Genomic DNA, 111,375 nt, shown 5'->3' on the forward strand with positions numbered 1-111,375 from the left:
GCCAAGAACGCCGACACCATCTTCAATTCGCCGCGCGGCGTCACGCTCGGCAACAAGGATGGCGACGTCACTTTCGTCGAGTTCTTCGATTACAATTGCGGCTACTGCAAGCGCGCGATGGCCGACATGCTCGATCTGATGAAGTCGGATCCGAAGCTGAAGGTCGTGCTGAAGGAATTCCCGGTGCTGAGCCAAGGCTCGGTCGAGGCCGCGCAGGTCGCGGTTGCCGTGCGCATGCAGGACCCGACCGGCAAGAAATATCTCGAGTTTCACCAGAAGCTGCTGGGCGGCCGCGGTGCCGCCGACAAGGCCCGCGCGCTTGCGGTGGCCAAGGATGTCGGCCTCGACATGGCCAAGCTCGAGAAGGATATGACGAGCCCTGAGGTCAAGGCGACCATCGAGGAGAACTTCCGCCTCGCCGAAGCCATGGGCATGAACGGCACGCCGAGCTATGTGATCGGCAAGCAGGTCGTGGTCGGCGCGGTCGGTCTCGACAATCTCAAGGAGAAGATCGGCGTCGCACGCTGCGGCAAGGCGACCTGCTGACCATCGATATCCAGCAAATCCCGTCGACTGCGAATCCGGCTGCGAGGCAGCCGGATTTTCTTTTGGCGGAAGCGCGAAGTTTCTCACGGCGACCGTGAGGCTCGATTGGGACTGTGGCTGAAGCGTTTAGCGCGTTCATTGCGCATTCACGAAACCAACCACGCGGAACCTCGGACAGCTAGGAACATCGCACATGCTCTCTCGTTGATGGCGCGGGCGATGCTCAAAACGAGGAGGACTGTGATGACTAACCGCTTTCTGATTTCGGTCGCTGCGGCGGCTCTGATCGCTGGCACGGGTTTCGCGAATGCCCAGGGGGCAGGCGGCGCAGGCAAGGAAACGCCTGGAGCCGGCGGCGGCGCGACCATGCAGCACAACGCGCCGTCCGGTGGCGCGTCATCCGGAACGATGCAGCATGACCAGGGCGGCATGAAGGGTTCCGAGCACTCTACGACCGGTCAATCTCCGAGCGCTCAATCCCCGAGCACAAAGGGTGCGGAGTCCGAGAAGGGCGGCGCTGCCAACAAGGGCGCACAGGAGAACATGCAGAAGAAGGGCATGAACTCGGAGAACGAGACGACGAAGGGCTCCAAAGGCATGAGGTCTGAGGAGCGCGACAAGAGCGGCAATATGAACGCCCAAAGCCGCGAGGGTCGCGAGCGCAACAATGCCGCCGAGACACGTGAGAAGGGCGGCGCCACGACGAACCAGAATGCGCAGACCCGGAATCCGTCCGACACCAACCGTGCCCAGACAAACGAGAGCCGCTCGCAAACAACCGGTAACGCGGCGACCTCGGCGACTGCGGCTCCTCCGGCGGAGAAGCGCACCGAGATTTCGACCGCGATCAAGTCGGAGCACGTGAGCGAGGTCACCAACGTGAACTTCAACGTGGCAGTCGGCACCCGCGTCCCGGCCAGCGTTCACTTCTATCCGGTGCCGGAGCGGGTCGTGTCGATCTATCCGCAATGGCGCGGCTATGAGTTCATCCTGGTGCATGGACGCTACGTGATCGTGCAACCGCAGACCCACGAGATCGTCTACATCATCGAGGGCTAACCCAGCCTCGGCGCGGGGGTGCCGCGACGGACCCTCGCCGACGTTCGACCCCGCCCTGAAGGGCGGGGTCTTGCTGTTGGATGCTCTGGAACGGGACAGTGGATCGTGGGGGCGAACTCCCGCCGCGGGCACGTCCCATGCGAATTGGTTAACCAGCGTTTTCCGAAGGTTATGGCTATCCTCTGATAGCCAGGACGAAGCTGTTGAAGACCTTTGAATTCCACCTAAAGGCTTCCCCTGCGGCCGGTTGTTACCTATAACCCGGCCCACTCCACCCTTCGCCGGAACCTTGGAATGGCTGCTGCCGGAACGATCTATGTGCTGAACGGCCCGAACCTCAACCTGCTGGGGACGCGCGAGCCCGAGACCTATGGGCATGCCACGCTCGCCGATGTCGAAAAGCTGTGCGCGGACACCGCCCGACAGTTCGGACTTGCCGCCGATTGCCGACAGTCCAATCGCGAGGGCGAGCTGATCGACTTCATCCACGAGGCCCACGCCAAGAAGGCGGTCGGGCTCATCATCAATGCCGGCGGTTATTCCCATACCTCCATCGCGCTGCATGACGCGCTGATTGCGGTGAAAATCCCGGCCGTCGAGGTGCATGTGAGCAACATCCACGCCCGCGAGAGCTTCCGGCATCATTCGTTCACTGCTAAAGCGGCGTTCGCGTCGCTTTGCGGCTTTGGCATCGACGGCTACCGGCTCGCGATCCTCGGGCTCGCCGCGAAGATCGGCGCCAAGGCAAAGACCTAATCGTCACTCCTGACGTCCCCCGTCACCAGACAGAGATTCCGGATCAAGATCATGGCGCGCCAGCCAGACGACAAACCAGCGGCAAAATCCAAGAACGACGACAGCGCCCTCATTCGCGAGCTTGCACATCTGCTCGCCGAGACCAACCTGACCGAAATCGAGATCGAGCGCGCCGGTCTGCGCGTCCGCGTCGCACGCAATGTCAGCATCGCCGCTTCCGTGCCGAGCATCCCGGTTCAGTCGGCGGTGGCAGCTCCGGTCGCGGCCGCGATTCCGGTCGCGGCGGCGCCGGCCGCGGATCTCGCAAAGCACCCCGGTGTCGTCCCCTCGCCGATGGTCGGCACCGCCTATTGGGCGCCGGAGCCCGGCGCCAAGCCGTTCGTTGAAGTCGGCACGAAAGTGACCGCCGGACAGACGCTTCTGATCATCGAGGCGATGAAGACGATGAACCAGATTCCGTCGCCGCGCGCCGGCACCGTGACGCAGATCCTCGTCGAGGACGGCCAGCCCGTCGAATTCGGCGAGCCGCTCGTGATCATTGAGTAGCAATTCGTCAACGTCAGGCGCTGCGATGTTCGACAAGATCCTCATAGCCAATCGCGGCGAGATTGCGCTCCGCGTGCTGCGCGCCTGCAAGGAGCTCGGCATCTCCACCGTCGCCGTGCATTCCACCGCCGACGCCGACGCCATGCATGTGCGGCTCGCCGACGAGAGCGTCTGCATCGGCCCGCCGCCGTCAAAGGATTCCTACCTCAACGTGCCCGCGCTGCTCGCGGCCTGCGAGATCACCGGGGCAGACGCCGTGCATCCGGGCTACGGCTTCCTGTCCGAGAACGCACGCTTCGCCGAGATCCTCGCCGATCATAACCTGCACTTCATCGGCCCCAAGGCCGAGCACATCCGCCTGATGGGCGACAAGATCGAGGCCAAGAAGACCGCCAAGCGGCTCGGGATTCCCGTCGTCCCCGGTTCGGACGGCGCGGTGACGTCGGACGACGACGCGATGGCGATTGCCAAGTCGATCGGTTTCCCGGTGCTGGTGAAGGCAGCCGCCGGCGGCGGCGGCCGCGGCATGAAGGTCGCTCACACCGAGGCCGACCTCGCGCTCGCGCTGTCGACCGCGGCCAACGAGGCCAAGTCGGCGTTCGGCGACGCCTCGGTCTATCTGGAAAAATACCTGCAGAAGCCGCGCCACATCGAAATCCAGATCCTCGGCGACGGCCGCGGCGGCGCCATCCATCTCGGCGAGCGCGACTGCTCGCTGCAGCGCCGTCACCAGAAGGTCTGGGAGGAAGGCCCCTCGCCGGTGCTCGCGGCCGCAGCGCGCGCCAAGATCGGCGAGACCTGCGCCAAGGCGATGCGGGACATGAAGTATCTCGGCGTCGGCACCATCGAATTCCTCTACGAGGACGGCGAGTTCTATTTCATCGAGATGAACACGCGCATTCAGGTCGAGCATCCCGTCACCGAAAGCATCACCGATATCGATCTGGTGCTGGAGCAGATCCGGATTGCCGCTGGCGGCGACCTCCCGGCGAAGCAGGATGACATCGCGATCATCGGTCACGCCATCGAGTGCCGCATCAATGCGGAGAACCCGCAGACCTTCCGGCCGTCGCCCGGACGGATTACGCAATTCCATCCGCCGGGCGGCCTTGGCGTACGCATCGATTCCGCCGTCTATCAAGGCTACATGATCCCGCCTTATTACGATTCGCTGGTCGGCAAGCTGATCGTGCACGGCAAGACCCGGGGCGAATGCCTGATGCGGCTGCGCCGGGCCTTGGACGAGATGGTGGTCGACGGGATCGAGACGACGCTGCCGTTGTTCCGAGCCCTGGTCCGCGAGCCTGACATCATCGAGGGCGATTACCACATCCACTGGCTGGAGCAGTATCTTGCGGGTCAACCCGCCGACCCGCCGAAATAATCCGGCGATCCCGTGGAACCCGAAGCCCTGCTCAAGCGTATCGTTGAGTTAGTGGCTTCGTACGGGGACCTATTGAACTCCGCTGGTTTGACGAGACTGTCGTGACCCCGCTGATTTCACGACAGCGCAGTGCCCTGCAAATCCTGCTGCTGTCGGCGGGATTTTTGGTGCTGGTCGCGGTCAGCGTGGCCTCGGTGCTTCTCGTCAACAAAGCGCGCAAGGACAACGCCTGGGTCGTTCATACCGTCGAGGTCGAGAGCCAGATCGCCAACCTGCTGGTTGAAATCCGCCGCGCCGAGAGCGCCACCAGAGCGTATTTGCTGACAACGGCGCCGCAGCATCTGGCGGAATACCAGTCTGCCGCGACCGGCATCCCGCCTGCGCTCGACCATCTCGCGAAGATCAGCGTCGACAATCCGACGCAGGTCGCCAACAGCGAAAAACTCAAGGTCGCGATCGACCGGCGCCTGTCCGAGCTGGCCCGCGACATCGATCGCGCCCAGCATAACGACGTTGCCGACAGTATCGCCGATCTGCGCAGTACCGCCTCAACGGACGCGGTGGCAGCGATCGCCCGGATCGGCAGTGACATGCGCACCGAGGAAAACCGGCTGCTCGCGATGCGCACGGCGACGGCGGACCAGACCCAGGTGCTGGCGTCGTCGGTCACCATCGCCGGCTCCTGCATGGTGCTGGCGCTCGCCGCCTTCTCGATCGTGCTGCTGCGGCTATCCTCGCGGGCCCGCGATGACGCTGAAGCCAAGCTGCGCGACATGAACGTCACGCTCGAGGCGATCGTCGACGAACGCACCACCGACCTGCGCGAGGCCAACGAGGAGATTCAGCGCTTCGCCTATATTGTCAGTCACGATCTGCGGTCGCCGCTGGTCAACATCATGGGCTTCACCAGCGAGTTGGAAGAGCTCCGCGGCGACATTTTCCGGCGCATCGCGACGCTCAATCGCTCCGCATCGCTTGCCCCAGGGGTACCGGATAACGTGACCGACACCGCCGAGCCCGAGCTGCAAGGCTCCGACAAGCAGTTGTCCGACGATTTCAGCGAGTCCCTCAGCTTCATCAAATCCTCGATCGCCAAGATGGACCGGCTCATCACCGCGATTCTCAATCTCACCCGTGAAGGCCGCCGCGAATTCAAGCCGGAGCCGATCGACGTCCGCGCACTGATCGAGGGCATCGTCAAGACCGTTGCGCATCAGGCCGCCGAGAGCAACGCCACGATCGAGATCGGTTCGCTGCCTGATGTCGTCAGCGACCGCCTGGCGATGGAGCAGATCTTCTCCAACCTGATCGACAACGCGCTGAAATACCTCAAGGATGGCGTCCCCGGCGAGATCGCGATCGAGGGCCGCACCAAGCTCGGCTTTGCGATCTTCGAGATCACGGATAATGGCCGTGGCATCGCCCCCAAGGACCACCAGCGCATCTTCGAGCTGTTCCGTCGCGCCGGAACCCAGGACAAGCCCGGCCAAGGCATCGGTCTCGCCCATGTCCGCGCACTTGTGCGCCGACTCGGAGGCACCATGTCGATAGCATCGGAGCTTCACAACGGCAGCACCTTCACGATCACACTGCCTGTTAACTGGACAGGCAAGAACCGGGATAAAGCTTCATGAGCAATCCAGTCACCATCATCATGATCGAGGACGATGAGGGCCATGCTCGCCTGATCGAGCGCAATATCCGGCGATCGGGAGTCAACAACGCGATCATTCCGTTCACGAACGGCACGGCGGCCGTCGACTATCTCTTCGGCAAGGACGGCACCGCGGCTGAACGCAAGGGCCAGGCGCTGCTGATCCTGCTCGACCTCAATCTGCCCGACATGACCGGCATCGATATCCTGAAGCGCGTCAAGGAGAACAAGTTTCTCAAGTCGACGCCAGTGGTGGTGCTGACCACCACTGACGACTCCCAGGAGATCAAGCGCTGCTACGAGCTTGGCTGCAACGTTTACATCACCAAGCCGGTGAATTACGAAAGCTTCGCCAACGCCATTCGTCAGCTCGGGCTGTTCTTCTCCGTCATTCAGGTTCCGCCCACTTCCACATGACCAGCGCGACGCCGACACTGCTTTATATCGATGACGACGCAACGCTGGCGCGGTTGGTCGAGCGCGGGCTGACGCGTGCGGGCTTCAAGGTCGTGCACGCTGCCAGCGGCCAGGAAGGCCTCGATCGCCTTGCTCGGGGCGGCATCGACGTCATCGCGCTCGACCAGTACATGCCCGGCCTCGATGGACTGGAGACGCTGGAGCAGATCCTGAAAATTCCGGATGCGCCGCCGGTGGTGTTCGTCACCGCCGCGCAGGACTCCGCGATCGCCGTCACCGCGCTGAAAGCGGGCGCCGCCGACTATCTGGTCAAGGACGTCAGAGGCGAATTCATTCCCTTGCTCCAGGTCGCGGTGAATGGTGCGATCCGGCGAGCTGCGATCCAGAAGGCGCGCGACGAGGCTGAGGCCGAGGTGCATGCCTCCCGGGATCGCTACGCCGCGCTCGCCGCCGAACGCGAGGTGTTGCTGCGCGAGGTCAACCACCGCGTCGGCAATTCGCTCCAGATCATCGCCTCGCTGCTGCATTTGCAGGCCAACTCCGCGACCCAGGACGACGTGAAGGCCGCCCTGACCAACGCGATGGGCCGCGTCGCCGCGGTCGCGCAGGTGCATCGCCGCCTCTACACCTCGCACGACTTCAAGACGGTGATGCTGAACCAGTATCTCGAAGCGCTGCTCGAGGATCTCAGGCGATCGGCCGAAGGCAACAAGATGTCACGGCTGACGCTGAGCGCTGATCCGATCGAGATCGACCCGGATCGCGCGGTCGCGATCGGCGTCATCGTCAACGAGCTGGTGATGAACGCGGTGAAATACGCCTATCCCAACGGCGCAGGCCCGATCGATGTCGAGCTCAGGCCGGAGGGCGATGATCTCCTGCTGTCGATCAGTGACGAGGGCGTTGGCTTCAACGACAAGGTCGATCCGCGCGGCACCGGCATGGGCCAGCGCATCGTCACCGCGATGGCCGCCAAGCTCGACGCCAGCGTGGAGCGCGATCCGGATCACAAGGGCACGAGGGTCCTGGTCCGCTTCGGCCGCACTGCTGCGACGCCGCAGACCGCGGCGGCAAAATAGCCCACCCCTCACGTTCATCGAGACCGGTGCCGCCGCTTCCTGTGCGGAACGCAATCCGGGCACGGCGCGGCGAAGACGACTTGCGACGGATACGGCAGTGCCGAGCGCCACGGTGTCGCTCCGAACAGGCCCGCCGCGCCGAAGCCGGCGCTGAAGGGATCGGCGGCAAAATTGCCCGGGAAATAGCCATTGGTGCGGAAGTCGCGATCATCGTCCCTGCCGTCGAAGGACCAGCCGCTGGTGTAGCCGAAGCGCAGCGGGCGCTGCTGCGCGGATGCCGTGCCACTCGTGCATAGCGCGACGACGGCACAGACAATGAGCCCCTTTGTTACGGTGACGGCTGCGTTCCTCATGGCCGGATCGTCCCCCAGTCGCCCTTCCAGGCAATCAGATGCCCTCTGCCGAACTGCAGATAGAGTCCGTCGCTGCGGTTCGACAATAGACTTCCCCTGACATTGGGCAGCGCGACGAAGAGTTCATTGCCGGGGCGTCCGCGGACGTAGTTTAACGGCACCCCGAGCGCCCTGCTCGCCTGGTCGATCGTCATGCCGAACGAGAGCGGGACGCCGTTGGGCACCAGTTGCGCGCGAGACGCGCCCGACGGAATGCCCAAGGCGATGACAAACCCGACAACCACCCGTCCAATCAACCGTTGCATGGCCATCCTCATTGCAGCGCCGCCAGCGTGCCGGTCGGCGTCCAGCCGCCGCCAAGCGCCTGGAACAGGCTGCTGGCCGCCAGCAGCTTGTTGAGCCTGACCGTGACCAGATTGTTCTCAGCGGTGAACAGCGTCTGCTGTGCCTGCAGCACGGTGATGAGGTTGATGGTGCCGCCGCGCAACTGCGTCTCGGCGACCTCGAACGCCTTGCGTGAACTGGCCACCACGTCGGACTGCAGGCGCTCCTGCAGCGTGAACTTCTGCAGCGCGATCAGCGCCTTCTCGACATCGGCGAAAGCCGACAGCACGGCCTTGCGATAGGCCTGCAAGTTCTGCAACTGCTGACCCTTGGCGAGCTTGAGCTGGCTCTCCAGCAGGAAGCCGTCGAACAGCGGCTGGGTCAGGCTGGCGGCGAGCGTGTAATACCACGCGCCCGGAGCGAACAACGAGGCGAGCGCCGCGCTCTGGAAGCCGGTGGTGCCGGTGAGCTGGATCTGCGGGAAGAAAGCTGCCCGCGCGGCTTCGACGCTGAAATTGGAGGCAGCGAGTTGCGCCTCGGCCTGGCGGATATCGGGCCGCTGATACAGCAATTCCGACGGCAGCCCCGGCGTGACGCGCGGGACCGAAATCTGCGTGGTGCTGCCGCCGCGCACGGTGAAATTGGCCGGCGCCCGCGCCACCAGCAGGGCCAGCGCGGCGGTGTTCTGCCCGACCGTCACCTCGAGCGGCGGGATCGCCGCGCGTTGGGTCGCAACCAGCGCTTCCTGCTGCGACACGTCAAGTTGCGAGGCGGTACCGCCGGCAAATTGCTGCTTGATCAGACCAAGGATGCGCTCGGCCGCGGCTAGGTTGCGGCGCGTCACCTTGATCTGGTCCTGCGCCGCAAGGAGCTGGAAATAGGTGTTGGCGACGGTCGCCATCGTGGTCAGCGCCACCACCTCACGATTGTAGCGGGCAACCGTGGCGCTCTCCTCCGACGATGCCAGCGTCGCGCGGTTCTTGCCCCAGAAATCGACGATATAGCTCGCACTCAGCCCGAGATTGAATGACGAGAACGTCCCGCTGACGCCGGTCGATGAATTCGATCCCCTCGCCAACCGCTCACGCTCGGCGGTGAACGAGCCCGAGACTGACGGCAGCAGCGCAGCCCCGGAGACGCCGACTTGCGCGTCAGCTTGCACGATTTGCGCGATCGCGGCCGCGATATCGAGATTGTACTCTTGCGCCGATTCCATCAGCCCGGTGAGTTCGGCGGAGCGAAAACCGCGCCACCAGGCGAGCGCCGGAACGGCGGTATCGGCGTTGCCCTTGGCGGCGGACTTATAGCTTGCCGGCACTTCGAGATTGAGCTCGGGGCGTTCCGAGCCCGGAATGCAGCCCGATAGCCCGAGACCGACGCCGACCAGCATCACCAGCGCGGGCCGATTGCGGGGACGGAACGTCCGCACGCGCGGAAAACGGGCAGATTTCCGCGCCGTCCGAAAGTTTCGCAACGCTGTGGCTATCGGCATTTACTCGCCCGCTTGGAGAGACCCAGGAAACCGTGTTGCAGTGCCGCCGCGCCGCACGCGCTGGGCCCACAGGCGGAACCGGTCGAGGTAGAGATAGATGACCGGCGTCGTATAGAGCGTCAGAACCTGGCTCAGGATCAGGCCGCCGACGATGGCGATGCCGAGCGGCTGACGCAGCTCGCCCCCTTCGCCCACCCCTATCGCCAGCGGGGTTGCGCCCAGCAGCGCCGCCATCGTCGTCATCATGATCGGACGGAAGCGCAGCAGGCAGGCCTCGCGAATGGCCTCGAGCGGCTCCAGCCCGCGCTTGCGCTCCGCCTCCAGAGCAAAATCGATCATCATGATGGCGTTCTTCTTCACAATGCCGATCAGCAGGATGACGCCGATCAGCGCCATGATACTGAACTCGGTCTTGAATGCCATCAGCGCCAGCAAGGCGCCCACACCTGCGGAGGGCAGTGTGGATAGAATCGTCAGCGGATGGACGTAGCTCTCATAAAGCACGCCCAACACGATGTAGATGGTCACCAGCGCCGCCAGGATCAGAAACGGCTGATTGCTGAGGGAATCCTGGAATGCCTTCGCGGTGCCCTGGAACGTGCCGCGGATCGTGGCCGGGACGCCGATCCGGTTCATGGTGGCCTCGATGCTGGCGACTGCGGTGCTCAGCGAGACATTCGGCGGCAGGTTGAACGAGATGGTGTTGGCGACCAGCAGACCCTGATGATTGACCGCCAGCGGGGTCGCGCCCTCCTTGAAGCTGGCGACCGCCGAAAGCGGGATCATTGTCTCGCTGCTGGTGCTGACCGCCGATCCGGTCGAGGCCACGCCCTTCCCCGTCGCACCGATCGAGTTGGTGGCCTGATTGCGCGCGGCCTGGGCGTTGGCCGCACTCGCCGCGCTCGAATTTCCGGGCGCCACCACCGTGCCGGCCACGGCGTTGGTCGACTGCGAGCCGCCGACCGACGCGCCCGACTTGCTGATATAGACGTCCTTGAGCGTCTCCGGGTTCTGCCAATAGCGCGGCGCCACCTCCATGATGACGTGATACTGATTGCGCGCGACATAGATCGTCGAGACCTGCCGCTGGCCGAATGCGTCATAGAGGGTGTTGTCGACCTGGCTCACGGTGATGCCGAGCCGGGCCGCCGCGTCGCGGTCGATCACGAGGTTGGATTCCAGGCCCTTGTTCTGCTGGTCACTGTTGACGTCGGCCAGGTTCGGATCATGTTGCAGGGCGGCCGCGATCTTCGGCGTCCATTCATTGAGCTCCTCCAGCGTCGACCCTTGCAGCGTGTACTGGTACTGCGCGTTCGACGCCCTGCCGCCGACGCGAATATCCTGCACCGCCTGCAGGAACAGGCTGGCGCCGGGAACGACGGTCATCTCCCGCCGCAGCCGCCTGATCACGCCGTCGGCGCTGATCTTGCGCTGATCGAGCGGCTTCAGCGAGACGAACACGAAGCCGGAATTGGTCTGGCCCCCGCCCGTGAAGCCGACCGCCGTCTCCACGGCCGGGTCGCTCTTGATGATGTTGACGAACTGCGCGAGCTTCTGCTGCATCAACTGGAACGACACGCTCTGGTCGGCCTGGATCGAACCGACCAGCCGTCCCGTATCCTGCTGCGGGAAGAAGCCCTTCGGGATCACACCGTAGAGATAGAAATTCAGGCCGAACACGGCGGCCAGGATCAGCATCACCGACAGCGGGTGCTGCAACGCGGCGGTAAGCGTCCTGCGGTAGAAATTCAGCATCGCTTCGAAAATGCGTTCGCTCGCCCAATAGAGCCGCCCGTGGCTCCGGCCGCGCTCGGGCTTCAGCAGGATCGCGCACATCATCGGCGTGGTCGCGAGCGAAATCGCGAGCGAGATCAGGATCGAGATCGAGATCGTCATCGCGAATTCGCGGAACAGCCGGCCGACGATGCCCGCCATCAGCAGGATCGGGATGAACACCGCGATCAGCGAGATGCTCATCGACAGAACGGTGAACCCGACCTCATTGGCTCCCTTGAGCGCCGCCTTAAGCGGGCTCATCCCCTCCTCGATGTAGCGGGTGACGTTCTCCAGTACGACGATGGCGTCGTCGACGACAAAGCCGGTCGCAACCGTCAACGCCATCAGGGACAGGTTATCCAGACTGTAGCCGATCAGATACATCGCCCCGAAGGTCGCGACCAGCGACACCGAGACCGCGACCACCGGGATCAAGGTGGCTCGCGCATTGCGCAAGAACGCGAACACCACGATGATGACCAGCAGCACGGCAAGGATCAGGGTTCGCTCCACGTCGTGCAGCGATGTACGTATGGTGGTCGAACGGTCGACCGCGAGACCAATGTCGATCGCCGGTGACACCGATGCCTTGAGCTGCGGCATCAACGCCTTCACCAGGTCGACAGTGCTGATGATATTCGCGTTCGGCTGCCGGTAGAGGATGATCAGCACCGCCGGCTTGCCGTTGGCAAGGCCCGAGTTGCGCAGATTCTCGACGCCGTCGACCACCTCGCCGACGTCGGAGAGATGAACGGCCGCCCCGTTACGGTAGGCCACAATCAGCGACTTATAGTCCTCGGCCTTATTGGCCTGGTCATTGGCGTAGATCTGGTAGCGCCGGTCGCCGACGTCGATCCCGCCCTTCGGACTGTGCGCATTGGCATTCGACAGCGCGGCGCGAACGTCCTCCAGACCGATGCCGTATTTGTACAGCGCTTGCGGAATGAGCTCGGCTCGGACAGCCGGCAGCGAGCTGCCGCCGACCACCACCTCGCCGATCCCCTCGACCTGCGACAGCTTTTGCGCCAGCACGGTGGACGCCGCGTCGTAGAGATCGCCGCGCGTCAGCGTATCCGACGTCAGGGTCAGGATCAGGATCGGCGCGTCGGCCGGATTGACCTTACGATAGGTCGGATTGGAGCGCAGGCTGGTCGGCAGGTCGGCGCGTGCCGCGTTGATCGCGGCCTGCACGTCGCGCGCCGCGCCGTTGATGTCGCGGTTGAGGCCGAACTGCAGCGTGATGCGGGTGGCGCCGACGGAGCTTGACGACGTCATCTCGGTGACGTCTGCGATCTGGCCGAGATGCCGCTCCAGCGGGCTCGCCACCGTCGTCGCGACATCCTGCGGGCTGGCTCCGGGCAGCGTCGCCCGCACTGAAATGGTCGGGAAATCCACCTGCGGCAGCGGCGACACCGGCAGCTTGAAGAACGCCACCACCCCGGCCGCCGCAAGCCCGAAGGTCAGCAGCGTGGTCGCCACCGGCCGCCGGATGAAGGGTGTTGACGGATCCATGGCTCAACGCGACCCGGTTGCCTCGCCGACCTCCCCGGATCGCCCGGCGAACCGAACCGCGAGACGATCGAACCAGAGATAAATGACCGGCGTCGTGAACAGGGTGAGCAACTGGCTCACCAACAGGCCGCCGACGATCGAGATGCCGAGCGGATGGCGCAGCTCGGAGCCCGCGCCGGTGCCGATCATCAGCGGCAGCGCGCCGAGCACCGCGGCCATCGTCGTCATGATGATCGGCCGGAAGCGCAACAAGCACGCCTGGTAGATCGCCTCACGCGGCGGCTTGCCCTCGTTGCGCTCGGCATCCAGCGCGAAGTCGATCATCATGATCGCGTTCTTCTTCACGATGCCGATCAGGAGGATGATGCCGATGATCGCGACGATGGTGAGGTCCTGCTTCGCCATCATCAGCGCAAGCAGCGCGCCGATACCGGCCGAGGGTAGCGTCGACAGGATCGTGAGCGGATGGATGAAGCTCTCATAGAGCACGCCCAGCACGATGTAGACCGTGATGATCGCCGCAAGAATCAGGAAGAGCTGGTTGGACAGCGACGACTGGAACGCCAGCGCCGCGCCCTGAAAGCTCGTGATGACGCCGAGCGGCTGGCCGATGTCGATCTGCGCCTGCTTGATCGCCGTCACCGCCTCGCCCAGCGAGGCGCCCGGCGCCAGGTTGAATGAGACCGTCGCCGACGGGAACTGGCCAAGATGCGAGACCTGCAGCGGCGCGGTCTGCTCGCGCATCTTCGCCATCACCGACAACGGCACCGGCGTCGACCCCACCGACGACGGCAGGTAGATCGACGACAGCGATTGCAGCGAGTTCTGCAAGGACGGATCGGCCTCCAGGATCACCCGGTACTGGTTCGAGTTGGTGAAGACGGTGGAGACGATGCGCTGGCCGTAGGAATCGTACAGCGCATTGTCGATCGTCGCCGGCGTGATCCCGAACCGGGCCGCCTGGTCGCGGTCGATCTCGACGAACACCGAAAGGCCCTGCGCCGAGATATCGCTGGTAACGTCACTGAGCTCCGGCAACTCGCGCAGCTTCTCGACCAGCTTCGGCGTCCATTCGGCGAGCTCGGCCGGATCGGCGTCCTGCAGAATGAACTGGTATTGCGTCCGGCTCACCGTGCCTTCGATGGTGAGGTCCTGGACCGGCTGCATATAAAGCGAGATTCCGGTCAGCGACGCGGTGCTCGCCTTGATGCGGTTCATCACCGTCGCGATGTCTGACTTGCGCTGCTCATGCGGCTTCAGGTTGATCAGGATGCGGCCGCTGTTGAGCGTGGTGTTGGTGCCGTCGACGCCGATGAAGGACGACAGGCTGTCCACCTCCGGGTCCTTCAGGATCGCGCTGGCGAGCCGCTGCTGGCGCTGGGCCATCGCCCCGTAGGAGACCGATTGCGGCGCCTCCGAGATCGCCTGGATCACGCCGGTGTCCTGCAGCGGGAAGAAGCCCTTGGGGATGATGAGATAGAGCCACGCGGTCAGGCCGAAGGTTGCGAGCGCGATCAACAACACCAGGGTCTGGCGATCGAGCACCCAGTTGAGCATCCGGCCATAGATCGCGATGACGAAGTCGAATCCCTCCCGGCTGAACCGCTGGAAGGCGTTCTCACGCGCCGCGTCGTCCGCCTTCAACAGCTTGGCGCAGGCCATCGGCACCAGCGTCAGCGACACCACCGCGGAGATCAGGATCGTCACCGACAGCGTGATGGCGAATTCGCGGAACAGACGGCCGACCACGTCGCCCATGAACAACAGCGGGATCAGCACCGCGATCAGCGACACCGTCAGCGAGATGATGGTGAAGCCGATCTGCTCGGAGCCGCGCAACGCCGCCTCCAGCGGCGATTGACCCTCCTCGATATAGCGCGAGATGTTCTCGATCACGACGATGGCGTCGTCGACCACGAAGCCGGTCGCGATCGTGAGCGCCATCAGCGACAAGTTGTTCAGGCTGAAGCCGAACAGGTACATCGCCCCCAGCGTCCCGACCAGCGACAGCGGCACCGACAGGCTCGGAATCAGCGTCGCGCGCGTCGAACGCAGGAACACGAAGATCACGAGTACGACCAGGATCACCGCGAGCGACAATTCATATTCGACGTCGCGGACCGAAGCGCGGATCGTCACGGTGCGGTCGGTCAGGATGTTGAGATCGATCGCGGCCGGCAGCGTCGCCTGCAGTTGCGGCAGCAGCGCCTTGATGCCTTGCACAACCGAGATGACATTGGCGCCGGGCTGGCGCTGGATGTTGAGGATGATCGCCGGCGTCTCGTTCATCCAGGCGCCGAGCTTGTCGTTCTGCGCCCCCTCGACGACATTGCCGACGTCGCTGAGCCGGACCGGCGAGCCGTTCTTGTAGGCAACGATCAGCGACCTGTAGTCGGTCGCATTGCGGATCTGGTCGTTGGCGTTGATGGTATGGGCGCGCATCGCGCCGTCGAAATTGCCCTTCGGCGTGTTGACATTGGCATTGCCGAGCGTGGTGCGGAGATCGTCGATATTGAGGCCATAGGCCGCAAGCTTGCGGATGTCGGCCTGGATGCGCACCGCGGGCCGCTGGCCGCCGCTGATGCTGACGAGACCGACGCCGGCAAGCTGCGAAATCTTCTGCGCCAGCCGCGTGTCGACGAAATCCTCGACCTGGGTGAGCGGCATGGTCTTCGAGGTCAAGCCGAGCGTCAGGATCGGGGCGTCGGCCGGGTTGACCTTGGCATAGATCGGCGGCGCCGGCAGGTCGGACGGCAGGAGATTGCCGGCGGCGTTGATCGCGGCCTGCACCTCCTGCTCGGCCACATCGAGCGAGATCGAGAGGCCGAATTGCAGGGTGATGACGGAAGCGCCCGCCGAGCTGACCGAGCTCATCTGGTTCAGATTCGGCATCTGGCCGAATTGCACTTCGAGCGGCGCCGTCACCGACGAGGTCATCACGTCGGGGCTGGCGCCGGGATAAAAGGTCTGCACCTGGATGGTCGGGTAGTCGACCTCAGGCAGCGCCGCGACGGGAAGGAATCTGAACGCCAGCATGCCCGACAGCATGATGGCGATCATCAGCAGGGTCGTCGCCACCGGCCGCAGGATGAATGGCCGTGACGGGTTCATTGCTTGTGTCCGTCCTCGGAACGCTCCCGCTTGCCACCGCCGGCCTTGTCAGGATCAGCCCCCTTTGCGTCCCCCTTGGTATTTCTTTTGGCATTGCCGTTGGCCGCCGCGGCAGGATTGGCAGCGTCGGCCGGCGAGCGAACGATCACCTTGGCGCCCTCGCGCAGCTTGTCGGCGCCGTCGATCACGACGCGATCGCCGGGCGAAAGCCCCGACAGCACCTCGACGCGGTCGCCCTCAGTGACGCCGAGCTTCACGGGCTTGACGGAAACGGTGCTGTCGGCATTCACCAGGTAGACGAAGGTGCCGGGAACGCCGCGCTGGACGCCGGCCGTCGACATCGTGGTGACATCCTTGTGCGTGTCGAGCAGCAGACGGACGTTGACGAACTGGTTCGGATACAGCGTGCGCTTGTCGTTCTCGAACTTGGCGCGCAGCTTGATGGTGCCCGTGGTCGGATCGATCTGGCTGTCGAAGGTCTGCAGCGTCCCTTCGGCGAGCTTGTTGGCGCCGCTGCGATCGTAGGCCGCGGTCGGCAGCACCGCGCCCTCGCGCAGCCGCTTCGCGACCGCCTGCAGATTGTCCTCCGGCAAGGTGAACAACACGCTGATCGGCTCGAGCTGCGTGATCACGACGATGCCGCTGGTGTCTCCCGGCGTCACGTAATTGCCGAGATCGACCTGGCGCAGACCGACGCGCCCGTTGATCGGCGAGACGATGCGGCAGTACGCCAAATTGACCTCGGCCGATCTCACCGAAGCGCGGTCAGCTTCCACAGTGCCCTGATATTGCGCGACCAGCGCGATCTGGGTGTCGAGCTGCTGGTGCGGCACCGCATTCTGCGCGGCGAGACCCTGGTAGCGGGTCAGGTCGACCTGGGCGCCCTTCAGTTGCGCTTCGTCGCGCGCGAGCTGACCTTTGGCCTGTGCCAGCGTTGCCTCATAGGGACGAGAATCGATCTCGGCGATCAGATCGCCCCTCTTGACCTCATCGCCCTCCTTGAAATCGACCTTCATCAGGTAACCGCTGATCTGGCTCCTGATCGTCACCGTGGCGAGCGACGACACGGTCCCGAGCGCGTTGAGGCTGACGCCGATGTCGCCCTTGGCGACGGTCTCGGGCACGATCGACATCGGCACGCTGTTGCGTCCGCCGGCCGCCTGCTGCGGTGCGCTTTGATGCCGCGTCCACCAGACGATGCCGCCGAGCAGCAGCAACACGATAAGCGTCGTCAGCACGGTCCGGCCACGCGACTTCCGCCCGGTCTGTTTGGACGCGTCACCTGACGGAATGAGGGTCGGATCTTTGATCTGCTGGTCCATGAGCTGCCCACGACGAAACACGAACGAGCTCGCGCGATTCTCTGCGTCCCCTGAACCCGCGCGCGCCACACTCGAGGAAGCATTTTGAACGCTTCCGGAACACAAAGCGCGTTAACAATCGGAAAGGATGGTGTCTACTCCACCGCCAGTCGATCTCGCCCTTCACGCCGGGCTGTCTTGCAGTTTATCCGATGCTCCGCAAGCGGGGCAATACGATCAGCAATAATCCGACAAACTAGGCCACATCAAAGGCGACGAACGCGCGGACGTGTTCAAACGTGATCGCGCTCAGGCGGCCAATTTGCGAGACCTCAAAGCCAGACAGACGCACGCGCGCATGACCGTTCATGGTGCGACGGTGCACACGAGCTCAATGACAGTTTCGTGTGATCCACCTCGCCTGGATTGAATGTCGGAGATGCAATCGCCATGTCGCATGGCGCTACCTGCCGATTTGGTCGCGATCAGGTGTCTCGCACCGCTGCGCCCGCGACCTGGCCTCAAGGAACCGGCAACGGGTCAGGACAGTACAAACATCGACGGCCCCATCGCGTCGCCGCCCGGTGTTTGCTATCCTGCGTACATGACGTCGCGCGACTCCGCCTCCTCCGAAATCACGCCCGAAGTGCTGCTGCGCGCCTATGCTTGCGGCATCTTTCCGATGGCGGAGAGCGCGGATGACCCGACCCTGTTCTGGGTCGAGCCCGAACTGCGCGGCGTGATTCCGCTCGATGGTTTCCGCGTCGCCTCGCGGCTGGCGCGCACCGTGCGCTCGGACGCGTTCGCCGTCACGGTCGACACCGCGTTCAAGGCCGTGATCGCGGGCTGCGCGGCGCCGCACCCTGGCCGCGACGACACCTGGATCAACAAGCGCATCCGCGATCTCTATGTCGGGCTCAACGCGCTCGGCCATTGCCACAGCGTCGAGGTGTGGCAGGACGACAATCTGGTCGGCGGGCTCTATGGCGTGAGCCTCGGCCGCGCCTTCTTCGGGGAAAGCATGTTCCATACCGCGCGCGACGCCTCGAAGGTCGCGCTGGTGCATCTGGTGGCGCGCCTGATCGCCGGCGGCTTCGAACTGCTCGACACGCAATACGTGACCGAGCACCTGAAGACGTTCGGCGCGATCGAAATTCCACGCCGCCGCTATCGCGCGCTGCTCGACAAGGCGGTCACGGGGGCGCCGGCGGATTTTTGCAAGCTCGACGTCACCAAGCCGGTCAAGGGCGCGGACGCGCTCGCCATCATCGCCGAACGCAATTGAAATGGTCCGGATCCGCCCCGCGAGATCCGGACGCCAAGATCGCAACCAAAGCATGATGGCATTAGGTTGATCTGAAGCCGCGCCGGAGGTCACCTCTCCCTTGGGAGAGGTCGATTTGCGCAGCAAATCGGGTGAGGGGTTACGGTCTATCGAGAGCGCAAGGCCCCCTCACCCGGATTGCTTCGGACGATGCTCCGCATCGCCGAGCGCAATCCGACCTCTCCCCGGCGGGGAGAGGTAGACCGAAGCCGCCGCGAGGCGATTCGACCCAAACTCATCCTGGTCTAATTCCCGAACAGGCCGCCGAACAAGCCGCCCGGGCGCTGCTGTTGCTGCGGCGGAGGTGGCGGCGGTGGTTGCGGCTGCTGCTGATATTGTGGCGGCGGTGGCGCGGGGCGCGGCGCCGCCTGCTTCGCCTGCCGCTTCTGGGCGGGTGGCGGCGGTGGCGGCGTCGGCTGCTTCGGTGGATCGGGCGCGGCCGTCACGATGGTCTGGTCCGGCCCTTTGCAGTCAGTCAGCCAGATGTCGTAGATCGGATGCTCGACGCCGTGCAGGCCAGGGCTCGCGGCGAACATCCAGCCCGAGAAGATCCGCTTCACCTCGCCCTGCAGCGTGATCTCGTCGACCTCGACGAAGGCGTCGGTGTTGGCGGCCTCGGTCGACGGCCGCGTGTAGCAGGCATCGGTCTTCACACGCAGCGCGCCGAACTGCACGGTCTCGCCGATATCCTCGTCGAAATTGATGATGCGTCCGGTGATCTTGTCGAGACCGGAGAAGCTCGCCTTCTTGTTGGTGATCTTGGTCGATGGCGGCTCCTGCACGACCTCGTCGCCGGGCTGCAGCGCCCCCGGCGCGCCCTTGGCGGCCGGGCGCTGGCCCGGAGGGGCGTTGGCGACGCTGGGCGCGCCGGGCTGCGGCGGCTGCACGGCAACGCCGGGCTGAGCGTTCGGCGGCGCGACCGCGACACCGGGCGGAGGCGCCAGAGGCTGCGACTGCACGCTCCCGGGCGGCGGCACGGCCTGTCCCGGCGGCAGCGGCCGATTCGGCGTCGGCAGCACCCGGCCGCGGGGCAATTCCGGCACTTCCTCGTCGTCATCGCCGGGCGGCATCTGGCCGCGCGGAATCGCGCCGGGCGGCCGCGGCGGCGGATCGGAGAAAATCGTTCCGATCTGCGCGCGGGCGGGCGGCGCAAGCGACACGGTTGAGGCGGCGATCAAGGCCGCAAAGCCAATCAGGGCAATGGTTCGAGACATCTCGCGCGGCTTAAAGAGGCGAATCGGGCTCGCGACAGTTTACCTTTGATATCGGCCGCTCGCAGGCCAACCGGTTAACACGCCGAATACGGCGGGGAAAGGGCGGTTTGCCGCCCTTCCCGGCCTCTGGTCAGCCTCCGGAACACGTGGAATAGTCCGTGTCCCAAACCCGCGCAGCCCCAAGCGCGACAACGAGGAATCCGGCACTGAACCGGACCAGCCAGAGGAAACCAACATGGCCGATCGCATCAGGCTCGATGGCCGGGTCGCCGTCGTCACCGGCGCTGCCGGCGTCATCGGAACCGCCACGCTGCATCTGCTCGCCGACCGCGGTGCGCGGATTGTCGCAGTCGACCGCAAGGAGGACGACCTGAAGGCGGTCATCAAGGACCTGCCGGCCCGGGCCGAGGCGCTCGCGGTGGCCGCCGATGTCACGCAGGAAGACGAGGTGAAGGACTATGTCCGCGCCGCCGTCGATCGGTTCGGCACCATCGACGTCTTCTACAACAACGCCGGCATCGAAGGCGACATCAAGCCGATCTCCGAATACTCGCTGGAGAGCTTTCGCCGGGTGCTCGACGTCAATGTCGTCGGCGTCTTCCTTGGCATGAAATACGTGCTGCCCGTGATGCTGAAGCAGAACAAGGGCAGCATCATCAACACCGCCTCGATCGCAGGCCTGATGGGCTCCCCGATGATCGCGGTCTACAGCGCGAGCAAGCACGCGGTGATCGGGCTCACCAAGAGCGCGGCCTGGGAGTGCACCGGCACGGGCGTGCGCGTCAATTGCGTCTGCCCCGGTTTGATCGACAGCCGCATGTTGAGCACGATCCTGCAGGGCCGCAGCGGCGGCAACGCGCCACCGCCCCCGGAGAAGATCGTCGACCGCATCCCGGCGCGCCGGCTCGGCCTGGCCAGCGAGGTCGCCTCGATCGTCGCCTTCCTCGCCTCCGACGAAGCAAGCTACGTGTCGGGCTCCGCCTACACCGTCGACGGCGGCCGCACCGCCGCCTGATGCGACATCTTCAAAGATCATTGGAAGGTTGTCTTTAATGCCCATCGTTCTCGATCCCGATGCCGCTGCCGTCTACAAGGCGTTTCAGGACGCCGGCCGTCCCGCCTACGAGACGCTCACGGCGGCGGAAGCGCGCGACTACTATCGAGCCGCCCGCGTCGTCAGCAATCCCGAGCCGCCCGCGCTCGAATCGAGCAAGCCGCTCGCGATCCCGGCGCCGCACGGCACGATCGCGGCGCGCATCTACACGCCGAAGACGCTGCGCAAGGCGGCGGGTCTTGCGCCATGCCTGGTGTTCTTCCATGGCGGCGGTTGGGTGATCGGCGACCTCGATACCCACGAAGTGGTCTGCCAGAAGCTCGCGCACGAGGGCGAGCTGATCGTGATCTCGATCGACTATCGTCTGGCGCCCGAGCACAGATTCCCCACCGCGGTCGATGACACCGTCACCGCGACCAAATGGATCGCCGCCAATGCAAGGGATTTCGGCATCGACGCTTCGCGCCTCGTCGTCGGCGGCGACAGCGCCGGAGGCAACCTTGCGGCTGTGGTCGCGCTCACCGCACGCGAGGCCGGACCGAAGCTTGCCGGCCAGTTGCTGGTCTATCCCGCGACCGATTTCTCGCGACAGCATGCCTCGCACCGCGAGCCCGAAACCAGCGTATTGCTGACGCATTCGGTGATCGGCTGGTTCGCCAACCATTATCTGGGCGGTGCCGACAGCAGCGACTGGCGGGCCTCACCCGCGCGAGCCAAAAGCTTTGCCGGCCTGCCGCCGGCCTATGTGCTGACCGCAGGCGCCGATCCGCTACGCGACGAGGGCGACGAATATGCGAAATTGCTGAAGGACGCCGGCGTGCCCGTGACCTACCGGCATTTCCCGGGCCAGTTCCACGGCTTCTTCACCATGGGCAAGCTGCTCAATCAGGCGAATATCGCAGTCACCGAAATCAGCGCCTGGCTCAAGAGCCTGAACTGACAACGCGCCCGACGAAGCGGCCGGAGGTCTGCCCCCGGTCGCGGGGCTCACTGGCGCGTCCATATATCCACCATGGCGACGATGCTGCGCCTTGAACTCGCGGACGCCGCGCGATAGTCGCGGCAGACTGCGTCACTCGTCCGACAGCCCAGCCCCGAGATCGTCGTGCTCTCCGCTATTTCCGTCTACGGCATTCCGCTCGATTTCATCCTGTTCGGACTGACGCTGCTCGGCGTCGCCCTATTCCACCACCACACGCTTGCTGCCGCGCTGACCGGACTTGCGGCTATCGTCGCCTACAAATTGCTGTTCGCCGGCTTCGCGATATTCGGCCCGGGCATCCCTGGCCTTGTGCACCACCTGCAGCACGAGTGGGTCACGCTCACCAATCTGTTCCTGCTGCTGATGGGATTTGCGCTGCTGTCGCGGCATTTCGAGGAGAGCCTCATTCCCGATGAGATGCCGGCGCTGCTGCCCCACGACTGGAAGGGCGGCGTCGCCCTGCTCGCGTTGATCTTCGTGCTGTCGGCGTTCCTGGACAATATCGCTGCGGCGTTGATCGGCGGCACCGTCGCGCGCCACGTCTTCCGCGGCCGGGTTCACATCGGCTACCTCGCCGCCATCGTTGCGGCCGCCAATGCCGGCGGCGCGGGCAGCGTCGTCGGCGACACCACGACGACCATGATGTGGATCGCCGGCGTCAGCCCGCTGGCTGTGCTGAATGCTTACGTCGCGGCCATCGTCGCCATGCTCATCGTCGCGGTGCCCGTCTCTCTGCAACAGCAGCGCCATTCGCCGATCCTCAAGCGCCCGCCATCCGGCTTGCGGATCGATTGGACGCGCGTTGCCATCGTCGCGGTCATCCTGCTCGCCGCAATGACCGCCAACGTGGCGGCGAACGTCAGGTTTCCAGCCCTGCTCGACGCGTTCCCGGTGCTCGGCATGACCGTCTGGCTCGCCATCCTGGTCACGTCACGGCTGCGGCGGCCCGACTGGTCGGTCGTGCCCGAGACCTTCAAGGGCACGATGTTTCTGCTGGCGCTGGTCACGGCGGCTTCGATGATGCCCGTGGAAAAGCTGCCCGCCGCGGCGTGGCAGACCGCGCTCGGGCTCGGCTTCGTCTCGGCGATGTTCGACAACATTCCGCTGACCGCGCTGGCACTCAAGCAGGGTGGCTACGATTGGGGCTTCCTCGCCTACGCCGTCGGGTTTGGCGGATCGATGATCTGGTTCGGCTCGTCCGCCGGCGTCGCGCTGTCCAACATGTATCCGGAGGCCAAGTCGGTGACGAGGTGGATCACCCACGGCTGGCCGGTGATCGCGGGTTATGTCGTCGGCTTCGTCGTGATGCTCGCCCTCCTCGGCTGGCATCCCGACACCTCGCACTGACGCTGGCGAGCTGCGACAATCGCTGTCGGCGCGACCCAGCGCAGGTGCGTCGCACAGGTTGGAGGCCAGCGGTTCACCTCTCAACCCGCTGTGCCATATACGAATCTGCTGAAGCTGTATTGCAGCGCACAATCGCCTTACTTCAAAGTTGTTGAAAAGCGAGACAAATCCATTGACTTTGCTAAACTCCGTTTTGCCGTAACAACTTATGGAGCTTTCGCATGAATGTTAATGCAGAAGTCCTCACCCGCGCGCCGTTGGAGTTGGAACAGTTGGATGGCGAAATCAGCGCGGTGATCCCTCATCGACCACGCAGCAACATTCGACCCCTCTCACCGATGCCGGACTATGTCGAGCACCGCAACGGCGTCAACGAGGTTGGCAAGCTTTCGGCCGAGGCCGTTGTGCGTGAATACGAAGCGGCCGTGAAAGAGATCGAGGCTCTTGGAACAGAACTGCAATTGGCCGCCAGGAAGTGCGAGACGATGGTGGCCGGCGTCCATGACATGATCGCGGAGATCAAGGAGTTCGCTGCAGGTTATCGCGATCAGGGCAAGCGGTTCTTCCTGCAGATCGAAGCCGTCTCGTTGATGACCTCGGAGGTCAGGGATACCTGCGAGGTGCTTAAGAAAAAGATCGCCGCCGACACATTGACTCAGTGATATTTCGACCGCCGTCGTGTGAACAGCACGATCCTGCTTTCCGTGACGGTGGGAGTTGATCTTATTTGGTGAATGGTTGCGCCGCTCCGGCGCGGCAGAACCGTTAGTTCTATTCAATACCAAGCCGTTCAAACACCTTGCCCCGCTTCGGCGGGGCTTTTTATGCCCTCAGCAAGTCATTGCTGCGCGCCAGCCCTCGCAGCCGCTTCCGGACTCTACCCCGCTCTCGCCGCGCGGCGCAGCGATTGCGGCGGCTGGCCGAACGCGCGGATGAAGGCGCGGCGCATCCGCTCCGGATCGCGGAAGCCGGTGATCTCGGCAACGCGCTCGATGGCCTCGCCCGACGACTGCACGCGTTGCCGTGCCACCTCGATCCGCAGCCGCTCCACCGCCTTCGACGGCGTGGTGCCGGTCTCCGCGATGAAGGCGCGAGTGAAGTGCCGTGAGCTCATGCCGGCTTTCTCCGCGAGATCCTCGACCGTCAGCGGCGCGTCGAGATTCTCGCGCGCCCAAGCGAGCAGCGGCCCAAAACGGCCGTTCGGCGCCTTCAATTCCAGCAGCGAGGAAAATTGCGACTGTCCGCCGCTGCGCCGATGATACAGCACGAGTTGGCGTGCCGTGTTCTGGGCGACCTCGTCGCCATAGTCTTCGGTGATCATCGCCAGCGCGAGGTCTATGCCGGCGGTGATGCCGGCCGAGCTCCAGATATTGCCGTCGCGGACGAAGATCTGGTCGGGCTCGAGCTTGATCTTGGGATAGGTCTTCACGAAATGCGGCGTGCGTTGCCAATGCGTGGTGGCGCGCCGGCCATCGAGCAGGCCCGCCTCGGCAAGCACATAGGCGCCCGAGCAGACGCTGGCGACGCGGATGCCGCGGCTCGCCATGCGCCGCACGAAGGCCAGCGTGGTCGGACAGGTTGCCGGCGTACGCACGCCGTTGCCGCCCGCGATGATCAGCGTCGTGATCGCGCCGGACGGCTTCAGGCCACGTGCAAGCATCTCGACACCGGATGAGCTGCGCACCGGTCCGGCCTTCGCCGCAAGCGTCCTGATCTGCGGCGCGCTGCTGGCGAAGCGCGCAGCGATCTCGAATGCCGCGATCGGGCCCGCCGCATCGAGCAATTGGAAGTCGGGAAAGATCAGGATGCCGATCATCACCAAATCCTCGCGAATGGACGAAACGTCCTAAAATGAGGGAAATACGCCATTCCAGACAGGATGGCATCATGGCATTGTGGCGCGGTCAAGCTCGATTTGGAGACTTTCGATGTCAGCGCCCTTGCAGATTGGACTGCTCGTGTTCCCGAAGGTGACCCAGCTCGACCTCACCGGTCCGCTGCAGGTGTTCTCCTCGGTGCCCGGCGTCAAAGTGCATCTGATCTGGAAACGCATCGAACCCGTCCCGACCGATTCGGTCATGGTGCTGACGCCGACCACGACCTTTGCCGATTGCCCGCAGCTCGACGTGATCTGCGTGCCCGGCGGCATGGGTACCGATGACATGGTCGGCGACGAGGAGATGCTCGCCTTCCTGCGCAAGCAGGCCGGCGGCGCGAAATACGTCACCTCGGTCTGCACGGGTTCGCTGGTGCTCGGCGCGGCCGGGCTGCTCAGGGGCTATCGTGCCACCACGCATTGGAGCGCGATCGATTTCCTGTCCGGCTTCGGCGCGATCCCGACCAAGACCCGCGTCTGCGTCGACCGCAATCGCTTCACCGGCGGCGGCGTCACCGCCGGCATCGATTTTGCGCTGACGCTGGTGTCCGAACTCGTCGACCGCAAGACCGCGGAAGCAATCCAGCTTCGCCTCGAATACAACCCCGCGCCGCCGTTCAACGCCGGCTCGCCGGATACTGCGCCCGCCGAGGTGCTCGCCTTCATGAAAGAGCGAATTGCTCCGTCGCAAGCGCGCCGCAGCGAGTTGATGGGCCGCGCCGCCGCGCAGCTTGCGCAAGCATGATCGGAAAGTCCGAGCGACGCGCCCGAAGCTCAACGACGCCGGCGCCGAGGACGCTGCGCCTACATCTTCTCCTTGATGCCGGACTTCAATAGCAGCCAATTGGCGGGATAGGACGCAGCGAATCCGAAGACCATAGCGATCTGCATCATGAACCAGAACTCGAAGCTGTTGACCTTGAGATCGATGCCGAGCAGGCGACGGAACAGATAGAAACTGGCGAACGCCATGAAACCATACATGCCGACCTGCCATGCCGCGATCGAGATGGTGTCGGCCTTGATGGCCGCCCAGAGGCCCTTGCCGAGCGAAAGACCTCGCATCGGCGCAATCGTGAAGTACTGAAACAGAATCCCAAAGCCGTAGGCCAACAGGAAATCGAACACCCAGACCGCGAACATCTTCTCGCCGAAGAGACTGTGCCAGCCGAATGCGACTGCCACCGCCGGCACGGCAAAAGCCAACCATTCGGCGACGAGGTCGCCGAGCACGCAGCCGCTCCCACAATGCAGAGTGCCGTTGGCGACCATCATCGGGAATGGTGTCTTCCGGTTGGACGGAGCCTGATTGCGCTGCCGGGCTCGCCGAGCCAGCTCATGGGTCGCGAGCCGGCCGTAGGCGAAATATTGCCACGCGATCCATACCGTCCCGAACAGCGCCGTGACCGGCCACACGACATCCATGATCCACATATGCTGCGGATGACGCGCCACATCGATCGCGATGATGATGGCGCAAACGACGCCGAGCGCGAGCATGCCGATCGATAGGACGTGAAGCCAGAGAGGAGCCAGCGGGTTCACCAACGCAATGCGGGAATGTGAAGGTGTCACGCGAACGGTTGATCGTGTCCGCAGTTCCTATCGAGCCGGCTTCAATCGCTCGAACCGGCCCACACGCTCAACGTACGGTCAATGACGGCGCCAGCGTGACCGGGATCGCGGCAACAGAAGCGACAGAAAAAGGCCGCTTGGTTTCCCAAGCGGCCCTTCCTGTCTCACGGTGGCCTCACATTAGCGGGCGATTTCAGGACGTCTGCACCGGGGGCCTATCTCCCGGCCGCATCCTACTCGGAGGCCGCTGCTTCATCGGGACAGTCGCGATCTGGAGCCCGATCCGACGCGATGGTTTCCCATCTCCGTAAGATGACCCTATTGAGCCGCGATCCCCGGCTTGACGCAAGCGCAGAAGCGCGCATCCGCCGGCCTGTCCCCGCTGTTACCATTGTCCACAGGCATGCATGCGCCGCACGCGAGACGTTCTCGCGCATGCGCCCGACACGGCGGTGCCGGATGATCAGCTTCCGGGGGTCCAGGCCTGATAGTCGCCGGTCGCCTTGGGGCGACGGCCGCTCGCCATGGTCGAGCCGGACGGGCGGTAGGCCTGCGGTGTGCCCGTCATGTTCGGCACATGCGGCTTCTCCCACTCCCGCGCCGCATAGTTCTGCTCGGTCGGGGGGACGTCGACGGTGTGGTGTAGCCAGCCGTGCCAGCCCGCCGGGATGCGGGACGCCTCGGCATAGCCGTTGTAGACCACCCAGCGACGTTCGAAGTGCAACGTCGGGTCGATCTTGCCGCCTTTGGTGCGATAGTAGCGGTTGCCCTGCTCGTCCTGACCAACCAGCTCGCCAAAGCGCGCGGTCCACAATTGCGTGCCAAAGGTCTGGCCGTTCCACCAGGTGAAGAATTTCAGCAGGAATTGTTTCATGCGTGATCGGTCGTCAGTTCGAGGCAGTCGGGCTCTGATGCCACCTGAATGCCCAAATGTCCAGCGGTCGGCCGCAGCGCACCCGCAGCCGCGGTCAGGGTCGGGATACCGTCCTTGGCGGCCAAATGACGCGGCAGGCAGCGCCCGCATTCAGGCGGCATACATGTGCTGCCTGACAAGCAAAGGTGACGCACTGTCAATGTGCGGTGCGGGAACCGTCAAGCCAGGAAGAGGTTGGACATTGTCCCGTTTTGAGGAGTTCAAAATGATCAATCTGAAGGTTCTGAGCGCCGCTGCGGCGCTGACGCTCGCGCTGCCCTTGGTCGTGCCGACGGCAACGTCGGCGCAAGGGCTGGTGCGGAACGACCGTGGTGGCGGCGGACAGGTCGGTGTCGGCGGCGGCGGCGCGCGTATCGGCGCTGGTGGCGGCGGTGGCCCGGCCATGGGCCAGCGCCTTGCGGGCGGGGGCGTAGGCCCGCGCGTTGACGGCGGCGGAGCAGGCGTCGGACCGGGTCCGCGGGTTGGCGGCGGCGGCTGGAGCGGTGGCCGCGGCTGGAGCGGTGGCGGAGGTTGGAACCGCGGCTGGCATCACTACCACGGCGGCGGCTTCTGGCCTGGAGCGGTTGCCGGTGCGGTGGTCGGCGGCGCGATCGCTTCCAACGCTTATTACGGCCCGGGCTACTACTACGGCCCCGGCTATTATGACGACGGTTACGGCTATTACGACGACAGCGCCCCGGTCGCGGTGGCACCGGGTGGCGACGATGCCAGCTACTGCGCGCAGCGTTACAAGTCCTACGATCCTGCGTCGGGCACTTATCTCGGCTATGACGGCCGGCGGCACCCCTGCCCTTAAGCCTGATATCGCGTCTCAATCGTCAAAAGGCGGCCTTGGGGCCGCCTTTTTCATGCGCGCAAACCGAACCGCAGTTCGCAACCGCCGCAGAACCAGCGCTCGCGACCGAGTTCCACGCGCACTCGGCGCAGTTGCAAAGCGCAGCGACGATTTCTGAAGCCGGGCGACGAAGTTCGGTGCATGCTGCGAGCTGCAGTCATGAGTTTGTAATCGGCCGGAAGACAAATGCGGGTGATGTGAAGCGACCGATTTGAAATCTGCTTGTCAGGCAACAGCATATGCACTTTATGATACAGACTATCTGTCTCCGTTCCGCCTTAATCCGCAAACGGGCCCAGCGAGTCGCCGGCACGCGAGAGCCCATCAGAGAGGATAGCTAGTGCCGCGCGTTCTCGTGGTCGATGACGACCCGATGGTGTGCGTTGCCATCGAGGTCTGTCTGCAACGCCAGGGCTTCGAGGTCACCGTCGCCGATGGCGGTGAGGCCGGCATGCGCGCGCTGGAAAATGCAATCTTCGACGTGATGCTCGTCGACGTCTTCATGCCGCATATGCGCGGCTTCGAGGCGATCCGCATCTTCCACGAGCGCGCCCCCGAGATCCCCGTGATCGCGATGTCCGGCTATGCGTTCGCGAATGCCGATCGCGCACCGGATTTCCTGCGGATGACGATCGAGCTCGGTGCGTCCGCCTGCTTGCGCAAGCCTTTCACGCCGCAGGCGCTGATCGTCGCCGTCAACGAGTGCCTTGCCAAGTTCTCCCCCTCCGCGCGTCTTTCAAATTAGTCCTCTGTACCGAAGGTCGATGGCTTCCCAGCGTCTCATACTCGGCAGCGGCCTTGCGATCCTCCTCGTGATCAGCGCGGCGTCGATCGGGCTGGACGTCAAGTCGCATGACGAGGTCGAATCGGTCGAGCGCACCCTCGGTATCCTCAAGCAGATCTCCGATACCCGCCCGTTGCTGCGCGGCGCCGAGAGCGCGGCGCGCGGCTACGCGCTGACAGGCGATCAGTCGTTCGCCGACGAATACCGCCAGTCCAGCGCAGCCCTCACCTCCGCCTTCGACAACCTGATCGCGGCGGTGAAGGGCGATCCGGGCGAAACTGAGCTGCTGGCGGACGCGAAGGTGCAGGTTGACCGCGGCATCGCGCTTGGCGCCGAGCTGATGCGCTTGCGCAATGCGGGCGACACCGCTGGCGTCGCGGCGCTGACCTCCGACGGCGAGAGCCGCGTCGAGATGGACAAGATCGGCGCTGCGCTCGAGCGGATCGTCACCGAGGAGCGTCGGCTGCTCACGGCTCGCAGCGCGCAGTCGAAGGCCAATGGACGCGTGCTGCTGGCAATCGATCTCGCCGGCATCGCACTGATCCTGCTCCTTGCCACCGCGCTGACGCTGATGACGCGACGATCCCGCCGGCAACTGCAGGACTCCCTGAGTGCGACGCAAGCCACCAACCTTTCGCTGGAGGCCAAGGTGGCCGAACGCACCAAGGATCTCGGCGCCGCCCTCGAGGAGGTCCGCCGCTCCACCGCGGTGATGGAGACCACCTTCCGCAGCATGGCGGAGGCAGTGCTGGTGATCGACACCACCGGCGCCGTGCTGCTCTCCAACCCGGCCGCCGAGAAGATGCTGCGCTACAAGCCGGGCAAGACGGTCCAGCTCCTGCGGGCGCAGAGCACGGTGTTCGAGGCCGACGGCGTCACGCCGATGAAAGCCGAGGACATGCCGTCGAGCCGGGCGTTACGTGGCGAGGAGTTCGACGGCCTCGAATTCATCGCGCGTCCGCTGCGCGGCAACGGCCAGGTCCATCTGGTGGTCTCCGGCCACCCGCTGCGCGATGCCGCCGGCCAGATCACCGGCGCGGCGCTGGTCTATCACGACATCACCACCTCGCGCGAAACCGAGCACAAGCTGCAGCAATCGCAGAAGCTCGACGCCATCGGCAAGCTGACCGGCGGCGTCGCGCACGACTTCAACAACATGCTGACGATCATCACCGGCACCACCGAGACGCTGGTCGAGAGCCTGCGCAGCCAGCCTCAGCTCGCGCGGACCGCCGAGCTGATCGACCGCGCCGCCGAGCGCTGCCGCGAATTGATCCAGCATCTGCTCGCCTTCGCCCGCCGCCAGCCGCTGGAGCCGCGCACCGTCGACGTCAACGCCACCGTGGTCGACATCGCCAAGCTGCTGCGGCCCACCCTCGGCGAGCAGATCGAGATCGACCAGGTGCTCGCGCCCGACGTCGCCAGCGTCCACATCGATCCGTCGCAGCTCTCGAACTCGCTGCTCAACATGGCGATCAACGCCCGCGACGCGATGCCCAATGGCGGCAAGCTGCTGTTCGAGACCAGCAACATCGTGCTCGACGATGCTTACGCTGCCGCCAATCCGGACATCGCGCCCGGCCGCTATGTCTTGCTTGCGGTCAGCGACACCGGCACCGGCATGTCGCAGGCGGTGCAGGACAAGGTGTTCGAGCCGTTCTTCACCACCAAGGAGGTCGGCAAGGGGTCTGGCCTCGGCATGAGCATGGTCTACGGCTTCGTCAAGCAATCCGGCGGCCACATCAAGATCTACAGCGAGCAAGGCCACGGCACCACGATCAAGCTCTATCTGCCGCCGGCGCGCGGCCAGGTCGAGGTCGAAGCCCCTGCCCCGACGACACCCGCGCGCGGCAGCGAGACCATCCTCGTCGTGGAGGACGATGCGCTGGTGCGCAACTACGTCTGCGCGCAGCTCGCAAGCCTCGGCTACAAGACCATCGCCGTCGCAGACGGCCGCGCCGCGCTCGCGCTGGTCGACAAGGGCGAGACATTCGATCTGCTGTTCACCGACGTCATCATGCCCGGCGGCCTGAATGGCCGGCAGCTCGCCGACGAGGTCGCCAAACGCCGGCCCGGCATCAAGGTGCTCTACACCTCCGGCTATACCGAGAACGCGATCGTGCATCACGGCCGCCTCGACGAGGGCGTGCTGCTGCTGGCAAAACCCTATCGCAAGGCGCAGCTCGCCAGCATGCTGCAACAGGCGCTCGGCGAGTGAGGCGGGCACCTCCTGCTTACCTCTCCCCGCTTGCGGGGAGAGGTCGGATCGCACTTGCGATCCGGGTGAGGGGGTACAGCTCCAACAATTTGCGCAACTCGCCGAGAGAGCCCCTCACCCCTACCCTCTCCCCGTAAGCACGGGGAGAGGGAGAAGCGCTACCGCGTCGCCAGCACGACGCCGACCAGCGTGAACAGCAGCGCGGCGATCTGGGCCGGCCCAAGCGGCTCGTGCAGCGCGATCGCTGAGGCCACCACGCCGATCACGGGCACCGCCATGGTGCCGATCGCGGCCACCGAGGCCGGCAGGCGCGCCAGCGCGGCAAACCACGAGACATAGGCAATGCAGAACTGGATCACGGTCGAATAGACCAGGAGCCACCAGCCGACCGTCGTCAGTCGCTCGAGATGCGTGGTCTCGATCAACAGGCCGACGATCGTGATCGGCAGGCAGCCGAGACCAATCTGCCAGGCCGCCGCCGGGATCGGCGGCATCAGGATCGGATATTTCTTCGCCAGCACAGTGCCGAGCGCAAAGCCGATGGCGCCGCCGAGCGCCATGATAATGCCGGGCAGTTGCTCCTTGCTGGTGCTGAGGCCGTTGCCGCCCATGATCGCGGCCAGCCCGGCAAACGCCATCGCGAGCGCAATGGTACGCAGGAGCGTCGGCCGCTCGCCGAGCACGGGCCAGGCGAGCAGCGAGGCCCAAACCGGCATCGTGTAGGCGATCAGCGCGGTCTCGCTCGCCGGCAGCCACAGCAGCGCCAGCCCCATCAGCACCATCCAGCCGGTGACGTTGAGCACGGCATACAGCATGAGCCGCGGCCACAGCCGCGCCTCGACGGCCAGCGACTGTCCGCGGATCAGCGCCAGCACCGCCAGCAGCGCGGCGCCGATCACCCCGGTCGAGCCGCGCAGCGTCAGCGGCGGCAGCTCGCCGAGCAGGAATTTGGTCACGGGCCAATTGAAGCCCCAGCCCACCGAGGTGACGGCGAGGAACATCAGGCCGGCGGGCGCAAGGCGCGTCCGTGCGGAAGGTTTCGAATCTGTCATGAGACCCGGCAGGGATGTGAATCAGCGCCACCTTGCCCGCGATTTTGTCGCCCGACCATCACGCCCCTGACATGCCTGATCCGTAGTTTGCCCGTAGGCTTACGTGAGTCCCCAAAATTCAATCCGGAGCCGCGAATAAATAGTTCCCCTGTGAACAGCGGGGCGAAGCTCCGATCCACAGCCGGACGAGAATTTTTTGGCTTGGGAATCCTTCAGGACTCACCGATAGTTGGCGCGATCACAGGCGCGGCACCGACCCCTGTTATCCCAACCTTTCCACCATATTTAGTGTTTGATTCAGAAACTCGTACTAGTCCTTGACGGGCGAGACAGAGTTGGCCTAGCTTTCAACCTGTTCGGCGCGAGTGTGTTTGGGTCCCCGCCGGTCGCTCCCACAAGGGTTCCAAAATGACCACTCCGCCAGGCCTTCAGGGCCGCGGGTGAAGGGCTTGTCTGCCCTGAATTTTGGGCCAGGTCCGGAGCGCCAAACGGGCCAAAACGGCTCGGCAATAAGAGGCCGGAACCGGCCCGCAAGAAGCGTACGCGTGACGTGTCGCGTGGAAAGCGTTGGGGCGTTGAATGCATGTCCGGAAGGCCCCGATTGGGGACCCGCCCGGACCATGCCACCGCGGGGCCGGGTAACCGGCTGCCTTGCGGATGAGAGAACAGGCCGGGTCCACCGGCTGAACTGCGAATGGCGGGAGGCGTGCGTGCGTGTCCCGAAATTCGCTCAAGGATAAACATACCGGCAATCTGCGAGAAACGCGGGACCGGCAGACGAAGAGACGGGGCTCGACCAATGCGAATCGATCGGCGCAACACCACCAGCGGACAAACACCCTATGCCGGGATCAATTTCAGGCTGACCACATCGGAGATCCGCAATCCCGACGGCTCGGTCGTGTTCCGGGCCGAGAACGTCGAAGTGCCGGAGTTCTGGTCGCAGGTCGCCTCCGACGTGCTGGCGCAGAAGTATTTCCGTAAAGCGGGCGTCGCCGCGCGGCTGAAGAAGGTCGAGGAAGAGACCGTGCCGTCCTGGCTGTGGCGCTCGGTACCCGACACCGAGGCGCTTAGCCTCCTCCCTGAGAAGGAGCGCTATGTCGGGGAGACCTCCGCCAAGCAGGTGTTCGACCGCCTCGCCGGCTGCTGGACCTATTGGGGCTGGAAGGGCGGCTACTTCTCCTCGGAGGAAGATGCCCTCGCCTTCTTCGACGAGCTGCGCTTCCAGCTCGCCAAGCAGATGGTCGCGCCGAACTCGCCGCAATGGTTCAACACCGGCCTGCACTGGGCCTACGGCATCGATGGCCCCGGCCAGGGCCACTACTACGTGGATTGGAAGACCGGCAAACTCACAAAATCGAAGTCGGCCTACGAGCATCCGCAGCCGCACGCCTGCTTCATCCAGGGCATCGAGGACGACCTCGTCAACGAGGGCGGCATCATGGACCTCTGGGTGCGTGAGGCGCGCCTGTTCAAATACGGCTCCGGCACCGGCTCCAACTTCTCGCGCCTGCGCGGCGAAGGCGAGCGCCTGTCCGGCGGCGGCCGCTCGTCCGGCCTGATGAGCTTCCTCAAGATCGGCGACCGCGCCGCCGGCGCAATCAAGTCCGGCGGCACCACCCGGCGCGCCGCCAAGATGGTGGTGGTCGACGTCGATCACCCCGACATCGAGACCTATATCGACTGGAAGGTGAAGGAGGAGCAGAAGGTCGCCGCCCTCGTCACCGGCTCCAAGATCAACCAGAAGCACCTCAAGGCGGTGCTGAAGGCCTGCGTGAACTGCGAAGGCTCGGGCGACGACTGCTTCGATCCGGAGAAGAACCCGGCGCTCCGCCGCGAGATCAAGCTCGCCCGCCGCAACCTGGTGCCCGACAACTACATCAAGCGGGTGATCCAGTTCGCCAAGCAGGGCTACAAGGAGATCCAGTTCGACACCTACGACACCGACTGGGATTCGGAGGCCTATCTCACCGTCTCCGGCCAGAACTCCAACAACTCGGTGTCGCTGAAGGACGACTTCCTGCGCGCGGTCGAGACCGACGGCGAGTGGAATCTGATCGGCCGCACCACCAAGAAGGTGACGAAGACGCTGAAGGCGCGCGATCTCTGGGATAAGATCGGCTACGCCGCCTGGGCCAGCGCCGATCCCGGCCTGCACTTCAACACCACCATGAACGACTGGCACACCTGCAAGGCGTCCGGCGACATCCGCGCCTCCAATCCGTGCTCGGAATACATGTTCCTGGACGACACGGCGTGCAACCTCGCCTCCGCCAACCTGCTGACGTTCTACAACACCACCACCAAGCGCTTCGACGTCGAGTCCTACGAGCACCTCTGCCGGCTCTGGACCATCGTGCTGGAAATCTCCGTCATGATGGCCCAGTTCCCGTCGAAGGCGATTGCGGAGCTCTCTTACGAATTTCGCACCCTCGGCCTCGGCTTCGCCAATATCGGCGGCCTCTTGATGACCATGGGCCTGCCCTATGACTCGAAGGAAGGCCGCTCGCTGTGCGGCGCGCTGACCGCTGTGATGACCGGCATCGCCTACAAGACCTCGGCCGAGATGGCGGCCGAGCTCGGCACCTTCCCCGGCTACAAGAAGAACGCTCAGCACATGCTGCGCGTGATCCGCAACCACCGCCGCGCCGCCCACGGCAACGCCTCCGGTTACGAGGCGCTCTCGGTCAACCCGGTGCCGCTCGATCACGCCTCCTGCCCGCAAGGCGACATCGTCATCCATGCGATGCACGCCTGGGACGACGCGCTCGCGCTCGGCGAACAGCATGGCTATCGCAATGCCCAGACCACGGTGGTGGCGCCGACCGGCACCATCGGCCTGGTGATGGATTGCGACACCACCGGCATCGAGCCCGACTTCGCGCTGGTGAAGTTCAAGAAGCTCGCCGGCGGCGGCTACTTCAAGATCATCAACCAGGCGGTGCCATCAGCGCTGCGCGCGCTCGGCTATCGCGAGAGCGAGATCGCGGAGATCGAGGCCTACGCCGTCGGCCACGGCTCGCTGTCCAACGCGCCCGGAATCAATGCCTCGACGCTGAAGGCAAAAGGCTTCACCGACGAAGCGATCGCCAAGGTCGAGAAGGCGCTGCCGACCGCGTTCGACATCAAGTTCGCCTTCAACAAGTGGACCTTCGGCGAGGACTTCATCCGCGACCAGCTCGGCATCGGCGCGGAAGCGATCGCGGCCCCCGGCTTCGACCTGCTCTCGGCGGTCGGCTTCACCCGGCGCGAGATCGACGCCGCCAACGTGCACATCTGCGGCGCGATGACTGTGGAAGGCGCTCCGCACCTGAAGGCGGAGCACTACCCGGTATTCGACTGCGCCAACCCCTGCGGCAAGATCGGCAAGCGCTACCTCTCGGTCGAGAGCCACATCCGCATGATGGCGGCGTCGCAACCGTTCATCTCGGGCGCGATCTCGAAGACCATCAACATGCCGAACGACGCCACGGTGGAGGACTGCAAGTCCGCCTACCTGCTCTCCTGGAAGCTCGCGCTGAAGGCCAACGCGCTCTACCGCGACGGCTCCAAGCTGTCGCAGCCGCTCAACTCGCAGCTCATCGCCGATGATGACGACGAGGACGATGCGGTGGAGGCGCTCTACGAGAAGCCGATGGCGGCGCGCGCCGCCCAGGTCTCGGAGAAGATCGTCGAGAAGCTGGTCGAGCGCATCGTGGTGATGCGCGAGCGCGAGAAGATGCCCGATCGACGCAAGGGCTACACCCAGAAGGCCGTGGTCGGCGGTCACAAGGTGTACCTGCGCACCGGTGAATATGACGATGGCCGGCTTGGCGAGATCTTCATCGACATGCACAAGGAAGGCGCGGCGCTGCGGTCCTTCATCAACAACTTCGCGATCGCGGTCTCGCTCGGCCTGCAATACGGCGTGCCGCTGGAGGAATATGTCGACGCCTTCACCTTCACCCGCTTCGAGCCGGCGGGCCCGGTGCAGGGCAATGACAGCATCAAGTACGCGACCTCGATCCTCGACTATGTCTTCCGCGAGCTCGCGGTGAGCTACATGGGCCGCTTCGACCTCGCCCATGTCGATCCGAACGAGAGTGGCTTCGACGCGCTCGGCAAGGGCGTCGAGGAAGGCAAGGAGCCGGATGAGGCCCCCGCCCAACAAGCCACCAAGTATCTGTCGCGCGGCCTCACCCGCTCGCGCACCGACAACCTCGTGATCATGCGCGGCGGCTCGACCGCGGTGAGCCAGAACGCCGACAATGCCCCCGCCGGCAACCGCGTCACCGCGCTGTCCCCGCGCGGGGCCTCGGACACCGTCGAAGGCGCGGTCGCCCTGAAGCAGGAAGTAAGCCACGACCTCTCGCCGACCGAAAAGCTCGAGGCCCTGAACTGGAGCAAGCCGGGCTCAGCCGCCGCCGTCACCCCCACCAAGGCCGAGCGCCGTGCCGAAGCGAAGGCAAAAGGCTACGAAGGCGAGATGTGCTCGGAGTGCGGCAACTTCACGCTGGTGCGGAATGGGACGTGTATGAAGTGTGATACGTGCGGCAGCACGACGGGGTGCAGTTAGTAGTTCGGAGTTGTTGTTGTTGCGCCTTCGCCGGCAAAACTTCCCGAGTGATCGGCCCCGAAAGAGAGTCCGGAGCTGTGCCCATCGAAGACCGAAAACAGGTTTTCCGGCGGTCGGACGCGACCGCCGGAAAATGGCGGAAGGAACGAAACGAGAATTGAGGCCAGGGTTGTAGAGGACCGTCGATATGAACTATTCCGATCGCTACCTGCGCCAGATCGCCAGCTACTCCATCATCGACGTGATGCTGGCGGACGTGGCAATCCGGATCCAACTCAGCCCGACCGATTACCAGCTCGCCGTCGACCACTACCGCGCCATCAATGACTGGCTGGAGCGCGACGGCAGTCCTCTCAACGGATGCTTGCGCGACTTCTATCCGCAGGGCGGCTTCGCGATCGGCGCGACCGTGGCGCGTCACTCGAGCGACGACGAGTTCGACATTGACGTTATTGCAGACATCACCTATCGCCTCGACGTCGATCCCGAGCACGCGCTGGCGACCCTGCACGACGCCATCCGCGGCGAGCGCGGCTCGCGCTACTACGCCAAGACCGACCGGAAGTCCCGCTGCAGCACCGTCAACTACGACGGCATGCACCTCGACGTGACGCCCACCGTCCGCATCGGCGGCACCGTTGAGAAGACCGGTCTGATTTTCCACTCGAAGCCGGAGGAGCCGTGGGCGAAGAAATCCCTATTCGCCAACCCACACGGCTTCGCGCAATGGTTCATCGCGCAGACCCCGCCCGACCAGGACTTCGGCGCCTTCTTCGAGCGTCGGTCGCTCGACTACGACCGCGAGCGCGCGATTCTAACGAAGCGTGCCGATGCCGCTCCCGTCCCCGAGCAGTGCCCGGCCTACCAGAAATCGCGGGCGGTCATCGCGTTGCAGTTGATCAAGCGCTGGCGCAACTTGGCCTACTATAGACGACACGCGACCCGGCGCTTGCCGCCGTCGGTGCTGCTGGCCTTCTACGTAGCCACTCACGCCAACCAGACCAAATCGCTGGCGGAGGAACTGAGCTTCCAGGTGGAGACCATGCTGGCGATCGTCGGCGAGGCTCACGACCGCGGCCAGAAGGTCTCCGCCCACAATCCGATGTGCCAGGAAGACGTGCTGACGGATCGCTGGCCCGAAGACCTGAGCGACCAGGCCGTCTTCATCCGCGAGCTCACCGACTTCGCCGTGAAACTTCGACGCCTGAGGAGCGAGATCGCCCTGCCGGAGATGCAGCAGGTACTCGAGGACTTGTTCGGTGAGAAGCCGGCCCGGTCGGCGGTGAAGGCTCATGTCCAGCGTGTCGGCAAAGACGTGACCTCGGTCGGCAGCCGCTTCATGCCCGGCAAGGCCGCCATCCCCGCGGCGGTGGCGGGCAGCGCTCCGACGCCGAGTACCGCGCGGTCGGCGCCGTCGCACCGCTTCTTCGGCGATCATCCCGATGACCTACCTAAGCGTAGATGAGCAAGACGCCGCGATCCGGCGCCTCTTTCCGGATTTCCGGCTGACCGCTGCGGCCGATTGGATTGGCGTATGGGAGGGCCCGGTCCGGCCGGCGTCGAAGACCTACACCATCCGGATCGTGTACTTCCGCCGCAGATTCTTCGACGGCTGGTACCTCTCCAACCATTACGTCACCGTACATGTCGTCAACCCACTGATTGGAGAGTTGATGCTGGACGGCGACGACCTCCCGCACATCTATTGGAACGACCGCGCCCCTCTTTGGCCAGCGCTCTGCCTTTGGGATCCGGACGAGATGTACTGGGACCCAGAGATGACGATCGCGACGACGATCATCCCTTGGACGTCGGAATGGCTGCTCTTCTTCGAATACTGGCAGATCTCCGGTGAATTTCTCGGACCTGGCCGTCACCCGCGCAGGAGGCGCAAGACATGCCCGAACCCGCTGGAGACTTCAGACCCGGAGACTCGCGCTCGAATGGCGCGATTCCGCAACGACGAATTCCACAGAATTGGCCGAAGGACCGGCGTTTTCGGATCTTATCTATCGATGGGGGCGGCATTAAGGGATTGTTCCCGGCAACTGTTCTCGCCGAACTCGAACGGCGCTATCTCGGGGGCACCTCGATCGTCAGCTATTTCGACTTGGTCGCTGGCACCTCAACCGGAGGGATCATCGCACTCGGTCTTGGCGCCGGTTTGAGAGCATCAGAACTCGCAGATATCTACACTTGCCGCGGCCTTGATGTGTTCCCGCAATCAACATCGTCGACGATCGGCCGGATGCGCCGCTTGTGGCGGACAGGGCGCAATATCTTGCTCTACAACTACGAACGCTCCGCCTTGGAGAGCCTTCTTCTGGATGCGCTCGGTGCCAAGCTGCTTGGCGATTCTGTTGTTCGCCTGTGTGTCCCAGCGTTCGAAGGGAAACACAGCGAAGTCTTCGTTTACAAGACACCTCATCACGTCGATTATAAGTTCGATCACCTTGAGCCGATGGTGAAAGTTGCTCTAGCGACCTCCGCCGCTCCAACCTATTTTCGCCCCTTGGAACACGAAGGTTACAACTTGGTCGATGGTGGCGTCTGGGCCAACAATCCTGTGATGCTTGCTATTGTCGAAGCCTTGACGTGTTTTGATATCGATCGAGATCAAATCGATGTAATAAGCCTTGGTTGCGGCGATGCCCCTTATATCGTCTCAGGCAGCAAGATAAGCGCGGGCGGCAAGATAGCTTGGTTCGACATAATCTACGCAGCCATGCGACTACAATCACTCGCAGCGACAAACCAAGCACGGCTCTTACTTGGTCCGCCCGCCGTTCGACGCCTAGATCCCCCGATCAACTCAACGCCAATACCTCTCGACGATTTTCGTCGATCGCTCGACGAACTCGTACCAGCAGCGCACACGATGGTTGACCGGTACGGCGATCAACTTGCGAGCAGTTTCCTTACCTCGCCGGCGGCGAGGTACAGACCTGTCTCTTTCTCGTCCACGGCAAATTAATCCGCAGCAAACGTAGCCCGAATGAGCGAAGCGATATCCGGGACCAGCACGCAGGTGGAAAGATAAATCCCGCATATCGCTTCGCTCATGCGGGCTACTTGCTGGCGTACACCAAGCCCGCGGTCATCATACTTAATCGCAACGTAGACTTCTCGGGCATTCTTAAGGCAGTGGAGGATGCGATTAGTAAGCACCCCAACCTCAAACGGGGGCCTCAGAAGGAAAGCGAGACACGGTACCGCTGCGTTTTTGCAAACCCGACCGATGCCAGCCGAGAAGTTACTGCCACAGTGATGGCATTCAACGCGCCGAAATCCTGGTGGAGCATGCATAGGGCGGACTAGCCGAAGCGTAATCCGCTATTCTCAACCCGGTCAGCGGCCTAGCTTTGCTTTCGCCGACGAGCCGGTTTGGAGTTCAGACGCCAATCATTTCAGAGTTCAGGACGTAGCCGCATGCCTCTTCCTAGCCAAGACCAGACGTTTGGATTCGCAAACTGCCATGAGCTGCTTCAGAAACTCGACCGAGAAATAGATCGGTATCGGAACGTCGCGGGCCGCGATGAGCCTGAACCCGAGGCTCTGTTAGAGCTGGTCGATCAGCTAAAGGACAGCGCTTTCAATGCATCGATAACTGCTTGGCACCTCTCAGATTGGGTGTTCAGCGACATGACACTTGAACAGCGCAACAAGCTCGGCATCACAAAACTTAGGGACCTTCAGAACCGCGCAAGAAAGGCCTGCAACGCTCTCCATCTCTGTCGCCAAGCTGCAACCGCCTCAAAGCATTGGGCGGTAAGCAACAATCCTGATCCCACGGTGCGAGTGACGGTAGCATGTGAGCTCGAAACCGGCTGGTTGGCCTACTTCGAACATGCCGGTAAAAAGATCAGGGCCGAGCAAGTCTTTGCCGAAGCGCTCTCGTTCTGGACCGGATTCATTTATGAGCACGGGATCGCAAAAGAAGTGTAGCAAGCGTAGCCCGGATGAGCGAAGCGATATCCGGGAGCAGCACGCACGTCGAAAGATCAATCCCGCATATCGCTTCGCTCATGCGGGCTGCTTGCTATTGACTCCGCTCGTTGATGATTGGTGTCGTCGTCCGTTGAACACGCTCATACCGGCTGATTTGATCTTGCGAGATTTTCTTCATGGCCAGCAACTCATCCAACGTCTTGGCCTTGAGCTGAGCGAAGATGGCCGGCTGTGGCACCTCCTCGCCCGTCGGCGATGGACGCGAGCGAAGCGCAATCATCCGGTCAATGCGCTGCAACATCAAACGATGGCGTTCCAAGACCTTGCTCGCGAACTCGACGTAGTGCAGCAATCGATCGGTCGACAAAGCGCGAGCGCTCTCCTCGTTTCCTTCAATTAAGTGCTGTAGGTTCTCGTCGACGATATCGGTGCACAGGTCGATACATTCGTCGCAAATGAAGACGGCAGGACCCGCCACCAATTTGCTCACGTCGTGTTGATTCTTGCCGCAGAATGAGCAGTAGAGCAGACCACTTTGGGCGGCCAGCTTCGGCGCGCTGGCGGCGTCGATCTTGGCAGACAGGATATTCCAGGTCTCGCAGCCGAACGCCTTCGCGATCAGCTCCAGAGATTCGCTGTGCGTGGTTTGTATCGCCTTGGCATTCAAGGCATTGCGCAGCGACCGCGCCATAGCCTTCGCATCGCGAAAATCGCGCATGGGTGCACCCCTATCGGCGAACGGAGGAGATCGGTGCTTGCCTTGCCGACCCGCTCGCCAATAGCGAGGGTGTGGCCGATTTTGATACGTTCACTATCCACAATGGGCGCAAGCAGCGGGTGTATCGACCCAACACCATAATTGGGCTCGGCCGACCTGTTGTCAATACCGACAGGCACGCCACTCCCGCTCGCCACCTGCACTGTCGATCCACACACCGGGCGTGGTGCGCCGAAGACGTAATCCGCCGTTTCGCTAGCAGCGATTGCGGCGGGTTACGCTAACCCGCCGCACTCGCGGCCCGCTGATGGAAGCGCACTCTGGGTCCGCAGACCTCACGCTGCTTTCGCGGTCTTGTCTTCGGCCGGCGCCGTCTCCATCGCGCGCATGTAGAGATCGAGCAAGGTCTCGCGCTCGTCGCGCTCGTCCTGGTCCTGCTTGCGCAGCTTGATGATCTCCTTGAGGATCTTCACGTCGAAACCTTCGCCCTTCGCCTCCGAGAAGACTTCCTTCTTCTGCTCGCTCAGTTCCTGCATCTCTGCGTCAAGGTTCTCGATCCGCTCGACGAAGGAACGAATTTTTCCGCCGGGAATGGTGATGTCGGACATGGTGCCTCTTTGCTTGATGAGGCCGCGAAAATGAGAGCAAAGAGATGACCAATGTCTTAAGCGTGACGGCCGCAGCCACGGCGAAATTTGCGAACAGGACATCTTCTTGGCGCGCGTTCGGCGAATAGCTTCGCGCAATGACGCGAGAGTGAGCACCTGGCACACGATGGCCATCGCGCGGCGGCGGGCGTCTGCACTATTTCGGAATAATAGAAACATATCATCGATTTGCCCGACGCGTCAAGTCCCATTCCGAGCCCCCGCGGCAAGCTGCTACTTTGCATGGGGTTGTTTTCGATATTTTGGGACGGGTAGCTTTGCTTCGTCGCTTCAGCGCCAAAATAGTCGTGAGCTCCTCGCAATGACAACGAAGAGAGCACCTGACGCATACCTCGGTCGCATCAGGTGGATTGACCGGCATGGGTACAGTATCCATATGGGACGGACGAACCGGCCGAACCTGCCGCTTCGGATCAGCCTGGACACGGCCGGCGATCGCAGGCCTCGTCCTTCATAGCCTTCCCTCCCGGAGCTCCCGTGGCCGCACTCTCCATCCTCGATCTCGTCCGCGTCAGCCAGGAGACCGATGCGCGCGGTGCGCTCTACAATGCGCGCGATGTTGCGGTTCATGCCGAAGCCCTGGGCTATCGCCGCATCTGGGTGGCGGAGCATCACAACATGGCGGGCATCGCGAGCGCGGCGACGTCGGTGGTGATCGGTCATATCGCGGCGGGAACGACAACCATCCGCGTCGGCGCCGGCGGCATCATGCTGCCGAACCACGCGCCTTACGTGATTGCCGAGCAGTTCGGCACGCTGGCGCGGCTGTTTCCGGGCCGCATCGATCTTGGCCTTGGCCGCGCGCCGGGAACGGATCAGCTCACGCTGCGCGCCCTGCGCCGCACGCCCGAGGCGGCTGAGAATTTTCCGCAGGATGTGCTCGAGGTGCAGGCCTTCCTGGCGGAAGCCGGTCCCAACCAGCGCATCCAGGCGGTGCCGGCCGCGGGCACCAACGTGCCGCTGTGGATTCTCGGGAGCAGCAATTTCGGCGCGATGCTCGCCGCCGAGCTCGGGCTGCCCTACGCCTTCGCTTCGCATTTCGCGCCGGAGATGCTGCTCCCGGCGCTTCAGATCTACCGCAGCAGGTTCAAACCATCCGAGCAGCTCGACCGCCCCTACACCATGGTCGGCGTCAACATCATCGCCGCCGACACCGACGCCGAGGCGCGCCGGCTGGCAACGACCCAGCAGATGTCGTTCACCAACATCTTCCGCGGCGCGCGCGGCCTCAGCCAGCCGCCGATCGACGATATCGAGACCTACTGGTCGCCCGCGGAAAAAGTCCAGGCGATGCGGATGCTCGAACGCTCGATCGTCGGCTCGCCCGACACGGTTCGCGCCGGCATCGATGCGCTGGTCGCGGAGACTGCCGCCGACGAGCTGATGATCGTGTCCGACGTCTACGATCACGCCAAGCGGCTGCGATCCTTCGAGCTGATCGCCAAAGCCGGCGGGATCGCTGGCTAGCGCTTTCGCAGCTACGCTTTATCGAAAATCTCGTGCGCCGAAACCAGGATCACGTCGCCATCGAGGATCGGCTTCGCAACCTCGAAGAAGCGCGCCACGGCTTGCGAATTGTTGTGCCGGTCCATGGCCGCCTGATCCAGGTATCGCTCATAGGTCGCGAACACGCAGGGATCGGTGCCATCCTGCGACACGTAGTAGCCGACGGTGGACGGCTCATTGGCCCGCACATGATCGGCGACATCAAGCAACGCCTGCCGCATGGTGGCTTCGTGCCCTCGCTTGGCCCTGATGATCGCTGATATCGTCAACATGCTGCTGCTCCGGTTCGTGGGCGACGCCTGGCTTCCAAGACAATCCAGGGCAATTGCATATGAGATTCGAGTTGCAGCGGCATCGGCAGTCGGCTCCCTCTCCCGCTTGCGGGGGAGGGCTGGGGTGGGGGGTCTCTCCTTGAGTCATCTCGTGGAAAGAGCCCCCACCCGCCGCGCGCTGCGCGCGCGTCGGCCTCCCCCGCAAGCGGGAGAGGCGAAGGAACGCACCGCCGTCCGATCTGATTTGAATTCCCCATTCGTTCACACCCCGCTCAGCGCTTGCGCGATATCGGCCACCAGGTCCGACGGATGCTCGATCCCGATCGACAGGCGGATCGTGGAATCAAGCACGCCGATCTTCTTCCTGATATCGGCGGGCACGCCGGAATGCGTCATCGTGGCCGGCAGGCTCGCGAGCGACTCGGTGCCGCCCAGGCTCACCGCGAGCTTGAAGATTTGCAGTGAGTTGAGGAATTTCTCCGCGGCGGCCTGGCCGCCGGCGATATCGAAGGAGAACGTCGAGCCGGCACCGGAGCATTGGCTGGCGAACACGTGGCCCGCAGGCGATGCCGCGTCGTGGTGGCCGAGATAATGCACCTTCGCCACCTTCGGATGATCGCGCAGATAGTCGGCCACGACCGCCGCGTTGCGGTCGGCCTTCTCCATCCGCAGACCGAGCGTTTCAAGCGAACGGCTGATCATCCAGCAGGTGTGCGGATCGAGCTGCGTGCCGATCGCGCCGCGCAGCGCCTTGATGTCCTTCATGAGCTTCTTCGAGCCGAGCGCCGCGCCCGCGATCAAGTCGGAATGGCCGCCGACATATTTCGTCAGCGAGTACAGCGACAGATCGGCGCCGTGCTCGATCGGCCGCTGGAACACCGGCCCGAGCAGCGTGTTGTCGCAGGCGATCACCGGCGTATGGCCCTGCGTCTTGCCGATCATGTCGGCGATGCGCTTGGTAAGCGCGATATCGACCAGCCCGTTGGTCGGATTGGCCGGCGTCTCGATGAAGATCATCGACACCCTGCCCTTGCGCATCGCCTCCTCCGCCGCCGCGCGCATGGTTGCCTCGTCGATGCCGTCGGCAAAGCCCACGGCTTGAATCGAGAGCCCGGCGAGCGTCTTCGCAAACAGCGTCTCGGTGCCGCCATAGAGCGGCTGCGAATGCAGGATCACGTCGCCGGGCCGCGCGAAGGCGAGCACGGTGGTGGAGATCGCCGACATGCCCGACGAGAACAGCGCGCAGCTCTCGGTGCGCTCATAGATCGCGAGCCGGTCCTCGACGATCTCGCTGTTCGGATGATTGAAGCGCGAATAGACCAGCCCCGCTCCCATCCCTTCCGGCGGCTCGCGGCGCCCTGCGACAAAGTCGAAGAAGTCCTTGCCGTCCTCGGCGGTTCTGAACACGAAGGTCGAGGTCAGGAACACCGGCGGCTTGACCGCGCCTTCCGACAGTTGCGGATCGTAGCCGTAATTCAGCATCTGGGTTTCCGGATGCAGCACGTGATTGCCGATATGGGTCTTCGACGGAAACGGTTTCACCACGGCCTGTCTCCTTGTCCTTGAGGGAACGTCGAGCTGGCGACGACTCCAAGACTCTGCCCAAGCATACTCCAGCTTGTGCCTCTTCGGGCCAAGCCGGACAGTGCAGTCGATCAACACCGGGTGCTTTCAGTGCATGGTCGTGGCGTCTGCGTTCCTGTACTCAGGGATGGCGGCGAGCGGCATCAGCGCGGGCGCTTCGGCAGTTTCGGCAGCTTGGCGAGGTTGAACAGCGACAGAGGGCCCGGTCGGGACGGGTGCGGTGATCACGGCGGTCCCATGATGCGGTACGCCAGCCCCAATGCCTACTCTATCTCAGCCTGGCGCGCCTGATTCCAAGTTTGGCTCCGCCCTTGCCCCATAGGCGAAATCCGCCTTCGAACGCATTGGCATTGGCGCCGAACCGCACCTTTCGCGGCAGGTTGTCGAGCTTGTCGGCATTGCCGCCGCCGAGCACGACGTAATCAGGCTGGAGCGCCGCAAACAGTCGCTCCAGCACGTCGTCGACCGCCTTGCGCCATTTCTTCTTGCCGCGTCGTTTCAGGCCCGCGGCGCCGACATAGTCCTCGAACGTCTTGCCCTTGCGATACGGCATATGACCGATCTCCATCGGCTCCGGAATGCCGTCGACGATCATCGCGGAGCCGAGGCCGGTGCCCAGGCCGAGGAACAGCATGCGGCCGCCGCGGTAGCTGCCGATCGCCTGCATCAGCGCATCGTTGACGACCTTGGTCGGGCGGCCGAACGCCTTCCGGAAGTTGAAGCCGGCCCATCCGCGGCCGAGATTGTGCGGCTCCGCCAGCGGCCGGTTGTGGACCACAGGCCCGGGATATCCGATCGCGACGACGTCGTAGGACCAGTCCTTGGTCAGCGCCTTGACCTGGCGCACCATCGCCTTGGCTGACAGATCGGGACCCGACACGAACTCGCGCTTGACGCGCTCCTTGTCGGTCATGACCTTGACATGCGATCCGCCGACGTCGATCGCCAGCACCGTCGGCCGCGATCTCCGCCTTGCGCTCCGCTTTGCGGTTGCCTTCGCCATGAATGAATGAACGCCGCGTGGGGGAGCGCGTTGGATGCGCTCCCCCACCACGGCAAACAAAGCGCCGATCTTCGATCAAGTCCGGATCAAGTCATTCGGCGCTGTGAAGGTGCCGATGCCGATTACCAGCCGCGGTCCACGTTGCGGATCTCGCCGGTCCGCGAATCGACGTCGACCTTCATCCAGCGGCCGAGACGGTCGCGGCCTTCGATCTCCCATTCGTCGCCGAGGAACTCGGTATCTGACACTGTTGTAATGCCGACACCGGTCGCGACGTCGAGCGCAGCCTCCATCGACATCTGGTCACCGGAATCAAACGCCATCGCAGGCGTCGCTGCGCCAAGCGCCAGAGCTGCGACAATGGGAAGGATGAATTTTCGCATGGCTCCTCTCTCCTCTCGAACGTTGCGCTGCATAAAACGAGTGGCAATGCGATCAGTTCCGATTGTGGAGATCACGAAACCGCTGCACACCTTCGTGTTCCGACGTCTTGACTGCAGTTCCTCAATACGATCAACGCCGGCATTTTGTTCCCGATCCGACTCCATTTTGTTCACAAAGAACGAATCGGAATCGGCAGAATCGACACGAGGCAATTCCTAACAACAGGTTCTCAATACGCGATGCAGATGCACGCGACAGATCGCAGCTTGTTCGCGATCCGACTCCACTTTGTTCGCAAAGAACGAATCGGAATCGTGCAAATCGGCGCGGAGCAATTGCTAACAACAGGTTGCTTCGGTCTCCACGAGGTGCAGACGCGAATGCTGTTTGCCGATCTATTTGCAACGCGCGGCGGATGAGGCGTCACTCACCTGTCGGCTCCATCACCTCGTCATAGCGAAGCTGCGGCCGCAGCGCCCGCATCTTGCCGGCGAGCCTGCGGCTGCCGCTCTCGTCGGCGCGCGCGAGCTGGTTGGCGACGGCGACGTGGTCTTCATCGCTCTTGTGCTGATTGAGCTTCGACTGCCCCTCGATCTCGTCGACGACGAGATCGATCACCCTGATCGCCGCAAGCATCGTCTCGCGCTTGTTCGGCTCCATCTGTGCGAGGTCCCAGGGCTGCTTCGGCAGCCGTGCCTCGGCGACCGCGAGCAGCGCGTCGCCGTGGCCGCGGTTCTCGCTTGCTCTGCGCAGATGCGCGACGCCAGACAGATGCACCGCTTCATAGAGCCAGGTCGAGACATTGTCGCGCGAGGCGTACCAGTCGTTCGAGACGTAAGCATCGTCGCCGGCGACGATCAGGAGAAAACGCCGCCTGCCGTCGGCGAGCTCGACCAGCGGGTTCTTCGCCGTGAGATGGATCTGCACGATCGCGCGGCCGTCGCGCTGCGCGATCACGAAGGGCACATGCGAGCCGCGCGGCCCGCGCTCGTCGGCGGCAACGATGACGCCGAAGCCGCGTTCGGCCGCGAATCTGAGCGCACGCTGCTCCTCGATGCGGAATTGGGGACGCAGGATATGCATGAGGTGAACTCGAGGCTGGCGGATGGTCGGTGTCCGCAAGGCTAGTCTATTCTGACCGAAGGGTCACGGTTCGCGCTCACCTCAGGGCCGATGATCCGCGCCATGCGCAAGTCAAAATACAAAGCCGGAGTGTTCTTCGGTCTCACCCGTGGTCCTAGCTCCGCTTTTTTGTTACGCCGGCCTCACGGGTGCGAAACCTGCCGCGAGAATGCGGACTCGCATCCCCAGATATCACGGGTTACGCTGTCGCCATGCCAAGCACAGGAACGCCAGCATGAACGGCAACCGCTATTACGGCGTTCGCGTCGAGGGCGCCAAATACGGCGTGGGATTCGGCTCGGCGCTGGCGATCGCGATCTCCTACACCAACAACCACTCGATCCTGTGGGCGATCATCCACGGTATCCTGGGCTGGCTCTACGTGATCTATGTGGCCCTGTTCAAGTGAACCGACCTGAACGACAAAAAGCCCGCGACGAGGTCGCAGGCTTCTTGCAAGCTGGGGTGAGACGCGCATCCGCGGCCCCGGGGGCTGTGAAGGCGCGGCTGGCGCGGCGCGCGACGCTCAAGCCGCGATTGCGGTGCCGCTCAGCGGACCGTGCGACCGATGGTTTCGCTCGTGCCCGCCGCGGCCCTGATGTGCTGTCGCGGCGTCAGGACGCTGCGCTGATGCGGCGTGAGCGAATTGGCCACGGTCGGCTGTTGCTCGACATCCGCGGCGCCCAACACCTGGAGCTGGACGGCCGAGATCGGCAGGCCTGCCTTTTCATAGGTCGGCAGTTCCGCCGCGGTGGCGGCGGTGGCGGCCGTCATTGCGATCATGGCGGCCAGTGCAGTGGACAGAGACAGTTTCTTGTTTTTCATGGCAATTCTCCTGGTGGGATCGAAATACGGAGCTAGTCAACTTTTGCTGCATCGCAATCGCATGATTCTGCATCGCACAATGACGTGATAACCGCATGACCGTGATCTCCATCCAGTCGCAGGTCGCGTGGGGCCATGTCGGCACCAGCGCCGCCGCGTTCCCGATCCAGCTCCACGGCATCGACGTGATCGCAGTGCCGACCACGCTGCTCAGCAACCGGCCGGGCTATCCGACCATCCGTGGCCGGGTACTCGACGTGCAACTGGTCGCCGATCTCCTGCGCGGGATCGAGGAGCGCGGCGCCATCGACGGCGCGCAGATGATCTTGTCCGGCTATCTCGGGTCATCCGACATCGGCCAGGAGGTCGCCGACTTCGTCGCGCGCGCCAAGGCAAAGAACCCTGCGCTGCGCTATTGCTGCGATCCCGTGCTCGGCGATCGCGATCGCGGCATGTTCGTGCGCACCGACATTCCGCCGCTGGTGCGCGACGAGCTCTGTCCGCTGGCCGACATCATCACCCCCAACCATTTCGAGTTCGAGTTTCTATGCGGCGCGAAGGCCGGCACCATCGACGACGCGGTCGCGCAGGCCCGCAATCTCATCGCCCGGGGCCCTTCGACCATCGTCATCACCAGCGCAGAGCTGGCCGACACGCCCGCGGGCGAGATCGAGATGCTGGCGATCGAGCGTAGCGACGCCTGGCGGGTGCGCACGCCGCGCCTGCCGATCAGCCCGTCCGGCACCGGCGATCTGTTCGCCGCGCTGCTCGCATCGGCGCGCGTGCGCGGGCTGGCGACGCCTGATGCGCTCAGTCACGCCGCATCCGCGATCTACGGCGTGCTGGAGCGTACGGCGCTCCGGAGGACCGAGGAAATGCGCATCGTCGAAAGCGCCGAGCTGATACGTCACCCGCCGCGCCGCTTCGCGGCAGTTGCGATCGCTGCACATCCGCATCCGGGACGCGCCTCATGACCGACATCACAACCTTGCTCACCTACATGGCCGTCGTGCTCGGCCTTTTCCTTATTCCCGGCCCAGCCGTGCTGCTCGTACTGGCCCGCTCGGTCAGCGGCGGCCCGCGCGTCGGCGTCGCCACGGGGCTTGGCATCGCGCTCGGCGATCTCGTCCATACCGCGATGGCGACGTTTGGCCTGTCCGCCGTGCTGATGACGTCGGCGCTTGCGTTCTCGGTCGTGAAATATGCCGGCGTGATCTACCTGATCGTGCTCGGCATCAGCGCCCTGTTCGAGAGAAACGACGAGCTGCACCTGCCGCGCGCGCAGCCGGTCGATGGGCACCGTGCGTTCCGGCAGGCGATCGGGGCGGAGATGCTCAATCCAAAGACCGCGCTGTTCTTCCTCGCCTTCCTGCCGCAGTTCGTCCATCCCGAGCACGGCTCCGCCGTCGCGCAGTTCGCGGTGCTCGGCCTGGTGTTCGTCGCAATGAGCGCGGTCTACACCTCGCTGCTCGCGCTCGCCGCCGGCCAGATCAGTCCGTGGATCAGGCGGCATCGCAGCATCGGGCGCTGGCAGGGCCGCGTGGTCGGCACCATCTACATCGCGCTCGGCGTCCGCCTCGCCTTTCAGGAACGATGATGTCCGCGCTCAAGCCACCAGCCAGTTACGACGATTTCGCCCGTCTCGATATCCGGATCGGCAAGGTCGTCGAGGTGCAGCCGTTTCCGCGGGCGCGCAATCCGTCCTACAAGGTCGGCGTCGATGTCGGCGCCGACCGGATCATGTGGTCGAGCGCGCAGATCACCAATTACGAGCCCGCGGCACTGGTCGGCTCGCTGGTGGTCTGCGTCTGCAATTTCGCTCCGAAGAACATCGCAGGCTTCACCTCGGAGCTGCTGATCCTCGGCGCCAAGGACGCTGCGGGCCAGGTGATCGTGCTCGGCCCGCGCAGCGAGGTCGCGATCGGCGAGCCGATCTTCTGAGATCACGCGATGATCACGGCCGCTTGATTCAAATCGTTCATATTCCCCGTAGTTCTCCGATGGGGGATCGCCCGGATTCTCCGTGAGCCCGCGCCCTGCTATCTCAGCGTGTGAGAACGCGGCCACGGGAATCAGAACATGTCAGCCGTCTTTTTCCACTGCTCCGACGACCAATACGTGCTGCTCGACCGCAACGGCGCCACGATGGACCTTGCGGAGGCGCGCGAGCATGCGGAGCGCATCGTGCGCAGCTACGTCATGACGCCAAGTGCGGAAGATTGGCGCAACTGGGTCCTGCACGTCACGGACGATCTCGGCGATCAACTGTTCGAGCTGCCGTTTACGGCCGTGCTCGGCGAAGTGCACTGAGGGAGAACGGCGATGCCGCTGCGCCTCTGTCTCGCCGTCCTCGTGACCCGTTGCCAGGAGCTGATCGGCAGCGTCTGCCATCCCTATCGCCCCGAACTGCACTATATGCGCGGGCCCGGCCCGAAATGGCGCGCCCGGCATCACGCTGCGGCGCGCGATTAGTCATGCATCTTCTGCACGAGAAAAGGCCGACGGGCGTTACGCCGCCGGCCTTCTCCTGCAGTTGCCGGCTCCCGGAGTCCGGTTCCACTGCGATTCCACCTAGGCCGAGCCTGCGCCTACTCATTTAATCAAATCTTAACGACCGCGCGGTGAGCTGGATCACACTGCATCTTAGGGAACCACTCGACTCAGTGTTACCCTGTGATGCATACCGAACGAGGAACTTCGGCATGCCGTACTACACATTCGATCTTGTGGTAGGAGAAGAGTTCCGCAATCAGGGAACCATCATCCTCGAAGACTTGGGCGTCGCCTCTGATCGCGCCGATCAGCTCGCGAGCGAACTGGCCCAGGTCAAGCCAGAATTGAAGGCGCGCGGCTGCGCCGTCCGCGTGACCGATGTCGACCACCGCGAGCTCTATCGCACGCCGCTCGACCCCGTGCCGCGGTGGCGCCGGGCGAGCTAGCGTTCCCGGCTCCAGGTCTGTCGGATGGATGAGCGTCGCAAGCCGCCGTTGTCTGCGGGGGCTCTCGGGGCTCCAGCATGAATGATCCAGCGGGTGCGTCCGCTGGACCATATGATTGGTAACCGTTCCGGCTGGCTGTCAGCTTTGATGCGGTCCGCGCATCATCTTGATCGCGTCCTCAACATTGCGCCATTCGCGGGCCTCTTCCATCTCGCCCTTGCTCTCACACGCCACGGCGTTCTGCGCGGCCTCGGCGATCGCCTGCAAACCGTGCTTCTGGAGCATTTGGCGCGCGATGGTGTGGATTTGCGTCTGGGCTATCATAACGCTCTCCTCGATTGTCCTTTGCCGGAAGGTGGATTTGCATCAGAACCGCCCAACGCGACGTCTGGTTCCAAAGGACCAGGCCGAGCGCGCTGCAACCATCCAGTTCCCAGACACTGGTTCGGCGGGTTACAGAACTGTCTTCACGAACTACGGTAGCCATGGCGCAGAACATCTATGATGATCCCGGCTTCTTCGCCGGCTACAGCCAGTTGCCGCGACAGGTGCGCGGGCTTGTCGGCGCGCCGGAATGGCCAGCTATCCGTGCCATGCTACCGGATGTCGCGAACAAGCGCGCTGTCGATCTCGGTTGCGGCTTCGGCTGGGCGGCGCGCTGGATGCGTGAGCAAGGCGCATCTGCGGTGCTCGGCCTCGACCTCTCGCGGAACATGATCACGCGCGCGAGAAGCATGACCGACGAGCCGGGAATCTCATACGAGATCGCCGACCTCGAGACACTCGAGCTGCCGCAGGCGTCCTTCGATCTCGCCTACAGCGCCCTCGCCTTCCACTACGTCGAGGATTTCGGTCGGCTGGCGCGCATGCTGCATCGCGCGCTGACCCCGAGCGGCCTTCTGGTCTTTACCATCGAGCATCCCATCTACATGGCGGCCGCCCATCCGCACTGGTTGCAGGACGACGACGGCCGCAAGACTTGGCCGGTCAACCGCTACTTCATTGAAGGCGAACGCCGCACCGACTGGTACGTCAAGGGTGTGCTGAAATATCATCGCACCATCGGCACGACGCTCACCGCGCTGATCGGCGCCGGCTTCGCGCTGCGCCACGTCGAGGAGTTCTGCCCGACGCCGGAGCAGATCGCGGCTATGCCTGAACTTGCTGAGGAGCTGGAACGCCCGATGATGTTGCTGGTCTCGGCGCAGCGCTAGAACACTGATCGACCGTCACGACGAAGCCGGCGCCGCCTCACGCGGCCAGCAGCTTGTCGAACTCGTCCGGCGCGTAGGATTTTCCGTCGTTGTCGGTGATCACGACCCGCCATCCCTCGCTTGCCCAGATCCGGGCCTTGGCGACGATCAGCCAGGTGCTTTCCCGTTCAACTCTCACCGTCTCGTTGTCGCGTTCTGCGACCATCTTGTAGGCCAATGCTGAACCCTCTCCTGACGCGCGCCGATGTCGGCCTCCAGTTGGCAGCGCCTTTGGGCCGCAATTCGCCGGGAGCGTGACAATTTGGTGAAGGCCGCGCGCAGCACGGATCGAGGTCGCACCGTGGGATCGCAGTTCCTTCCGATCAACGTCATCCAGAGCGCGCCGAGCGCTGCGATAGCCGGATCGGCGGGACGTGATGCGCCCAAAAGAAGAGTGGCTAAATCTCTCTGAGCGCGTGCTCAGGCCAACGTTTCCCGTCCGCACATGGAAGAGTTCACTCCACCACGTCAAGCCTGACGTTCGCCACGCCTTTGCCAACCATGCCGAGCGATTGCGCGGCCGAATAGGACACGTCGACGATGCGACCGGGCACATAGGGTCCGCGATCATTGACGCGCACGGTCACCGAGCGGCCGGTCTTCACGTCGGTCACGCGCAGCTTGGTGCCGAACGGCAATGTCGGATGCGCAGCGGTCAATTCAGTGCCGTCGAACTTCTCTCCGCTCGCAGTCGGCTGCGCCTCGCTGTAGAAGCTCGCGAGACCTCGCGATGCAGCCTTGGTATCGCCAGCCTTGCTGCGCGATGCATAGCGCGCGTGCGTGCGCGTGACCGCAACGCGCGTGCGCGCCGGAGACGCTGCGCTCCGCGTCGGCTCGGTCCGGCTCGCGAGCGCCTGCGATCGTTCGCTGACGACGGCCGTTTGTGCGCAGGCCGCGAGCGACGCAGCGCCGATCACGGCAGCGAGCAGACGGAGCGCTTTTCGCGCATGAGCAGATGAAACCGAGAGTGCGGCGCTGGATGCGCCGCGGTTGACGTCGACGTTCGAAATAACAGCCCCGTCGCGTGACATGTTGTATCCCCAACTCGCGCCCCCAGCCCAAGCCGAAAATCCAACATCGGCCTATCACCCGAATCCAATCGGGGCGGAACGGAGGCGAACGTGGCGGGACGAGGCTTGCGCGGAGCGATTTCCGCGTGAGTGTGTTGATCTGGCCACAACCAGTGCTGGTTATTGTCGTCGACATCTCCTGAGACGGTGAGCCGGACCGCGTGCAGCCTCGCGACGTGACCGATGCCGCATCTCGACATCGTTCGCCTCGAAACGCCGGCATCAGCAACGCCGCCGCCTCAATTGGGGCGCCCCAAACTCCCCAACCTCTCCACTCTCTTGCCTTGGTTTGGTCAAACCGGACTGGAGTGGTGCGGAGGGCCAAGGGTCGATACAGGACATAAATTCGCCGGCCGCCCATTTGCGGTTTGACCTTGGACTGACAACGGGGACCGCCAAATGCAATTGACACATTCGAAGGACACGGATCCGCACGACATTTTCGCGATCGAACCTGACTTCACGCCGCGCTCGGCCCCGGCAGGCGCGGGATCGCCAGGGTTTCGCGAGCCGCACTTCGGTCCGAGCCCCTCAGCGCCTCCGTCAGTATCGCCAGTCACTGCGCCGCCTATGACCGGGGTGCCGCCGGTCGCGCCCACGGCGCCGCCGATGTATCACGCCGCCGGGACGTATCACGCCGCGGGAACCGGCGACATCAGGCTCAACCACGCGCCGTACGATCACGTGCCGCCGACCAGCAACAAGTGGGCGATCCGCATTTTCTGGTTCCTGTTCGCGATCGCCAGTGCGGCGGGCGCCGCGGCTTGGCAACACTACGGCGATCGCGCCAAGCAGATGGTGGCGGAGTGGGCTCCGCAGGTCGAGATGCTGACGTCGCTGCTTCCGGGCAAGACGGCACCTGCTGCCGACCAGGCGAGCGCGCCAGCCGCTCAGACTGCGGCTGCCGATCAGCAGGCTGCTCAAGCAGCGCCGGCGGCCTCACAACAGCAAACAGCCGCCCCGCAGCAACAAGCAGCCGCTCCGCAGCAGGACGTTGCAACCGCGGCTTCTGCGCCTTCTCCAGCACCGGACGCCGCAGCGCCGGCGGCCGCCCCCACCGCATCGACAGCGCCAGCCGCAGTCGCGGCTGCGCCGGATCAAACGCAGTTGCTGCAGTCGATGGCACACGATCTCTCGTCAATGGGGCAGCAGATCGAGCAGCTCAAGGCCAGCATTGACCAGCTCAAGGCGAGCCAGGATCAATTGTCTCAGCGCCTGGCGGCGCGGACGACCGAGACCAGGGCGGTCGAGGCGCGGCCCGCGCCGCGCCCGCGCGCCGCGACACAGCCGCACACGGCCGTCGCCCCGCCGCCGGTTCGCCGGCCGGCACAGGCGTACGTTCCGCCGCCGCCACCTGCGCCGTTGCCGCCGCCCACTGCACCGTCGTCGCAGACCATGGCGCCGCGCCCCTTGCAGTCGGCGCAGCAGCCCGCTGTCGTCGACGCAGACGACGGTGGTCCGGTGGTTCGGCCACCGATGCCGGTACGTTGAGGTTGACCCGAGTGCGGACAAGCGTCCGCAAAAACGTATGGCGGACGACGTAGCCGTCGCCCGCCATCTTTCCGCAAACGGGGCCTAGCCCGCCTGCTCCGCCCGTGGACTGCGAATTAGGCGCTCTGCCCAGGCGGCAGCACGACCACCGTCGCGCCCGGCTTGACCCGCTGGTAGAGATCGATCACGTCCGCGTTGGTCATGCGAATGCAACCGGACGAAATCGCCTGCCCGATATATTCGGGCTGATTGGTGCCGTGGATGCGATAGAGCGTGTCCTTGTTGTCCTGGTAGAGATAGATGCCGCGTGCGCCGAGCGGATTGGCCGGTCCGCCGGGGACGCGCGCCGGGTACGGCCCGAGCCGCGCCTGGATCTCCTTGGTCGGAACCCAGTCCGGCCATTCCGCCATACGGCCGACGGTGGCGACCCCGGAGAAGGCCATCGCCTCCTCGCCGACGGCGACTCCGTAGCGGATCGCCTTGCCTCCCGGCAGCACGTAATAGAGGTAGCGCGCGTCGGTATCGACCAGGATCGTGCCCGGTTGCTCGCGGCGCGTGTACTGGACGATGTGGCGCTGGAACTGCTCGGGGATACTGGCCCGCGCATAAGGCGGGTGCGCCAGCAATTGCCTGTCACGCGGCGTCATCGCGGCATCGGATACGGGCGCGAGCGTCGCTTGCATGCAACCGCCGAGCGCGAGCGATCCTCCCAGCACCACAACAAGCCCCAACTTCGACACGATCATTCTCCCCTGCGACAACTTGTGCCACCTGTGGCCGAAATCGTGCTCAAATCGTGGCAAGCCTGCCCGGAACACATCCGTTTGATCTGTTCTTTCCGCGAGTGTGTCCTGGCGGTTGCAGTGAGTTCCCGCGGACGCTAGCCTTGCGAAAAATCGGGAGGATTTGATGCGATATGCACTGATGTTCGCAGGCTTGATCATGGCTGCAACGCCGGCTCACGCCGCCGACCCGCACGAGGCCTATGTGACGATGGTGCTGCAAGCCTTTGCCGCAAAGGTCGAATGCCCCGGCACCGATCTCGTCTATCAGGACCTCGTGCAGAAAGCGCAGGAGCTGCATCTGCCTGACGGCACCACCGAGCAGGTGCGCAAGGCGATCGCCTATATGCACACCGGCGGCAAGATGGGCGAGAAGCAATCCGACACGTTGATGCGAGAGGTCGCGATCGCAACGCAAACCACCGATCTCGACCAACGCCGCCTCGGCATGACGACCTGGTGTCACGACCAGAAGTCACGGCTGGCGGGCTACATCAGGACCAAGGAGTAGCTGCTGAACCTCACTCCAGCTCGGGCGGCGCAAACCAGTTGGTGAGCGACAAGCCGCCGTCGACCACGATCGACGCGCCGGTGACGTAGCCGGACAGCCTGTTCGACAACACCGCAAGCGCCATTGGCGCGAGATCCTCCGCAGCGCCAAGCCGCCCAAGCGGGATATGTCGCGCAAGCGCAGGATCCGCGACGAAGCCGCCGGCCGCGATCGCACCGGGCACCAGCGCGTTGACTCGGATGCCATAGCGGCCCCAGCTCTTGGCAAGCTCCTTCACCAGCATGGCCATGCCGGCCTTCGCCGTCGAGTAGTGCGGCAGATTGCGCGGCGTGGCGGCATGCAGCGAGGTAAGCAGCAGGAACGAGCCGGGTGTCTTCGCTGCGATGAGCCTGCGCGCCAGCTCGCGTGACAGGTGAAAGCCGGCATCGAGATTGACCGCGTGCATCTGCCGCCAGGTCTCCTCGTCAACCATCATCGCGTGGTCGGCCTCGCGCCGCGGCGGCGAAGCGCTGTGCACGAAGTGCGTCACCTGGCCGACCGTCACTTGCGCGTGGGCCAGCAGCGCGTCGCACGCTTCACGATGAGCGAGATCGCCGACCCAGGGTATCGCGAGCTCGGGACGGGGCGAATGCTTGATCGCGGCGGCGACCCGGTCCTCGTGCAGATCGGCAAAGACGGTGCGCACGCCCTCACCGACCAGCGCCTGCGCGATGGCGCGGCCGATGCCGTTGCCCGCGCCGGCCACCAGTGCCACCTCGCGTGCCGGGTCAAACGGTGAACTGAAGAGGCTCATGATCTCCGACCTCCGAAAGTCGCGGGCGCGTTGCCGTCAATATGGCGGCGCCTTGCGCGCCCGCTGTGCCTTGGCTGCTTCCATCCACCAGGCGAGATCATCGGCAAAGCGGGGGAAGGCATGCTCCAGCGCCTTGCCGCCGTCACCGATCGGCTTGCCTTCGGCCGACAAGGACTGGCCGATCGGACCGGCCGCGATCGTGCTCGACACCACCACCATGCCCATCTCCGAGAGCGTGCCGTGCCACGCCGTCGCAGCGCGCGCGCCGGCGAAACGCCCGGCCGAATAGCTCGCGATCGCGGCCGGGCGCCAGAACCATTCTTCCAGGAAATGATCGGTGAGATTCTTCAGCCCGGGCTGAACGCCCCAATTGTACTCGCCGGTGACGAACAGGAAGCCGTCGGCTGCACGGATCTTGCCGGCGAGCGTCTCAAGTGCGGCCGGCGCCTGTCCCTTGGGATATTCCTTGTACATCCGATCCAGCATCGGCAGGCCGATCGCCTTGGCATCGATCAGTTCGACATCGTCGCCGCGCGCGCGAAAGCCGTCGACGACGAAGTGGGCCAACCGAATGCCCATGCGGTCGGAGCGATAGGAGCCGTAGAGAACGAGAATGCGATGGGACATGACCGGCCGATCCTATCATCCTGCAGCGAACCCGTCCTGCGCCACCACGGACAAGCCGTTAACCGCCACTGAGGCCCGTTTTCCCGCTGTTAATCAATCCCCGACCGGCTACCCGGCGCGGGCCCAAAATTGCCAGATTCGTTTTTGGATATGCATGTGCTTCGAGAAGGAGAACCCCGACATGCGGATCGCAAGGCTGGTTGTCGCCGCGTCGCTCGCAGCCGTCGCTGCAATTGGCGCGCCCGTGCTGGCGAAGAGTTCCGACCGGCAGAAAGCCGACGAAAAAACTGCCACATCCGTGGGCTGCCAAGCCTACCAGCAGGCCGCTGACGGTACTTGGACGCAGCTTCCCTGTGGCGAGGCCGGATCGAGCGGCGCGACGCAGCATCGTAGCGCGACCAAGGGCGCGGACGAGGACGAGCACTGACCTCAAGGCCGCGCAAGCCGACGAGCCCGCGGCCTGATCGGATTCGACTTTCGGCCTAGCCCTGACATGGCTGAGATGCGGCGCCGCGCCGGATCGTCAACCCAAGCTTAATGTGCGCCCGGTACGGTTGAGGCTCTCACCTCACTCTCGTCCAGAAGGGCGCACAGCACATGAAAATCGGTACTCTCCTGACGACCGCGATCGTCTCCCTTTCCGCGGTCGGTGGCGGCCTTGCGGCTTATGTCGCCGTGACGAAGTACCAGACGATGGACAAGGTTTCGATCGCACAGAGCCGGCTCGAAATCGTCCGCGCCGTCGGCGACATTCCGCGCTACATGAACCCGGAGCGCGGCTATTCCACGAACCTGCTGTTCAGCACCGGCGCGATTGACCAGACCCAACTCGCCGGCCTCGACAAGCTGCGTCATCTGACCGACGGCGCGCTTGCCAAGGTCAATCAGGTGCGCGCCGCCCTGCCCGGCTCACTCGACGACGGCGAGACGGTTGCGAGCGCGATCGATGCGCTGAAGGCGAAGTTTGCCGCGCTCCGCGACTCGATCCAGACCGCGATCGCGGGGCCCGTCGACGCCCGCCGTGCCGCCGCCACCAAGATCGTCGCCGACAACTCCGTGTTCAACGCCGGCGTGACCACGCTGCTCGACGAGCAGGTGCGCCGGCTCGCCGGCCTCGACGGCAACGCCTTTCGCCAGGCCAATTACGCCAACGTCGCCTGGACCCTGCGCGATATCGGCGGTCTCGATGCCAGCCTGCACAAGGCGCTGGTCGGCGCTCGCCGCCCCGCTACCGAGCCCGAGAAGATGGAGCTGTTCCGCAGCAGCGGCAGGACCCAGCAGATCCTCACGACGCTGCAGGAGCTGCGCAACAATCCCGCCACGCCCGCAAACGTCATGACCGCGCTCGGCAAGATGCAGGCCGACTATGTCGAGCGCTTCGGCAAGGCGCTGAAGCTCGCCAAGGAGGGTGCGCTGTCCGGCAAATATGAGCAGGATGTCGATAGCTACTACGCGGAGTCGCAGGTCGGCCTTGCCTCCATCGTCGGCGTCCGCGACGCCTTCTATGACAACGCCGAACAAGGCCTTGCCGCCGCGTATTCGTCGGCGCGCTTCAGCTTCGTGGTGGCGCTGATCGGATTGATCGCGGTCGCCGCGATGAGCGCCGGCCTCATCGTCGTGGTCCGCCGCCGGATCCTCACCCCGATCGCCGCCCTCACCGGCCGCATGTCGAGCCTTGCCGCGGGCGACGTCGCCGCGGAGATTCCGGGCGCGGCCCGCAACGACGAGATCGGCGCGATGGCCGCTGCGGTGCAGGTGTTCAAGGACAACAAGATCGAGGCCGACCGCCTCGCCGCCGAAAAGGAAGCCGAGAACGACATCAAGATGCGCCGTGCGCGCGTGCTCGACGATCTCACCCGTGGGTTCGAAATCAAGGTCACGGAACTGGTCGGCGGACTGTCCTCGGCCTCCGGCGTCATGGAGGATACCGCGCGCTCGATGTCCTCGACCGCGACGACGACCAACCGCCAGGCTGCCGTGGTCGCCGCCGCATCGGAGCAGACCTCGACAAACGTGCAGACGGTGGCGAGCGCGACCGAGGAACTGACCTCCTCGATCTCGGAGATCGCACGCCAGGTCGCGACCTCGACCGAGATCGCAGCGCGCGCGGTCGATCATGCCCGCCGTACCGGCGACACCGCCCGCTCGCTCGCCGAAGGCGCGCAGAAGATCGGCGACGTCGTGACGCTGATCCAGAGCATCGCCGCACAGACCAACCTGCTGGCGCTCAACGCGACCATCGAGGCAGCGCGCGCCGGCGAAGCCGGCCGCGGCTTCGCCGTCGTCGCCTCGGAGGTGAAATCGCTGGCCGGTCAGACCGCCAAGGCAACCACCGAGATCTCCGAACAGATCACTGCGATCCAAACCGCGAGCGACGAGACAGTCACCGCGATCAGGAACGTCGTCGACGTCATCACCGAGATCGACCAGATCGGCACCGCCATTGCCGCGGCGATCGAGGAGCAGGGCTCGGCGACCCAGGAGATCGCGCGCAGCGTCCAGGAGGCCGCGCGCGGCACTCAGGAGGTCAACTCCAACATCTCCGGCGTCCAACGCGCTGCCGACGACACCGGTGCCGCGGCCACGCAGGTGCTTGGCGCGGCCGAGCAGCTTTCGACGCAGTCGAAGGATCTGGCCGGCCAGGTCAATCGCTTCCTGTCCGACGTGCGCGCCGCGTAATCAGCGGCACGCCGCGATGAAGGATCATCGAGGCTCTCTCCACGTCATTGCTCCTCGCAATGACCGGTTCGAGAGCGTGGGTGCCCTCTAACCGCCGCGCAGCCCGAGCACGCGGCGGGCGATCGCCTGGCGATGGACTTCGCTCGGACCCTCGTACATGCGCATCAGGCGGGCCTTCTGCCAGAGCGCATTGAGCGGCAGCTCCAGCGTCATGCCGAGCGCGCCGAGCGTCTGCATGGCGTGGTCGCACGCCTCATAGGCCATTTCGGTCGCGAACACCTTGATCATCGACGCTTCGTGCCGGATGTCCTCGCCGCGATCCGTTTTGTCGGCGGCGTCACGCACCATCAGCCGGCAGGCATGCATGCGGGTTGAGATGTCGGCGATCCACCACTGGATCGCCTGGCGCTCGGCGAGCTTGACGCCGAACGTCTCGCGCTGCTTGGCGTGCTCGCACAGCATGTCGAGCGCGCGCCTGGTGATGCCGATGCAGGTCGATCCCATCTCGAGCCGCCGCGTGCGCAGGCGTAGCTGCATCGGTGCGTAGCCCTTGCCGACCTCGCCGAGCACCGAGTCCTTCGGGATGCGGCAGTTGTCGAACACGATCTCGTAGGTCGAGCCGCCGCCGAGCATCGGGATCTCGCGCTCGATGATGAAGCCCGGCGTCCCCTTCTCGACGATGAACGAGGTGATGCCGCCCTGCCGCTGATCGCTGCCGACGCGCGCCATCACGATGATGAAGTCGGCGATACGCGCGTTGCTGATCCAGATCTTGCGGCCGTTGATCACCCACTCGTCGCCCTCGAGCACCGCGCGTGTCTTCATGCCTGCCGGATCGCCGCCGGCGCCGGGCTCGGAGATCGCGATCGCCGAACTCATCCGGCCCTCGATGTAGGGCTGCATGTATTTCTTCTTCTGTGCGTCGGTGCCGACCGCCTGCAGCATGCGCAGGTTCGGCGTGTCCGGCGGCAACCCGAACGGCACGCAGCTACGGCCGAGCTCCTCGTTCACCGCCGCCATCGTCCGCGTCGGCAAATCGTGGCCGCCGAGATCCTCGGGCGCGTCGAGGCCCCACAATCCGAGCTCCTTCGAAACATCGCGCAGCCGCTTGCGCTGCTCTGGCGTCAGTTCGGGATGATCGCTGCCCGGCAGTCGCGATTTCAGATATTGCGGCTCGAGCGGAATGAGTTCGCGATCGACGAATTTCGCGACCGTCTCGCGGATCATGGCTGTTTGTTCATCATCGCTCATCTGAGATCCTCGCCTGCGCTGTTGTGTTTCAGGACACCAGTAGCGCATTTTGAAGCGGCGCAAACAGCGGAAACTGCACGTCGGCCGCGGCGCAGGCGGCAGGTTTCACGATGCGGAATTCAATATCCCGCGACGCGGTCAGCAATCGCGCAATTGCGCCGGGAGGCATGTCGAGCGCCCGATCACACTGCGCGACATCGTTCGCCTTGAGGAAGTGACGCTCGACGCCGGCACGCGGAGTGAACCGACGGGCCGGTCATGCCGATTGCGGCCACGCTCAGTCGGCAAAGCCGACGTAGTGAACGAAGCTGCTGTTGGCCTCACGATCGGATCGCACCGCGTTGGCGGCAAAGCCGTCGTCGGGATAGCCCATCGCGACGCAGGTCATGATCACCTGCTCCTCCGGGATGTTGGCGACCTCCCGCACGATGTCGGAGCGCATGATGCCCTGGCCGTTGATCACGCTGCCGAGCCCGCGGTCCCAGGCCGCCAGCACGATCCCATAGCAGAGCGCGCCGAGATCGAAATGGCAGACCGCGCCGGGATCCAAGATCCGGTCATAGGCCAGCACCAGCGAGACCGGTGCGTCGAACTGGCGGAAGCCGCGCAGCACCCAATCCTGCCGCATCGGCTTGTCGTCGCGGGCGATCCCCATCGCGCCGAACAGCTTTTTGGCGATATCGACCTGCCGATTGCGGTGGACGCCCTGGTACTCGCCATGGCTGACGATATCGCGCTTCGGCCTGGCGCCGGCGCTCATCTCCTCCATGTTGCGGCGCCGAACCTCCTCCAGGGGCGCCCCGGCGAGGACATGGACGTGCCAGGGCTGAGTGTTCATCGAGGACGGCGCGCGCTTGGCCACCTCAATGATCTCCTCAACGGTCGCCCGAGAAACCGGCTGCTTCTTGAATCCGCGCACGCTTTTGCGTGTCTGTACCAGCGTCTCGAACTCCATTCCGCGCTTCCTCCATTCTCGTTCCCGCCGAAGGCGAGAATTTTCTGCCGTCGGTTAGGTATTTTATCGTCAAAATCGGTTGGGGGAACTTGATCGGCCCAAGATTCCGATATCCAATCCGGCCACTGGTTCGGTTTAGGGAGAAACCCAGATGAAGCGGATTTTCTTGGCTGCCGTGATCGCGACCTTCGCCGCCGGCGCGGCATTTGCGCAGGACGCCTCCTGCGAGACCAAGGCGGTCGGCAAGGACGGCAAGCCGCTGGCCGGCGCGGCAAAAACCTCCTTCATGAAAAAGTGCACGCATGACGCCTGCGTGACCAAGGCGGTCGGTTCGGACGGCAAGAAGCTCGCTGGCGCGGCCAAGAACTCATTCATGAAGAAGTGCGAAAGCGGCGCCTGAGCCGTTCGTCCGCCTGCTCTCCGGTATCGTCGCATGAGACTACCTTCGGGCCGTGCCCCGCGCGGCCCGAAGGAACGTAAGTCGGCGGCCATCATCTTGCGGACGGCTTCGTCCTCAACTGCGCAAGTCAGAACGAAACGCCGACACGCAGCCCCTTGCTCCAGACACGTCGGCAACGTTTCCTGATATTGCCGTGAACCATCTCGAAACGTTCGGGCAACGGCAGCGCGCGTGGCAACTCGATGCATGCGCCGCCGGCGGAATAGTCCACCAGTCTGCACTCGATCAGCGGCGCCTTCGGTTCAAGCACAAGCTTGACCGAATTGGGCACGCGACCTGTCGGACGAACACGCGCAAACCGCCGGGGATGCATCACCGTTGCCTCTGCTGGATCGAGCAAGAGTCCTCGGCGGCCGTTAAGAATCCGTTCCAATGCATGGTTACGGAACAGATCGAATTGCGAAAATGCAAGGCCCGGACCGGGTCTATTCGCGCTTGAAGCGGTAGTCGAAACGCTCGCCGTCTGCCTTGATCAAGCCGACTGTGGGGGCCGGGAAATGGATCGGCAGGATCAGCGTGTCGGTCTCGGCCACCGACGCGAAGAATTTCCGCCGCGAGACCGCCGATTGCTTCGGGTCCCAATCCGGCTTCGCCGACCACTCCGGCTCGCGGCACTGGATCGCGTGGTGCATCAGGTCGCCGGCGACCACGGCGCGCTGTCCTTTCGAGAAGATGTTGACGCAGCAATGACAGGGCGAATGGCCCGGTGTCGGCGTCAGCGTGACGGTGTCGTCGAGCGCATAGTCGTCGTCGACGAGGAGCGCCTGCCCGGCTTCGACGATCGGCAGGCAGTTGTCGCGAAACACCGTGCCCGGCGGGTTGGCACCCCTGGCATGTTCGGACTCCCAGGCCGCATATTCGCGCTTGTGGAAGACGTACTTCGCGTTCGGGAAAGTCGGCACCCAACGGCCGTCGCGCAGGGTCGTGTTCCAGCCGGTGTGGTCGATATGCAGGTGGGTGCAGAACACGTAGTCGATCTGCTCGTAGGAGATGCCGAGCGCGAACAGCTCGTTGCGCCAGCGCTCCTTGCCCGGGAAATCGAACGGCGGCGGATGTCCCTTGTCCTCGCCCGTGCAGGTATCGACCAGAATCGTGTAGCGCGGGGTGCGCACCACGAAGGTCTGGTAGGTGATCATCATCATGCCGCGCGCGGCATCGAACACCTCGGGCTCCATCGTCCGCAGATGCTGCTTGAACACGACGTCGTCATAGGCCGGGAAGAAATCCTGCGGCCGCCGCCAGGGTCCCTCGCGCTCGATCACCGCATCGATCGTGATGTCGCCGATTCTGATCCGTTTCATGGCCGTTCCGCTCCCGCATTTTTTGCGAAGCGTAGCTGTTGGCAGCGAGCCTCACAAGCTGAGCGCCCTGCCTCGTGCCATGCGCCTTTGCATTGCTTGTGTGATGGGCCTGCCGCAATAGATCGCGATGGATTGACAGAATAGCCGCCGCAAATCGACCAGAAACGCGGTCTAGCGAAAGCGACGTTCTGAGCGGGAATTGAGTCGTTTGGCCGGGAAACTGAAATACGCGGCAGCCGCAATCGTGGCACTCGCCGTTGGCGTCTACCTCAACAACACCAACAGTCTGGCAATGCATCACGAGGGCAAGCCGGTGCTGCTCGCGCATCGCGGCATGGCGCAACGCTTCGACGAACGCGGCGTCAAGGGCGATACCTGCACCGCCGCGCGCATGCTGCCGCCCACCCACGACTATCTCGAGAACACGATCCGCTCGATGCGGGCGAGCTTCGAGGCCGGCGCCGACATCGTCGAGCTCGACGTCCATCCCACCACGGACGGCGAATTCGCAGTGTTTCACGACTGGACCATCGACTGCCGCACCGACGGCCATGGCGTCACCCGCGAGCAGCCGATGGCGCGGCTGAAGATGCTCGATATCGGCTATGGCTACACCGCCGACGGTGGCGAGACTTATCCGTTCCGCGGCAAGGGCATCGGCCTGATGCCTACGCTCGGCGAGGTGTTGGCGACCTTTCCGGACCGGCAATTTCTGATCAACATCAAGAGCCGCGATGCGGCCGAGGGCGCGAAGCTGTCGGCAGTGCTGAACGGGCTTCCCGCCGAGCGCCGCAAGCTGATCATGGTGTATGGCGGCGACGAGCCGATCGAGGTGATCCGGCAGCGTTGGCCGCAAACCCGAACCCTGTCACGCGCCACGAGCAAGGGCTGCCTTCTTGGCTATCTCGGCTACGGCTGGACCGGCATCGTGCCGGCGGCGTGCCGCAACGCTATCGTGCTGGTGCCGATCAACTACGCACCGTGGCTCTGGGGCTGGCCGGATCGGTTTCTGAATCGCATGGCGGCGGTCAACAGCACGGTGTTCGTGCTGGGGCCCTATCACGGCGGCGAATTCTCGACCGGGGTCGACGACGCGGAAATGTTGAGGCGTCTGCCCGAACATTATTCCGGCGGCATCTGGACCAACGAGATCGAGACGATCGCCCGCCTCACCGGCCGTTAGATGCGGCCCGACGCACCCCGCATATACCGCGATTAGCTCCGCAGCCCCGGCGCTTCCTGGCCGGTGCGCGCGACGTATTCGGTGTAGCCGCCGCCATATTGGTGGATGCCGTCCGGCGTCAGCTCCAGCACGCGGTTCGACAGCGCGGCGAGGAAGTGCCGGTCGTGGGAGACGAACAGCATCGTGCCCTCGAACTCGCTGAGCGCATTGATCAACATCTCCTTGGTGGCGAGATCGAGATGGTTGGTCGGCTCGTCCAGCACCAGGAAGTTCGGCGGGTCGAACAGCATCTTGGCCATCACCAGTCGCGCCTTTTCGCCGCCTGACAGCACCCGGCACTTCTTCTCGACATCGTCGCCGGAAAAGCCGAAGCAGCCGGCGAGCGCTCGCAAAGACCCCTGCCCGGCCTGCGGAAAGGCGTCCTCCAGCGACTGGAACACGGTGCGCTCGCCGTCGAGCAAATCCATCGCGTGCTGGGCGAAATAGCCCATCTTGACGCTGCCGCCGATCGTGACGGCTCCGTCATCGGGCTCGGTTGAGCCCGCCACCAGCTTGAGCAGCGTCGACTTGCCGGCGCCGTTGACGCCCATCACGCACCAGCGCTCCTTGCGCCGGATCATGAAGTCGAGCCCGTCATAGATGCGCTTGCTGCCATAACCCTTGTGAACGCTCTTCAGGCTCGCGACATCCTCGCCGGAGCGTGGCGCGGGCTGGAATTCGAACGCCACGGTCTGCCGCCGCCGCGGCGGCTCAACACGCTCGATCTTGTCGAGCTTCTTCACCCGGCTCTGCACCTGTGCCGCATGCGACGCACGGGCCTTGAAGCGCTCGATGAACTTGATCTCCTTGGCGAGCATCGCCTGCTGCCGCTCGAACTGCGCCTGCTGCTGCTTGTCGGCGAGCGCGCGCTGCTGCTCGTAGAATTCGTAATTGCCGGAATAGGTCGTGAGCTGGCCGCCGTCGATCTCGACCACCTTGTTGATGACGCGGTTGATGAACTCGCGGTCGTGCGAGGTCATCAACAGCGCGCCCTCGTAGCCCTTCAGGAACTGCTCGAGCCAGATCAGGCTTTCGAGATCGAGATGGTTGCTCGGCTCGTCGAGCAGCATCACGTCGGGCCGCATCAAGAGGATGCGCGCCAGCGCGACCCGCATCTTCCAGCCGCCGGAAAGCTTTCCGACGTCGCCGTCCATCATCTCCTGGCTGAAGCCCAGGCCCGCCAGCGCCTCGCGCGCCCGGCCGTCGAGCGCATAGCCGTCGAGTTCCTCGAACCGGTGCTGCACCTCGCCGTAGCGCGCGATAATGTCGTCCATCGCATCGGCCTTATCGGGATCGGCCATCGCGGCCTCGAGCTCCCGAAGCTCGGCCGCGACCACGCTGACCGGCCCTGCTCCATCCATCACCTCGGCGACCGCGCTCCGGCCGGACATCTCGCCGACATCCTGGCTGAAATAGCCGATCGAAATGCCGCGATCGACCGAGACCTGGCCCTCATCGGGCAGTTCCTGGCCTGAGATCATCCGGAACAGCGTGGTCTTGCCGGCGCCGTTCGGGCCGACAAGCCCGATCTTCTCGCCCTTCTGGAGCGCGGCCGAGGCTTCAATGAACAGGATCTGGTGGCCGACTTGCTTGGAGACGTTATCGAGGCGGATCATGCAAACTTTGGGGGAAACGGGAGTTTGCGGCCTCTTAGTCGATCTGGACCGCGGGTGAAAGGGCATTCCCCGCGTTTCGCGCAATGCCCACACGCATACCGATCATTTGCCAATCGAGCGAGACCGGGAATACTGCCCCGATCGGTGTTTCGGGGCATTACATGCAAGCATGGTTTCTCTATTTGCTCGCACTCGGCGCGGGCATCAGCGTGTCGGTTCAGCAGGTCCTCAATGGCAATCTGCGTTCCGCCTTGAACTCGCCCGGCTGGGCCGGGCTCGTCTCCTATCTCGGCGGTCTGTTGACGATGGTGATGGTGCTGCTGGTGCTGCGCGAGCCGGTGCCGTCACTCAAGCTCGTGACGGCGACGCCATGGTGGGCCTGGAGCGGCGGCTTTCTCGGCGGCGTGTTTATCCTGCTGGTGATCCTGTTGCTGCCGTCGCTCGGAGCGGCGACCCTGCTTGCGCTCGTCGTCGCCGGCCAGATGCTCGCGGGCATCGTGATGGATCATTTCGGCGTCTTCGGACTTCCGTCCCATCCTGTGTCGGTTTCGCGATTGATCGGCATAGCGCTCGTCATCGGCGGCGTCCTTCTGATCAAGGACTGAGACCGCCACGGTCCGCCCTGCGCCAAGGGCGTGAATGCGACGTCAGTGCCGCTTGAAATATTGCACGTCGCGCTCGTGCTTTTCCGCGGCCGCGCGCGACTTGAAGGTGCCGAGATTGCGGCGCTTGCCGGTCTTCGGATTGACCTTCCGGGAATAGAGCCGGTACTCGCCGGACCGTAGCTTGCGGATCATGACATGCCTCGCCAGCATCTACTCGGGCGTCAACGGCGATGCCGCGGCGAACGTTCCAAGCTGGCTCAAGCATGGTGAGATGAGGTTGAGCCGAAGGTGAGCGGGAGCGGCAACGGAGTATCACCTCACCCTCGGGAGAGGTCGGCGCATAGCGCCGGATGAGCGACTACGGTCTTTCATTGGAGCCACGGCCCTCATCCGATTGGCTCCGCCGCGTCCCCGGCAGCCAACATGCAGGCGTTGCCAGCGCCGGATGGCACCGCAGCGAGATCGGTTTCCAAGCGGCGTCACCAAACGCAAAGGTCCGCCAGGGTGTCCCCTGGCGGACCGGATTGCGGTAACGGATGCTGCCATCCGGATCCGAGCTTGAGCTTAGGCCGCAGCCTTCGCGCCGGTCGGGACCTCGGAGATGGTCTTCAGGATCTGCGATGCGATCTGGTAGGGGTCGCCCTGGGAGTTCGGACGGCGGTCTTCCAGATAGCCCTTGTAGCCGTTGTTGACGAAGGAGTGCGGCACACGGATCGACGCGCCGCGATCGGCGACGCCATAGCTGAACCTGTTCCAGGGCGCGGTCTCGTGCTTGCCGGTCAGGCGCTTGTCGTTGTCGGGTCCGTAGACGGCGATGTGGTCCATGAGGTTCTTCTCAAAGGCCGCCATCAGCTTCTCGAAATATTCCTTGCCGCCGACTTCGCGCATGTACTTGGTCGAGAAGTTGGCGTGCATGCCCGAGCCGTTCCAGTCGGTGTCGCCGAGCGGCTTGCAGTGGAATTCGATGTCGATGCCGTAGCTCTCGGTCAGACGCAGCATCAGGTAGCGAGCGATCCACATCTGGTCAGCGGCGGTCTTGGAGCCCTTGCCGAAGATCTGGAATTCCCACTGGCCCTTCGCCACCTCGGCATTGATGCCTTCATGGTTGATGCCGGCGGCGAGGCAGAGGTTGAGGTGCTCCTCGACGATCTTGCGGGCAACGCTGCCGACATTCGAGTAGCCGACGCCGGTGTAGTATGGGCCCTGCGGCGCCGGATAGCCGGCCTCCGGGAAGCCGAGCGGACGACCATCCTTGTAGAAGAAGTACTCCTGCTCGAAGCCGAACCAGGCCCCATCGTCGTCCAGCACGGTGGCGCGCTTGTTGGACGGATGCGGCGTCTTGCCATCGGGCATCATGACTTCGCACATCACCAGCACGCCGTTCTCGCGCGCGGCGTCGGGATAGCAGGCAACCGGCTTCAGCACGCAGTCAGAGCTGTGGCCTTCAGCCTGCTGGGTGGACGAACCGTCAAATCCCCACAGCGGAAGCTGTTCGAGGGTCGGAAACGACGCGAATTCCTTGATCTGCGTCTTACCGCGCAGGTTCGGCGTCGGCGTATATCCGTCTAGCCAGATATACTCGAGCTTGTACTTGGTCATTGAGCCTCTCTGTTGATGATGCAAAACCGTGAGGAACCGAAAGCCAGTCGGTCGCAGCACAGCTACCCGGCCACCATCGGCCGGTTCCTGCTAAGCAATTAAAGTGCCAGTCGCTGCACCGCGGCACCCGCCCGTCTTGCGGATATCCACAGCGCAGATCACATTTTTTTCTGCGACATAGCGGCGCGGCTGCCATGCGCTCCGGCCGGTCAGAATCCGCTTTTGGGAGCCCATCGCCGCCTGATTCTCCAGCAAATCGGGCCGAGCTACCCCTGTCAGATTAAAGCCGCGGCAGGTCCTGGTGACATTTGCCGCCTGCCCGGCCGCCGCTGGACGACCCGACGCCCCGTTTCGGCGTTGGTCATCCACATCCTGCCTTACCGAGTGCAAACCGGAGTCTGCCTACGGATTAGTCACATCCTGATTATTTCTTGGTCATCTTGCGGCCGACCAGGGCTCGGCCAATATCGAAAGACAGGTAACCACGCGCGAAGGAGTCGGGCGCACCATGGAGCCTCGCGTCCCGATCAAGGAGGTTTGCGATGATGAATTCGGGGTTAAACCAGGGATCTGCCAAGATCTACCAATTCCCGACAGGTGGCCGCGCGGCTCTCGGTGGACGCCGCTACGGCGAGGTCCGGACATCGCCCGAACGCGCCACGCAAGTCGAAACCGCCATCTGCAGCGACAGTTGGTATCATCAGGCGGCGATCGACGACGACAAGCCAGGTCGCGATCACTGATGCCGGCGCGACAGAGAGACGTGACGCCAAAGCATCGAAGAGCGTCAGAATACTAAGGAAGGGTCGGAACCAGGCGTTACGGCCCTTTTTCATTCCCGCACCACAACCGGCGCACCACGCATGCGCATCCCGGCCCCGACCACGCCACGACGAACTGCGCTCACGGGAATGCAGTCCCGCCAGAAGTCATATTCTCCCCCCGATATGGCGACTATAGACCAGCGCGGAGACCCATCCGTTGCAAAGGCCTGCCGATGCCACAAACCCACGCCCGTCACCTCAATCTCGCCGGAGCCAGCAATTTTCGCGACCTCGGCGGCTACCGGACACGCGACGGGCGGACGGTGCGCTGGCGACAGATCTTTCGCTCCAACCACCTTGCGCATCTGACGGTGCAGGACATCGCGGTGGTGCGCAGCCTTGGCGTGAGAAGCGCGTTCGATTTTCGCGGCGTCGCCGAGCGTGCCGAAGCGCTGTGCGGCATCGCCGACATCGCCGTGCATTCGCTGCCCGTCGAGCCGACCGTCGTCGCAGCCCTGCGCGCGATCGCAGCCAACCGGCAGCTCTCGAGCGCCGATGCCTTCGAGGTGATGCGGGACTCCTATCGCGGCTATGTGCAGGACAACACGGTGCGCTATCGCGCGCTGTTTGCCCATCTCCTCGAGGATCGCGCCCCGCTCGTGATTCATTGCACCGCCGGCAAGGACCGGACCGGCTTTGCCTGCGCGCTGATCCTGCACGCGCTCGGGGTGCCGAACGAAGTGATCGCGGACGACTATCTCCTGACCAACAAGTTCTACAAGCGCGATCCGTCGGCGAGCACCGAGCTTCCCGACGAGGTCAGGCAGGTGCTCGGCACCGTGCAGCAGCCGTTCCTGAATGCAGCGTTCGAGGCGATCGATGCCGACTACGGCAGCCTCGACGGCTATTTCCGCGATGGCCTCGGGCTCGGGCCGGCCGAGCGCAAGGCGCTCGAAGGCCGCTATCTCATGGGCTGAGCGATCGAAGCGCTCAGGCCGCGGCCTCGAGCTCGGCATCGAGATCGGCGATGACGTCCTCGAAGGCCGAGATCGCCTGCTGGATCGCCGCGATCTGCATCAGCTCCCAGTTGCTCAGCGGACTCTTGCGATTCTGCAATGCGACCACGAGTTCGCGCCGCTGCTCCTTAAGCTGAACGAGCGGTAAACCGTGATCCGGAAGATTTCCCATAGCTGATCCCCTGCCTTGGTCGGTCTCCGCTTTTACGGACAGGGTTCTGCGATCGACTTACGGAACTGCGGCAAATTTTAGCGAACCGGCCGTCCCCCGTAGTCTTACGTAATCGCCTCCGGCGCCAGCGCCTCATCGATCGCACCGAACAGCGCCTGCGTCACGCAATTGGTTGCCCATTCGCTGGTGTGGAGATGCTCCGGCGCTCCGTCGTCGAGCTCGGAAAGCGGAATCCCGTCGTCGACCCACCGCTTCATCAGCGCGAAGCGACGGAACAAGTTCACCCGCCTGCCTGTGGTGACGTCGGCAATCATCGGCATGATCGTGTTGGCGAGGGTGAGCGCGCCTGATGTCCCGATGATGGCCTCGGTGTACTGTGAATCCATCACCACGACATCGAGCGGAAGTGGTGCAAGCACATTGAGCCCCGCCTCGAGCGCGGCTTTCACCTCGGCAGGATTGTAGCTCTTGTAGACGGCATTGGTGCCGATCTGCCAGATCACCAGCACCGGCGCTTCGGCAACGACATCGGACTCGATGCGGGAAAATTCCTCGGGCGCCTCCTGCCCGCCGATCCCGCGGTTGATCACGTCGATCATGCGGCCAAAGAAGCGTTGCCGCAGCAGCATTTCGAGCCGCGGCGGGAACGGCAAAATTCCGCCGGCGCCGGCCGTCGATGACGAACCAAGCGCCACCACCTTGATCTTGCGCTGGCTCCTCAGAGCATCTGCGAAATGCGGCAATCGACGATTCAGGTTGATGATATCGGGATGAGTTTCACATGGCCGTGAAGCGGGCATCGCAAACATCCTTTGCGTGAATGAATTAATGAATACGCGCAGTAGGACGCGGAAATCGCGGCATTGCAAATGAAATTCGCCTGATCATAGTGGGTGCCATCTGCTTTTTGCCTGTACGGAGACCGTCATGAACGGAAAAGCCATCGTCATCACCGGCGCACTCGGCGCGCTTGGCAAGGTGGTCGCCGAAGAAGCGATCGCGCGCGGTGCGCGCGTCGCCGGTATCGATCATGCAGCCGCGCAGCTTGCGGCGACGCCCGACCGTATCGAGCTCGGCAACGTCGATCTCACTGACGCCGCGCAAGCCAAGGCGGCAATCGACAAGGCAGCCGCGCATTTCGGCCAGCTCGATGCGCTGATCAACATCGCCGGAGGCTTCACCTTCGAGACGATCGCTGACGGCCATCCCAAGACCTGGCAGCATATGTACGCGATGAATGTGATGACGGCCCTGAACACATCGCAGGCGGCGGTCCCGCATCTCGTCAAGGCGCGGGCCGGCCGCATCATCAATATCGGTGCGCTGGGCGCCTTGCAGGCGGCCTCCGGCATGGGCCCCTACGCCGCCTCGAAGGCCGGCGTGCACCGCCTGACAGAGTCGCTCGCCGCCGAGCTCAAGGGCAAGGTCACGGTCAACGCGGTGCTGCCCTCGATCATCGATACCGCGGCCAATCGCGCCGCCATGCCCAAGGCCGACGTTTCCAAATGGGTGACGCCAAAGGAGCTCGCCGACGTCATCCTGTTCCTTGCCAGCGACGCCGCGAGCGCTGTCACCGGCGCGTTGCTGCCGGTCAACGGACGCGTCTAGAGCACTGTCGCGCCGGCGTACGGCGCAGCCTGCCGAACCACGATCAGTCCGGGATCAGGAGACGCAGCTTCGACTTGAAGCGGATGCTCTGCTTGCCGGCGAGCGCGATGCCGTCGCCTTCGGCGGCCTCGTCGGTATAGGTGCCGGTGAACCCGATGGTAACGACCTTGCGCTCCCACACCGGCCGCTCGCCATAGGTCGGCGAGTGTTCCTGGTTGGTGACCTCGCCCTTCCATTTGCCATTGGCGGCGGTGTAGCTGCCATAGGCGAAAAAGAACGAGTCGCCGCCGCGCATCTGGCCGTCACGCAGCACCATGACGCCCTGATTGCCGCCTTGAACGCCGTCGAGGAATTCGACGGTGATGTGATAAAGCCCGTTCCGGATCATTGAACTGGTCGCGCCTTGTCCCGCCGGCAACCATAGCCGCCCCGGTCCCCCATCGGCAAATCCCGTTCGCGTCGGCAGCCCCGATTCCGGGCTATGCTGCAGCGATGAGTCGCGGCCAGGAGCGCCGCCGGAGCCTATCCGTTGGAAACCGCGCTATATTTGCCCGTCAAACGCTTCCTCGAAAAGCTCGGCTTCACGGTCAAGGGCGAGATCGGCGGCTGCGATCTCGTGGCGCTCAGCGGCGACGATCCACCGGTTGTCGTGATCGGAGAGCTCAAGCTCGCCTTCAATCTCGAACTGATCCTGCAGGCGGTGGATCGCGCCGGCGCTGCCGATGAGGTCTGGATCGCCGCGAAGATTTCCGCCCGCGGCAAGGGCCGCGAGAGCGATGCGCGCTATCGCAACCTGTGCCGGCGGCTCGGCTTCGGCATGCTCGGCGTCACCAGTAGCGGCGACGTGGAGGTGCTGGTGAAGCCGCCGAGCGCCGCCCCTCGCCGCGATCCGAAGAAGCGCTCGCGCCTGATCGCCGAGCACCAGAAGCGCAGGGGCGATCCTGTGATGGGCGGCTCGACCCGTGCGCCGATCATGACAGCCTATCGGCAGCAGGCGCTTGCCTGCGCCTCGGCGCTGGCGGAAGGACCACGGCGCGTGCGTGATCTGAGAACCGACATTCCCGATGCCGGTAAGATCCTGCTGCATAATGTCTATGGCTGGTTCGACCGCGCCGAGCGCGGCATCTATGTTTTGACTGACGCCGGCCGCGCTGCGCTGAAGCGCTGGCCGCAGCAGCCGGTCGATCTTGCAGGTGCGACGGAAGCGTCGCCGTAGGACAGGAGGTGATCGTGACAGCGCTGACACTCCGGCCGCGATCTCTCCATCGAACTTTCTCGCGCTCACAAGATTGAGAGACTCTGGTTGCATGGCTGGATTGCCATCTCACTTTCATATTGCAATGCAACATTCGGCCACCTACGTATCTTCCGCGATTCAAACATGAGGCGGCGATGAGCGGAGACTGGAACACCAAGTATGGCACCCGACGCGTGCGGCACGATCCGCCGACGCTGGAGGAAGCGATCTTCGCGGCCATCGGCATCACCGACGATCTCGAAGCCCAGGCCGAAATCGCCTCAGCCCTGATGGGCCTGCCCTATGAAGACGTGCTGGCCGAAGTGAAGAAGACGGCGCGCGTCAGCGCCCGCACCGGCACTGCGACCCGGGTGATCGCCGGCGAACAGGGCGCCCAGCGCTCTGTCGTGGTCGAGCGCCGCGTGGTCCGGCGCTTCGCGACCGACAAGCGCACCGGCACCTGAAAAGCCAATCTGATTGCTGAAAACAAAAGGGCAATTCGCTGAGCGAATTGCCCTTTTTACTGCTGCTTCCGACTACGTGCTCAGGCCGCCCGGCCCCAACCGGACATCTGCATCACCATCCGCCAATAGGCACGGTTCATGTCGACGATCGCGCGCGCGGCCTCGACCGGGGTGACCATCGCAGGTGTGGGCACCGGCTCGGCCTGGCTGTGTTCGCTCAGGTCGATGCTGCCGGTGGATTCGCCGTGGCGGAAGGTGAGCTGCGCGCCGAACTTGGTGGCGAGCGCCCGCATGGCATCGTTCTGTGCACCGGTGGTGATGCGCAAATTGCTGTAACCCTTGGCGTGGGCTTCCGCGATCAGCTTGCGAAACAGGATGCTGCCGACACCCTTGCGGCGCATCGACCGCTCGACGCTGAAAGCTATCTCGGGCTGGGCGTCCGGTGACTGCTCCGGCGGATGCAGTTCGGCCGCGCCGCGCACGATGCCATCCTCGAAATAGGCGATGATGACCGTGCCGTCGTTGGCGCACCGCTCGGCGTAGCGACGGATGAAATTGTCGTCGATGAAGCCATGAAAGCGATCATGACGGCTGGTTCTATCCAGTCTCAGGAGATGATCGCGCAGCAGGGGCAGCTCCTCCTGCTGGCTCAACGTTCGCACGGTGCCTTTGTTGGCCAGCGTCGAGCGGATCGAATCATGGTTCATTTCATAACTCCTCTTGGTGGCCCTCGAGGAGGCGTTGAGTCCCTAGCGGTCCTTATATTGTGCGACGCACCATTCAATTCAAGTGGCTAGATTCACTTAATCGCGTCAGCTTTGAATTCGTTGCGGAAAATCCGCCAAGTAATTATCATAATACCATCTGCGTCTGTGTCACGACGGCGACCAGCCTGCCATCCTCGGTCTCAAGCCGGGTCTGCCAGACCTGCGTCCGCCGTCCCCGGTGAACCGGTGTTGCCGTGGCAATCACGGCGCTCCCCTCCTTGGCGCCGCCGATGAAATTGGTCTTGCTCTCGAGCGTCGTGGTGCCCTTGGCGTCCTCGGGCAGGTTGATCACGGTCGCCGCCGCCCCGACCGAGTCCGCGAACGCCATCACCGCGCCGCCATGGATGGTGTGATTGAGGGTGCAGAGCTCGGGACGCACGACCATCCTGGCGACCACCCGATCCTTGTCGGCCTCGGTGAAGGTGACGCCCTTCAGTTCCGCGAACGGCATCTTCATCGACTGGATCTTCTCGAGCGGCGTCATCAGGTCCTCCGGTTTGTCTTGGGGCGTCACACTATTCTCCCGGCATGATGGATTGCCGGGCGGAGTCCGGCAATGACGTCCGAGGTAATGGAGCGGATGACGTCATGGCCGCAGTGACAACCGCCGACAAGTCTGCCTAGCCTCGGCAATGCGCAACTTCCCTCCCCGCCGGATCGTTTGCCTGACCGAAGAGACGGTCGAGACACTCTACCTGCTCGGCGAGCAGGACCGGATCGTCGGCGTCTCCGGCTATGCGGTGCGGCCATCGCAGGTCCGCCGCGAGAAGCCGCGCGTCTCGGCCTTCATCTCCGCCGACATTCCGAAGATCCTGGCGCTCGCGCCCGATCTCGTGCTCGCCTTTTCCGACCTGCAGGCCGACATCGTCGCTGAGCTCATCCGCGCCGGCGTCGCGGTCCACGTCTTCAACCAGCGTGACCTCGCCGGCATCCTTGCGATGATCCGCACCCTGGGCGCGATGGTCGACGCCACCGACCGCGCCGAACGGCTCGCGACCGACCTCGCGCGGCGGCTTGCGGCGATCGCGGCAATGCCGCGCCCCGCTCCGCGGCCGAAGGTCTATTTCGAGGAATGGGACGATCCGCTGATCAGCGGCATCGGCTGGGTGTCCGAGCTGGTCGAGATTGCCGGCGGCGCGGACGTGCTGCCGCATCTGCGCGCGCACAAGGCGGCGCGCGAGCGCATCGTCGCGCCGGACGCCGTGCGCGAGACCATGCCCGATGTGATCATGGCATCGTGGTGCGGCAAGAAGGTCGTGCCCGACCGCATCCGCAAACGACCTGGCTGGGGCGACATCCCGGCCGTGCGCAACAATCGCATCGTCGAGATCAAGTCGACGATCATTTTGCAGCCGGGACCGGCGGCGTTGACGGACGGACTGGACGCGATCGTCAAGGCATTGTGGCCGACGAACGCGTAGAGTGGACAAAGCGAAGCGTGCCCACCATCCCGAGCACGACGTCGATGGTGGGCACGGCACGTCCGCGCATTTGCCCACCCTAGGCGATCAACGCAATCACGCCTTCTCCACCCCGCACCATTCCGTGATGAACAGTGCGATGGCCTTGGTGGCCTTGCGCAGCGACTCCAGCTCGACATATTCGTTGAAGCCGTGCATCGCCGCGCCGCTTGCTCCGAAGCAAAGGCTCGGGATGTTGTAGTTCAGCCCGTAGAAGCGCGTGTCGGTCAGCGCGGTGAAGGCGCGATCTTCCACTTGGCCGCCGTAGACGGCCTGATGCGCCTTCGCGAAGGCGGCCTCGGGCGCTGCGGAATTGGTCAGCTCATAGCCTTCCGACAGAAATCCCGACCACTCGACCTGCGGCGGATTGTTGGAGAGGAAGCGGTGGTCGCGCGCCGCGGCGGCGACGCAGGCGAGGATTTCCTTCTGGCATTCTGATATCGACCAGCCCGGCAGCACCGCGATCCGGCAATCCACGTCACACCAGGCCGGCACGCTGGAGGCCCAGTCGCCGCCCTTGATGATCCCCGGATTGAAGTTGATCGGATGATTGACGTCCTTGAAGTGGTGATCGGCCTTGGCGCGCTCGTTCCAGGCGATCTCGAGCTTCTCGAGTGCGTGGACGAGATGATACGCCGCCATGATCGCGTTCGAGCCCGCGCCGGCCTCGAACACGTGCACCGGGAAGCCGCGCACCTTCAGGCGAAACCAGATCACGCCGACCTGCGAGCGGATCATCTTGCCGCTGGTCGGCTCCGGAATGAAGCAGGCATCGGCGCGATAGCCGCGCTGCAACGTCGAGAGCGCCCCGACGCCGGTGCTCTCCTCCTCGATCACGGACTGGAAATGAATCCGCGCCGTCGGCTTGAGCCCGGCCTTGGCGATCGCATCCAGCGCATAGAGCGCGGCGATCGTGCCCGACTTCATGTCGCAGGCGCCGCGGCCGTACATCTTGCCGTCCTTGATGACCGGCGAGAATGGTGGCGTCTCCCACATGTCGAGCGGGCCGGTCGGCACCACGTCGCAGTGGCCCTGCAGGATCAGCGATTTGCCGGCATTGGTGGCCGGACGGTAGGTGCCGACCACGGTGCGCGCCTTGGAGAAATCATGCTCGATCGGGCCGAAGCCGCGCAGATCCCTGAGATCGTCGAGATTGATGTGCCAGTCGTCGACCTCATAGCCACGCTCGCGCAGGAGATCGCCGATCATGTCCTGGCACGGGCCCTCGGCGCCGCGCGTCGAAGGGATGGAGACGAAGTCCTCGGTCGTCGCGAGCTGCGCATCGAACCCTTCATCAACGGCATCAAGGATTCGTTGTTGCGTCTCGGCAGTCATACAGCAGCTCCATCGGGGATATTGAAGGGCGGGAGCGCCACCGTAACCCGATTTCAGCCGGCCGGGTATTCCGCAAAATAGGCATCCCGCAATGCATCTTCGAGCAGACGGCCTTCCGAATAGCCGTCGAGCGTCGCAGGCCGCGTCACGCCGTCGAGCAGCCGCGGGCACGGCTCGGGCGCACCGAGCACGGTGTGCACCGGGATACGCTCGGCATAGATCGGCAATTCGTAATCCTCGTCGTCGTCGGCAACGCCCTTGGCGCGAACCTTGGCCGACGCCTCCTCGATCTCCATTGCAATGAACGAGGTCGCCTTGATCTCCTGAGTGCTGCTCGGCCTCAAGGTCGCGGTGCGACCAGGAAAGAAGCGGTCGACCATCGCGACGACCGCGCGCTGCTTCTCGTCCGGGTCGGTGACGAGATAGGCGGTGCCGAACGCCATCACGGCGCGGTAGTCGGCCGAATGGTTGAAGCCGCAGCGCGCCAACACCAGGCTGTCGAGATGCGCGACCGTCAGGCAGACCTTCTGCCCTTCCGCCTGGTGCTCCAGCATCCGGCTCGCGCTCGAGCCGTGCCAGTAGAGCCTGGTGCCTTCGCGCCAGAAGAAGGTCGGCGTGCAATAGGGCTGGCCATCGATCACATAGGACACGTGGCACAGCATCGAGGCGTCCAGGATCCCATGCACGGTCGCATGATCATAGAAGCCGCGATCGTGGCGGCGCTTCACCCGGTTGCGGGACGACAGCGGATAGGACGGAGTGGATGCGCCTTCGGTCACGGCAATGCCTCGTGAAAATTTGGGAATCTGACGGCAGTTGTACCGGTCTATTTGGTCTGCGATAGTGCCAATTCCATGCGAAAAATTCCGACCAATTCGGCGAAGCCCTCACCGCGCCGGACCGAGCTGCCGCTGGACCTCGCGGGCCCCCATGTGACGCAAGGCGCGGCCTCGCAGCAGCGGCTCTATCAGGCGCTGTGCCATGCCATCGTCGGCGGCATCGTCAAGCCGGGCGAACCGCTGCCGCCATCGCGTACGCTGGCGAAGCAGACCGGCTTCCGCCGCAACGCCGTCACCACGGCCTATGAGCGGCTGATCGCCGACGGCTTTGCGGTCGCGACCGTCGGCTCCGGCACTTTCGTGGCCGCGCGTATTCCGGCGCAAGCCTCCGCGCCGCGAAAAGCGAAGATCGCGATCGAGCCGCCGCAGCACAGCGCGCTGTCGCTCGGCTGCACGCATATCGACGAGCGCGCGCTGCAGCGCTTCCGCGCCTTCGCCGGCCGCCGGCTGCGCGCCTTTGGGCCTGAGCACCTCCACTACGGCGACCCCCGAGGCAATCGCGAACTGCGCGCGGCGATATCGGATCATCTGCTGTCGACGCGCGGGCTGCGTTGCGACCCCGACCAGATCATGCTGGCGTCGGGCACGCTGCACGCGCTGCGCATCGTGCTGAGCGCAATCCTGAGGGCCGGCGACCAGGTCTGGTGCGAGGATCCCGGCTACCCCGCGGCGCGGCGTGCGATCGAGCATTGCGGCTATCGTCCGGTGTCGGTGCCGGTCGATGCGTCGGGCATGATCGTCGGCAAGGGACGGATGTCGGCGCCGGCCGCGCGGGCGGCCTATGTCACGCCGTCACATCAATTTCCGCTCGGCGTGCAGATGTCGATGCCGCGCCGGCTCGAGCTGCTCGACTGGGCCAAGGACGCCGATGCCTTCGTGTTCGAGGACGACTACGACAGCGAGTTCCGCTATGACGGAGCGCCGCTGTTGTCGCTCGCCGGCATCGATCATTTGCGCCGCGTGATCTACATGGGCACCTTCGCCAAGTCGCTGTTTCCCGGATTGCGCATCGGCTACTGCGCCCTCCCCGAGCAACTGATCGGCCCGGTGACGGCGGCACGCGCCGCGCTCGACCGCTTTCCCGGCACGCTGCTGGAAGGTGCGGTTGCGGACATGCTGAACTCGGGCGCGTTCGCCGCCAATCTGCGCAAGGCGCGCAAGCTCTACCGCGAGGCGCGCGACATCCTGGCCTCGACGCTCGCTGCTGCCTCTGAAGGCGAACTTACGGTTCCCGTGCCGTCGCAGGGCCTGCATCTGGTGGCGCGGCTCGCTCCGGCGACCGATCCGCGTATCGCAGCCGAGGCAAAGGCGGCCGCCTGCGTCGGCGGCTGGCTGCTCGCCGAGACCTATCATCGCGCGCGGCCGCTGCCCGGATTCGTGCTCGGATTTTCCGGTCACCCGGTGCCGCAGCTCGTCGCCTCGGCGGAGCAATTGGCGAAGGCGACGCTCGCGGCGCTGCGCGGCAGCCGGAGCACGCCAGCGAAGCCGCGGCGCCCTTTGAGAATCGCGACCGGCTGACTAAGGTCGTTCAATCTCGGCCCGATGGCCTGGAGATCAGAACAAGCAAAGGAGATCGCGATGCGCCGCATCGGATTTGGCGCGATGGTTGCCGTCATCGTGCTGGTTGCGATGGCCGCTCCTGCCTCAGCGCAGACCGTCTCGCGCGAGCAGGACATCGCGGATTTGCGGGTCGGTCAGCGCGTGCTGGTCGATGATGGCTCGTGCCCGTCCGGGCAGATCAAGCAAGTCACGGGAGCGCAGTTGAAGGAAACCGGCGTGGTGCGCACCCGCACCTGCGTGCCGCGGCTCGCGCGGAAGTAAGGCGTCAAAGCGGGCTTGCTCGTCGCCTGCTTTCTCATCACTGTCCCGGAAACGCGCTGCTCAGTTCGCCGCCTGCGGCTCGAACATGCATTGCAGCGTCGGCTTAGCGATCTTGGTAAAAGTCGGGCCGATCTCGGACTGCTTCGATGCCGGCAGCCAATCGTTCTCGATCGTCGGTACGCCGGTCTCGCTGATCCCGCGCAGCACGGCCTGGCGCAGGTCGCTATCCTCGATCGTCGCCACGGCGTGATCGTGCAGGCAGCCGCAGACGGCTTCCGGATGCGCCCAACGTCCCGCCATGTGAGGCACGCACTGCCGCACGAATTCATCGCGCGGCTCGGGCATCTTGAACAGTGAGCGGATCTGCATCGACTCCAGCGGGAGCTGCGACTGCGCGTGTGCGGGCGAGGCCACGACCAGCGTAGCCAACATCGCCGCAGAACAAATTCGGAGCAACATGCGAAGCCTTTTCCGGCAATTTTCTCGTTTGCTTTGTCGCGGTCAGTTGGCCGCCATCACCGTCGGGGCAACAATGATCGGCGAGCCGTTGTAGGAGAAGGTACCGACGCCGGGCCGACTGCCGTCCGCGGATCCCGCCACAGACGGACCGGCCATCACGAATGCGAAAGCGAGGATGACGCTGATGGTCCGCATTTGACTGTCTCCGCTCCAGCGCTCGTCGTCCGCGCCGCTTGTTGGCGGCTTGATAACCAACTCGCGTTTCCGGAGTTCTGCGGCACAAGCGCAAAATGGTTTCGTCGCGCCCGAGAATTGTTTCGTCGGCGGCCCCCCGACGAAACAATCGCCAAAAAAGACCAATGTTTTCAGTGGCGGTCATTGACCGTCGTCGTACCGTGATGGCGGGCTAAGGCTCGGCGACCTGCCTCTCTCTCTTGACTCTCCTCTCATGAGACAGGCGGCCGCGTCGCGGAAGCCGATGGTGAACCGCGCCGCGGCTGCCCGCGACTCATACATGGACGGCGCAACTATCTTCGCGGTGGCACGTTGTCGCGATCCCAATCCAACGAAGGATGTCAGCCGTGGGCAATGGCAACATCATGGGCGGCGGCATTGAGTCCTCGGCCCACGCCGCGAGCCAGCAGCAGATGGCAGGGGCGATGCCGCAGCAAGGCGCTCATGTGATGGGCGACCATGAATGTGCGCCGCAAAAGCTGGTCCAGCTCGTCGGCTGCCGCGACCCGAAAATTCGACCCGAACGATCAGGCTTCGAGTCGCGCGCGAAGCAGTTCGGGCAGACCAATCGCTAGATCACTCGCCACCTTAGATCTTCAGCTCAAGTCTTTGCAGTGACTACTGAATAAACTCACCGCACTTCTGAACTTCGGTCTCACCGACGCCCCACGGCATGATCGGCACCGTCGAGGTCGAGTTCTTCGGCGAACCTTCGATCAACTTATCCGAGTACACCATGTAGACCAGCACATTGCGCTTGGCGTCACAGCCGCGCACGATCTGCATCTTCTTGAAGAACATCGACCGGTGTTGGCGGAACATATCGGCCCCCTGGCTCATTCTATTCTTGAAGCGGATCGGCCCGATCTGCCGGCAAGCCAGCGAGATGTCGGACACTTCTTCGGCGAGACCAAGCCAGCCCTTGAAGCCGCCCCTCTCCGGCACCGTGAAGTGACAGGCCACACCCTCGACCTCCGGGTCGTCGACGCCATAGGTGGCCAGCTTGTCGTTAGGACTTACCCATTTGAACACAGTCGAGCGGCGAAAGATCAGGTCCGGTTCGTCGGCCGCCGTCGCAGGACCAAGCTGTCCCGAGGCAACCGCGAAAAAAAGCAACGCGCAGCCCCAGCGGCGCAGGGCGCGGATGTCACACAGGCTCACACTTCTCAACGTCATAGGTCTCCGTAGGTCTCCGCCGATGGGTAGCCGCGTATGCAGTGCGCAACGGCCGCCCGGAAAGGCAGTGACAGATTGGTGATCGCAGCAGCGCTTTAACCTTATGTGAGGCTTTTTTGTTACGCTTTCCCCGAAAAACTGGGGGCCAGGAAAGGTTTGATCGCTTGCGCTGGTGAACGCATTCCACGTTTGCGACAACCAATAACTAGCTTGGACTGGATTCGGAAAATGCGCGAGAGCGGACGTCGGCCTACAATTCTTGATCTTGCGAATGGGTGCTTTTGGCAATTTGCGATCCTGACCGCGGCCGGTACAGTCGGCGCCTCCACTCAAGCCGACGCAACGCTCTACTATTGGAACGGGCCCGACAGCGCCTATTACGGCGACCCGGAGCCGATGCCTTTGCCGCACCGGCCGAAGGTGCGGCGCAATCCGACTAAGACTAATAAAGACGTCGTCGCGAGCAAGGAGACGGCCGCCAAGCCGCAAGGCCCGCTGATCATCGCGATCTCGATCGAGCAGCAGAAGGTGCGCATCTACGACGCCAACGGTCTGTACGCGGAGAGCCCGGTCTCGACGGGCATGAAGGGGCACTCGACCCCGATGGGCGTCTTCAGCGTCATTCAGAAGCAGAAATACCACCGCTCCAACATCTATAGCGGCGCGCCGATGCCGTACATGCAGCGCATCACCTGGTCGGGCATCGCCATGCATGCCGGCGTGCTGCCCGGCTATCCGGCCTCCCACGGCTGCATCCGCATGCCGACCGGCTTCGCGATCAAGATGTACAACTGGACGCGGATGGGCGCGCGCGTGGTCGTTACGCCGGGCACCATCACGCCCGAGAATTTCTCGCACCCGCTGCTCGTGACGCAGAAGGTCACACCGCAGCAACCGGTCGCCGACGATCTCCTGAAGCAGGATGCGCCGCTCGGCGTGAAGAGCGATAAGAGAGCGGACAAGCCGCAGACCAGCCTCGAACTGCGCTCGACGGTCGGTCACGCCGACCAGCCGGATTCGCTGCGCGACAACACCCACACCGCCGATGCCAGCGGCACCGCGCCGTCGGCGAGCGCATCGGTGACAATGTCCGATGCGCCCTTCTCCATGATCGACAAGCCCGGCAAGCCGGCCGGAAGCGGGGCTAATGCGGCCAAGAGCGGCGGTTCGATGCCGGCATCGCAGGCCGCCGCCGTTTCCGACGACAACCCGGTGGGAGACCACGTCGAAGGAACGAATACCGAGGTCTCGGCAAATGACCACGTGAAGGCCGAGGCCAAGGCCGCTGCACAGGACGCTGCCAGGACCAAGCTCGCCGGCGCCGACGCGCCCAAAGTCGATGCGACGAGCAAGGGTGCACCCGTCACCGGGGCCGCAACGGCGACTGACGAGCCGGCCGCAACAGCAGACACACCCGACGCGAAGAAGGATCCGGCGCGGCTGCCGGGCCTCGCAAACCTCGACGTGCCCAAGCGCGGCGGCCAGATCGCGGTCTTCATCAGCCGCAAGGATTCCAAGCTCTACGTGCGGCAGAACTTTGCGCCGCTGTTCGATGTGCCCGTGACGATCGCGCCGAGCGACCGCCCGCTGGGCACGCATATCTTCACGGCGGAGGCTGACAAAAAGGACCCCAACGTGCTGCGCTGGTCAGTGATCTCGCTGCCGGTGTCGACGCGCAACGCCGCGCGCATCGAGGCACAGGATCGCGCCTCGCACCGACGCAAAATGGCCGGTGCTGCAACGATCGAAGCAAAGCCGCTGCCGGATAGCCCGGCGGAAGCGCTCGACCGCATCACGATTCCCGCCGACGCGATGGCGCGGATCAACGAAGCGCTTGGCACCGGCGGATCGATCATCGTCTCCGACCTCGGTGTGAACCAGGGCGAGACCGGCGAAGGCACCGACTTCATCGTACCGCTGCGCTGATCACAGCCCCTCTCCCTGACAGAATGTTCTCTCAGTCGTCATGGCCCGCCACCGGGTCGCGCGAACGCGCGCCCGATGACAGGCTCCGGCGGGCCATCCAGTACGCCGCGGCCTCGAATACTGGATCACCCGCATGCGCGGGTGATGACACCGCGCTGTTTGAAACGTGAACTTGGAAGCGTGTCTGTCATTGCGGGTTCGGACCGGCGCGTGGCATCCCGACGAGTTTCAGCCATAACGGCTTCTTGAAGGCTCCTGTCTGCGCTCTGGATTATGCTTCGGCACAAATCCGTCGGGGACGTGATGATGATCGACCGCAGAGCACTGATCGTAGCGGGACTGGCCGTAGCAGCGGGGCCGCGCGCGCTGCACGCGCAGGCGCCTGCTATGAGCCGGGTCACCGCCTACGCCTTCTCCTTCCCGGCGCTCGCCGGCGGCGATATCCGCCTCGCCGATTACACCGGTCATCCCATGATGATCGTGAACACGGCCTCGCTCTGTGGCTTCACGCCGCAATATGCGGGGCTGCAGCAGTTATGGACTGAATTCCGCGAGCGCGGTTTCGTCATCATCGGCGTGCCCTCCAATGATTTCGGTGGCCAGGAGCCGGGCGGTCCGACCGAGATCGCCGAGACGGCCCAGCACCAGTATGGCGTCACCTTCCCGATCTCGGCCAAGGCCGTGGTGAAGGGCGCGAACGCGCATCCCTTCTACCGATGGGCGGCGGAGATCCGTCCCAAGGACGTGCCGCGCTGGAACTTCCACAAATACCTGATCGGACGCGACGGCTACATCGCCGACGTCTTCCCTGAGTCGGTCGTACCCGAGGACACAAGGATCAAGACCGCGATTGCTCGGACATTGGTGACAGCCTGATTGCGCCGTAATCCCCCGAATTAACTCGCCAAATTCGGATTTGGTCACAAGACCGCTACCTCCGGTGCCTTGGCGGCCTCGATCCAACTAGGGTATTATTGGGTTAGGGGTGGAAGCGGCCCGGCAACGGCTCAGCGCCAGCGCCGGGAGCGGGACCAAAAGGAACACGCCATGCGCATTGCGGCAGGTCTGATTTTCGCAGGGACGGTGTCGTTGCTCGCGTCGAGCGCGGCTTGGTCGCAAACTCCACCGGCCAAAAGCGGAGCGGCGCCCGCGCCGGCACCACAGGCGGCAGCGCCCGCGCCGGCCCCCGCTCCGGCTCCAGTGCCGCCACAGCAACCGCCTCAGCCGGCGCGCGCCGCCTGTACCAATCCGAACGCCCTTGGCGTCAGCCGCACCGTCGAGATCGATACCACCGGCGGCCCGGGTTTCGGCTTCGAACATTTCAAGCAGCTCGACTTCCTGCGCGATCACGAAGTGGTGCTGACCTTCGATGACGGACCGTGGCCGGCCAACACGCCGGCGGTGTTAAAGGCACTCGCGGACGAATGCACCACGGGCATCTTCTTCCCGATCGGCAAGCACGCGACCTACCATCCGGAAATCCTGAGGCAGGTCTATGCGGCGGGCCATACCATCGGCGCGCATACCTGGTCGCATGCCAATTTGAACAACAAGAAGCTGAACGAGGACCAGAGGAAGGATGAAATCGAGCGCGGCTTCGCCGCGGTCAAATGGGCACTCGAGACCTCGCCCGCACCGTTCTTCCGCTTCCCGGCCCTGCAACATCCGCCGGAGATGGTGACCTATCTCGGCACGCGCAACATCGCGATCTTCTCCTGCGACCTCGACTCCTTCGACTTCAAGTCGAAGAACCCGCAGCAGGTGATCGACAACGTGATGAAGAAGCTCGGCAAGCTTGGCAAGGGCATCATCCTGCTGCACGACTTCCAGAAGCACACCGCCGAGGCATTGCCGACGCTGCTGCAGCAGTTGAAGGCCGGCGGCTACAAGGTGGTCGCGATGCGCGCCAAATTCCCGGTGACGGTGCTGCCGCACTACGAGCAGGAGCTCGCCAAGGACGTCAAGCTGCCGACCGTGAGCTCGCGGCCGGTCAATAGTGTCGTCACCACGGTCAATCAGTAACGGCATCGGCGACGATCTCTGTGCCGACGTTGCGTATCGAGGGCTTTGTCATCGTCTCCGCCGACGGCCGGCTGGCGAACGCGCACAACGTGATGCCCGACGACCTCAAGATCGAGGGCGACAAGCGGTTCTTCACCGCGGCCCTCGATCGCGCCGATCTTGTCGTGCACGGCCGCAATTCCCAGGAGGAGCAGCCGAACTCGCTGCAGCGACGGCGCCTCATCCTGACCCACAAGGTGCAGGCGACCGCGCCCGACCCGTCCAATCCCAGGGCGCTACTGTGGAATCCTGCCGGCTGTTCGTTCGAGGTGGCATGCCGCTCGGCCGGCGTCACGTCGGGCTTGGCCGCGATCATCGGCGGTCCCGGTGTGTTCGACATGTTCATGGATCGCTACGACACGTTCTGGCTATCGGTCGCACCGCGCGTGCACATCCCCGACGGTGAGCCGTGCTTCCCCGGCGTCCCGGCCCGCTCGCCGCAACAGGTGCTGGCCGCCCATGGTCTCCACGCCGGCGAGCCGCAACTGATCGATGCCGCGCACGACGTCAGCGTCACGCCCTGGCGACGGGTCGCTTGATCGCGTCGTGAGCCGCCCTACACCTCGCCGTAGGTCGGGTCGTTCCTGCGGGGACCGCGGCCGTAGCCGGCGATGATGAACAGCGCGCCGATCAGGGAGAGGTTCTTCAACGCATCGATCAGGGTCTTGGCGTTATCGGGCGCCGGCTGATTCCAGAAATCGTGCAGATAGAACGTCGAGAAGCACATGAAGATGATCAACAGGATCGCGAAGAACCGCGCCAGCAGGTTCAGCGCGATCATCAGGCCGGCGAGGATCTCGAACGAGCCGATCGTGATCGCCAGGAGCTGCATGAACGGCATCGCGGCGAAGCTCTCGATCTGCTCCGTATAGGGCGCGATGACGACGGGAATGGTCACCTTGGCCGTCAGCATGTCCGCCGTGGCCTGGATGCCGAGCAGCTTGGTCGCCCCCGAATAGATGAACAGGACGGCGAACAGGAATCGCCCGAAGACGATGAATGCTGGCATGGGTCGGCCTCACGGATGGCGGGAGTCGGACGGAGCAGGCGAAGCGATTATGGTCGCTCCGCCTGCTTCGATCAAATCGAATCCGCCCCGTCTCCTCCCCTTAGCCGAACAGCGTCGGCTGCGCGCGGCCGGCGCGCTCCTGGGCCTCGACCGCGGCAACCGCCGTCATGTTGAGCACGCCGCGCGCCGTCACGCCGGGGGTGAGGATGTGAGCCGGCCGCGCCGGTCCGATCAGGATCGGGCCGACCGGCAAGGCATTCCCCAGCACCTTGATGGTCTGATAGGCGATGTTGGCGGCGTCCAGCGTCGGCATGATCAGGATGTTGGCCTCGCCCTCCAGCCGCGACTGTGGCAGCACGGCCTTGCGCGCGATCTCCGAGAGCGCGGTGTCGGCCTGCATCTCGCCGTCGGCCTCGATCTCCGGATGCCTGTCCTTGAGGAGCTGAGTGGCGCGGCGCATCTTGCGCGCCGAGTCCGTGTCATAGCTTCCGAAGTCGGAATGCGACACGAAGGCGACCTTGGGCTTGAAGGCGAAGCGCTGGGCGTGAACCGCGGCCAGTGACGCCACCTCGGCGAGTTCCTCGGCGCTGGGATTCGGCCGAACCTGGGTGTCGGCGAGGAAATAGGCGCCCTTGGTCGTGATCATCAGCGACAGCGCCGCGTAGTCGCTGATCCCCGGCAGGAAGCCGATGATTTCGCGAACATGGCGCAGATGGCTCATGAAGCGGCCCTCGACCCCGCACAGCATCGCGTCGGCCTCGCCGCGCGATACCGCAAGCGCCGCGATGACCGTGTTGTTGGTGCGGACCACCGTGCGCGCCGCGTCGGGCGTCACGCCGCGCCGGCCGGCGACGTCGATATAGGACTGCACATAAGAGCGGTAACGCGGATCGTCCTCGGGATTGATCAGGTCGAAGTCGCGGCCGGCCTTGATCGCGAGGCCGAAGCGCTTGATCCGGGTCTCCACCACCGACGGACGTCCGACCAGAATCGGCCGCGCCAGCTTCTCCTCGAGCACCACCTGGGTGGCGCGCAGCACGCGCTCGTCCTCGCCTTCGGCGTAGATCACGCGCACCGGCTGGGTCTTCGCCTTGGCGAACACCGGCTTCATGGTGATGCCGGAGCGGAACGCATAGCGCTGCAGCTCGGCGCAGTACTCATCGAAGTTCTTGATCGGCCGGGTCGCAACGCCGGATTCGATCGCGGCCTTGGCCACCGCCGGCGCGATGCGCAGGATCAGGCGCGGATCGAACGGGCTCGGGATCAGCGAGCCCGGACCGAACCCCTGGGTCTCGGTGCTCTCGAAGCCATGGGCCACGGCGTCCGACGGCGGATCGCGCGCGAGCTGCGCGATCGCATCGACCGCGGCATGCTTCATCGCCTCGTTGATCGCGGTGGCGCCGACATCGAGCGCGCCGCGGAAGATGAACGGGAAGCACAGGACATTGTTGACCTGGTTCGGGAAGTCCGACCGTCCGGTGCAGATCATCGCGTCGGGCCGCGCCTGGCGCGCCTCGTCCGGCATGATCTCCGGCACCGGATTGGCGAGCGCCATCACCAGCGGCTGGTCCGCCATCTGCTTGACCATCTCGGGCTTGAGCACGCCCGGTGCGGACAGGCCGATGAAGATGTCGGCGCCGGGAATGACGTCCGCCAGCACGCGCGCGTTGGTCGTCTGCGTATAGACCGCCTTCCAGCGGTCCATCGTGGTGTTGCGGCCCTCATAGACGACGCCGTCGATATCGCAGACCCAGATGTTCTTGCGCTGCGCGCCCATCGAGACCAGCAAATTGAGAGTTGCGATCGCAGCCGCCCCGGCGCCCGAGCAGACGATCTTCACATCGGCAAGCTTCTTGCCGTTCAGCAGCAGACCGTTGACGATCGCGGCCGCGACGATGATCGCGGTGCCGTGCTGGTCGTCATGGAACACCGGGATCTTCATACGCTCCTTGAGCTGTGCCTCGATCTCGAAGCACTCCGGGCCGCGGATGTCCTCCAGATTGATGCCGCCGAAGGTCGGCTCCAGCGCCGCGACCGTTTCGACCACGCGCTCGATCGTGTCGGCCTTGATCTCGATGTCGAACACGTCGATGCCGGCGAACTTCTTGAACAGCACCGCCTTGCCTTCCATCACCGGCTTCGAGGCCAGCGGCCCGATATTGCCGAGGCCGAGGACCGCGGTGCCGTTCGACACCACCGCCACCAGATTGGCGCGGGCGGTCAACGTGGCGGCCTCGGCCGGGTTGGTGGCGATCTCGGTGCAGGCGGCGGCAACGCCTGGCGAATAGGCCAGCGCCAGGTCGCGCTGGTTGGCAAGCGGCTTGATCGCCTGAATTTCGAGTTTGCCCGGCCGCGGCAGGCGGTGATAGGCGAGCGCCGCGTTGTGGAGTTCTTCAGACGATGACGACATGCACTCCCCCCTCGGCCCCGCACTAAAATTCGGTGGCCGGACGTAAGACTTAAGGCAAAAGCGGGATGACGTTTCCTGGGAAGCGTCATCCCGTCATGATGGTCGCGGCATGCTCCGAACGGCCCGCGTAATCCAGGTATGCGCCGATTATTTCTGCGGCAGATTGGTCCGGATGTGAAGCTCCCGCAACTGCTTTGGAGTTGCTTCCGAGGGCGCGCCCATCAAGAGGTCCATGGCCTGCTGGTTCATCGGGAACAGCGAGATCTCGCGCAGGTTCGTGGTGCCGCACAACAGCATCACGATACGGTCGAGGCCCGCCGCCATACCGCCATGCGGCGGCGCACCGTACTGGAAGGCACGGTACATGCCGCCGAAACGGTCGATCACTTCCTGCTCGCCATAACCCGCGATCTCGAACGCCTTCACCATTGCTTCCGGCTTGTGGTTGCGGATGCCGCCGGAGGCGATCTCGTAGCCGTTGCAGGCGATGTCGTACTGGAACGCCTTGATGGTTAGCGGATCCTGCGTCTTCAGCGCGTCGAGCCCGCCCTGCGGCATCGAGAACGGGTTGTGCGAGAAGTCGATCTTCTTGTTCTCCTCGTCATACTCGTACATCGGGAAGTCGACGATCCAGGCGAGCTCGAAGCGGTCCCTGTCGATCTGGTTCAGCTCCTCGCCGAGCTTGGTGCGCGCAAGGCCGGCGAACTTCCAGAACTTCTCCGGATCGCCGGCGACGAAGAACGCCGCATCACCTTCCTTCAGGCCGAGCTGGTCGCGGATTGCGGCCGTCCGTTCCGGGCCGATGTTGTTGGCAAGCGGGCCGGCGCCCTCGCCGCCCTCGCGCCACATGATGTAGCCGAGGCCGGGCTGGCCTTCGCCCTGCGCCCACGAGTTCATGCGGTCGCAGAAGGCGCGCGAGCCGCCGCCCACGCCCGGGATCGCCCAGACCTGGTTCTTCGGATCCTCCAGCATCCGCGCGAACACCTTGAAGCCGGAGCCGCGGAAGTGCTCGGAGACCTCCTGCATGATGATCTTGTTGCGCAGGTCGGGCTTGTCGGAGCCGTATTTGCGCACGGCTTCCGCAAACGGAATCCGTGGCCAGTTCTTGGTCACCGGCTTGCCCTTGGCAAAATCCTCGAACACGCCGGTGATGACAGGCTCCATCGCCGCGAACACGTCGTCCTGGGTGACGAAGCTCATCTCGACGTCGAGCTGGTAGAACTCGCCCGGCAGGCGGTCGGCGCGCGGGTCCTCGTCGCGGAAGCACGGCGCGATCTGGAAGTAGCGGTCGAAGCCCGACATCATCAGGAGCTGCTTGTACTGCTGCGGCGCCTGCGGCAGCGCGTAAAACTTGCCGGGATGAATGCGCGACGGCACCAGGAAGTCGCGCGCGCCCTCCGGCGAGGACGCCGTCAGGATCGGGGTCTGGAATTCGAAGAACCCCTGCTCCTTCATCCGCCGGCGCATGGAATCGACGATCGCGCCGCGGGTCATGATATTCTGGTGCAGCTTCTCGCGACGCAGGTCGAGGAAACGGTACTTAAGCCTTATGTCCTCGGGATATTCCTGCTCGCCGAACACCGGCAGCGGCAGCTCGGCCGCGGGGCCGAGGACCTCGATCTCCTTGATATAGACCTCGACCATGCCGGTCGGCAGTTCAGGATTGTCGGTCCCCGCGGGGCGGCGGCGCACCTTGCCGTCGATCCGAACCACCCACTCTGAGCGGAACTTCTCGACCTCGGCGAATGCCGGCGAGTCCGGGTCGGCCACGCACTGGGTGATGCCGTAATGGTCACGTAGGTCGACGAACAGCACGCCGCCGTGGTCGCGGACCCGGTGGACCCAGCCGGAGAGCCGGACCGTCTGGTCGATATCGCCCTCTCGGAGCGCGCCGCATGTGTGTGACCGGTAGCGATGCATCTTAGTCCCAAAAACTGATGTCGGAGGAAACGAATCGGCGGGGCCCTCAGGGCCGGTGCCGAAGTTGCGCAGGGTTTACCTGAGGCGGCCGGGTGCGGCAACCAAGGGAACGCCCGGTTTCGGGCCGAAACCGCACATTTTGACCGCGCCAGGCGGCAGGCGGTTTGCCTATTGGCCCGGCCGGCCTATCTTTTGAACATGACGATCCATTTCCCGTTCCAGAACACCTATTCGGCGCTGCCCGCGAACTTTTTCGCCCGCGTCGCGCCGACACCGGTGGCAAGCCCCCGGCTGATCAAGCTGAACCGGCCGCTCGCCCTCCAGCTCGGGTTGGACCCGGACCTGCTGTCGACCCCGGAGGGCACCGAAATCCTCGCCGGCAAGCGCCTGCCCGACGGCGCGGACCCGATCGCCATGGCCTATGCCGGTCACCAGTTCGGGCACTTCGTGCCGCAGCTCGGCGACGGCCGCGCCATCCTGCTCGGCGAGGTCGTCGACAGGGACGGCGTCCGCCGCGACATCCAGCTCAAGGGAAGCGGACCGACCCCATTCTCCCGCCGCGGCGACGGCCGGGCCGCGCTCGGTCCGGTCTTGCGTGAATACATCGTCAGCGAGGCAATGTTCGCTCTGGGCATCCCGACCACCCGCTCGCTCGCCGCCGTCGTCACCGGCGAGCCCGTGATGCGCGAGACCGCGCTGCCGGGCGCCGTGCTGACCCGCATCGCGTCGAGCCATATTCGTGTCGGCACCTTCCAGTTCTTCGCCGCCCGCGGCGACACCGACGGCGTGCGCGCGCTCGCCGACCATGTCATCGCCAGGCACTATCCGGAGCTGAAGGGCGCCGAGCGCCCCTATCACGCTTTGCTCGCCGGCGTCGTGGCGCGGCAGGCCGACCTGATCGCGCGCTGGCTTCTGGTCGGTTTCATCCACGGCGTGATGAACACCGACAACACCTCGATCTCGGGCGAGACCATAGACTACGGCCCCTGCGCCTTCCTGGACGCCTACAACCCCGCGCAGGTGTTCTCCTCGATCGATGAGATGGGCCGCTACGCCTACGCCAACCAGCCGCGCATCGGCTTATGGAATCTGACCCGGCTCGCCGAGTGCCTGCTGCCGTTGTTCTCGGACGACAAGGAGAAGGCGATCGAGCAGGCGCAGGAGATCCTCGGCGAGTTTCCGCAAGCATTCACGGTGGCCTATAACTCCGGCCTGCGCCGCAAGGTCGGCCTGTTCACCGCCCGAGACGGCGACGAGGCGCTGATCCAGGACCTGCTCGACGCCATGGCCAAGAACGAGGCTGACTTCACGCTGACCTTCCGCCAGCTCGGCGAGGCCGCAGCCGATGAGGCCGCCGACGTCCGTGCGCAGTTCACCGATCCCGCCGCCTTCGACGAATGGGCCGGCCGCTGGCGGCAGCGCCTGGCGCTGGAGCCGCAGTCGGCGGCCGAGCGCAAGGCTGCGATGCACGCGGTCAATCCCGCCTTCATCCCGCGCAACCACCGCATCGAGGCGGCGATCTTCGCCGCGGTCAACCAGGACGATTACGCACCGTTCGAGGAGCTGCTGACGGTCCTGGCGAAGCCGTATCAGGATCAGCCGCAGTATGCGGCCTATGCCGACCCGCCGCTGCCCGAGCAGCGCGTGACGCAGACGTTCTGCGGGACGTGACCTAAGAGTGTAGGATGGGTAGAGCGCAGCGAAACCCATCGAAATCTACGGGCCTGAGCAAAGGTGATGGGTTTCGCTTCGCTCTACCCATCCTACTCAGCTCTCACACCGTCACCACGATCTTGCCGAACTGCGCGTTCGATTCCAGGAAGCGGTGCGCTTCCACAATCTCGTCGAAGCGAAATGTCCTGGCGATCACCGGCCTCAACGCGCCGGTCGCGAGCCCGTCGAGGATGAACGTCTTCGCCGCAGCAAGCCGGGCCGGATCGCGGACGATCTCATGCACGAGGTAGCCGCGCAGCGTCAGGGACTTGCTCAGCACGCTCGCGAGCGGAAACGGCGTCGGCTCCGGGCTGAGCCCGCCGTACTCGATAAGGATGCCGCCCGGTGCCATCGCTGATGTCAGCGGTACGAAGCCTGGGCCTCCCACCGCATCAAGCACCACGCGAACTCCGTTCAGTCCCGCAATCTGCTCCAGCCCGGCTTGCAAGTCCCCCTCCGCCGAGGCGATGACATGGAAAGCGCCAGCCTCGCGAAGCGCCTGAGACTTCGCCGACGTTCGCGTGACCGCGATCGGGAGCGCGCCGATCCGGTTGGCGATCTGGATCGCGGCAAGTCCGACGCTGCTCGAGGCCGCCGTGATGACGACGAACTCCCCTCGCCCGAGCCGGGCAATATCGACGAGTGCACCATAGGCCGTGAGGTATTGCATCCAGGTCGCAGCCGCCGCCTCGAAGCCAAGCCCGGGCGGAATTTTTACGACCGCCTCGGCCGGATACGTCACCAGCTCGCCATAGGCCGGCCATCGCACCATCGAGATCGGCGGCACGATGCTGACGGCGTCGCCGAGCGCGAAACCGCTCACACCATCGCCGATCGCCTCGACGAGGCCGGCGGCCTCCAGCCCCAGTCCGGCCGGCAGCGTCGCCGTCTCGATGTAATTTCCCGCGCGCAGCAAGGCCTCCGCCCGATTGAGCCCGAGCGCCCTGACCCGGATCCGAACCTCGCCGCGTCCGGGCGGTGCGACCTGGACCTCGTCGATCCGCAGCACCTCGGGACCACCATGCCGGTGAAAGCGAACGACGCGAGCCACGAGCGACACTCCAAAACAATTGAATGGAATGGAGCTATGCCCGATCGAACTGATCGGATAAATCATCCCTCAGACTGAACAGTCGAAAGCAGGAGTTTCGAATTGGACCGCCTCGCCAGTATGGCCGTGTTCGTCAGGGCCGTCGATCTCGGCTCGTTCGCGGCCGCCGCCGACGCGCTTGAAATGTCGGCGCCGATGGTCGGAAAGCATGTGCGCTTCCTCGAGGAGCGGCTCGGCGTCCGCCTGCTCAACCGCACCACGCGGCGTCAGAGCCTGACCGACGCCGGGCAGGCCTATTACGAGCGTTGCCGCGTCGTGCTCGCCGAGGCTGATGCCGCCGACGCGCACGCCTCCGGGCAGTCGTCGGAGCCGCGCGGCCGGCTGCGGGTCACGATGCCGGCGCTGCTCGGCCGGCACTGTGTCGTCCCCACGCTGCTCGATCTGGCGCGAAAATACCCGGCGCTCGAGTTCGACCTCTCGTTCGGCGATCCGATCGCTGATCTCGTCGACGGCGGTTACGATCTTGCGATCAGGACCGGCGACCTCAACCCTCAGTCGGGCGTGATCGCGCGACGCATCGCCCGCCAGCGCATGGTGGTCTGCGCCTCGCGTGCCTATCTGCGGGCGCACGGCAAGCCGCGCGCACTCGAGGAGATCGCGCAGCATCACGCCATCATTTACCGCCGGTCGGGACGCGTGCGTCCGTGGTTGTTCCCGCGCGACGGTGAGCCGCCGCTTGAGGTCTGGCCGGCCGGCAGGTTGCGGCTCGACGACCTCGAAGCGATCGCAGACGCGGCAACCAAGGGCATGGGCCTTGCCTGGCTGCCCTCGTGGTTGGTCCGCGAGCGCCTGCAAAGCGGTACGCTCGTCACCGTGCTGCCAGATCAGCCGGAGTTTCCCTACGATTGTCACGCGCTGTGGCTGCCGACGCCCCGACTGCCGCTGAAGGTTCGCCTCGCGGTGGACGCGCTGGCGGCAGCTCTGCCGAAGCTCGTGGCGTGAGTTTCACCGAAGCGGCGGGCATCGGCGCCGTCAGCGCTGCCGCCTCGAATTTTTAGCAACGATTTCCAGCGCTAATCGTTGGCCGGACATCGCGGGACGCGTGGCCGCGAGGTCTCGTTCCGCCCCGATGACGGAGAACCAGGATGAACGAGCGCGATCAGAGCCGCAAAGCCGCGATCGAACGCAGCAATCCAAACGGTATCGAGCCGGCCTTCTCGGAGGACGACCTGCAGCGGCAGGAGCTTGGGCCGCGCGGCGTGCCCGGGCAACCGGACCCGGCGAAGATGACGCCGCAACGGGCGAAAAAGACGCCGATCGATTCCGGTTCCGGCGGTCACACCGCGTGAGAATGGAGGAACCGCAATGACGATGACGTTGAGCCGGACTTGGTTCGACGAGCGGAGCAATGAGCTCGGTGACCGCGGTTTTTTCGTCGCCCCGTTCGACGATCTCGTGACCTGGGCGCGCTCGGGATCCCTGATGTGGATGACGTTCGGACTTGCCTGCTGTGCGATCGAGCAGATGCAGGTGTCGATGCCGCGTTACGATGTGGAACGCTTCGGTGCTGCACCGCGCGCCTCGCCGCGCCAGTCGGACGTCATGATCGTCTCGGGAACGTTGTGCAACAAGATGGCCCCCGCCCTGCGCAAGGTCTACGACCAGATGCCGGAGCCGCGTTATGTGATCTCGATGGGCTCCTGCGCCAATGGCGGCGGCTACTATCACTATTCCTACTCGGTCGTGCGCGGCTGCGACCGCATCGTCCCGGTCGACATCTATGTGCCGGGCTGCCCGCCCACCGCGGAGGCGCTGCTCTACGGCATCATGATGTTGCAGAAGAAGATCCGCCGGACCGGCACGATCGAGCGATAGATCCTGATCCAGCGAACGGCGCGTCGAGTCGACGCTCTCGCGCCGAGACGAGAGAGGTGCCTAACATGAAGATGACGACCTTCAAGGACATGTACATCGCCGAGCTCCAGGAACTGGTCAGCGTAGAAAGCCAGCTCGCCGCCGCCCTGCCGCGCATGGCGGAGGTTGCGTCGCATCCGTCGCTGAAGGATGCGTTTGGCAACCATGCGCGCGAAACCATCGTGCAAGGCGAGCGGCTGAAATCGCTGCTGAGGATGCATGGCGCCGATCCAGGCCTGCATACCGACCAGGCCATGCAGGCATTGATCGGTGAGACCGCCAAGATGGTCTCGATATTGCCCGACGACAATCTGCGCGATGCCGCCCTGATCGCGTCGGCGCAGAAGCTCGAGCATTACGAGATCGCGGCCTATGGCAGCGCGGCGGCGCTCGCAGGCCAGCTTGACCTGCGCGACGACCAGCGCTTGCTGCACGACAGCCTCGACGAGGAACGCCAAACCGACGCGCTGCTGACGAAGCTTGCCAAGGGCGAGATCAATCAGGACGCCCTGGCGGCGTGATCGCACAGCGAGAATCCCGCTAGAACAGGCGTCCATCGGAGGCGCACGCAAGCGCCATCGATGGATGCTGCGCCAGATTGCGGGAAGCGCGGCATCTCGTGAGCATTAACTCACCTTCCACCATGCCTCGCACCCGCGAGCGGTAACCATAAGGTTTAACAAGTCGTCAACGCTCCCCCAACAAGTCTAAATGTTTCCGAATGGGGAGAATGAGCCGTGGACGCGTTTGCCTTTGAATTCATCGGACTGGCCATGATCGCGCTCTGCCTCGTCGTGCTGGCAATGCCCGCGGCACGCCGGCCGTCGAAGAACATCCGCTACGAGTGAGCGGCCCGTCGCTGCACTATGAGACCGCATCGACGGCAGCTCCATCAGCACGCGTCACTCGCTCGCGGCGAGAGCCTGCGCGCATAATCTCCCCGGCGAGGCCCACTGCGGCCGCCTCGGCGGGACGCATCCGCTACGACGCAGCTTTCGGATTCAAACCGGTCGAGCGCTCGGTCTCAACTGTGTCACGGCAACACCCGAGATCGCTAGCAGTGCACCAATGATCAACTTCGGGGTCATCGGCTCGCCAAGGAATAACGCGCTCGACATCAAGGCGAACACTGGCAGCAGCAGACCGAAGGGAGCGACGCGCCCCATGGAGCAGCGAGCGATCAGCCAGAACCAAAGGCCAAATCCAACAATCCCTCCGATGAAAATCGTGTAAGCGAGCGCGAGCCAGCCACGTTCATCCGCAGCAACGAGGCTCGCCAGTTGACCATATTCGAGGAGCAACGACATCAACATCACCTGCGGCACTGTGAACAGCGACGACCAACCCATCAACATCAACGGGTCAAAAGGGCCGTAACGTTTCGTCAAGACGTTGGATACCGCGAACGCGAAGGCAGCTCCGACCACCAGCAGTAGTGGTAGCCCGTTGGGCGACAGGCTGGGGTCCGCCCTCAACACAAAGACGCCGGCGAAGGCGAGCACCACCCCGGAGACGGTCGTGAGAGACGGCCTTTCCGCCAGCAGTGGCCAGGCCAACAGGACTGTGAAGGGCGTGGAGAGTAGATAAGCGACAGCCGTCATGCTTCCCGAGCCGAGCCCAAGACCAACGTAGAAGAGACCGAAGTTCAGTCCACCAAGAAAAAGCGAAATAGCTGCGATAGGACGCAACTGTTCACGCGTGGGCCTTTTGACGAGCGGAATAAGCAGGAGCGCGGTGGCCAGGAAACGCAGCGCAAGGAAGAAGAACGGCGGGAACTCCGTAATGCCCACTTTGATGACCACGAACTGATAACCCCAGAGCAAAGGAACGGCCACCGCGCAAATGATCTGGACCGCCGACATGGCATTCTCCTTTAAAGACCGATTGGTCTAGATATCGGCGCACCGATCGCAAAGATGGGCCCGGATTTGCTTACCTGATGAAACGATCGAGCAGAGCGTCGGCCGCGGCTCGGGTTATGGCTCCCGTCGGCGCCGTTTTGCTGATCACTCGCAGCCCTTCAACGAAACAGACGAGAATGCGGGCGGCATTTGCGGGGTCGACATCGTCGGCTAACTTGCCCGCTGCCTTCGCACGGGAAAGTGCATCCGCCACCCGCGCTTCCATGACTTTGAAGAAGTTCGCGATGCGACGATTAACATCAGCGTCGCGCCCGGCCAGTTCCATGGTCGTGGCAATCACCAGACATCCGCGCCGACCGTGGGCGCCGCCGGTGCGGTCAACATATCCGGCAAGGTACGCCCGCAGGCCGTCTATCGGGTCCTTGCGAGGGTTAAGCTCGATATCCATCCGCGTCACGGCATCGGCAATGTAACGATCGAGCGCGCGCAGGAAGAGCGAGTGCTTGTCGCCGAAAGCAGCATATAGGCTGCCACGCGAGAGCTTCGTCGCACGAAGAAGGTCTGGCAGCGCCGTCGCATGATAGCCACGCGACCAGAACACGCCCATCGCGCGCTCGACAGCGGCTTCCGCATCGAAACTCCGCGGGCGACCGCGGGGTAACGGCACTGAGGTTTGGTTGCTCATTCCAAATATATAGACCAAACGGTCTTTAAATCAAGTGACCGGTGCCGCCGCGCGCCAATTCACTCATTTGAAGCTCGAAGCAAGCGTCGCCCTGGAATAGCAGTGAGGCGAGCACGCTTCTCAGGCTCCCTCCCCTTCATGTCCGCCGAAGCCTTGGGGAGCGTCGGGCAAGCCGCAGGCGAGCTGATCGATGTGGATGGTGTCGTCGCAGCGTCGTTTACTTGCCGTCATGAACACGGAGAGACCTGCGGTCCTACCCCAGGCTGCACCGGGCCCGTGGGTGGGATCAGCCCCCGGCTTTCCCTGCGCCCTCTCCCTTCGAGAGGGCGAAAAACGTAGCAACCTCGGGCGCAATCCGTGCCACGGGACCGCCAAGGCATGGAGAAAGTCGCAGTTCTGTCCCATATGCAGAGCCAAAATCCCAGCAAGACCCTTGACATAGCTGCCAGTTCGGCAGAACGCGTGTCTTGAGCGTCATGGACATTTCATGGATCTGATTACCACCACATCCGAACTTGCGGTCGCCTGCGACCGCCTCGCCAAACACAAGGTTATCACTGTCGATACCGAGTTCCTGCGAGAAACGACCTATTACCCGCTGCTCTGCGTCGTGCAGATGGCGAGCGCGGAGGAAGCGGTCGTGATCGACGCGCTGGCGCCGGGCATCGACCTCAAGCCGTTCTTCGACCTGATGTCGAACGAGGCGGTGCTGAAGGTCTTCCACGCCGCGCGTCAGGACATCGAGATTGTCTGGCACCTCTCCGGCACCATTCCGCATCCGATCTTCGACACCCAGGTTGCCGCCATGGTGCTCGGCTATGGTGACAGCATCGCCTACGATCAGCTCGTCGATCGCGTCACCGGCCACCGCCCCGACAAGACGCACCGCTTCACCGACTGGTCGCGCCGCCCGCTGAGCCAAGAGCAACTCCACTACGCCGTCTCCGACGTCACCCATCTGCGCGACGTCTTCGCCGCGCTCGATGCCGATCTGAAGAAGCGCGGCCGCAGCGACTGGGTCAGCGAGGAGATGGAGATCCTGACCTCACCGAAGACCTATGACTTCCATCCCGAGCGCGCCTGGGAGCGGCTCAAGACCCGCGTGCGCAAGCCACGCGAGCTTGCGGTCCTGATCGAGGTCGCGGCATGGCGGGAACAGGAAGCGCAGAGCCGCGACGTGCCGCGTTCGCGCGTGCTGAAGGATGACGCGGTCGGCGACATCGCAACCCACGCCCCGACGTCGCTCGAGAAGCTCGCCAATCTGCGCTCGCTGCCGAAGGGCTTCGAGCGCTCGAAATGGGGCGGCGACATCATCGCCGCCGTGCAGCGTGGACTCGCGCGCGACCAGGCCTCGCTGCCGAAGCTGGAAAAGCCGCGCAGCAATGCCAACGGTGCAGCGACCGTCGAGCTGTTGAAGGTGCTGCTGCGCATGACCTCGGAGCGGCACGCGGTCGCCAGCAAGGTGATCGCGACCGTCGACGATCTCGAGCAGATCGCGGCCAGCGACAACGCCGACGTCGGCGCCCTGCACGGCTGGCGGCGCGAACTGTTCGGCGAGGCCGCGCTGAAGCTGAAGCATGGCCAGCTCGCGCTCGCCATCGACAAGGGGCGCGTGGTGCGGGTCGATCGGGGATAGCCGCGCCGGAAGATTCCGCATCGCGAGGAGCACCGTCGGCCACTGGCCCAGTGGAACAGACGGTTCCCGGCGGCCACAGGCTCCGGTTGCGCCATAGGAAACGGTCGCTCCACGGCAGAGGCTTGCTAACTCGGAATTTTCATGTTGCAATCTCTGCGCAATCGGACTGCAGCCGTTCGACTGTGCGTTTCGCGACGTTGAGATCCAAGGCTTCGAGACACAAGACTTCGCACTTGAAGATTCGAGACTTGAAGAATCGGGGATTGAACAGACACCGGGAAGCCCGTTTGTGGCGTGGCACGTGCAAAACGTGGCCGCGTCTTTTTTATGTCTAAACTGGGAGAGAGGCGATGCCGAAGGGTACCGTCAAGTGGTTCAACCCGACCAAGGGTTACGGGTTCATCAAGCCGGCAGTCGGAGAGAAGGACGTGTTCGTCCACATCTCGGCAGTCGAACGCGCAGGCCTTACCACGCTCAACGAGAACCAGACGATCGAGTACGAGCTGGTGGAGAGCCGTGGCAAGACGTCGGCGGAAAACCTCAAGATCAACTGAACGTCGGCGCTGTCGGCGCAACCATTCCTGATGCCTCCCCCCGGCTGCATCACCCCGGGGGATTTCTTTTGGACTTGCGCGCCTCAGCCCGCCGGCGCGATCAAGGTGCGATCGGACGCGGCGCTTCCCAGCGTCTTGCAGCGATCACCGTCCAGTTCCAGCCGGCCGCTTGCCAGCAGCCGCAGCGCCTCGGGGTAGATGCGATGCTCGATGGTGATGACGCGCGCCGCGAGCGTCTCGGGCGTATCATCGTCGGCAACGGGGACCGCCCCCTGCATCACGATCGGACCCGCATCGGTCTCCGGGATCACGAAATGCACCGTCGCACCGGAGAGCTTGACGCCCGCACGCAAGGCCTGGCCGTGCGGATCGAGGCCGGGAAAACACGGCAGCAGCGAGGGGTGGATGTTCAGCATCCGCCCGTACCAGCGGCGGGCGAAATCGGCGGTGAACAGCCGCATGAAGCCGCCCAGGCAGATCAGCTCGACCTGCTTCTCGTCGAGCGCCCGCTGCAGCACCGCCTCGAAGCCGGCGCGATCCTTGCCGAACGGCTTGCTCTCGACGACCACGGTCGGAATGCCGCTCGCGGCCGCCCTCTCGAGCCCGCCGGCGTCGGCCCGGTTGGAGATCACGACCACGATCTCGGCCGGAAAGTCCGGCGCTTTCGCGGCCTCGATCAGCGCGGCCATGTTGGAGCCGCGGCCGGAGATCAGAATGGCGACGCGGCGCTTCATTGGGCGAGATCGAGATGACCGTTGTAGACCACGCGGTGCTCGTCCTTGGCCGCGATCACCTCGCCGAGAACAGCCACGGTCTCGCCGCTTGCTGTGAGCACCTCGGTCACCCGGTCGACGGCATCGGGCTTGACGATCGCGATCATGCCGATGCCGCAGTTGAAGGTGCGCAGCAGTTCGAGTTCGGCGATGCCGCCCAGCTCCGCCAGCCATTTGAACACCGGCAGCACCGGGAGCCGCGCCAGATCGATGCCGACGCCGAGATGCTTCGGCAGCACGCGCGGGATGTTGTCGGTGAAGCCGCCGCCGGTGATGTGGGCGAGGCCCTTCACCGCACCGGTCTCGCGGATCGCGCGCAGGCAGGATTTCACATAGAGCCGCGTCGGGGTGAGCAGCGCTGCGCCCAGCGTCATCACCGGCGAGAACGGCGCCGGTGCGTCGTAAGGAAGCCGGGACTGCTCGACGATCTTGCGCACCAGCGAATAGCCGTTGGAGTGCACGCCCGAGGAGGCCAGCCCGATCACGGCATCGCCCACCGCGATATCGGGGCTCGGCAGCAAGGTGCCGCGCTCGGCCGCGCCGACCGCAAAGCCGCCGAGGTCGTAGTCGCCGTCCTTGTACAGGCCCGGCATCTCGGCCGTCTCGCCCCCGATCAGGGCGCAGCCGGATTCCCTGCAGCCCTCGGCGATGCCGGCGACGATCGCCGCGGCGGCCTCCGGATCGAGCTTGCCGCAGGCGAAATAGTCGAGGAAGAACAGCGGTTCCGCGCCCTGCACGACAAGATCATTGACCGACATCGCGACCAGATCGACACCGATTCCACCGTGGATCCCGGTCTCGATCGCGATCTTGAGCTTGGTGCCGACGCCGTCGGTCGCCGCGACCAGGACGGGATCCTTGAAGCCGGCCCGCTTCAGGTCGAACAACCCGCCGAAGCCGCCGATCTCGGCATCCGCGCCAGGGCGCGCGGTCGCCCGCACCATCGGCTTGATCAGATCGACCAGACGATTGCCGGCGTCGATGTCGACGCCCGAATCCGCGTAGGTGAGCCCGTTTTTGCGCTCGGTCATGCCCAATTCCAGATGATCAGGGGCTGGTTACGAGGAATTCCGCCGCCGCGCAATGGCTCGCGGCAATGCGGTCACGATACTATGTAGATAACACCCGTCCGCTGCTGCCAAGAGCCGGATATTGAGTAAAATCAGGCTTCTAGCCGGGAAGCGACCAAGTTGAGCATTCCGAACATCATCACCCTCGGCCGCATCATCCTGGTGCCGGTGATCGTCTGGGCCATCGTCTCCAGCCAGATGGAGATCGCGTTTGCGATCTTCGTGATCGCCGGCGTCTCGGACGCGGTCGACGGGTTTCTTGCCAAGCGCTTCAACATGACGAGCGAGCTCGGCGCCCTCCTCGACCCGCTCGCCGACAAGGCGCTGCTGGTGTCGATCTATGTCTCGCTCGGGATCTGGGGCGCGGTGCCGCGCTGGCTCGTGATCCTCGTCGTGTCGCGCGACATCATGATCGTGTCCGCCGTGATCGTGTCATGGTTGTTCGACAAGCCGGTTGAGATGAAGCCGTTGATGGTATCGAAGTTCAACACGGTGGCGCAGGTGGCGTTTGCAGCACTGGTGCTGGCCTCGCTCGGCTTCGGCTTCGAGCCGCATCCCTACGATGGCATCCTGATGGGACTCGTCACGATCTTTACTTTGGTTTCCGTGTCCCTCTATCTCGTGGAGTGGCTGCGGCACATGAGCACGATTGAAGCCCGATAGCCTGAAGCCCGATAGCCTGGTTTGGAGATTTGTGTGGCAGGTAGCGTTCAACCTCGACAATTGGCCCTGGCGCTGCCGCACGAGGAAAGACTGACGCGTGACGACTTCCTCGAGGGGCCGGCGAACGAAGCCGCACTGACGCTGATCGATCGCTGGCCCGACTGGCCGAACCGCATCATGCTGCTGGTCGGGCCGGAGGGCTCCGGCAAGAGCCACCTCGCCGCGATCTGGGCCGAGCACGCCGGAGCGCGCTCGACCTCAGCACATGCGCTCACCGCGGATGCCGTCCCCGGTGCGCTGGCGACCGGCGCGCTGGTGGTTGACGATCTCCGGCCGTCCGATTTCGACGAGCGCGCGATGTTTCACCTGATGAATCTCGCGCGCCAGGATGATGCCTTCGTGCTGCTGACGGCCCGCGTCCCGCCGTCGGCCTTCGAGATCGAGTTGCGCGATCTGCGTTCGCGCCTTCGCGCCGTGCCCACCGTGACGCTGCTGCCACCCGACGATCACCTGTTCCGCGGCCTGATCGTGAAATTCTGCGCCGACCGCCAGATGACGGTGGACGAGCAGCTCGTGAGCTACCTGACCACCCGGATCGAGCGCTCCTATGCCGCCGTCCGGCAGGCGGTCGAGCTGTTGGACACCGAAGCGCTGCGGCTCGGCAGGCCTGTCACCCGGGCGCTGGCCGCCGAGCTGTTACGCGATGCCTGAACGGAGCTACCCGGCTTGACGGCGGAAATCGTCGGAACATCAATGTCATCGAAACGTCATCGCGATATCACATGGTCTGTGCGGCTCTCGGCTAGACCGCTCAGGGCCGATACTCCGGATTGGATTGACACTTGATGGACGCCCCGCAAGCCGTTGAAATAAAAGAAAAAGAGCCGGATACTGCCGCACTCCCCGCGATTGCGACCAGCCCCGAGCGATTCATCAATCGCGAGCTCTCCTGGCTGCATTTCAATCGCCGGGTGCTCGAGGAGTCGGTCAACACGGGCCATCCCGTGCTGGAGCGCGTTCGATTCCTGTCGATTTCGGCCAATAACCTTGACGAGTTCTTCATGGTCCGCGTCGCCGGCATCAAGGCGCAGGTCCGTGAAGGCATCCCCGAGCGCAGCCCTGACGGCCTCACCCCGTCCGAGCAGCTTGTTGTGATCAACAAGAACGTGTCGCAGCTCGCCTCCGACCAGCAGGCGATCTGGCGCGACCTCCGCACCATCCTGTCCGAGGTCGGCATCCAGCTCGTTGACGGGCGCGACGCCACCAAGTCGGAACGGGCCTGGATCGAGGATCACTTCCTCCACAACATCTTCCCGCTGCTGACGCCGCTGGCCATCGATCCGGCGCACCCGTTCCCGTTCATCCCGAATCTGGGTTTCACCGTCGCCCTGCAACTGTCGCGGATCTCCGACGGCAAGCCGATGAACGCGCTGATCCGCATGCCGGGCAAGATCGACCGCTTCATCCGCTTCCCCTCCAACAAGGAGGGTGGTCCGGCCCGCCTGATCACGCTGGAACAAGCGACCGGCCTGTTCATCGGCCGACTGTTCCCCGGCTACACCGTCAAGGGTCAGGGCGCGTTCCGGATCATTCGCGATTCCGAACTCGAAATCGAAGAAGAAGCTGAAGACCTGGTCCGCGTGTTCGAGACCGCGCTGAAGCGCCGCCGGCGCGGATCGGTGATCCGGCTCGAGATCGAGGCCAAGATGCCGGAGGAGCTGCGCAGCTTCGTGCAGCACGCATTGTCCGCGTCGGACGACGAGGTGTTCCTGGTGGACGGCGTGCTCGCGATGAACGAGCTGTCGCAGCTCACCCGCCTCGATCGCCCCGATCTCGAATTCTCGCCCTACGTCCCGCGCCATCCCGAGCGCGTGCGCGATCACGGCGGCGACATCTTCGCGGCGATCCGGCAGAAGGACCTCATCGTCCATCATCCCTATGAATCGTTCGACGTCGTGGTGCAGTTCCTGCAGCAGGCCGCGCGCGACCCCGACGTCGTCGCAATCAAACAGACACTCTATCGCACCTCGAACAACTCACCGATCGTGCGCACGCTCGCGGAGGCCGCCGAAGCCGGCAAATCGGTGACGGCGCTGATCGAATTGAAAGCGCGCTTCGACGAGGAAGCCAACATCCGTTGGGCGCGCGATCTGGAGCGCGCCGGCGTGCAGGTCGTCTACGGCTTCATCGAGCTGAAGACGCACGCCAAGCTGTCGATGGTGGTGCGCCGCGAGGCCGGCAGTCTCACCACCTATGTGCACACCGGCACCGGCAACTATCACCCCGTAACCGCGCGCATCTACACCGACCTCTCCTACTTCACCTCCGACCCGATCATCGGCCGCGACGTCGCGCGCGTGTTCAATTACATCACCGGCTATGCCGAGCCGAGCGACATCGAGAAGATGGCGGTTTCGCCGCTGACGCTGCGCAAGCGCATCATCGAGCACATCCGCGACGAGATCGCCCATGTCCGTCACGGCCGGCCCGGCGCGATCTGGATGAAGATGAACGCGCTGGTCGACCCCGACATCATCGACGCGCTGTATGAGGCTTCGCAGGCCGGCGTCTCGATCGAGCTCGTGGTGCGCGGCATCTGCTGCTTGCGCCCTGGTCTGCCCGGATTGTCGGAGAACATCCGCGTCAAGTCGGTGATCGGCCGCTTCCTGGAACACGGCCGAATCTACTGCTTCGGCATGGGGCAAGGCCTGCCGAGCACAAAAGCTGCTGTGTATATCTCGTCCGCCGACATGATGCCGCGGAACCTCGACCGTCGTGTCGAGGTTCTCTGTCCGCTGCAAAATCCCACGGTGCATCAGCAGGTTCTCGAACAGATCATGGTCGCGAACCTGAAGGACACCGAGCAAAGCTGGCAATTGTTGCCGGATGGGTCGTCAACGCGTATGAAAGCCGCGAAAGGCGAAGAGCCATTCAACCTGCACGACTACTTCATGACAAATCCGAGTCTGTCCGGCCGTGGTAAGTCTCTCAAGGAATCTTCGCCGCGCCGGCTCACGCGTCGCAACGAACGTCAGCAGGCATCGTCATAAGGGGGCTTCAAGGTGAAGCGGACGCGGAAGCGCGCTTCCAGCGTCGCTGTCATCGATATCGGTTCGAACTCGGTTCGTCTCGTGGTCTACGAGGCGATGGCGCGCAGTCTCGTCACCATCTTCAACGAGAAGGCGTTGTGCGGGCTCGGTCGCGAGGTGCAGAGCACCGGCCTGCTCGCGACCGATGCGGTCAACAAGGCGCTCACCGCGCTTCGCCGCTTTCGCGCGTTGTGCAGGATTCAGCAAGTCGGCCGCGTCCATGCGATTGCCACCGCAGCCTGTCGCGATGCCAAGAATGGCCCTGACTTCATCGCCAAGGCCGAACGCATCTGCGGCGCGAAGATCGAGATTTTGTCCGGACCGCGCGAAGCAAAGTTGTCGGCGCTCGGCGTCGTCTCCGGCGTGCACAATCCGAACGGCATCGTCGGCGATCTCGGCGGCGGCTCGGTCGAACTGATCGACGTAAAGGGCAATCGCGTGCGCAGCGGCGTCACGCTGCCGCTCGGCAGCCTCGCGCTGCAGGACCTATCGCACAAATCGCTCAAGCGCGCCGAGCGCATCGTCAAGAACGAGTTGCTCGGCGTCGCCCTGCTCAAGGCCGGCCGCGGCCGCACCTTCTACGCGGTCGGCGGCACCTGGCGTGCGCTGGCGCGCATCCACATCATCCAGAGCGGCTATCCCCTCAAGGTGATGCACGGTTATTCGATTCCGGCGGCCGACGCGCTCGATTTCGCGCAGCGGCTGCGGCGGCTCGCGGCCACCAACATGCTGGCCAATATCGAGGCCGTCGCCGACGCACGCCGGCCGCTGCTGGCCTATGCCGCGCTGGTGCTCGAATACATCATCCGCGTCGCGCAACCGAAGACCATCGTGTTCTCGACCTTCGGCGTACGCGAGGGTCTGCTGTACGAGATGCTGCCGCCGGCCGAGCGCGCCAAGGACGGTCTGGCCTGCGCCGCGCAGGACCTCAATGAATTGCTGTCACGCTCGGCCCGTCATGCTCAGGAGCTGACCGCCTGGACCGATCGTCTGGTGCGCGTGGTGAAACTGCGCGAGAGCGAGGAGGACCGCCGGCTGCGTCACGTTGCCTGTCTGCTCTCCGACATCGGCTGGCGCGTGCATCCGGATCATCGCGGCGAGGAAACCCTCAGCCTGATCATGAACGGCAATTTCGGCTCGATCACGCATCAGGGACGCGCCTTCGTCGCGCTCTCGGTGTTCTATCGCTACGCCGGGCTGAGCGAGGAAAACGAACCGCCGCTGCAGATCCGCGAACTGGTGACGCCTGCGATGGACGAGCGCGCCCGCGTACTGGGCGCGGCGTTCCGCGTCGCGCATCTGATCACGGCGGCGCGCACCGGCGTGCTGCCGGCGACGCATTTCCGGACCGAGGGACGCAAGCTGATGCTGGTGTTTGAGCATCGGATGGTCGATCTGGTCGCCGACCGGGTCGGCAGCCGCTTCCGGCAATTGGCGCGCCTCGTCGGGCGATCTGGCTCGATCGTCAGGCGGTAGACGATCGCCGCCGTCAGGCTGCTTCCACGGAACGCTTGGCCTTGCGCAGCGCCTGCCGGCGCCAGATTGAGCCCGCGACCAGCACCACGATGATGCCAAGCACGGCGAGCAGGATCTCGCCGCCGCTGCCGCCATGGCCGAACTGCGGCGCCATCCCGATCGAAGTCAGCCAGGAATCAAGCTTGGCGCCGAGCGGTCCGGCAAACAGCGCATCGAGCTGCGGATGCACGGCCGGATCGGTCGCGATGACATCGCCCGCGATCCAGCCGAGCAGCGCGGCACCGGCCCAGACCAGAATCGGCAATTTGTTGAGCAGCGCCATGATCAGCGCGGCACCGGCGACGATCAGGGGAACGCTGATCGCAAGCCCCAAGACCAGCAGCGGCACGCTGCCATTGGCGGCCGCCGCCACCGCGATCACGTTGTCGAGGCTCATCACGATGTCGGCGACGACGACGATCTGCACCGCCGCCCACAGATGGGAGGCCGCATCCACGCTGTCCTCGTCCTCCTGCTCCGGCACCAGGAGCTTGGCCGCGATGACGATCAGCGCCAGCCCGCCGACCAGCTTCAGATAGGGCAGCCCCATCAGGCTTGCGACGATGCCGGTGAAGATCACGCGCAACAGCACCGCGGCAGCGGCGCCGAGGATCATGCCCCACAGGCGCTGGCGCGGCGCCAGACCGCGGCAGGCGAGCGCGATCACGAGCGCGTTGTCGCCCGACAGCAGGACATTGATCCAGATGATCTTGCCGACCGCGACCCAGAAGGTCGCCGTCGCCATCTCGTTCTTGAACTCGGTGAAGAACGCCCCAATATGCGCGGGATCAAAGATCTGCCACAGCCAGTCCACAGCGCGTCCTTTTCGGCCTCACGGCCGCCCCTGGCGGCGAACGCTCGCCGCACCCTAGTTTAGTCGGGCGCGGTCTCTTCGGCGGACCGCAGCCCTCGTCTTCGGATCGGCCTCAGCCGACGATTTCGTTGCCGGAGAAGAACTGCGCGATCTCGACCACCGCGGTTTCCGGCGCGTCCGAACCGTGCACCGAATTTTCGCCGATCGACTTCGCGTAAAGCTTGCGGATCGTACCTTCGGCGGCCTTCGACGGATCGGTCGCGCCCATCACATCGCGATATTTAAGGATGGCGCCCTCGCCTTCCAACACCTGGACGACCACCGGGCCGGAGGTCATGAACTCCACCAGTTCGCCAAAGAACGGGCGCGCCTTGTGGACGGCGTAGAAGGTTTCGGCCTGACCGCGGGTCATGCGAATGCGCTTCTGCGCCACGATCCGCAGGCCCGCCTTCTCGATCACCGCGTTGACCGCACCGGTCAGGTTGCGCTCGGTGGCATCGGGCTTGATGATCGAAAAGGTGCGTTCAATCGCCATGATTTCGTCCTTGCAAAGGGTGGCTGAGAGTTGCCGGGGCTTATATCGGCGCGATGCTGTGACGGCAAGCGACCCTGTGACGCGTTAGCCTTTAGTTTTGACGTGTTCTCACAACGCAAGCCGGCCATCTCTGGCAAGGCGCTCACCCCGCCAAATTACGACGATTTCACGAAGGTGAACCCAATCTGTCGCGGCCGTGCCGCTGCCGTTCAGCTCCGCCTCGCTAGGCTCCTCACCGATCGGACGCCTTGCTGGCCTATCCGCAAGCCCCACAGGACGTCCCGGGAAACGATGTCACTGCGGGCGCCTGGTGCGCGCCCAAACCTCGAGGAGACGATCATGTTGCGCAAACTCTCGCTTGCTGCAATCGCCGCGATTTCGCTGGGCGCGGCCGCGCTCGCCCCGACCTCCGCCTCTGCCTGGGGTGGCTGGCATGGTGGCTGGCACGGAGGATGGCACGGCTGGCACGGCGGCTGGTGGGGCCCGCGCGTCGTTGTCGGTGGTCCCGCCTTTTACGGGTACGGCTATGGCGGCTGCTACGTGCGGCGCGTGGTGCCGACGCCCTGGGGCCCTCGCTGG

At 64.3% G+C, this 111,375-nt stretch carries 112 protein-coding genes and 3 pseudogenes (2 of these 115 cut by a window edge); 62 read left to right on the top strand and 53 right to left on the bottom strand.

Translation table 11 applies throughout. The features are described from left to right. The 8 genes from P6U30_RS20150 to P6U30_RS20185 form a co-directional block, all read left to right on the top strand. A protein-coding gene (locus tag P6U30_RS20150; RefSeq protein WP_407146477.1) for a DsbA family protein crosses the window boundary here: on the top strand, nt 1-546 show its 3' portion. The gene continues 222 nt to the left of window position 1, outside the view; 546 of the gene's 768 nt are visible here — the last part of the coding sequence; its start codon lies beyond the left edge, outside the window; its stop codon occupies nt 544-546. Between the two features lie 243 nt (nt 547-789). Further along, nucleotides 790-1,605: a DUF1236 domain-containing protein gene (locus P6U30_RS20155; RefSeq protein WP_407164688.1), complete on the top strand. Its 816-nt coding sequence runs from the start codon at nt 790-792 to the stop codon at nt 1,603-1,605. 294 nt (nt 1,606-1,899) lie between these two features. Beyond that, nucleotides 1,900-2,361, top strand: a complete 462-nt coding sequence (gene aroQ, locus P6U30_RS20160; protein ID WP_407146479.1) for a type II 3-dehydroquinate dehydratase — start codon at nt 1,900-1,902, stop codon at nt 2,359-2,361. A 51-nt stretch (nt 2,362-2,412) separates the two neighbouring features. Beyond that, entirely contained in the window at nt 2,413-2,907 is a 495-nt protein-coding gene (accB, locus tag P6U30_RS20165; RefSeq protein ID WP_407164689.1) for an acetyl-CoA carboxylase biotin carboxyl carrier protein, read from the top strand. Nucleotides 2,908-2,932: 25 nt separating this feature from the next. Then, nucleotides 2,933-4,291: an acetyl-CoA carboxylase biotin carboxylase subunit gene (gene accC, locus P6U30_RS20170; protein WP_407146481.1), complete on the top strand. Its 1,359-nt coding sequence runs from the start codon at nt 2,933-2,935 to the stop codon at nt 4,289-4,291. A gap of 101 nt (nt 4,292-4,392) precedes the next feature. Continuing rightward, entirely contained in the window at nt 4,393-5,925 is a 1,533-nt protein-coding gene (locus tag P6U30_RS20175) for a sensor histidine kinase (protein ID WP_407164690.1), read from the top strand. After that, nucleotides 5,922-6,362: a response regulator gene (locus tag P6U30_RS20180; protein ID WP_407164691.1), complete on the top strand. Its 441-nt coding sequence runs from the start codon at nt 5,922-5,924 to the stop codon at nt 6,360-6,362. Before P6U30_RS20175 ends, P6U30_RS20180 begins: the two co-directional genes overlap by 4 nt. Next, nucleotides 6,359-7,441 carry a sensor histidine kinase gene (locus P6U30_RS20185; protein ID WP_407164692.1) on the top strand — a complete coding sequence of 361 codons (1,083 nt, stop codon included), beginning with the start codon at nt 6,359-6,361 and terminating at the stop codon, nt 7,439-7,441. The genes P6U30_RS20180 and P6U30_RS20185 overlap by 4 nt, the downstream gene beginning before the upstream one ends. Nucleotides 7,442-7,455: 14 nt before the next feature. On the opposite strand, the gene P6U30_RS20190 is transcribed toward P6U30_RS20185, so the two are convergent. From P6U30_RS20190 to P6U30_RS20215, 6 genes are read right to left on the bottom strand one after another with little or no spacing between them, the layout of a single operon-like run. Continuing rightward, complete coding sequence (locus tag P6U30_RS20190; protein WP_407164693.1) at nt 7,456-7,794, bottom strand: BA14K family protein; 339 nt, start codon at nt 7,792-7,794, stop codon at nt 7,456-7,458. Next, complete coding sequence (locus P6U30_RS20195; protein WP_407164694.1) at nt 7,791-8,099, bottom strand: hypothetical protein; 309 nt, start codon at nt 8,097-8,099, stop codon at nt 7,791-7,793. The genes P6U30_RS20190 and P6U30_RS20195 overlap by 4 nt, the downstream gene beginning before the upstream one ends. 8 nt (nt 8,100-8,107) lie before the next feature. Continuing rightward, nucleotides 8,108-9,610, bottom strand: a complete 1,503-nt coding sequence (locus tag P6U30_RS20200) for an efflux transporter outer membrane subunit (protein WP_407164695.1) — start codon at nt 9,608-9,610, stop codon at nt 8,108-8,110. Next, nucleotides 9,611-12,898, bottom strand: coding sequence for an efflux RND transporter permease subunit (locus P6U30_RS20205; protein WP_407164696.1), 3,288 nt, complete (start codon nt 12,896-12,898; stop codon nt 9,611-9,613). 3 nt (nt 12,899-12,901) lie between these two features. Next, complete coding sequence (locus tag P6U30_RS20210) at nt 12,902-16,009, bottom strand: MdtB/MuxB family multidrug efflux RND transporter permease subunit (RefSeq protein ID WP_407164697.1); 3,108 nt, start codon at nt 16,007-16,009, stop codon at nt 12,902-12,904. Continuing rightward, entirely contained in the window at nt 16,006-17,331 is a 1,326-nt protein-coding gene (locus P6U30_RS20215) for an MdtA/MuxA family multidrug efflux RND transporter periplasmic adaptor subunit (RefSeq protein ID WP_407164698.1), read from the bottom strand. The genes P6U30_RS20210 and P6U30_RS20215 overlap by 4 nt, the downstream gene beginning before the upstream one ends. Before the next feature lie 583 nt (nt 17,332-17,914). Between P6U30_RS20215 and aat the strand changes: the two genes are divergently transcribed. Continuing rightward, nucleotides 17,915-18,595 (top strand): leucyl/phenylalanyl-tRNA--protein transferase, encoded by a 681-nt coding sequence (gene aat, locus P6U30_RS20220; protein ID WP_407164699.1) that lies wholly within the window; start codon nt 17,915-17,917, stop codon nt 18,593-18,595. 284 nt (nt 18,596-18,879) lie between these two features. Here aat and P6U30_RS20225 read toward each other — a convergent pair whose 3' ends face one another. Further along, a complete protein-coding gene (locus P6U30_RS20225; RefSeq protein WP_407164700.1) occupies nt 18,880-19,848 on the bottom strand; it encodes a DUF2155 domain-containing protein in 969 nt (322 codons plus the stop codon). Nucleotides 19,849-20,083: 235 nt separating this feature from the next. Between P6U30_RS20225 and P6U30_RS20230 the strand changes: the two genes are divergently transcribed. From P6U30_RS20230 to P6U30_RS20245, 4 genes are all read left to right on the top strand, one after another. Further along, complete coding sequence (locus tag P6U30_RS20230) at nt 20,084-20,863, top strand: SDR family NAD(P)-dependent oxidoreductase (RefSeq protein WP_407164701.1); 780 nt, start codon at nt 20,084-20,086, stop codon at nt 20,861-20,863. A 37-nt stretch (nt 20,864-20,900) separates the two neighbouring features. Beyond that, nucleotides 20,901-21,842, top strand: a complete 942-nt coding sequence (locus P6U30_RS20235) for an alpha/beta hydrolase (protein ID WP_407164702.1) — start codon at nt 20,901-20,903, stop codon at nt 21,840-21,842. A 165-nt stretch (nt 21,843-22,007) separates the two neighbouring features. Beyond that, nucleotides 22,008-23,231: a citrate transporter gene (locus P6U30_RS20240; protein ID WP_407164703.1), complete on the top strand. Its 1,224-nt coding sequence runs from the start codon at nt 22,008-22,010 to the stop codon at nt 23,229-23,231. 221 nt (nt 23,232-23,452) lie between these two features. Continuing rightward, nucleotides 23,453-23,893, top strand: a complete 441-nt coding sequence (locus tag P6U30_RS20245) for a hypothetical protein (RefSeq protein ID WP_407146495.1) — start codon at nt 23,453-23,455, stop codon at nt 23,891-23,893. 215 nt (nt 23,894-24,108) lie between these two features. Here P6U30_RS20245 and P6U30_RS20250 read toward each other — a convergent pair whose 3' ends face one another. Then, nucleotides 24,109-25,047, bottom strand: a complete 939-nt coding sequence (locus P6U30_RS20250; RefSeq protein WP_407164704.1) for a GlxA family transcriptional regulator — start codon at nt 25,045-25,047, stop codon at nt 24,109-24,111. 112 nt (nt 25,048-25,159) lie between these two features. On the opposite strand from P6U30_RS20250, the gene P6U30_RS20255 reads away from it, so the two are divergent. Beyond that, a complete protein-coding gene (locus P6U30_RS20255; RefSeq protein WP_407164705.1) occupies nt 25,160-25,852 on the top strand; it encodes a DJ-1/PfpI family protein in 693 nt (230 codons plus the stop codon). A gap of 59 nt (nt 25,853-25,911) precedes the next feature. Here P6U30_RS20255 and P6U30_RS20260 read toward each other — a convergent pair whose 3' ends face one another. Both P6U30_RS20260 and P6U30_RS20265 read right to left on the bottom strand, forming a co-directional pair. Further along, complete coding sequence (locus tag P6U30_RS20260; protein WP_407170495.1) at nt 25,912-26,643, bottom strand: DUF4396 domain-containing protein; 732 nt, start codon at nt 26,641-26,643, stop codon at nt 25,912-25,914. A gap of 502 nt (nt 26,644-27,145) precedes the next feature. Next, the gene (locus tag P6U30_RS20265) at nt 27,146-27,556 is read right to left on the bottom strand and encodes an NADH:ubiquinone oxidoreductase subunit NDUFA12 (protein ID WP_407164706.1); all 411 of its coding nucleotides are present in this window, start codon (nt 27,554-27,556) and stop codon (nt 27,146-27,148) included. Between the two features lie 265 nt (nt 27,557-27,821). Between P6U30_RS20265 and P6U30_RS20270 the strand changes: the two genes are divergently transcribed. The 3 genes from P6U30_RS20270 to P6U30_RS20280 all read left to right on the top strand — a co-directional run bounded on the left by P6U30_RS20270 (nt 27,822) and on the right by P6U30_RS20280 (nt 31,453). Then, nucleotides 27,822-28,412, top strand: a complete 591-nt coding sequence (locus P6U30_RS20270; protein ID WP_407164707.1) for a BA14K family protein — start codon at nt 27,822-27,824, stop codon at nt 28,410-28,412. Nucleotides 28,413-28,791: 379 nt separating this feature from the next. Then, nucleotides 28,792-29,196: a response regulator gene (locus P6U30_RS20275; RefSeq protein ID WP_407164708.1), complete on the top strand. Its 405-nt coding sequence runs from the start codon at nt 28,792-28,794 to the stop codon at nt 29,194-29,196. A 19-nt stretch (nt 29,197-29,215) separates the two neighbouring features. Beyond that, a complete protein-coding gene (locus tag P6U30_RS20280; protein WP_407164709.1) occupies nt 29,216-31,453 on the top strand; it encodes a CHASE3 domain-containing protein in 2,238 nt (745 codons plus the stop codon). A gap of 158 nt (nt 31,454-31,611) precedes the next feature. Here the strand turns inward: P6U30_RS20280 and P6U30_RS20285 are convergent, their stop codons facing one another. Beyond that, complete coding sequence (locus tag P6U30_RS20285; RefSeq protein ID WP_407164710.1) at nt 31,612-32,505, bottom strand: DMT family transporter; 894 nt, start codon at nt 32,503-32,505, stop codon at nt 31,612-31,614. Between the two features lie 799 nt (nt 32,506-33,304). Here P6U30_RS20285 and P6U30_RS20290 point away from each other — a divergent pair. The 4 genes from P6U30_RS20290 (at nt 33,305) to P6U30_RS20305 (ending at nt 41,005) form a co-directional block, all read left to right on the top strand. Further along, nucleotides 33,305-37,060 carry a vitamin B12-dependent ribonucleotide reductase gene (locus tag P6U30_RS20290; protein WP_407164711.1) on the top strand — a complete coding sequence of 1,252 codons (3,756 nt, stop codon included), beginning with the start codon at nt 33,305-33,307 and terminating at the stop codon, nt 37,058-37,060. Nucleotides 37,061-37,247: 187 nt separating this feature from the next. Continuing rightward, nucleotides 37,248-38,525: a nucleotidyltransferase gene (locus P6U30_RS20295; RefSeq protein ID WP_407164712.1), complete on the top strand. Its 1,278-nt coding sequence runs from the start codon at nt 37,248-37,250 to the stop codon at nt 38,523-38,525. A gap of 432 nt (nt 38,526-38,957) precedes the next feature. After that, complete coding sequence (locus P6U30_RS20300; protein ID WP_407164713.1) at nt 38,958-40,034, top strand: CBASS cGAMP-activated phospholipase; 1,077 nt, start codon at nt 38,958-38,960, stop codon at nt 40,032-40,034. Nucleotides 40,035-40,489: 455 nt separating this feature from the next. Further along, entirely contained in the window at nt 40,490-41,005 is a 516-nt protein-coding gene (locus P6U30_RS20305; RefSeq protein ID WP_407164714.1) for a hypothetical protein, read from the top strand. Nucleotides 41,006-41,419: 414 nt separating this feature from the next. Here the strand turns inward: P6U30_RS20305 and P6U30_RS20310 are convergent. From P6U30_RS20310 to P6U30_RS20320, 3 genes and pseudogenes are all read right to left on the bottom strand, one after another. Beyond that, nucleotides 41,420-41,555 (bottom strand): annotated as a pseudogene (locus P6U30_RS20310) (ClpX C4-type zinc finger protein); the annotation flags it as partial. A 57-nt stretch (nt 41,556-41,612) separates the two neighbouring features. Then, nucleotides 41,613-41,726: pseudogene (locus P6U30_RS20315) on the bottom strand (glyoxalase superfamily protein); the annotation flags it as partial. 335 nt (nt 41,727-42,061) lie between these two features. Then, a complete protein-coding gene (locus P6U30_RS20320; RefSeq protein ID WP_280971838.1) occupies nt 42,062-42,334 on the bottom strand; it encodes a DUF2312 domain-containing protein in 273 nt (90 codons plus the stop codon). Nucleotides 42,335-42,871: 537 nt separating this feature from the next. Here P6U30_RS20320 and P6U30_RS20325 point away from each other — a divergent pair. Then, entirely contained in the window at nt 42,872-43,861 is a 990-nt protein-coding gene (locus tag P6U30_RS20325) for an LLM class flavin-dependent oxidoreductase (protein ID WP_407164715.1), read from the top strand. A gap of 11 nt (nt 43,862-43,872) precedes the next feature. Here the strand turns inward: P6U30_RS20325 and P6U30_RS20330 are convergent, their stop codons facing one another. The 5 genes from P6U30_RS20330 to P6U30_RS20350 form a co-directional block, all read right to left on the bottom strand. After that, nucleotides 43,873-44,172, bottom strand: coding sequence for a putative quinol monooxygenase (locus P6U30_RS20330; protein WP_407164716.1), 300 nt, complete (start codon nt 44,170-44,172; stop codon nt 43,873-43,875). A 261-nt stretch (nt 44,173-44,433) separates the two neighbouring features. Further along, on the bottom strand, nt 44,434-45,717 hold the full coding sequence (locus tag P6U30_RS20335; protein WP_407164717.1) for a cystathionine gamma-synthase family protein: 1,284 nt from the start codon (nt 45,715-45,717) through the stop codon (nt 44,434-44,436). A gap of 307 nt (nt 45,718-46,024) precedes the next feature. Further along, nucleotides 46,025-46,759 (bottom strand): ROK family protein, encoded by a 735-nt coding sequence (locus P6U30_RS20340; protein ID WP_407164718.1) that lies wholly within the window; start codon nt 46,757-46,759, stop codon nt 46,025-46,027. A 122-nt stretch (nt 46,760-46,881) separates the two neighbouring features. After that, nucleotides 46,882-47,142 carry a PepSY domain-containing protein gene (locus P6U30_RS20345; RefSeq protein ID WP_407164719.1) on the bottom strand — a complete coding sequence of 87 codons (261 nt, stop codon included), beginning with the start codon at nt 47,140-47,142 and terminating at the stop codon, nt 46,882-46,884. A 424-nt stretch (nt 47,143-47,566) separates the two neighbouring features. Continuing rightward, a complete protein-coding gene (locus P6U30_RS20350; protein ID WP_407164720.1) occupies nt 47,567-48,226 on the bottom strand; it encodes an FMN-binding negative transcriptional regulator in 660 nt (219 codons plus the stop codon). 274 nt (nt 48,227-48,500) lie between these two features. Between P6U30_RS20350 and P6U30_RS20355 the strand changes: the two genes are divergently transcribed. Then, entirely contained in the window at nt 48,501-48,674 is a 174-nt protein-coding gene (locus tag P6U30_RS20355) for a hypothetical protein (protein WP_280971857.1), read from the top strand. A 140-nt stretch (nt 48,675-48,814) separates the two neighbouring features. Here the strand turns inward: P6U30_RS20355 and P6U30_RS20360 are convergent, their stop codons facing one another. After that, complete coding sequence (locus P6U30_RS20360; RefSeq protein WP_407164721.1) at nt 48,815-49,090, bottom strand: hypothetical protein; 276 nt, start codon at nt 49,088-49,090, stop codon at nt 48,815-48,817. A 95-nt stretch (nt 49,091-49,185) separates the two neighbouring features. On the opposite strand from P6U30_RS20360, the gene pdxY reads away from it, so the two are divergent. The 6 genes from pdxY to P6U30_RS20390 all read left to right on the top strand — a co-directional run bounded on the left by pdxY (nt 49,186) and on the right by P6U30_RS20390 (nt 52,029). Next, nucleotides 49,186-50,064 (top strand): pyridoxal kinase PdxY, encoded by an 879-nt coding sequence (pdxY, locus tag P6U30_RS20365; protein ID WP_407164722.1) that lies wholly within the window; start codon nt 49,186-49,188, stop codon nt 50,062-50,064. After that, a complete protein-coding gene (locus tag P6U30_RS20370; protein WP_407164723.1) occupies nt 50,061-50,687 on the top strand; it encodes a LysE family translocator in 627 nt (208 codons plus the stop codon). Before pdxY ends, P6U30_RS20370 begins: the two co-directional genes overlap by 4 nt. Then, nucleotides 50,687-51,031, top strand: a complete 345-nt coding sequence (locus P6U30_RS20375) for a tRNA-binding protein (protein ID WP_407164724.1) — start codon at nt 50,687-50,689, stop codon at nt 51,029-51,031. The genes P6U30_RS20370 and P6U30_RS20375 overlap by 1 nt, the downstream gene beginning before the upstream one ends. A gap of 138 nt (nt 51,032-51,169) precedes the next feature. Continuing rightward, a complete protein-coding gene (locus P6U30_RS20380) occupies nt 51,170-51,400 on the top strand; it encodes a DUF6894 family protein (protein WP_407164725.1) in 231 nt (76 codons plus the stop codon). Nucleotides 51,401-51,412: 12 nt separating this feature from the next. Then, complete coding sequence (locus tag P6U30_RS20385; RefSeq protein ID WP_407164726.1) at nt 51,413-51,562, top strand: hypothetical protein; 150 nt, start codon at nt 51,413-51,415, stop codon at nt 51,560-51,562. Nucleotides 51,563-51,792: 230 nt separating this feature from the next. Continuing rightward, on the top strand, nt 51,793-52,029 hold the full coding sequence (locus P6U30_RS20390) for a DUF6894 family protein (RefSeq protein WP_407164727.1): 237 nt from the start codon (nt 51,793-51,795) through the stop codon (nt 52,027-52,029). 138 nt (nt 52,030-52,167) lie between these two features. Here the strand turns inward: P6U30_RS20390 and P6U30_RS20395 are convergent, their stop codons facing one another. After that, nucleotides 52,168-52,353, bottom strand: coding sequence for a hypothetical protein (locus tag P6U30_RS20395; RefSeq protein ID WP_407164728.1), 186 nt, complete (start codon nt 52,351-52,353; stop codon nt 52,168-52,170). A gap of 161 nt (nt 52,354-52,514) precedes the next feature. On the opposite strand from P6U30_RS20395, the gene P6U30_RS20400 reads away from it, so the two are divergent. Further along, on the top strand, nt 52,515-53,243 hold the full coding sequence (locus tag P6U30_RS20400) for a methyltransferase domain-containing protein (RefSeq protein ID WP_407164729.1): 729 nt from the start codon (nt 52,515-52,517) through the stop codon (nt 53,241-53,243). A gap of 37 nt (nt 53,244-53,280) precedes the next feature. Here P6U30_RS20400 and P6U30_RS20405 read toward each other — a convergent pair whose 3' ends face one another. Both P6U30_RS20405 and P6U30_RS20410 read right to left on the bottom strand, forming a co-directional pair. Continuing rightward, complete coding sequence (locus tag P6U30_RS20405) at nt 53,281-53,460, bottom strand: hypothetical protein (RefSeq protein ID WP_407146525.1); 180 nt, start codon at nt 53,458-53,460, stop codon at nt 53,281-53,283. A gap of 277 nt (nt 53,461-53,737) precedes the next feature. Continuing rightward, nucleotides 53,738-54,313: a septal ring lytic transglycosylase RlpA family protein gene (locus P6U30_RS20410; RefSeq protein WP_407164730.1), complete on the bottom strand. Its 576-nt coding sequence runs from the start codon at nt 54,311-54,313 to the stop codon at nt 53,738-53,740. A 609-nt stretch (nt 54,314-54,922) separates the two neighbouring features. Here P6U30_RS20410 and P6U30_RS20415 point away from each other — a divergent pair. Then, nucleotides 54,923-55,843, top strand: coding sequence for a hypothetical protein (locus tag P6U30_RS20415; protein ID WP_407164731.1), 921 nt, complete (start codon nt 54,923-54,925; stop codon nt 55,841-55,843). A gap of 116 nt (nt 55,844-55,959) precedes the next feature. Here the strand turns inward: P6U30_RS20415 and P6U30_RS20420 are convergent, their stop codons facing one another. Beyond that, entirely contained in the window at nt 55,960-56,589 is a 630-nt protein-coding gene (locus P6U30_RS20420) for a L,D-transpeptidase (RefSeq protein ID WP_407164732.1), read from the bottom strand. A gap of 163 nt (nt 56,590-56,752) precedes the next feature. On the opposite strand from P6U30_RS20420, the gene P6U30_RS20425 reads away from it, so the two are divergent. Further along, complete coding sequence (locus tag P6U30_RS20425; RefSeq protein ID WP_407164733.1) at nt 56,753-57,136, top strand: hypothetical protein; 384 nt, start codon at nt 56,753-56,755, stop codon at nt 57,134-57,136. 10 nt (nt 57,137-57,146) lie between these two features. On the opposite strand, the gene P6U30_RS20430 is transcribed toward P6U30_RS20425, so the two are convergent. Together P6U30_RS20430 and P6U30_RS20435 are read right to left on the bottom strand one after the other, a co-directional pair. Next, complete coding sequence (locus tag P6U30_RS20430) at nt 57,147-57,929, bottom strand: SDR family NAD(P)-dependent oxidoreductase (protein ID WP_407164734.1); 783 nt, start codon at nt 57,927-57,929, stop codon at nt 57,147-57,149. Between the two features lie 36 nt (nt 57,930-57,965). After that, on the bottom strand, nt 57,966-58,556 hold the full coding sequence (locus P6U30_RS20435; RefSeq protein WP_407164735.1) for an NADPH-dependent FMN reductase: 591 nt from the start codon (nt 58,554-58,556) through the stop codon (nt 57,966-57,968). On the opposite strand from P6U30_RS20435, the gene P6U30_RS20440 reads away from it, so the two are divergent. Then, on the top strand, nt 58,555-58,983 hold the full coding sequence (locus tag P6U30_RS20440; RefSeq protein WP_407164736.1) for a hypothetical protein: 429 nt from the start codon (nt 58,555-58,557) through the stop codon (nt 58,981-58,983). The two genes, P6U30_RS20435 and P6U30_RS20440, sit on opposite strands and share 2 nt — an antisense overlap. A 170-nt stretch (nt 58,984-59,153) precedes the next feature. Then, a complete protein-coding gene (locus P6U30_RS20445; protein WP_407164737.1) occupies nt 59,154-61,235 on the top strand; it encodes a methyl-accepting chemotaxis protein in 2,082 nt (693 codons plus the stop codon). A gap of 87 nt (nt 61,236-61,322) precedes the next feature. Here P6U30_RS20445 and P6U30_RS20450 read toward each other — a convergent pair whose 3' ends face one another. Together P6U30_RS20450 and P6U30_RS20455 are read right to left on the bottom strand one after the other, a co-directional pair. Further along, nucleotides 61,323-62,486, bottom strand: a complete 1,164-nt coding sequence (locus P6U30_RS20450) for an acyl-CoA dehydrogenase family protein (protein ID WP_407164738.1) — start codon at nt 62,484-62,486, stop codon at nt 61,323-61,325. 277 nt (nt 62,487-62,763) lie between these two features. After that, nucleotides 62,764-63,441: a nitroreductase gene (locus P6U30_RS20455; RefSeq protein ID WP_407164739.1), complete on the bottom strand. Its 678-nt coding sequence runs from the start codon at nt 63,439-63,441 to the stop codon at nt 62,764-62,766. A 151-nt stretch (nt 63,442-63,592) separates the two neighbouring features. Here P6U30_RS20455 and P6U30_RS20460 point away from each other — a divergent pair, with 151 nt between their 5' ends. Continuing rightward, the gene (locus P6U30_RS20460) at nt 63,593-63,841 is read left to right on the top strand and encodes a hypothetical protein (RefSeq protein ID WP_407164740.1); all 249 of its coding nucleotides are present in this window, start codon (nt 63,593-63,595) and stop codon (nt 63,839-63,841) included. Nucleotides 63,842-63,968: 127 nt separating this feature from the next. On the opposite strand, the gene P6U30_RS20465 is transcribed toward P6U30_RS20460, so the two are convergent. After that, entirely contained in the window at nt 63,969-64,214 is a 246-nt protein-coding gene (locus P6U30_RS20465) for a PilZ domain-containing protein (RefSeq protein WP_407170496.1), read from the bottom strand. 112 nt (nt 64,215-64,326) lie between these two features. Next, the gene (locus P6U30_RS20470; RefSeq protein ID WP_407164741.1) at nt 64,327-65,202 is read right to left on the bottom strand and encodes an MBL fold metallo-hydrolase; all 876 of its coding nucleotides are present in this window, start codon (nt 65,200-65,202) and stop codon (nt 64,327-64,329) included. 208 nt (nt 65,203-65,410) lie between these two features. On the opposite strand from P6U30_RS20470, the gene P6U30_RS20475 reads away from it, so the two are divergent. Beyond that, nucleotides 65,411-66,385: a glycerophosphodiester phosphodiesterase family protein gene (locus P6U30_RS20475; protein ID WP_407164742.1), complete on the top strand. Its 975-nt coding sequence runs from the start codon at nt 65,411-65,413 to the stop codon at nt 66,383-66,385. Nucleotides 66,386-66,417: 32 nt separating this feature from the next. Here P6U30_RS20475 and P6U30_RS20480 read toward each other — a convergent pair whose 3' ends face one another. Next, on the bottom strand, nt 66,418-68,040 hold the full coding sequence (locus tag P6U30_RS20480) for an ABC-F family ATP-binding cassette domain-containing protein (RefSeq protein ID WP_407164743.1): 1,623 nt from the start codon (nt 68,038-68,040) through the stop codon (nt 66,418-66,420). Nucleotides 68,041-68,201: 161 nt separating this feature from the next. Here P6U30_RS20480 and P6U30_RS20485 point away from each other — a divergent pair, with 161 nt between their 5' ends. Continuing rightward, complete coding sequence (locus P6U30_RS20485; protein ID WP_407164744.1) at nt 68,202-68,645, top strand: DMT family transporter; 444 nt, start codon at nt 68,202-68,204, stop codon at nt 68,643-68,645. 42 nt (nt 68,646-68,687) lie between these two features. On the opposite strand, the gene P6U30_RS20490 is transcribed toward P6U30_RS20485, so the two are convergent. Continuing rightward, nucleotides 68,688-68,837: a hypothetical protein gene (locus P6U30_RS20490; RefSeq protein ID WP_016843021.1), complete on the bottom strand. Its 150-nt coding sequence runs from the start codon at nt 68,835-68,837 to the stop codon at nt 68,688-68,690. A gap of 372 nt (nt 68,838-69,209) precedes the next feature. After that, nucleotides 69,210-70,244 (bottom strand): glutamine synthetase beta-grasp domain-containing protein, encoded by a 1,035-nt coding sequence (locus P6U30_RS20495; RefSeq protein WP_407164745.1) that lies wholly within the window; start codon nt 70,242-70,244, stop codon nt 69,210-69,212. Nucleotides 70,245-70,786: 542 nt separating this feature from the next. On the opposite strand from P6U30_RS20495, the gene P6U30_RS20500 reads away from it, so the two are divergent. Together P6U30_RS20500 and P6U30_RS20505 are read left to right on the top strand one after the other, a co-directional pair. Then, nucleotides 70,787-70,987, top strand: coding sequence for a DUF2735 domain-containing protein (locus P6U30_RS20500; RefSeq protein ID WP_407164746.1), 201 nt, complete (start codon nt 70,787-70,789; stop codon nt 70,985-70,987). Nucleotides 70,988-71,241: 254 nt separating this feature from the next. Further along, nucleotides 71,242-71,985 (top strand): tyrosine-protein phosphatase, encoded by a 744-nt coding sequence (locus tag P6U30_RS20505; RefSeq protein ID WP_407164747.1) that lies wholly within the window; start codon nt 71,242-71,244, stop codon nt 71,983-71,985. 13 nt (nt 71,986-71,998) lie between these two features. Here P6U30_RS20505 and P6U30_RS20510 read toward each other — a convergent pair whose 3' ends face one another. Next, entirely contained in the window at nt 71,999-72,196 is a 198-nt protein-coding gene (locus tag P6U30_RS20510) for a hypothetical protein (protein WP_407146546.1), read from the bottom strand. Between the two features lie 104 nt (nt 72,197-72,300). Further along, nucleotides 72,301-72,939, bottom strand: coding sequence for an SGNH/GDSL hydrolase family protein (locus P6U30_RS20515; RefSeq protein ID WP_407164748.1), 639 nt, complete (start codon nt 72,937-72,939; stop codon nt 72,301-72,303). Nucleotides 72,940-73,123: 184 nt separating this feature from the next. Between P6U30_RS20515 and fabG the strand changes: the two genes are divergently transcribed. Continuing rightward, complete coding sequence (gene fabG, locus P6U30_RS20520; RefSeq protein WP_407164749.1) at nt 73,124-73,804, top strand: 3-oxoacyl-ACP reductase FabG; 681 nt, start codon at nt 73,124-73,126, stop codon at nt 73,802-73,804. Nucleotides 73,805-73,847: 43 nt separating this feature from the next. On the opposite strand, the gene P6U30_RS20525 is transcribed toward fabG, so the two are convergent. Continuing rightward, a complete protein-coding gene (locus P6U30_RS20525) occupies nt 73,848-74,192 on the bottom strand; it encodes a hypothetical protein (RefSeq protein ID WP_407164750.1) in 345 nt (114 codons plus the stop codon). Nucleotides 74,193-74,333: 141 nt separating this feature from the next. Here P6U30_RS20525 and P6U30_RS20530 point away from each other — a divergent pair, with 141 nt between their 5' ends. Beyond that, a complete protein-coding gene (locus P6U30_RS20530) occupies nt 74,334-75,020 on the top strand; it encodes a DUF2161 domain-containing phosphodiesterase (protein ID WP_407164751.1) in 687 nt (228 codons plus the stop codon). A gap of 176 nt (nt 75,021-75,196) precedes the next feature. Then, nucleotides 75,197-75,505 (top strand): hypothetical protein, encoded by a 309-nt coding sequence (locus tag P6U30_RS20535; RefSeq protein ID WP_407164752.1) that lies wholly within the window; start codon nt 75,197-75,199, stop codon nt 75,503-75,505. A gap of 80 nt (nt 75,506-75,585) precedes the next feature. Here the strand turns inward: P6U30_RS20535 and P6U30_RS20540 are convergent, their stop codons facing one another. Beyond that, nucleotides 75,586-76,212 (bottom strand): GNAT family N-acetyltransferase, encoded by a 627-nt coding sequence (locus P6U30_RS20540; protein WP_407164753.1) that lies wholly within the window; start codon nt 76,210-76,212, stop codon nt 75,586-75,588. Between the two features lie 145 nt (nt 76,213-76,357). Further along, on the bottom strand, nt 76,358-76,756 hold the full coding sequence (locus P6U30_RS20545; protein WP_407170497.1) for a PaaI family thioesterase: 399 nt from the start codon (nt 76,754-76,756) through the stop codon (nt 76,358-76,360). Nucleotides 76,757-76,904: 148 nt separating this feature from the next. Between P6U30_RS20545 and P6U30_RS20550 the strand changes: the two genes are divergently transcribed. Beyond that, complete coding sequence (locus P6U30_RS20550) at nt 76,905-77,693, top strand: cobalamin-binding protein (RefSeq protein ID WP_407164754.1); 789 nt, start codon at nt 76,905-76,907, stop codon at nt 77,691-77,693. Between the two features lie 96 nt (nt 77,694-77,789). Here the strand turns inward: P6U30_RS20550 and P6U30_RS20555 are convergent, their stop codons facing one another. After that, on the bottom strand, nt 77,790-79,067 hold the full coding sequence (locus P6U30_RS20555; protein WP_407164755.1) for an ArgE/DapE family deacylase: 1,278 nt from the start codon (nt 79,065-79,067) through the stop codon (nt 77,790-77,792). A 53-nt stretch (nt 79,068-79,120) separates the two neighbouring features. After that, entirely contained in the window at nt 79,121-79,846 is a 726-nt protein-coding gene (locus tag P6U30_RS20560) for a pyridoxamine 5'-phosphate oxidase family protein (RefSeq protein ID WP_407164756.1), read from the bottom strand. Nucleotides 79,847-79,921: 75 nt separating this feature from the next. Between P6U30_RS20560 and P6U30_RS20565 the strand changes: the two genes are divergently transcribed. Beyond that, nucleotides 79,922-81,424 (top strand): PLP-dependent aminotransferase family protein, encoded by a 1,503-nt coding sequence (locus tag P6U30_RS20565; protein ID WP_407164757.1) that lies wholly within the window; start codon nt 79,922-79,924, stop codon nt 81,422-81,424. Nucleotides 81,425-81,484: 60 nt separating this feature from the next. Continuing rightward, entirely contained in the window at nt 81,485-81,727 is a 243-nt protein-coding gene (locus P6U30_RS20570) for a DUF6719 family protein (RefSeq protein ID WP_407164758.1), read from the top strand. Between the two features lie 60 nt (nt 81,728-81,787). On the opposite strand, the gene P6U30_RS20575 is transcribed toward P6U30_RS20570, so the two are convergent. Both P6U30_RS20575 and P6U30_RS20580 read right to left on the bottom strand, forming a co-directional pair. Continuing rightward, nucleotides 81,788-82,186 (bottom strand): hypothetical protein, encoded by a 399-nt coding sequence (locus P6U30_RS20575; protein WP_407164759.1) that lies wholly within the window; start codon nt 82,184-82,186, stop codon nt 81,788-81,790. 42 nt (nt 82,187-82,228) lie between these two features. Next, the gene (locus tag P6U30_RS20580; RefSeq protein WP_407164760.1) at nt 82,229-82,381 is read right to left on the bottom strand and encodes a hypothetical protein; all 153 of its coding nucleotides are present in this window, start codon (nt 82,379-82,381) and stop codon (nt 82,229-82,231) included. Between the two features lie 377 nt (nt 82,382-82,758). Here P6U30_RS20580 and P6U30_RS20585 point away from each other — a divergent pair, with 377 nt between their 5' ends. Continuing rightward, a complete protein-coding gene (locus P6U30_RS20585; RefSeq protein ID WP_407164761.1) occupies nt 82,759-82,995 on the top strand; it encodes a hypothetical protein in 237 nt (78 codons plus the stop codon). A 43-nt stretch (nt 82,996-83,038) separates the two neighbouring features. Here the strand turns inward: P6U30_RS20585 and P6U30_RS20590 are convergent, their stop codons facing one another. Then, nucleotides 83,039-83,596: a CreA family protein gene (locus tag P6U30_RS20590; RefSeq protein ID WP_407164762.1), complete on the bottom strand. Its 558-nt coding sequence runs from the start codon at nt 83,594-83,596 to the stop codon at nt 83,039-83,041. Nucleotides 83,597-83,824: 228 nt separating this feature from the next. Between P6U30_RS20590 and P6U30_RS20595 the strand changes: the two genes are divergently transcribed. The 4 genes from P6U30_RS20595 to P6U30_RS20610 all read left to right on the top strand — a co-directional run bounded on the left by P6U30_RS20595 (nt 83,825) and on the right by P6U30_RS20610 (nt 88,122). After that, nucleotides 83,825-85,522 carry a L,D-transpeptidase family protein gene (locus P6U30_RS20595; protein ID WP_407164763.1) on the top strand — a complete coding sequence of 566 codons (1,698 nt, stop codon included), beginning with the start codon at nt 83,825-83,827 and terminating at the stop codon, nt 85,520-85,522. Nucleotides 85,523-85,828: 306 nt separating this feature from the next. Continuing rightward, the gene (locus tag P6U30_RS20600) at nt 85,829-86,398 is read left to right on the top strand and encodes a glutathione peroxidase (protein WP_407164764.1); all 570 of its coding nucleotides are present in this window, start codon (nt 85,829-85,831) and stop codon (nt 86,396-86,398) included. A 171-nt stretch (nt 86,399-86,569) separates the two neighbouring features. After that, nucleotides 86,570-87,544 (top strand): polysaccharide deacetylase family protein, encoded by a 975-nt coding sequence (locus P6U30_RS20605; protein ID WP_407164765.1) that lies wholly within the window; start codon nt 86,570-86,572, stop codon nt 87,542-87,544. A gap of 20 nt (nt 87,545-87,564) precedes the next feature. Continuing rightward, nucleotides 87,565-88,122: a dihydrofolate reductase gene (locus P6U30_RS20610; RefSeq protein WP_407164766.1), complete on the top strand. Its 558-nt coding sequence runs from the start codon at nt 87,565-87,567 to the stop codon at nt 88,120-88,122. A 17-nt stretch (nt 88,123-88,139) separates the two neighbouring features. On the opposite strand, the gene P6U30_RS20615 is transcribed toward P6U30_RS20610, so the two are convergent. From P6U30_RS20615 to aspS, 3 genes are all read right to left on the bottom strand, one after another. Beyond that, complete coding sequence (locus tag P6U30_RS20615) at nt 88,140-88,592, bottom strand: DoxX family protein (RefSeq protein WP_407164767.1); 453 nt, start codon at nt 88,590-88,592, stop codon at nt 88,140-88,142. Nucleotides 88,593-88,692: 100 nt separating this feature from the next. Next, the gene (locus P6U30_RS20620) at nt 88,693-91,002 is read right to left on the bottom strand and encodes an NADP-dependent malic enzyme (protein WP_407164768.1); all 2,310 of its coding nucleotides are present in this window, start codon (nt 91,000-91,002) and stop codon (nt 88,693-88,695) included. A gap of 147 nt (nt 91,003-91,149) precedes the next feature. Further along, nucleotides 91,150-92,922, bottom strand: coding sequence for an aspartate--tRNA ligase (aspS, locus tag P6U30_RS20625; RefSeq protein ID WP_407164769.1), 1,773 nt, complete (start codon nt 92,920-92,922; stop codon nt 91,150-91,152). A gap of 198 nt (nt 92,923-93,120) precedes the next feature. On the opposite strand from aspS, the gene P6U30_RS20630 reads away from it, so the two are divergent. Further along, nucleotides 93,121-94,593, top strand: a complete 1,473-nt coding sequence (locus P6U30_RS20630) for a protein adenylyltransferase SelO (protein ID WP_407170498.1) — start codon at nt 93,121-93,123, stop codon at nt 94,591-94,593. A 103-nt stretch (nt 94,594-94,696) separates the two neighbouring features. Here P6U30_RS20630 and P6U30_RS20635 read toward each other — a convergent pair whose 3' ends face one another. Continuing rightward, nucleotides 94,697-95,686 carry a zinc-dependent alcohol dehydrogenase family protein gene (locus P6U30_RS20635; protein WP_407164770.1) on the bottom strand — a complete coding sequence of 330 codons (990 nt, stop codon included), beginning with the start codon at nt 95,684-95,686 and terminating at the stop codon, nt 94,697-94,699. A gap of 102 nt (nt 95,687-95,788) precedes the next feature. On the opposite strand from P6U30_RS20635, the gene P6U30_RS20640 reads away from it, so the two are divergent. The 4 genes and pseudogenes from P6U30_RS20640 (at nt 95,789) to P6U30_RS20655 (ending at nt 98,121) form a co-directional block, all read left to right on the top strand. Further along, a complete protein-coding gene (locus tag P6U30_RS20640) occupies nt 95,789-96,688 on the top strand; it encodes a LysR family transcriptional regulator (RefSeq protein WP_407164771.1) in 900 nt (299 codons plus the stop codon). Nucleotides 96,689-96,831: 143 nt separating this feature from the next. Continuing rightward, complete coding sequence (locus P6U30_RS20645; protein ID WP_407146572.1) at nt 96,832-97,035, top strand: hypothetical protein; 204 nt, start codon at nt 96,832-96,834, stop codon at nt 97,033-97,035. Nucleotides 97,036-97,084: 49 nt separating this feature from the next. Beyond that, a pseudogene (locus P6U30_RS20650) lies at nt 97,085-97,561 on the top strand (NuoB/complex I 20 kDa subunit family protein); the annotation flags it as partial. A gap of 65 nt (nt 97,562-97,626) precedes the next feature. Beyond that, entirely contained in the window at nt 97,627-98,121 is a 495-nt protein-coding gene (locus P6U30_RS20655) for a ferritin-like domain-containing protein (protein ID WP_407164772.1), read from the top strand. 480 nt (nt 98,122-98,601) lie between these two features. On the opposite strand, the gene P6U30_RS20660 is transcribed toward P6U30_RS20655, so the two are convergent. Both P6U30_RS20660 and P6U30_RS20665 read right to left on the bottom strand, forming a co-directional pair. Beyond that, a complete protein-coding gene (locus tag P6U30_RS20660) occupies nt 98,602-99,462 on the bottom strand; it encodes a DMT family transporter (protein WP_407164773.1) in 861 nt (286 codons plus the stop codon). A 70-nt stretch (nt 99,463-99,532) separates the two neighbouring features. Further along, complete coding sequence (locus P6U30_RS20665; protein WP_407164774.1) at nt 99,533-100,147, bottom strand: TetR/AcrR family transcriptional regulator; 615 nt, start codon at nt 100,145-100,147, stop codon at nt 99,533-99,535. Between the two features lie 487 nt (nt 100,148-100,634). Here P6U30_RS20665 and rnd point away from each other — a divergent pair, with 487 nt between their 5' ends. Next, complete coding sequence (gene rnd, locus P6U30_RS20670) at nt 100,635-101,783, top strand: ribonuclease D (RefSeq protein ID WP_407164775.1); 1,149 nt, start codon at nt 100,635-100,637, stop codon at nt 101,781-101,783. Nucleotides 101,784-102,133: 350 nt separating this feature from the next. Continuing rightward, entirely contained in the window at nt 102,134-102,337 is a 204-nt protein-coding gene (locus P6U30_RS20675) for a cold-shock protein (protein ID WP_407146577.1), read from the top strand. A gap of 83 nt (nt 102,338-102,420) precedes the next feature. Here P6U30_RS20675 and purN read toward each other — a convergent pair whose 3' ends face one another. After that, the gene (gene purN, locus P6U30_RS20680) at nt 102,421-103,071 is read right to left on the bottom strand and encodes a phosphoribosylglycinamide formyltransferase (protein ID WP_407164776.1); all 651 of its coding nucleotides are present in this window, start codon (nt 103,069-103,071) and stop codon (nt 102,421-102,423) included. Next, the gene (gene purM / locus P6U30_RS20685; RefSeq protein WP_407164777.1) at nt 103,068-104,141 is read right to left on the bottom strand and encodes a phosphoribosylformylglycinamidine cyclo-ligase; all 1,074 of its coding nucleotides are present in this window, start codon (nt 104,139-104,141) and stop codon (nt 103,068-103,070) included. Before purM ends, purN begins: the two co-directional genes overlap by 4 nt. A gap of 159 nt (nt 104,142-104,300) precedes the next feature. Between purM and P6U30_RS20690 the strand changes: the two genes are divergently transcribed. The 4 genes from P6U30_RS20690 to ppx all read left to right on the top strand — a co-directional run bounded on the left by P6U30_RS20690 (nt 104,301) and on the right by ppx (nt 109,408). Further along, nucleotides 104,301-104,843, top strand: a complete 543-nt coding sequence (locus P6U30_RS20690) for a CDP-alcohol phosphatidyltransferase family protein (protein WP_407146580.1) — start codon at nt 104,301-104,303, stop codon at nt 104,841-104,843. A 33-nt stretch (nt 104,844-104,876) separates the two neighbouring features. Then, nucleotides 104,877-105,554, top strand: a complete 678-nt coding sequence (locus tag P6U30_RS20695; protein ID WP_407164778.1) for a chromosomal replication initiator DnaA — start codon at nt 104,877-104,879, stop codon at nt 105,552-105,554. A 134-nt stretch (nt 105,555-105,688) separates the two neighbouring features. Further along, the gene (locus tag P6U30_RS20700; protein ID WP_407164779.1) at nt 105,689-107,893 is read left to right on the top strand and encodes an RNA degradosome polyphosphate kinase; all 2,205 of its coding nucleotides are present in this window, start codon (nt 105,689-105,691) and stop codon (nt 107,891-107,893) included. A 12-nt stretch (nt 107,894-107,905) separates the two neighbouring features. Further along, the gene (gene ppx / locus P6U30_RS20705) at nt 107,906-109,408 is read left to right on the top strand and encodes an exopolyphosphatase (RefSeq protein ID WP_407164780.1); all 1,503 of its coding nucleotides are present in this window, start codon (nt 107,906-107,908) and stop codon (nt 109,406-109,408) included. Between the two features lie 13 nt (nt 109,409-109,421). Here the strand turns inward: ppx and P6U30_RS20710 are convergent, their stop codons facing one another. Both P6U30_RS20710 and ndk read right to left on the bottom strand, forming a co-directional pair. Beyond that, nucleotides 109,422-110,261, bottom strand: a complete 840-nt coding sequence (locus P6U30_RS20710; protein WP_407164781.1) for a TerC family protein — start codon at nt 110,259-110,261, stop codon at nt 109,422-109,424. 112 nt (nt 110,262-110,373) lie between these two features. Next, nucleotides 110,374-110,796, bottom strand: coding sequence for a nucleoside-diphosphate kinase (gene ndk, locus P6U30_RS20715; protein ID WP_407146585.1), 423 nt, complete (start codon nt 110,794-110,796; stop codon nt 110,374-110,376). 339 nt (nt 110,797-111,135) lie between these two features. Between ndk and P6U30_RS20720 the strand changes: the two genes are divergently transcribed. Beyond that, nucleotides 111,136-111,375, top strand: partial view of a sulfur globule protein precursor gene (locus P6U30_RS20720; RefSeq protein WP_407164782.1) — the 5' portion only. The gene runs 24 nt beyond the window's last position; only the first 240 of its 264 coding nucleotides appear in the window; its start codon is at nt 111,136-111,138; its stop codon lies off the right edge, out of view.

The organism is Bradyrhizobium sp. ORS 111 (genome assembly GCF_045571485.1).
Classification (GTDB): Bacteria; Pseudomonadota; Alphaproteobacteria; order Rhizobiales; family Xanthobacteraceae; genus Bradyrhizobium.

What these genes read in the sequence shown, in the direction of transcription:
- P6U30_RS20595 (WP_407164763.1), top strand. Translation starts at nt 83,825, where the DNA reads ATGCGCGAGAGCGGACGTCGGCCTACAATTCTTGATCTTGCGAATGGG.
- P6U30_RS20200 (WP_407164695.1), bottom strand. Translation starts at nt 9,610, where the DNA reads ATGCCGATAGCCACAGCGTTGCGAAACTTTCGGACGGCGCGGAAATCT.
- P6U30_RS20285 (WP_407164710.1), bottom strand. Translation starts at nt 32,505, where the DNA reads ATGACAGATTCGAAACCTTCCGCACGGACGCGCCTTGCGCCCGCCGGC.
- accC (WP_407146481.1), top strand. Translation starts at nt 2,933, where the DNA reads ATGTTCGACAAGATCCTCATAGCCAATCGCGGCGAGATTGCGCTCCGC.
- fabG (WP_407164749.1), top strand. Translation starts at nt 73,124, where the DNA reads ATGAACGGAAAAGCCATCGTCATCACCGGCGCACTCGGCGCGCTTGGC.
- P6U30_RS20600 (WP_407164764.1), top strand. Translation starts at nt 85,829, where the DNA reads ATGATCGACCGCAGAGCACTGATCGTAGCGGGACTGGCCGTAGCAGCG.
- purM (WP_407164777.1), bottom strand. Translation starts at nt 104,141, where the DNA reads ATGACCGAGCGCAAAAACGGGCTCACCTACGCGGATTCGGGCGTCGAC.
- P6U30_RS20265 (WP_407164706.1), bottom strand. Translation starts at nt 27,556, where the DNA reads ATGAAACAATTCCTGCTGAAATTCTTCACCTGGTGGAACGGCCAGACC.
- P6U30_RS20550 (WP_407164754.1), top strand. Translation starts at nt 76,905, where the DNA reads ATGCGCAACTTCCCTCCCCGCCGGATCGTTTGCCTGACCGAAGAGACG.
- P6U30_RS20245 (WP_407146495.1), top strand. Translation starts at nt 23,453, where the DNA reads ATGAATGTTAATGCAGAAGTCCTCACCCGCGCGCCGTTGGAGTTGGAA.
- P6U30_RS20620 (WP_407164768.1), bottom strand. Translation starts at nt 91,002, where the DNA reads ATGTCGTCATCGTCTGAAGAACTCCACAACGCGGCGCTCGCCTATCAC.
- P6U30_RS20415 (WP_407164731.1), top strand. Translation starts at nt 54,923, where the DNA reads ATGACCGGGGTGCCGCCGGTCGCGCCCACGGCGCCGCCGATGTATCAC.
- P6U30_RS20490 (WP_016843021.1), bottom strand. Translation starts at nt 68,837, where the DNA reads ATGATCCGCAAGCTACGGTCCGGCGAGTACCGGCTCTATTCCCGGAAG.
- P6U30_RS20185 (WP_407164692.1), top strand. Translation starts at nt 6,359, where the DNA reads ATGACCAGCGCGACGCCGACACTGCTTTATATCGATGACGACGCAACG.
- accB (WP_407164689.1), top strand. Translation starts at nt 2,413, where the DNA reads ATGGCGCGCCAGCCAGACGACAAACCAGCGGCAAAATCCAAGAACGAC.
- P6U30_RS20410 (WP_407164730.1), bottom strand. Translation starts at nt 54,313, where the DNA reads ATGTCACGCGACGGGGCTGTTATTTCGAACGTCGACGTCAACCGCGGC.
- aat (WP_407164699.1), top strand. Translation starts at nt 17,915, where the DNA reads ATGACGTCGCGCGACTCCGCCTCCTCCGAAATCACGCCCGAAGTGCTG.
- P6U30_RS20435 (WP_407164735.1), bottom strand. Translation starts at nt 58,556, where the DNA reads ATGTCCCATCGCATTCTCGTTCTCTACGGCTCCTATCGCTCCGACCGC.
- P6U30_RS20215 (WP_407164698.1), bottom strand. Translation starts at nt 17,331, where the DNA reads ATGGACCAGCAGATCAAAGATCCGACCCTCATTCCGTCAGGTGACGCG.
- P6U30_RS20525 (WP_407164750.1), bottom strand. Translation starts at nt 74,192, where the DNA reads ATGATCCGGAACGGGCTTTATCACATCACCGTCGAATTCCTCGACGGC.
- P6U30_RS20565 (WP_407164757.1), top strand. Translation starts at nt 79,922, where the DNA reads ATGCGAAAAATTCCGACCAATTCGGCGAAGCCCTCACCGCGCCGGACC.
- P6U30_RS20400 (WP_407164729.1), top strand. Translation starts at nt 52,515, where the DNA reads ATGGCGCAGAACATCTATGATGATCCCGGCTTCTTCGCCGGCTACAGC.
- P6U30_RS20630 (WP_407170498.1), top strand. Translation starts at nt 93,121, where the DNA reads ATGACGATCCATTTCCCGTTCCAGAACACCTATTCGGCGCTGCCCGCG.
- P6U30_RS20575 (WP_407164759.1), bottom strand. Translation starts at nt 82,186, where the DNA reads ATGTTGCTCCGAATTTGTTCTGCGGCGATGTTGGCTACGCTGGTCGTG.
- P6U30_RS20570 (WP_407164758.1), top strand. Translation starts at nt 81,485, where the DNA reads ATGCGCCGCATCGGATTTGGCGCGATGGTTGCCGTCATCGTGCTGGTT.
- P6U30_RS20655 (WP_407164772.1), top strand. Translation starts at nt 97,627, where the DNA reads ATGAAGATGACGACCTTCAAGGACATGTACATCGCCGAGCTCCAGGAA.
- P6U30_RS20250 (WP_407164704.1), bottom strand. Translation starts at nt 25,047, where the DNA reads ATGATCGGCATCCTGATCTTTCCCGACTTCCAATTGCTCGATGCGGCG.
- P6U30_RS20590 (WP_407164762.1), bottom strand. Translation starts at nt 83,596, where the DNA reads ATGACGTTGAGAAGTGTGAGCCTGTGTGACATCCGCGCCCTGCGCCGC.
- P6U30_RS20445 (WP_407164737.1), top strand. Translation starts at nt 59,154, where the DNA reads ATGAAAATCGGTACTCTCCTGACGACCGCGATCGTCTCCCTTTCCGCG.
- P6U30_RS20585 (WP_407164761.1), top strand. Translation starts at nt 82,759, where the DNA reads ATGTCAGCCGTGGGCAATGGCAACATCATGGGCGGCGGCATTGAGTCC.
- P6U30_RS20510 (WP_407146546.1), bottom strand. Translation starts at nt 72,196, where the DNA reads ATGGGAAATCTTCCGGATCACGGTTTACCGCTCGTTCAGCTTAAGGAG.
- P6U30_RS20195 (WP_407164694.1), bottom strand. Translation starts at nt 8,099, where the DNA reads ATGCAACGGTTGATTGGACGGGTGGTTGTCGGGTTTGTCATCGCCTTG.
- P6U30_RS20380 (WP_407164725.1), top strand. Translation starts at nt 51,170, where the DNA reads ATGTCAGCCGTCTTTTTCCACTGCTCCGACGACCAATACGTGCTGCTC.
- P6U30_RS20665 (WP_407164774.1), bottom strand. Translation starts at nt 100,147, where the DNA reads ATGAGCAACCAAACCTCAGTGCCGTTACCCCGCGGTCGCCCGCGGAGT.
- P6U30_RS20205 (WP_407164696.1), bottom strand. Translation starts at nt 12,898, where the DNA reads ATGGATCCGTCAACACCCTTCATCCGGCGGCCGGTGGCGACCACGCTG.
- P6U30_RS20295 (WP_407164712.1), top strand. Translation starts at nt 37,248, where the DNA reads ATGAACTATTCCGATCGCTACCTGCGCCAGATCGCCAGCTACTCCATC.
- P6U30_RS20300 (WP_407164713.1), top strand. Translation starts at nt 38,958, where the DNA reads ATGCCCGAACCCGCTGGAGACTTCAGACCCGGAGACTCGCGCTCGAAT.
- P6U30_RS20425 (WP_407164733.1), top strand. Translation starts at nt 56,753, where the DNA reads ATGCGATATGCACTGATGTTCGCAGGCTTGATCATGGCTGCAACGCCG.
- purN (WP_407164776.1), bottom strand. Translation starts at nt 103,071, where the DNA reads ATGAAGCGCCGCGTCGCCATTCTGATCTCCGGCCGCGGCTCCAACATG.
- P6U30_RS20645 (WP_407146572.1), top strand. Translation starts at nt 96,832, where the DNA reads ATGAACGAGCGCGATCAGAGCCGCAAAGCCGCGATCGAACGCAGCAAT.
- P6U30_RS20420 (WP_407164732.1), bottom strand. Translation starts at nt 56,589, where the DNA reads ATGATCGTGTCGAAGTTGGGGCTTGTTGTGGTGCTGGGAGGATCGCTC.
- P6U30_RS20500 (WP_407164746.1), top strand. Translation starts at nt 70,787, where the DNA reads ATGATGAATTCGGGGTTAAACCAGGGATCTGCCAAGATCTACCAATTC.
- P6U30_RS20360 (WP_407164721.1), bottom strand. Translation starts at nt 49,090, where the DNA reads ATGAAAAACAAGAAACTGTCTCTGTCCACTGCACTGGCCGCCATGATC.
- P6U30_RS20270 (WP_407164707.1), top strand. Translation starts at nt 27,822, where the DNA reads ATGATCAATCTGAAGGTTCTGAGCGCCGCTGCGGCGCTGACGCTCGCG.
- P6U30_RS20660 (WP_407164773.1), bottom strand. Translation starts at nt 99,462, where the DNA reads ATGTCGGCGGTCCAGATCATTTGCGCGGTGGCCGTTCCTTTGCTCTGG.
- P6U30_RS20235 (WP_407164702.1), top strand. Translation starts at nt 20,901, where the DNA reads ATGCCCATCGTTCTCGATCCCGATGCCGCTGCCGTCTACAAGGCGTTT.
- P6U30_RS20545 (WP_407170497.1), bottom strand. Translation starts at nt 76,756, where the DNA reads ATGACGCCGCTCGAGAAGATCCAGTCGATGAAGATGCCGTTCGCGGAA.
- P6U30_RS20280 (WP_407164709.1), top strand. Translation starts at nt 29,216, where the DNA reads ATGGCTTCCCAGCGTCTCATACTCGGCAGCGGCCTTGCGATCCTCCTC.
- P6U30_RS20375 (WP_407164724.1), top strand. Translation starts at nt 50,687, where the DNA reads ATGTCCGCGCTCAAGCCACCAGCCAGTTACGACGATTTCGCCCGTCTC.
- P6U30_RS20605 (WP_407164765.1), top strand. Translation starts at nt 86,570, where the DNA reads ATGCGCATTGCGGCAGGTCTGATTTTCGCAGGGACGGTGTCGTTGCTC.
- P6U30_RS20505 (WP_407164747.1), top strand. Translation starts at nt 71,242, where the DNA reads ATGCCACAAACCCACGCCCGTCACCTCAATCTCGCCGGAGCCAGCAAT.
- P6U30_RS20535 (WP_407164752.1), top strand. Translation starts at nt 75,197, where the DNA reads ATGAGCGGAGACTGGAACACCAAGTATGGCACCCGACGCGTGCGGCAC.
- P6U30_RS20615 (WP_407164767.1), bottom strand. Translation starts at nt 88,592, where the DNA reads ATGCCAGCATTCATCGTCTTCGGGCGATTCCTGTTCGCCGTCCTGTTC.
- P6U30_RS20395 (WP_407164728.1), bottom strand. Translation starts at nt 52,353, where the DNA reads ATGATAGCCCAGACGCAAATCCACACCATCGCGCGCCAAATGCTCCAG.
- P6U30_RS20440 (WP_407164736.1), top strand. Translation starts at nt 58,555, where the DNA reads ATGACCGGCCGATCCTATCATCCTGCAGCGAACCCGTCCTGCGCCACC.
- P6U30_RS20370 (WP_407164723.1), top strand. Translation starts at nt 50,061, where the DNA reads ATGACCGACATCACAACCTTGCTCACCTACATGGCCGTCGTGCTCGGC.
- P6U30_RS20470 (WP_407164741.1), bottom strand. Translation starts at nt 65,202, where the DNA reads ATGAAACGGATCAGAATCGGCGACATCACGATCGATGCGGTGATCGAG.
- ndk (WP_407146585.1), bottom strand. Translation starts at nt 110,796, where the DNA reads ATGGCGATTGAACGCACCTTTTCGATCATCAAGCCCGATGCCACCGAG.
- P6U30_RS20330 (WP_407164716.1), bottom strand. Translation starts at nt 44,172, where the DNA reads ATGTTGACGATATCAGCGATCATCAGGGCCAAGCGAGGGCACGAAGCC.
- P6U30_RS20155 (WP_407164688.1), top strand. Translation starts at nt 790, where the DNA reads ATGACTAACCGCTTTCTGATTTCGGTCGCTGCGGCGGCTCTGATCGCT.
- aroQ (WP_407146479.1), top strand. Translation starts at nt 1,900, where the DNA reads ATGGCTGCTGCCGGAACGATCTATGTGCTGAACGGCCCGAACCTCAAC.
- P6U30_RS20230 (WP_407164701.1), top strand. Translation starts at nt 20,084, where the DNA reads ATGGCCGATCGCATCAGGCTCGATGGCCGGGTCGCCGTCGTCACCGGC.
- P6U30_RS20225 (WP_407164700.1), bottom strand. Translation starts at nt 19,848, where the DNA reads ATGTCTCGAACCATTGCCCTGATTGGCTTTGCGGCCTTGATCGCCGCC.
- P6U30_RS20540 (WP_407164753.1), bottom strand. Translation starts at nt 76,212, where the DNA reads ATGAACCATGATTCGATCCGCTCGACGCTGGCCAACAAAGGCACCGTG.
- P6U30_RS20340 (WP_407164718.1), bottom strand. Translation starts at nt 46,759, where the DNA reads ATGGCGAAGGCAACCGCAAAGCGGAGCGCAAGGCGGAGATCGCGGCCG.
- P6U30_RS20675 (WP_407146577.1), top strand. Translation starts at nt 102,134, where the DNA reads ATGCCGAAGGGTACCGTCAAGTGGTTCAACCCGACCAAGGGTTACGGG.
- P6U30_RS20495 (WP_407164745.1), bottom strand. Translation starts at nt 70,244, where the DNA reads ATGACCAAGTACAAGCTCGAGTATATCTGGCTAGACGGATATACGCCG.
- P6U30_RS20320 (WP_280971838.1), bottom strand. Translation starts at nt 42,334, where the DNA reads ATGTCCGACATCACCATTCCCGGCGGAAAAATTCGTTCCTTCGTCGAG.
- P6U30_RS20355 (WP_280971857.1), top strand. Translation starts at nt 48,501, where the DNA reads ATGAACGGCAACCGCTATTACGGCGTTCGCGTCGAGGGCGCCAAATAC.
- P6U30_RS20190 (WP_407164693.1), bottom strand. Translation starts at nt 7,794, where the DNA reads ATGAGGAACGCAGCCGTCACCGTAACAAAGGGGCTCATTGTCTGTGCC.
- P6U30_RS20430 (WP_407164734.1), bottom strand. Translation starts at nt 57,929, where the DNA reads ATGAGCCTCTTCAGTTCACCGTTTGACCCGGCACGCGAGGTGGCACTG.
- P6U30_RS20485 (WP_407164744.1), top strand. Translation starts at nt 68,202, where the DNA reads ATGCAAGCATGGTTTCTCTATTTGCTCGCACTCGGCGCGGGCATCAGC.
- P6U30_RS20555 (WP_407164755.1), bottom strand. Translation starts at nt 79,067, where the DNA reads ATGACTGCCGAGACGCAACAACGAATCCTTGATGCCGTTGATGAAGGG.
- P6U30_RS20450 (WP_407164738.1), bottom strand. Translation starts at nt 62,486, where the DNA reads ATGAGCGATGATGAACAAACAGCCATGATCCGCGAGACGGTCGCGAAA.
- P6U30_RS20390 (WP_407164727.1), top strand. Translation starts at nt 51,793, where the DNA reads ATGCCGTACTACACATTCGATCTTGTGGTAGGAGAAGAGTTCCGCAAT.
- P6U30_RS20305 (WP_407164714.1), top strand. Translation starts at nt 40,490, where the DNA reads ATGCCTCTTCCTAGCCAAGACCAGACGTTTGGATTCGCAAACTGCCAT.
- P6U30_RS20480 (WP_407164743.1), bottom strand. Translation starts at nt 68,040, where the DNA reads ATGATCCGCCTCGATAACGTCTCCAAGCAAGTCGGCCACCAGATCCTG.
- P6U30_RS20700 (WP_407164779.1), top strand. Translation starts at nt 105,689, where the DNA reads ATGGACGCCCCGCAAGCCGTTGAAATAAAAGAAAAAGAGCCGGATACT.
- pdxY (WP_407164722.1), top strand. Translation starts at nt 49,186, where the DNA reads ATGACCGTGATCTCCATCCAGTCGCAGGTCGCGTGGGGCCATGTCGGC.
- P6U30_RS20580 (WP_407164760.1), bottom strand. Translation starts at nt 82,381, where the DNA reads ATGCGGACCATCAGCGTCATCCTCGCTTTCGCATTCGTGATGGCCGGT.
- P6U30_RS20345 (WP_407164719.1), bottom strand. Translation starts at nt 47,142, where the DNA reads ATGCGAAAATTCATCCTTCCCATTGTCGCAGCTCTGGCGCTTGGCGCA.
- rnd (WP_407164775.1), top strand. Translation starts at nt 100,635, where the DNA reads ATGGATCTGATTACCACCACATCCGAACTTGCGGTCGCCTGCGACCGC.
- P6U30_RS20255 (WP_407164705.1), top strand. Translation starts at nt 25,160, where the DNA reads ATGTCAGCGCCCTTGCAGATTGGACTGCTCGTGTTCCCGAAGGTGACC.
- P6U30_RS20455 (WP_407164739.1), bottom strand. Translation starts at nt 63,441, where the DNA reads ATGGAGTTCGAGACGCTGGTACAGACACGCAAAAGCGTGCGCGGATTC.
- P6U30_RS20385 (WP_407164726.1), top strand. Translation starts at nt 51,413, where the DNA reads ATGCCGCTGCGCCTCTGTCTCGCCGTCCTCGTGACCCGTTGCCAGGAG.
- P6U30_RS20180 (WP_407164691.1), top strand. Translation starts at nt 5,922, where the DNA reads ATGAGCAATCCAGTCACCATCATCATGATCGAGGACGATGAGGGCCAT.
- P6U30_RS20290 (WP_407164711.1), top strand. Translation starts at nt 33,305, where the DNA reads ATGCGAATCGATCGGCGCAACACCACCAGCGGACAAACACCCTATGCC.
- P6U30_RS20210 (WP_407164697.1), bottom strand. Translation starts at nt 16,009, where the DNA reads ATGAACCCGTCACGGCCATTCATCCTGCGGCCGGTGGCGACGACCCTG.
- P6U30_RS20460 (WP_407164740.1), top strand. Translation starts at nt 63,593, where the DNA reads ATGAAGCGGATTTTCTTGGCTGCCGTGATCGCGACCTTCGCCGCCGGC.
- aspS (WP_407164769.1), bottom strand. Translation starts at nt 92,922, where the DNA reads ATGCATCGCTACCGGTCACACACATGCGGCGCGCTCCGAGAGGGCGAT.
- P6U30_RS20350 (WP_407164720.1), bottom strand. Translation starts at nt 48,226, where the DNA reads ATGCATATCCTGCGTCCCCAATTCCGCATCGAGGAGCAGCGTGCGCTC.
- P6U30_RS20465 (WP_407170496.1), bottom strand. Translation starts at nt 64,214, where the DNA reads ATGCATCCCCGGCGGTTTGCGCGTGTTCGTCCGACAGGTCGCGTGCCC.